Annotated in this window: 100 protein-coding genes and 2 tRNA genes (1 of these 102 running past the window's edge); 31 read left to right on the top strand and 71 right to left on the bottom strand. The window is 42.4% G+C overall.

Annotation, left to right across the window (positions count from 1 at the left end; genetic code table 11):
* A protein-coding gene (gene upp / locus ACM2FC_RS17580; protein ID WP_498482277.1) for a uracil phosphoribosyltransferase crosses the window boundary here: on the bottom strand, window positions 1-159 show its 5' end (the start). It extends 468 nt beyond the left edge of the window; 159 of the gene's 627 nt are visible here — the first part of the coding sequence; it begins with the start codon at window positions 157-159; its stop codon lies beyond the left edge, outside the window.
* A 247-nt stretch (window positions 160-406) separates the two neighbouring features.
* Here upp and purM point away from each other — a divergent pair, with 247 nt between their 5' ends.
* Both purM and purN read left to right on the top strand, forming a co-directional pair.
* Window positions 407-1,447, top strand: a complete 1,041-nt coding sequence (gene purM / locus ACM2FC_RS17575; RefSeq protein ID WP_498482276.1) for a phosphoribosylformylglycinamidine cyclo-ligase — start codon at window positions 407-409, stop codon at window positions 1,445-1,447.
* A gap of 2 nt (window positions 1,448-1,449) precedes the next feature.
* Complete coding sequence (gene purN / locus ACM2FC_RS17570) at window positions 1,450-2,088, top strand: phosphoribosylglycinamide formyltransferase (RefSeq protein ID WP_498482275.1); 639 nt, start codon at window positions 1,450-1,452, stop codon at window positions 2,086-2,088.
* Between the two features lie 44 nt (window positions 2,089-2,132).
* Here the strand turns inward: purN and ACM2FC_RS17565 are convergent, their stop codons facing one another.
* Window positions 2,133-2,963, bottom strand: a complete 831-nt coding sequence (locus tag ACM2FC_RS17565; protein ID WP_498482274.1) for a class II glutamine amidotransferase — start codon at window positions 2,961-2,963, stop codon at window positions 2,133-2,135.
* 31 nt (window positions 2,964-2,994) lie between these two features.
* On the bottom strand, window positions 2,995-3,570 hold the full coding sequence (gene lpcA, locus ACM2FC_RS17560; protein ID WP_498482273.1) for a D-sedoheptulose 7-phosphate isomerase: 576 nt from the start codon (window positions 3,568-3,570) through the stop codon (window positions 2,995-2,997).
* Between the two features lie 326 nt (window positions 3,571-3,896).
* On the opposite strand from lpcA, the gene fadE reads away from it, so the two are divergent.
* Window positions 3,897-6,350, top strand: coding sequence for an acyl-CoA dehydrogenase FadE (gene fadE / locus ACM2FC_RS17555; RefSeq protein WP_498482272.1), 2,454 nt, complete (start codon window positions 3,897-3,899; stop codon window positions 6,348-6,350).
* 98 nt (window positions 6,351-6,448) lie between these two features.
* Here fadE and ACM2FC_RS17550 read toward each other — a convergent pair whose 3' ends face one another.
* Together ACM2FC_RS17550 and dnaQ are read right to left on the bottom strand one after the other, a co-directional pair.
* The gene (locus ACM2FC_RS17550) at window positions 6,449-7,696 is read right to left on the bottom strand and encodes a TIGR03503 family protein (protein ID WP_498482271.1); all 1,248 of its coding nucleotides are present in this window, start codon (window positions 7,694-7,696) and stop codon (window positions 6,449-6,451) included.
* Between the two features lie 36 nt (window positions 7,697-7,732).
* Entirely contained in the window at window positions 7,733-8,473 is a 741-nt protein-coding gene (dnaQ, locus tag ACM2FC_RS17545; RefSeq protein WP_498482270.1) for a DNA polymerase III subunit epsilon, read from the bottom strand.
* 56 nt (window positions 8,474-8,529) lie between these two features.
* Between dnaQ and rnhA the strand changes: the two genes are divergently transcribed.
* Window positions 8,530-9,000: a ribonuclease HI gene (gene rnhA / locus ACM2FC_RS17540; protein WP_498482269.1), complete on the top strand. Its 471-nt coding sequence runs from the start codon at window positions 8,530-8,532 to the stop codon at window positions 8,998-9,000.
* Here the strand turns inward: rnhA and ACM2FC_RS17535 are convergent.
* On the bottom strand, window positions 8,997-9,734 hold the full coding sequence (locus ACM2FC_RS17535; RefSeq protein ID WP_498482267.1) for a class I SAM-dependent methyltransferase: 738 nt from the start codon (window positions 9,732-9,734) through the stop codon (window positions 8,997-8,999). The two genes, rnhA and ACM2FC_RS17535, sit on opposite strands and share 4 nt — an antisense overlap.
* Window positions 9,735-9,771: 37 nt before the next feature.
* Between ACM2FC_RS17535 and gloB the strand changes: the two genes are divergently transcribed.
* Both gloB and ACM2FC_RS17525 read left to right on the top strand, forming a co-directional pair.
* A complete protein-coding gene (gene gloB / locus ACM2FC_RS17530; protein ID WP_498482266.1) occupies window positions 9,772-10,530 on the top strand; it encodes a hydroxyacylglutathione hydrolase in 759 nt (252 codons plus the stop codon).
* A gap of 70 nt (window positions 10,531-10,600) precedes the next feature.
* The gene (locus ACM2FC_RS17525; protein WP_498482265.1) at window positions 10,601-12,199 is read left to right on the top strand and encodes a lytic transglycosylase; all 1,599 of its coding nucleotides are present in this window, start codon (window positions 10,601-10,603) and stop codon (window positions 12,197-12,199) included.
* A 76-nt stretch (window positions 12,200-12,275) separates the two neighbouring features.
* Here ACM2FC_RS17525 and ACM2FC_RS17520 read toward each other — a convergent pair whose 3' ends face one another.
* The 20 genes from ACM2FC_RS17520 to rpsB form a co-directional block, all read right to left on the bottom strand.
* A complete protein-coding gene (locus ACM2FC_RS17520; RefSeq protein WP_498482264.1) occupies window positions 12,276-13,127 on the bottom strand; it encodes an endonuclease/exonuclease/phosphatase family protein in 852 nt (283 codons plus the stop codon).
* A 54-nt stretch (window positions 13,128-13,181) separates the two neighbouring features.
* A complete protein-coding gene (gene glnB, locus ACM2FC_RS17515; protein WP_237362753.1) occupies window positions 13,182-13,520 on the bottom strand; it encodes a nitrogen regulatory protein P-II in 339 nt (112 codons plus the stop codon).
* Window positions 13,521-13,773: 253 nt separating this feature from the next.
* Window positions 13,774-15,102 carry a tRNA lysidine(34) synthetase TilS gene (gene tilS, locus ACM2FC_RS17510; protein ID WP_498482263.1) on the bottom strand — a complete coding sequence of 443 codons (1,329 nt, stop codon included), beginning with the start codon at window positions 15,100-15,102 and terminating at the stop codon, window positions 13,774-13,776.
* A gap of 120 nt (window positions 15,103-15,222) precedes the next feature.
* A complete protein-coding gene (gene accA, locus ACM2FC_RS17505; RefSeq protein ID WP_498482262.1) occupies window positions 15,223-16,182 on the bottom strand; it encodes an acetyl-CoA carboxylase carboxyl transferase subunit alpha in 960 nt (319 codons plus the stop codon).
* A gap of 37 nt (window positions 16,183-16,219) precedes the next feature.
* A complete protein-coding gene (gene dnaE, locus ACM2FC_RS17500; RefSeq protein ID WP_498482261.1) occupies window positions 16,220-19,699 on the bottom strand; it encodes a DNA polymerase III subunit alpha in 3,480 nt (1,159 codons plus the stop codon).
* A 32-nt stretch (window positions 19,700-19,731) separates the two neighbouring features.
* Window positions 19,732-20,355, bottom strand: coding sequence for a ribonuclease HII (rnhB, locus tag ACM2FC_RS17495; RefSeq protein ID WP_498482260.1), 624 nt, complete (start codon window positions 20,353-20,355; stop codon window positions 19,732-19,734).
* A 7-nt stretch (window positions 20,356-20,362) separates the two neighbouring features.
* Complete coding sequence (gene lpxB, locus ACM2FC_RS17490) at window positions 20,363-21,502, bottom strand: lipid-A-disaccharide synthase (protein ID WP_498482259.1); 1,140 nt, start codon at window positions 21,500-21,502, stop codon at window positions 20,363-20,365.
* A gap of 90 nt (window positions 21,503-21,592) precedes the next feature.
* Window positions 21,593-22,381, bottom strand: coding sequence for an acyl-ACP--UDP-N-acetylglucosamine O-acyltransferase (gene lpxA / locus ACM2FC_RS17485; RefSeq protein ID WP_498482258.1), 789 nt, complete (start codon window positions 22,379-22,381; stop codon window positions 21,593-21,595).
* Window position 22,382: 1 nt separating this feature from the next.
* Complete coding sequence (gene fabZ / locus ACM2FC_RS17480; protein ID WP_498482257.1) at window positions 22,383-22,835, bottom strand: 3-hydroxyacyl-ACP dehydratase FabZ; 453 nt, start codon at window positions 22,833-22,835, stop codon at window positions 22,383-22,385.
* A 172-nt stretch (window positions 22,836-23,007) separates the two neighbouring features.
* Entirely contained in the window at window positions 23,008-24,039 is a 1,032-nt protein-coding gene (gene lpxD / locus ACM2FC_RS17475) for a UDP-3-O-(3-hydroxymyristoyl)glucosamine N-acyltransferase (protein ID WP_498482256.1), read from the bottom strand.
* An 8-nt stretch (window positions 24,040-24,047) separates the two neighbouring features.
* Window positions 24,048-24,557, bottom strand: coding sequence for an OmpH family outer membrane protein (locus tag ACM2FC_RS17470; protein ID WP_498482255.1), 510 nt, complete (start codon window positions 24,555-24,557; stop codon window positions 24,048-24,050).
* Window positions 24,558-24,572: 15 nt separating this feature from the next.
* Complete coding sequence (gene bamA, locus ACM2FC_RS17465) at window positions 24,573-27,017, bottom strand: outer membrane protein assembly factor BamA (protein ID WP_498482254.1); 2,445 nt, start codon at window positions 27,015-27,017, stop codon at window positions 24,573-24,575.
* Window positions 27,018-27,049: 32 nt separating this feature from the next.
* On the bottom strand, window positions 27,050-28,408 hold the full coding sequence (rseP, locus tag ACM2FC_RS17460) for a sigma E protease regulator RseP (protein ID WP_498482253.1): 1,359 nt from the start codon (window positions 28,406-28,408) through the stop codon (window positions 27,050-27,052).
* Window positions 28,409-28,413: 5 nt separating this feature from the next.
* Window positions 28,414-29,613, bottom strand: a complete 1,200-nt coding sequence (gene ispC / locus ACM2FC_RS17455; protein WP_498482252.1) for a 1-deoxy-D-xylulose-5-phosphate reductoisomerase — start codon at window positions 29,611-29,613, stop codon at window positions 28,414-28,416.
* A 47-nt stretch (window positions 29,614-29,660) separates the two neighbouring features.
* The gene (locus tag ACM2FC_RS17450) at window positions 29,661-30,503 is read right to left on the bottom strand and encodes a phosphatidate cytidylyltransferase (protein WP_498482251.1); all 843 of its coding nucleotides are present in this window, start codon (window positions 30,501-30,503) and stop codon (window positions 29,661-29,663) included.
* 18 nt (window positions 30,504-30,521) lie between these two features.
* Window positions 30,522-31,274 (bottom strand): undecaprenyl pyrophosphate synthase, encoded by a 753-nt coding sequence (gene uppS / locus ACM2FC_RS17445; protein WP_498482250.1) that lies wholly within the window; start codon window positions 31,272-31,274, stop codon window positions 30,522-30,524.
* Window positions 31,275-31,376: 102 nt separating this feature from the next.
* Complete coding sequence (gene frr / locus ACM2FC_RS17440) at window positions 31,377-31,934, bottom strand: ribosome recycling factor (protein ID WP_498482249.1); 558 nt, start codon at window positions 31,932-31,934, stop codon at window positions 31,377-31,379.
* Between the two features lie 78 nt (window positions 31,935-32,012).
* Window positions 32,013-32,747, bottom strand: a complete 735-nt coding sequence (gene pyrH, locus ACM2FC_RS17435) for a UMP kinase (RefSeq protein WP_498482248.1) — start codon at window positions 32,745-32,747, stop codon at window positions 32,013-32,015.
* 193 nt (window positions 32,748-32,940) lie between these two features.
* Entirely contained in the window at window positions 32,941-33,783 is an 843-nt protein-coding gene (gene tsf / locus ACM2FC_RS17430) for a translation elongation factor Ts (protein ID WP_498482247.1), read from the bottom strand.
* Window positions 33,784-33,910: 127 nt separating this feature from the next.
* Entirely contained in the window at window positions 33,911-34,642 is a 732-nt protein-coding gene (gene rpsB, locus ACM2FC_RS17425) for a 30S ribosomal protein S2 (protein WP_250612909.1), read from the bottom strand.
* Window positions 34,643-34,944: 302 nt separating this feature from the next.
* Between rpsB and map the strand changes: the two genes are divergently transcribed.
* The 3 genes from map to ACM2FC_RS17410 all read left to right on the top strand — a co-directional run bounded on the left by map (window position 34,945) and on the right by ACM2FC_RS17410 (window position 39,018).
* Entirely contained in the window at window positions 34,945-35,814 is an 870-nt protein-coding gene (gene map, locus ACM2FC_RS17420) for a type I methionyl aminopeptidase (protein WP_498482333.1), read from the top strand.
* A gap of 117 nt (window positions 35,815-35,931) precedes the next feature.
* Window positions 35,932-38,556 (top strand): bifunctional uridylyltransferase/uridylyl-removing protein GlnD, encoded by a 2,625-nt coding sequence (glnD, locus tag ACM2FC_RS17415; RefSeq protein ID WP_498482246.1) that lies wholly within the window; start codon window positions 35,932-35,934, stop codon window positions 38,554-38,556.
* Between the two features lie 78 nt (window positions 38,557-38,634).
* Entirely contained in the window at window positions 38,635-39,018 is a 384-nt protein-coding gene (locus ACM2FC_RS17410; RefSeq protein WP_498482245.1) for a DUF3461 family protein, read from the top strand.
* A 68-nt stretch (window positions 39,019-39,086) separates the two neighbouring features.
* Here ACM2FC_RS17410 and pgpA read toward each other — a convergent pair whose 3' ends face one another.
* From pgpA to ACM2FC_RS17345, 13 genes are all read right to left on the bottom strand, one after another.
* Complete coding sequence (pgpA, locus tag ACM2FC_RS17405; RefSeq protein WP_498482244.1) at window positions 39,087-39,593, bottom strand: phosphatidylglycerophosphatase A; 507 nt, start codon at window positions 39,591-39,593, stop codon at window positions 39,087-39,089.
* A complete protein-coding gene (thiL, locus tag ACM2FC_RS17400; RefSeq protein ID WP_498482243.1) occupies window positions 39,590-40,567 on the bottom strand; it encodes a thiamine-phosphate kinase in 978 nt (325 codons plus the stop codon). Before thiL ends, pgpA begins: the two co-directional genes overlap by 4 nt.
* A 68-nt stretch (window positions 40,568-40,635) precedes the next feature.
* Window positions 40,636-41,103 carry a transcription antitermination factor NusB gene (gene nusB, locus ACM2FC_RS17395; RefSeq protein WP_498482242.1) on the bottom strand — a complete coding sequence of 156 codons (468 nt, stop codon included), beginning with the start codon at window positions 41,101-41,103 and terminating at the stop codon, window positions 40,636-40,638.
* The gene (ribH, locus tag ACM2FC_RS17390; protein WP_498482241.1) at window positions 41,103-41,573 is read right to left on the bottom strand and encodes a 6,7-dimethyl-8-ribityllumazine synthase; all 471 of its coding nucleotides are present in this window, start codon (window positions 41,571-41,573) and stop codon (window positions 41,103-41,105) included. Before ribH ends, nusB begins: the two co-directional genes overlap by 1 nt.
* 187 nt (window positions 41,574-41,760) lie before the next feature.
* Entirely contained in the window at window positions 41,761-42,417 is a 657-nt protein-coding gene (locus ACM2FC_RS17385) for a riboflavin synthase (protein WP_498482240.1), read from the bottom strand.
* 22 nt (window positions 42,418-42,439) lie between these two features.
* Complete coding sequence (gene ribD, locus ACM2FC_RS17380) at window positions 42,440-43,537, bottom strand: bifunctional diaminohydroxyphosphoribosylaminopyrimidine deaminase/5-amino-6-(5-phosphoribosylamino)uracil reductase RibD (RefSeq protein ID WP_498482239.1); 1,098 nt, start codon at window positions 43,535-43,537, stop codon at window positions 42,440-42,442.
* A 9-nt stretch (window positions 43,538-43,546) separates the two neighbouring features.
* A complete protein-coding gene (nrdR, locus tag ACM2FC_RS17375) occupies window positions 43,547-43,996 on the bottom strand; it encodes a transcriptional regulator NrdR (RefSeq protein WP_498482238.1) in 450 nt (149 codons plus the stop codon).
* Window positions 43,997-44,082: 86 nt separating this feature from the next.
* Window positions 44,083-45,333 carry a glutamate-5-semialdehyde dehydrogenase gene (locus tag ACM2FC_RS17370; protein WP_498482237.1) on the bottom strand — a complete coding sequence of 417 codons (1,251 nt, stop codon included), beginning with the start codon at window positions 45,331-45,333 and terminating at the stop codon, window positions 44,083-44,085.
* A 37-nt stretch (window positions 45,334-45,370) separates the two neighbouring features.
* Window positions 45,371-46,516, bottom strand: coding sequence for a glutamate 5-kinase (gene proB / locus ACM2FC_RS17365; RefSeq protein ID WP_498482332.1), 1,146 nt, complete (start codon window positions 46,514-46,516; stop codon window positions 45,371-45,373).
* A gap of 161 nt (window positions 46,517-46,677) precedes the next feature.
* Window positions 46,678-47,067: a sigma factor-binding protein Crl gene (gene crl / locus ACM2FC_RS17360; protein WP_498482236.1), complete on the bottom strand. Its 390-nt coding sequence runs from the start codon at window positions 47,065-47,067 to the stop codon at window positions 46,678-46,680.
* Between the two features lie 85 nt (window positions 47,068-47,152).
* Complete coding sequence (frsA, locus tag ACM2FC_RS17355) at window positions 47,153-48,400, bottom strand: esterase FrsA (RefSeq protein ID WP_498482235.1); 1,248 nt, start codon at window positions 48,398-48,400, stop codon at window positions 47,153-47,155.
* Between the two features lie 130 nt (window positions 48,401-48,530).
* Window positions 48,531-48,995 (bottom strand): xanthine phosphoribosyltransferase, encoded by a 465-nt coding sequence (gene gpt / locus ACM2FC_RS17350; RefSeq protein ID WP_498482233.1) that lies wholly within the window; start codon window positions 48,993-48,995, stop codon window positions 48,531-48,533.
* 32 nt (window positions 48,996-49,027) lie between these two features.
* Window positions 49,028-50,317: an NCS2 family permease gene (locus tag ACM2FC_RS17345; RefSeq protein ID WP_498482232.1), complete on the bottom strand. Its 1,290-nt coding sequence runs from the start codon at window positions 50,315-50,317 to the stop codon at window positions 49,028-49,030.
* Between the two features lie 915 nt (window positions 50,318-51,232).
* On the opposite strand from ACM2FC_RS17345, the gene ACM2FC_RS17340 reads away from it, so the two are divergent.
* Window positions 51,233-52,705 carry an aminoacyl-histidine dipeptidase gene (locus tag ACM2FC_RS17340; protein ID WP_498482231.1) on the top strand — a complete coding sequence of 491 codons (1,473 nt, stop codon included), beginning with the start codon at window positions 51,233-51,235 and terminating at the stop codon, window positions 52,703-52,705.
* A gap of 106 nt (window positions 52,706-52,811) precedes the next feature.
* On the opposite strand, the gene ACM2FC_RS17335 is transcribed toward ACM2FC_RS17340, so the two are convergent.
* Window positions 52,812-53,558 (bottom strand): DUF2884 family protein, encoded by a 747-nt coding sequence (locus tag ACM2FC_RS17335; protein WP_498482230.1) that lies wholly within the window; start codon window positions 53,556-53,558, stop codon window positions 52,812-52,814.
* Window positions 53,559-53,629: 71 nt separating this feature from the next.
* On the bottom strand, window positions 53,630-54,694 hold the full coding sequence (gene dinB / locus ACM2FC_RS17330) for a DNA polymerase IV (protein ID WP_498482229.1): 1,065 nt from the start codon (window positions 54,692-54,694) through the stop codon (window positions 53,630-53,632).
* 200 nt (window positions 54,695-54,894) lie between these two features.
* Here dinB and ACM2FC_RS17325 point away from each other — a divergent pair, with 200 nt between their 5' ends.
* Window positions 54,895-56,109, top strand: coding sequence for a GGDEF domain-containing response regulator (locus ACM2FC_RS17325; RefSeq protein ID WP_498482228.1), 1,215 nt, complete (start codon window positions 54,895-54,897; stop codon window positions 56,107-56,109).
* A 48-nt stretch (window positions 56,110-56,157) separates the two neighbouring features.
* On the opposite strand, the gene nqrM is transcribed toward ACM2FC_RS17325, so the two are convergent.
* The 9 genes from nqrM to ACM2FC_RS17280 form a co-directional block, all read right to left on the bottom strand.
* Window positions 56,158-56,391 carry a (Na+)-NQR maturation NqrM gene (gene nqrM, locus ACM2FC_RS17320; protein ID WP_498482227.1) on the bottom strand — a complete coding sequence of 78 codons (234 nt, stop codon included), beginning with the start codon at window positions 56,389-56,391 and terminating at the stop codon, window positions 56,158-56,160.
* Between the two features lie 12 nt (window positions 56,392-56,403).
* Complete coding sequence (locus tag ACM2FC_RS17315; protein WP_498482226.1) at window positions 56,404-57,426, bottom strand: FAD:protein FMN transferase; 1,023 nt, start codon at window positions 57,424-57,426, stop codon at window positions 56,404-56,406.
* 144 nt (window positions 57,427-57,570) lie between these two features.
* The gene (gene nqrF / locus ACM2FC_RS17310) at window positions 57,571-58,797 is read right to left on the bottom strand and encodes an NADH:ubiquinone reductase (Na(+)-transporting) subunit F (protein ID WP_498482225.1); all 1,227 of its coding nucleotides are present in this window, start codon (window positions 58,795-58,797) and stop codon (window positions 57,571-57,573) included.
* 33 nt (window positions 58,798-58,830) lie between these two features.
* Window positions 58,831-59,427 (bottom strand): NADH:ubiquinone reductase (Na(+)-transporting) subunit E, encoded by a 597-nt coding sequence (gene nqrE / locus ACM2FC_RS17305; RefSeq protein ID WP_498482224.1) that lies wholly within the window; start codon window positions 59,425-59,427, stop codon window positions 58,831-58,833.
* Between the two features lie 6 nt (window positions 59,428-59,433).
* Window positions 59,434-60,066: an NADH:ubiquinone reductase (Na(+)-transporting) subunit D gene (locus ACM2FC_RS17300; protein ID WP_498482223.1), complete on the bottom strand. Its 633-nt coding sequence runs from the start codon at window positions 60,064-60,066 to the stop codon at window positions 59,434-59,436.
* Window positions 60,059-60,832, bottom strand: a complete 774-nt coding sequence (locus tag ACM2FC_RS17295; RefSeq protein WP_498482222.1) for a Na(+)-translocating NADH-quinone reductase subunit C — start codon at window positions 60,830-60,832, stop codon at window positions 60,059-60,061. Before ACM2FC_RS17295 ends, ACM2FC_RS17300 begins: the two co-directional genes overlap by 8 nt.
* Window positions 60,819-62,066, bottom strand: coding sequence for an NADH:ubiquinone reductase (Na(+)-transporting) subunit B (locus tag ACM2FC_RS17290; RefSeq protein WP_498482221.1), 1,248 nt, complete (start codon window positions 62,064-62,066; stop codon window positions 60,819-60,821). The genes ACM2FC_RS17295 and ACM2FC_RS17290 overlap by 14 nt, the downstream gene beginning before the upstream one ends.
* A gap of 5 nt (window positions 62,067-62,071) precedes the next feature.
* Window positions 62,072-63,412, bottom strand: a complete 1,341-nt coding sequence (locus ACM2FC_RS17285) for a Na(+)-translocating NADH-quinone reductase subunit A (RefSeq protein ID WP_498482220.1) — start codon at window positions 63,410-63,412, stop codon at window positions 62,072-62,074.
* Window positions 63,413-63,833: 421 nt separating this feature from the next.
* Window positions 63,834-64,145 (bottom strand): BolA family protein, encoded by a 312-nt coding sequence (locus ACM2FC_RS17280; protein WP_498482219.1) that lies wholly within the window; start codon window positions 64,143-64,145, stop codon window positions 63,834-63,836.
* 149 nt (window positions 64,146-64,294) lie between these two features.
* On the opposite strand from ACM2FC_RS17280, the gene ACM2FC_RS17275 reads away from it, so the two are divergent.
* From ACM2FC_RS17275 to csdA, 7 genes are all read left to right on the top strand, one after another.
* On the top strand, window positions 64,295-65,425 hold the full coding sequence (locus ACM2FC_RS17275; protein ID WP_498482218.1) for a methyltransferase: 1,131 nt from the start codon (window positions 64,295-64,297) through the stop codon (window positions 65,423-65,425).
* Between the two features lie 92 nt (window positions 65,426-65,517).
* Window positions 65,518-66,090 (top strand): YajG family lipoprotein, encoded by a 573-nt coding sequence (locus ACM2FC_RS17270; protein ID WP_498482217.1) that lies wholly within the window; start codon window positions 65,518-65,520, stop codon window positions 66,088-66,090.
* The gene (locus ACM2FC_RS17265) at window positions 66,087-66,674 is read left to right on the top strand and encodes a peptidylprolyl isomerase (protein ID WP_498482216.1); all 588 of its coding nucleotides are present in this window, start codon (window positions 66,087-66,089) and stop codon (window positions 66,672-66,674) included. The genes ACM2FC_RS17270 and ACM2FC_RS17265 overlap by 4 nt, the downstream gene beginning before the upstream one ends.
* An 89-nt stretch (window positions 66,675-66,763) precedes the next feature.
* Window positions 66,764-68,158 (top strand): AmpG family muropeptide MFS transporter, encoded by a 1,395-nt coding sequence (locus ACM2FC_RS17260; protein ID WP_498482215.1) that lies wholly within the window; start codon window positions 66,764-66,766, stop codon window positions 68,156-68,158.
* A gap of 342 nt (window positions 68,159-68,500) precedes the next feature.
* Window positions 68,501-69,301 carry a nucleoside-specific channel-forming Tsx family protein gene (locus ACM2FC_RS17255; protein ID WP_498482214.1) on the top strand — a complete coding sequence of 267 codons (801 nt, stop codon included), beginning with the start codon at window positions 68,501-68,503 and terminating at the stop codon, window positions 69,299-69,301.
* Between the two features lie 369 nt (window positions 69,302-69,670).
* Entirely contained in the window at window positions 69,671-70,270 is a 600-nt protein-coding gene (locus ACM2FC_RS17250; RefSeq protein WP_498482213.1) for a DJ-1 family glyoxalase III, read from the top strand.
* Window positions 70,267-71,481, top strand: a complete 1,215-nt coding sequence (csdA, locus tag ACM2FC_RS17245) for a cysteine desulfurase CsdA (RefSeq protein ID WP_498482212.1) — start codon at window positions 70,267-70,269, stop codon at window positions 71,479-71,481. Before ACM2FC_RS17250 ends, csdA begins: the two co-directional genes overlap by 4 nt.
* 52 nt (window positions 71,482-71,533) lie before the next feature.
* Here csdA and ACM2FC_RS17240 read toward each other — a convergent pair whose 3' ends face one another.
* On the bottom strand, window positions 71,534-72,427 hold the full coding sequence (locus tag ACM2FC_RS17240) for a LysR family transcriptional regulator (RefSeq protein WP_498482211.1): 894 nt from the start codon (window positions 72,425-72,427) through the stop codon (window positions 71,534-71,536).
* 119 nt (window positions 72,428-72,546) lie between these two features.
* Here ACM2FC_RS17240 and ACM2FC_RS17235 point away from each other — a divergent pair, with 119 nt between their 5' ends.
* Window positions 72,547-73,764 (top strand): MFS transporter, encoded by a 1,218-nt coding sequence (locus tag ACM2FC_RS17235; protein ID WP_498482210.1) that lies wholly within the window; start codon window positions 72,547-72,549, stop codon window positions 73,762-73,764.
* Between the two features lie 88 nt (window positions 73,765-73,852).
* On the opposite strand, the gene ACM2FC_RS17230 is transcribed toward ACM2FC_RS17235, so the two are convergent.
* The 4 genes from ACM2FC_RS17230 to ACM2FC_RS17215 form a co-directional block, all read right to left on the bottom strand.
* Window positions 73,853-74,278 carry a SufE family protein gene (locus ACM2FC_RS17230; RefSeq protein ID WP_498482208.1) on the bottom strand — a complete coding sequence of 142 codons (426 nt, stop codon included), beginning with the start codon at window positions 74,276-74,278 and terminating at the stop codon, window positions 73,853-73,855.
* A gap of 12 nt (window positions 74,279-74,290) precedes the next feature.
* A complete protein-coding gene (gene tcdA / locus ACM2FC_RS17225; RefSeq protein WP_498482207.1) occupies window positions 74,291-75,100 on the bottom strand; it encodes a tRNA cyclic N6-threonylcarbamoyladenosine(37) synthase TcdA in 810 nt (269 codons plus the stop codon).
* Window positions 75,101-75,203: 103 nt separating this feature from the next.
* Complete coding sequence (gene mltA, locus ACM2FC_RS17220; RefSeq protein WP_498482331.1) at window positions 75,204-76,316, bottom strand: murein transglycosylase A; 1,113 nt, start codon at window positions 76,314-76,316, stop codon at window positions 75,204-75,206.
* A gap of 90 nt (window positions 76,317-76,406) precedes the next feature.
* Complete coding sequence (locus tag ACM2FC_RS17215; RefSeq protein ID WP_498482205.1) at window positions 76,407-76,880, bottom strand: DUF2850 domain-containing protein; 474 nt, start codon at window positions 76,878-76,880, stop codon at window positions 76,407-76,409.
* Between the two features lie 153 nt (window positions 76,881-77,033).
* On the opposite strand from ACM2FC_RS17215, the gene argA reads away from it, so the two are divergent.
* Together argA and ACM2FC_RS17205 are read left to right on the top strand one after the other, a co-directional pair.
* Window positions 77,034-78,368, top strand: coding sequence for an amino-acid N-acetyltransferase (gene argA, locus ACM2FC_RS17210; protein ID WP_498482204.1), 1,335 nt, complete (start codon window positions 77,034-77,036; stop codon window positions 78,366-78,368).
* A gap of 312 nt (window positions 78,369-78,680) precedes the next feature.
* Window positions 78,681-78,857 (top strand): hypothetical protein, encoded by a 177-nt coding sequence (locus ACM2FC_RS17205; RefSeq protein ID WP_498482203.1) that lies wholly within the window; start codon window positions 78,681-78,683, stop codon window positions 78,855-78,857.
* Window positions 78,858-78,879: 22 nt separating this feature from the next.
* Here ACM2FC_RS17205 and recD read toward each other — a convergent pair whose 3' ends face one another.
* The 3 genes from recD to recC form a co-directional block, all read right to left on the bottom strand.
* Entirely contained in the window at window positions 78,880-80,967 is a 2,088-nt protein-coding gene (recD, locus tag ACM2FC_RS17200; protein WP_498482202.1) for an exodeoxyribonuclease V subunit alpha, read from the bottom strand.
* On the bottom strand, window positions 80,967-84,605 hold the full coding sequence (gene recB, locus ACM2FC_RS17195; RefSeq protein ID WP_498482201.1) for an exodeoxyribonuclease V subunit beta: 3,639 nt from the start codon (window positions 84,603-84,605) through the stop codon (window positions 80,967-80,969). Before recB ends, recD begins: the two co-directional genes overlap by 1 nt.
* Window positions 84,606-84,860: 255 nt before the next feature.
* Window positions 84,861-88,331 carry an exodeoxyribonuclease V subunit gamma gene (recC, locus tag ACM2FC_RS17190; RefSeq protein ID WP_498482200.1) on the bottom strand — a complete coding sequence of 1,157 codons (3,471 nt, stop codon included), beginning with the start codon at window positions 88,329-88,331 and terminating at the stop codon, window positions 84,861-84,863.
* Window positions 88,332-88,555: 224 nt separating this feature from the next.
* Between recC and ACM2FC_RS17185 the strand changes: the two genes are divergently transcribed.
* The 3 genes from ACM2FC_RS17185 (at window position 88,556) to ACM2FC_RS17175 (ending at window position 90,783) form a co-directional block, all read left to right on the top strand.
* Window positions 88,556-89,452 carry a LysR family transcriptional regulator gene (locus ACM2FC_RS17185; RefSeq protein WP_498482199.1) on the top strand — a complete coding sequence of 299 codons (897 nt, stop codon included), beginning with the start codon at window positions 88,556-88,558 and terminating at the stop codon, window positions 89,450-89,452.
* 113 nt (window positions 89,453-89,565) lie between these two features.
* Window positions 89,566-89,886: a YebG family protein gene (locus ACM2FC_RS17180; RefSeq protein ID WP_498482198.1), complete on the top strand. Its 321-nt coding sequence runs from the start codon at window positions 89,566-89,568 to the stop codon at window positions 89,884-89,886.
* 150 nt (window positions 89,887-90,036) lie between these two features.
* Window positions 90,037-90,783: a copper homeostasis protein CutC gene (locus ACM2FC_RS17175; protein ID WP_498482197.1), complete on the top strand. Its 747-nt coding sequence runs from the start codon at window positions 90,037-90,039 to the stop codon at window positions 90,781-90,783.
* A gap of 8 nt (window positions 90,784-90,791) precedes the next feature.
* On the opposite strand, the gene ACM2FC_RS17170 is transcribed toward ACM2FC_RS17175, so the two are convergent.
* The 6 genes from ACM2FC_RS17170 to ACM2FC_RS17145 all read right to left on the bottom strand — a co-directional run bounded on the left by ACM2FC_RS17170 (window position 90,792) and on the right by ACM2FC_RS17145 (window position 98,212).
* Entirely contained in the window at window positions 90,792-92,789 is a 1,998-nt protein-coding gene (locus ACM2FC_RS17170) for a diguanylate cyclase domain-containing protein (RefSeq protein WP_498482330.1), read from the bottom strand.
* A 107-nt stretch (window positions 92,790-92,896) separates the two neighbouring features.
* A complete protein-coding gene (locus ACM2FC_RS17165) occupies window positions 92,897-93,880 on the bottom strand; it encodes an ABC transporter substrate-binding protein (RefSeq protein WP_498482195.1) in 984 nt (327 codons plus the stop codon).
* Window positions 93,881-94,114: 234 nt separating this feature from the next.
* Window positions 94,115-94,813: a phosphate signaling complex protein PhoU gene (gene phoU, locus ACM2FC_RS17160; RefSeq protein ID WP_498482194.1), complete on the bottom strand. Its 699-nt coding sequence runs from the start codon at window positions 94,811-94,813 to the stop codon at window positions 94,115-94,117.
* Window positions 94,814-94,844: 31 nt separating this feature from the next.
* Window positions 94,845-95,663 (bottom strand): phosphate ABC transporter ATP-binding protein PstB, encoded by an 819-nt coding sequence (pstB, locus tag ACM2FC_RS17155; protein WP_498482193.1) that lies wholly within the window; start codon window positions 95,661-95,663, stop codon window positions 94,845-94,847.
* Between the two features lie 2 nt (window positions 95,664-95,665).
* Window positions 95,666-97,312 (bottom strand): phosphate ABC transporter permease PstA, encoded by a 1,647-nt coding sequence (gene pstA / locus ACM2FC_RS17150; RefSeq protein WP_498482192.1) that lies wholly within the window; start codon window positions 97,310-97,312, stop codon window positions 95,666-95,668.
* A gap of 24 nt (window positions 97,313-97,336) precedes the next feature.
* Complete coding sequence (locus ACM2FC_RS17145) at window positions 97,337-98,212, bottom strand: ABC transporter permease subunit (protein ID WP_498482329.1); 876 nt, start codon at window positions 98,210-98,212, stop codon at window positions 97,337-97,339.
* A gap of 1,529 nt (window positions 98,213-99,741) precedes the next feature.
* Here ACM2FC_RS17145 and ppk1 point away from each other — a divergent pair.
* From ppk1 to ACM2FC_RS17130, 3 genes are all read left to right on the top strand, one after another.
* Window positions 99,742-101,844 (top strand): polyphosphate kinase 1, encoded by a 2,103-nt coding sequence (ppk1, locus tag ACM2FC_RS17140; RefSeq protein WP_498482191.1) that lies wholly within the window; start codon window positions 99,742-99,744, stop codon window positions 101,842-101,844.
* Window positions 101,828-103,327 (top strand): exopolyphosphatase, encoded by a 1,500-nt coding sequence (gene ppx / locus ACM2FC_RS17135; protein WP_498482190.1) that lies wholly within the window; start codon window positions 101,828-101,830, stop codon window positions 103,325-103,327. The genes ppk1 and ppx overlap by 17 nt, the downstream gene beginning before the upstream one ends.
* Window positions 103,328-103,457: 130 nt before the next feature.
* Complete coding sequence (locus ACM2FC_RS17130) at window positions 103,458-103,769, top strand: hypothetical protein (RefSeq protein WP_498482189.1); 312 nt, start codon at window positions 103,458-103,460, stop codon at window positions 103,767-103,769.
* Between the two features lie 89 nt (window positions 103,770-103,858).
* Here the strand turns inward: ACM2FC_RS17130 and ACM2FC_RS17125 are convergent, their stop codons facing one another.
* From ACM2FC_RS17125 to phoB, 4 genes are all read right to left on the bottom strand, one after another.
* The gene (locus tag ACM2FC_RS17125; RefSeq protein ID WP_498482188.1) at window positions 103,859-107,068 is read right to left on the bottom strand and encodes a methyl-accepting chemotaxis protein; all 3,210 of its coding nucleotides are present in this window, start codon (window positions 107,066-107,068) and stop codon (window positions 103,859-103,861) included.
* Between the two features lie 141 nt (window positions 107,069-107,209).
* Window positions 107,210-108,172 carry a PstS family phosphate ABC transporter substrate-binding protein gene (locus ACM2FC_RS17120; protein WP_498482187.1) on the bottom strand — a complete coding sequence of 321 codons (963 nt, stop codon included), beginning with the start codon at window positions 108,170-108,172 and terminating at the stop codon, window positions 107,210-107,212.
* Entirely contained in the window at window positions 108,172-109,473 is a 1,302-nt protein-coding gene (gene phoR, locus ACM2FC_RS17115; protein ID WP_498482186.1) for a phosphate regulon sensor histidine kinase PhoR, read from the bottom strand. Before phoR ends, ACM2FC_RS17120 begins: the two co-directional genes overlap by 1 nt.
* Window positions 109,474-109,494: 21 nt before the next feature.
* A complete protein-coding gene (gene phoB / locus ACM2FC_RS17110) occupies window positions 109,495-110,184 on the bottom strand; it encodes a phosphate regulon transcriptional regulator PhoB (protein ID WP_498482185.1) in 690 nt (229 codons plus the stop codon).
* Between the two features lie 314 nt (window positions 110,185-110,498).
* On the opposite strand from phoB, the gene rdgC reads away from it, so the two are divergent.
* The 3 genes from rdgC to ACM2FC_RS17095 all read left to right on the top strand — a co-directional run bounded on the left by rdgC (window position 110,499) and on the right by ACM2FC_RS17095 (window position 113,252).
* Window positions 110,499-111,407, top strand: coding sequence for a recombination-associated protein RdgC (gene rdgC, locus ACM2FC_RS17105; protein WP_498482184.1), 909 nt, complete (start codon window positions 110,499-110,501; stop codon window positions 111,405-111,407).
* 187 nt (window positions 111,408-111,594) lie between these two features.
* The gene (gene trhP, locus ACM2FC_RS17100) at window positions 111,595-112,995 is read left to right on the top strand and encodes a prephenate-dependent tRNA uridine(34) hydroxylase TrhP (protein ID WP_498482328.1); all 1,401 of its coding nucleotides are present in this window, start codon (window positions 111,595-111,597) and stop codon (window positions 112,993-112,995) included.
* Window positions 112,996-112,997: 2 nt separating this feature from the next.
* A complete protein-coding gene (locus ACM2FC_RS17095; RefSeq protein ID WP_498482183.1) occupies window positions 112,998-113,252 on the top strand; it encodes a YfhL family 4Fe-4S dicluster ferredoxin in 255 nt (84 codons plus the stop codon).
* A 40-nt stretch (window positions 113,253-113,292) separates the two neighbouring features.
* On the opposite strand, the gene mepA is transcribed toward ACM2FC_RS17095, so the two are convergent.
* Window positions 113,293-114,117, bottom strand: a complete 825-nt coding sequence (gene mepA, locus ACM2FC_RS17090) for a penicillin-insensitive murein endopeptidase (RefSeq protein ID WP_498482182.1) — start codon at window positions 114,115-114,117, stop codon at window positions 113,293-113,295.
* A 195-nt stretch (window positions 114,118-114,312) separates the two neighbouring features.
* Here mepA and ACM2FC_RS17085 point away from each other — a divergent pair, with 195 nt between their 5' ends.
* A complete protein-coding gene (locus ACM2FC_RS17085) occupies window positions 114,313-114,666 on the top strand; it encodes a hypothetical protein (protein ID WP_498482181.1) in 354 nt (117 codons plus the stop codon).
* Window positions 114,667-115,044: 378 nt separating this feature from the next.
* On the opposite strand, the gene ACM2FC_RS17080 is transcribed toward ACM2FC_RS17085, so the two are convergent.
* Window positions 115,045-115,121, bottom strand: a tRNA-Trp gene (locus ACM2FC_RS17080).
* A gap of 54 nt (window positions 115,122-115,175) precedes the next feature.
* A tRNA-Asp gene (locus ACM2FC_RS17075) sits at window positions 115,176-115,252 on the bottom strand.
* Window positions 115,253-115,343 lie beyond the last annotated feature (91 nt).

The raw sequence follows: 115,343 nt of genomic DNA, 5'->3' as shown, positions 1-115,343 counted from the left end.
TGTCACTTTCTCGGTTTCAAAATTGGCGGTTGCTTCATAAGTCAGCAAACTACCAACTTCAGCGGCTAATTCACGAAAACGCTTTGTGCTAATGTCACCTTCTCTCATCAATCCGACTTTATGCTTTACAAGAGGATGCTTAACTTCAACGACTTTCATTTCTATCTCCAGAGGGCGTGGGGAATTACTAAAAACTTAGCAGATTATATACTCAACTCGATGGAAGATACATTATTCAACATCAAATCGACTCACTGATTTTTAGTCTTGGAAGCTAGGTTAGGCAAGGTTTCTAAGGGCTAGACTCACTCAAACAAAAAAACTAGCGCAAACGTTTGCTCTTTTGGATTAAGCACTGGTAGAATAGCGCCGTTTTCACATCTAATATTAAGACCGAGGATTTCCCGTGAGCGGTAACAATTCTTCTTTAAGCTATAAAGACGCTGGTGTAGATATCGACGCAGGTAATGCACTTGTAGATCGAATCAAAAGCTCTGTTAAACGTACACGTCGCCCAGAAGTGATGGGTGGTATTGGCGGCTTTGGCGCACTTTGCGAACTGCCAACAAAATACAAGCAACCAGTTCTTGTTTCTGGCACAGATGGAGTTGGAACAAAACTACGCCTCGCTCTAGATATGGCTAAACACGATACCATCGGTATCGACTTAGTTGCGATGTGTGTGAACGACTTAATCGTGCAAGGCGCTGAACCACTATTTTTCCTAGATTACTACGCCACAGGTAAACTTGACGTTGATACTGCAGCCGATGTTGTATCTGGTATTGCAGAAGGCTGTGTGCAAGCGGGCTGCTCACTAATTGGTGGCGAAACGGCAGAAATGCCGGGCATGTACGAAGGTGAAGATTACGACGTCGCTGGCTTTTGTGTTGGTGTAGTCGAAAAAGAAAACATCATTGATGGTACAAAAGTCGCCGCTGGTGATGCACTGATTGCAGTTGGTTCAAGCGGTCCACACTCAAACGGTTATTCGCTAATTCGCAAAATTTTAGAAGTCTCCGGCGCCAGCAAAGATGAAATGCTGGAAAGCAAAAGCATTGGCGAGCATCTGCTAGAGCCGACTAAGATTTATATCAAGTCTGCTCTTAATTTGATCGAAAATCACGATATCCATGCGATCTCTCATATTACTGGTGGTGGTTTCTGGGAGAATATTCCTCGCGTACTTCCTGAGGGGACAAAAGCAGTGATTGATGGGAACAGCTGGCAATGGCCAACCATCTTTAACTGGCTACAAGAGAAAGGTAATGTCGCTACTCACGAAATGTATCGTACTTTTAACTGTGGTGTTGGTCTTATCATTGCTCTTCCACAAGCACAGGCAGAATCAGCCGTTGAATTGCTAAAAGAGCACGGAGAAAACGCTTGGGTTATCGGTGAAATCGCTCAAGCCAGTGGCACTGAAGAACAAGTAGAGATCCGCTAAGCATGAAAAATATTGTTGTTTTAATCTCAGGAAACGGAACTAACCTTCAAGCAATCATTGATGCTTGTGAGAACAATATAACAACAGGCAGAGTGACTGCTGTATTTTCAAACAAGGCTGATGCTTACGGCCTTGAAAGAGCTAAACTTGCTGGCGCGGATGGTGTTTTCGTTGATCCTAAACAGTTCGATACTCGCGAAGCTTTTGATCAAGAGTTAATGTCACAGATCGACACCTACAAGCCTGACTTAATTGTTTTAGCCGGTTACATGCGCATTCTTAGCAATGATTTTGTTCGTCATTACATGGGCCGAATGGTTAACATCCATCCGTCTTTGTTACCAAAATACCCAGGCTTGAACACCTATCAGCGTGCGATCCATGCAGGCGATGAAGAGCATGGCACTAGCGTGCATTTTGTGACAGAGCAGCTTGACGGAGGCCCTGTCATTTTGCAGGCAAAAGTGCCAATTTTTGACGAAGACAATGTCGAAGAACTGACAAAACGAGTTCAAAGTCAAGAATATAGAATCTACCCTCTAGTCGTTGAGTGGTTCGTTGATGGACGTCTTACGATGAAAGAAGGCAAAGCCTTCCTTGATGGAAACCAGCTTGGTATCCACGGCTACGCAGAAGAGTAACGACTGTTCGAGTTGTTAAAATGGGATGCACATGCATCCCATTTTTATACCCTTTTCTTTTTCTCTTTGGGTTTAGCGTAAGCAACATCTTTAAGTTGTTCTGAATTACCATCAATAAGCTCACCATTTTGAAATAGCGAGAACTCTCCTGGCTTCATTCGATGCCAAGTCTCATCATTGGTGAGAGGCTGCGTCGCTATTACTGTGACGATATCATTGGGTGTTGTTTCTTCTTGGAAATTGACGGTCATCTCTTCATCGATAAGACTGGCTTTTCCAAAAGGTGCACGGCGAGTGATCCAATAGAGATGATTGGTGCAATACGACATGACATATTCACCATCAGACAAGAGCATATTAAACACACCTCTATCGCGCAACTTATCGCAGCACTGAGTCACAAACCTAAACATTTCAATCATATCTTGTGGTGGCTCTGGGAATTCTCTTTCCAATTTATCCATCAACCAACAAAAAGAAAACTCACTGTCGGTTTCGCCAACCGCACGATGGCGACCTGTCGGCCAACCTTCGTAGTCTGATAATTGACCGTTGTGGGCAAAAGTCCAATACCTACCCCAAAGCTCACGAGTGAAAGGGTGGGTATTAACTAAACTCACCTCACCACGATTTGCTTGCCGGATATGACTGATGACAGCCTGACTCTTGATTGGATAACTTTGAACTAAACCAGCAATTTTTGAATCACAGCTAGGGTTGGGGTCTTTAAAAGTTCTAAACCCCTTACCTTCGTAAAAAGCGATACCCCAACCATCGCTATGGGGGCCTGTATTCCCCCCCCTCTGAATAAGTCCAGCAAAACTAAAACAAATATCGGTGGGAACATTGGCACTCATACCGAGCAACTCGCACATAGACTACTCTCTCCCTAAGATTTGTTTTCTATTACTCCATCTCTTTTTCAATAAGCTGGATAATAATATGAATGATTTTAATATGAATTTCTTGAATTCGATCTGCGTAGCCAAAATGAGGGACGCGGATTTCGATATCCGCTAGCCCAGCCATCTTGCCACCATCTTTACCCGTTAAAGCGATAGTTTTCATGCCTTTCGCTTTTGCCGCTTCGATGGCATTTAAGATATTTCCAGAGTTACCAGAAGTCGACAGACCAAATAGTACATCGCCTGATGCCCCTACCGCTTCGACATAACGAGAAAAGACAAAGTCATAACCAAAGTCATTGCTCACACATGAAAGGTGGCTTGGATCAGATATCGCAATACCTGGGTATCCCGGACGATTCTCTCGGTAACGACCCGTCAGCTCTTCAGCAAAATGCATGGCATCACAATGAGAGCCTCCGTTGCCACAAGACAGTACTTTTCCACCCTGTTTAAAAGAGTCTGCTATTAACTTCGCTGCTTTTTGAATTTGCGCGATATTGTTTTCATCACTAATAAATTTATTTAATACGTCTGCTGCTTCCGTGAGTTCGCTTTTTATTAGATCTAGGTACATAGGTTTCTCTTAAATTGATCAATGTATGGTTACTAAGCCGATTCTGGTAGAAAGAGCTACTTGAGCTCAAAGGTCAACAGACCTCAGTTTTTGAGTGTACATCAAGGCTTGCTCGCTTCGATAGCAGAAAAGTAACAATTTACATATCTTAGGTTAAGAAACATACCTCAGATAACAAAACTGCCAAACTTACATTACTGAAACACTCTTAGAAGTCGGTAGTTTTTATCTGATAAAAAATTTCTCTTTACAAGTTAATAACAAAAACACACAATAACTGGTAAGACCACATACCAGTTATTAAATCTCTATACGAGGAACTCAGTATGGCAACCCTACTCGCCTTTATATCCTTTTTTGCTGTATTACTTGTTTGTCTCTATCATCGACGTTCATTAGCGACAACCTTAACCCTACTCCTAGCTGTCATGGTAGTTAACGCTTTTCTTGGCTTAACTAGCCCGTTAGCTTGGCTCACGTTTATTATTTTTTCTGCCATCGTTTCAGTTCATCTAGTAAGGCAAAAGTTGATTTCCAACCGAGCCTTCAAGCTTTTTAGAAAAGTTTTGCCCGAAATGTCCCAAACGGAAACAGAAGCGCTCGAAGCTGGCACTGTTTGGTGGGAAGCCGAGCTATTTGCTGGCAAACCTAATTGGAAAAAACTGAATACCATCGCAGCGCCGAGGCTAAGTGAAGAAGAGCAAGCATTTCTTGAAGGCCCTGTGAATACTGTATGTGAAATGGTCAACGATTATCAGGTGACGCACGAACTTGCAGATCTACCACCAGAGGTTTGGCAATATCTCAAAGATAACAAATTTTTTGCCATGATTATCAAAAAGAAATATGGCGGCTTAGAGTTTTCAGCTTATGCTCAATCGTTGGTTTTACAAAAGCTCACCGGTGTTTCAAGTGTGCTATCTTCTACCGTTGGAGTTCCGAACTCGCTTGGTCCAGGTGAATTACTGCAACACTATGGTACGCCAGAACAGAAAGCGCATTACCTGCCCCGATTAGCGGAAGGAAAAGAAATCCCGTGTTTTGCCCTGACTAGCCCAGAGGCGGGATCCGATGCGGGTTCTATTCCTGACTTTGGGGTAGTTTGTGAGGGTGAATGGGAGGGCGAAACCGTTTTAGGAATGCGCCTGACTTGGAACAAACGTTATATTACTTTAGCGCCAGTCGCCACGGTTCTTGGCCTTGCTTTTAAACTCAAAGATCCAGATAACTTACTAGGCGACAAAAAAGATATCGGTATTACTTGTGCGCTCATCCCAACTAGTATCTCAGGAGTAGACATTGGCCGCCGTCACTTCCCACTCAACATACCTTTCCAAAATGGCCCTACTCGTGGTGAAAACGTCTTTGTACCATTGGATTTTATTATTGGTGGCCCCAAAATGGCTGGCCAAGGTTGGAGAATGCTGGTTGAATGCCTATCAGTTGGGCGTGGAATTACCCTTCCCTCAAACTCTACTGGTGGTTTAAAAACAGCCGCTCTCGCCACTGGTGCTTATGCTCGAATTCGTCGTCAGTTTAAGCAACCGATTGGCCATATGGAGGGAATCGAAGAGCCTTTGGCACGTATCGCGGGTAACACGTATGTTATGGATGCGGCTAGCACGCTCACAGTTGCAGGCATCGATTTAGGTGAAAAGCCATCGGTTATTTCAGCTATCGTTAAGTACCACTGCACCCATCGAGGCCAACAAGGAATCATTGATGCCATGGACATTGTTGGAGGAAAAGGTATCTGCTTAGGGCCTTCCAACTTCCTTGCTAGAGGCTACCAAGGTGCTCCCATTGCTATAACCGTAGAGGGGGCGAATATTCTCACTCGCTCAATGATAATCTATGGTCAAGGCGCCATTCGCTGCCACCCTTATATTCTTACAGAGATGCAATCCGTGCACTCAACAAGTGTTGACGCAATGCAAACTTTCGATACAGCCCTCACTAAACACATTGGCTTTACATTAAGCAACCTCGTTCGAAGCTTGTGGCTGGGGTTAGTCGATGGCATGGGTTCAAGCTCGCCAACAAAAGATCAAACTAAGCGTTACTATCAGCAAGTCAACCGCTACAGTGCTACACTCGCACTACTCTCAGATGTATGCATGGCAACGCTAGGTGGTTCTTTAAAGAGAAAAGAACGCCTATCTGCTCGCTTGGGGGATGTTCTAAGCCAGCTTTATCTGAGCACGGCCACCCTCAAACGATATGAACTAGAGGGTAGGCAAAAAGAAGATTTACCGCTAGTGCACTGGGGATTGCAAGATAGCTTACAAAAAACGGAACAAGCGATTGAAGAGCTGCTTGCTAACTTACCGAACAAATGGCTTGGTAAGCTTTTAAAAGTCATCGTTTTACCATTTGGGAAGGTTCGCCGTAAACCTAGTGACACGCTGGATAGCCAGGTCGCGAGAATATTACAAACCCCATCAGCAACTCGCTCTAGATTAGGTCGTAATCAATTTATCCACGATTGCCCAAATAGCCCAGTAGGGAAAATTGAAAAAGCCCTGCACGTTATCCTAGATGCTGAACCTATTTTCTTAAGAGTATGCAAAGCTACCAATACTAAGCGTCCATTTGTCAGGTTGGATGAAGTTGCTGAAGTAGGCCTAAAAGAAAATATTATTACTCAGCAAGAGGCCGAGCTTCTAATTGACGCTGAACATAGACGTTTAGAAACCATCAACGTCGATGATTTTGAGCCACATGAATTGACTAGCTCTGCCACACTACCGGTTAATACATTAAATCATCATGTGGCGTAGTATATCTTGCGAAATTTATCGCCTTGATAAACCACACTAACAAACGTAAAACCCGTAACTTTTGGTTACGGGTTTCTATTTCAATCATCACAGTAGCTTTACTCATCTGGAATATCTAACTTCATCTCTGGGATTTGGCGACTCGCTTTAAACTTCTTCCATATAAACCAAACGAGAAGCCCTAAAATGATGGCCACAACGTTACCGATGCCGATAAATATCATACTCCTAGTGCGAGCCTCTTCTCTCATTTGCAGCATACGTAATTCTTCTAGAAGTTTTTGTTGCTGGAGTTCTTTCTCTTCTTGAATACGACGAGTTTCATCAATATCTACATCTTCTAGAACGCTGTATGTTCGATTACTAAGAGTAAACATTAGTGGACGATTGGTTCCTGCTTCTGTGGCATAAACTCGACCAAACCAAGTGAAGTTACCAAGCGTCCCTGTATTTGGTAAATTGAGCTCTAGTTTAAGGCTGTCTTTGTCGGCATACCCTTCAACCTTAACTTCTTTTTCATTCGGATCCATACGAGTAATGTGTGCAGCAAGTGAGCCAGGTTTTATTGTCCCCTCTTCTCCTGAAATAATGACCTGATGGTCAACTCCTTTCTCCCTAGCCTGTATGAAAGTAACATGGTAGGGCTCAGGGTAGACTAAAACTTGCTGTTCTCGGGCTCTTAGAAATACGCCATTCCCTGAAGTGATTCTTGCCATATATTTCCCTGGTTGAGACTTAATGGGCAATGTCACTGTAAACACTCCATCGCCGGGGTATTCATCTAACCCCTTACCATCATCAGCAAACTCACCAATAACTTCGGGTATAGGTCGAGCTTCTTCTGACAACTCCGATTCGTTTGGGACATACTTGGTAAACGTTACTTTTAACTCTAAACGATCGAGAAAATCTCGAAGAACAAGTGGTTTATTGTCAGAAGTCAGCTGTGCAGTAAATTTGACGTGCTCACCATGATATAAACGTGCTGGCATCTTATCGGTAGAAAGCTCTAAGTGAGAAAACAGCTTGATATTATTCTTTGGTGTCACTTTGCCAATGGCTTGCCAAGGGCCTGGCATAGGCTTGTCAATCATAATGATATCCATTGAAGGCTCTTGATACCATTGAACCTTCTCTGGCTTTTTCCAAGCGAAATACTTGGTCCCATCAGGACGAACGAGTACGACGGGCTTTGAGGGTTTCTCTCTATAAATAACGAAGGTGACTTGTTCTACGGTGGGGTCAATACGAAACCGATTATCTAGTAACGACATAGTGGTCTCCGTAGCAGCAATAGCGCTCGTACCAAGCAATACGCCAATTAAAGCCCACATCGTCCTTAACATATTGACTCCCAATCCCTCACAAAGTTTTGTTTTATTCTACCGCCAGAGACAACTTCCATTTTTTTCAATAAGATCCAATCTTTTCTGGTGCGCTTCTAATTCATCGGCGGTAGCCCTTAAAACCTTTAGCGCTTTTCTGCCACTAGCTGCACGTTTTATCGACTCTCCTCCCATCGAACCATCTCCTTGGGCACCAGCATTAAATTGCAAAGACGTTTGCCCACCTGTCATCAATAAGTATACGTCTGCCAAAATTTCCGCATCGAGCAAAGCTCCATGGAGGGTTCGGTGCGAGTTATCTATGCCGTAACGATCACATAAAACATCCAAGTTGTTGCGCTTACCCGGAAATATCTTCTTGGCCATTGCTAACGTGTCGGTGATTTTGCAATATTGCGCTGTCGAACCGATAGATTTATCTAGCTTCTCAAATTCATAATCCATAAAGCCGACATCGAAGGGCGCATTATGGGCGACAAGCTCGGCACCGTTAATAAATTCTAGGAATTCTTGGTGTACTTGCTGATAGTCGGGTTTGTCGCGCAAAAACTCATCGGTAATACCATGGACTTTTATTGCATCGGGCTGAATTTCTCTGTCAGGTTTAATGTAAACGTGAAAATGTCGGCCAGTTAATTTGCGATTAACGATCTCAACGGCACCAATTTCAATAATTCGATGGCCTAGATAATGAGGACCTCCATCGGTATTCATACCCGTCGTTTCCGTATCGAGCACAACGATGCGATTTTGGTCAGAATTGTGGCTAGTATTCATAACAATAATTGTGTCAGACTATGTAAATAACGTACTTCATTCAATAGTATCAAATCATGACGAAACAAGTAGAAATTTTCACCGATGGTTCGTGTTTAGGTAACCCCGGCCCTGGCGGTTATGGCATCTTAATGCGCTACAAAGAGGTGGAAAAGCCTCTATCAAAAGGGTTTACATTAACCACCAACAATCGAATGGAAATGATGGCTGCGGTTGTCGCCTTAAAAACACTGAAAGAGCCTTGCCAAGTGATACTCACTACCGACAGCCAATATGTACGTCAAGGAATTACTCAATGGATACACAATTGGAAAAAGCGCAACTGGAAAACGGCGGATAAAAAGCCTGTAAAAAATGCAGACTTGTGGAAAGCATTAGACGCAGAGTCACAACGTCATCAAATAGATTGGCGCTGGGTAAAAGGCCATGCAGGACACCGAGAAAATGAAATTTGCGATGAATTAGCAAGAACAGCTGCAGAGAGTCCAACAGAAGAAGATACCGGATACCTTGCAGAGCAGGCTTAACTGTTATTTTTAGTGTGAGTGTTGCAGTTAACGCCAACGGGAGACAGTTTGCGTTTTAACTGCCAATGAGGACGAATAGGTTTTAATGGATAAGTGCGTTTGCGAGCAACAATAAAGTACAAGCTACCAAAATATTGAATCCAAGTGCTAAAACTATTCTCCAACGCTGTCCACATAGGTGGGTAGGTTTGAAAAGGAAACACAGCGTAAGAGTCATGATGAATAACTTGGTAATTCAACACACCTAGCCAATCTTTAATTCGATTTGGCGTAAACATTCGCCCACTCCATGGTAGGTTGTTTTTACGCCAAGGCATAAGGCTCGACAAACCCGTTAAGCTAATTGGATTAAACCCTGTGATGATAATATAGCCGTCATCAATCATGACTCTATCTACTTCACGTAGCATTCTGTGTGGGTCATTACAATAATCCAATTGATGCGCCATAATGACGGCGTCAAAACTTTTTTCTAAAAATGGTAGGTCGTAGCCATCAGCGATAATATTATGCAACTCGTTCTGGATATCTAAGTTCACTTGGTGTTGAATACTACAATCAATGCTAGTGAGCTCACAGCTCAAACCACCGAGTTTCAGCAAGTGGTAGCCAAATAGTTTCGGGCTCCATTCATCAAGGCGAAGCTGAATAGATTCACTCACCCATTGGCCATTTTTTAACTGTGACCAAGAGTGGGGTTTTTCTAGCTCTTTTTCGCTACGTGCTGGCTTCATTAATAATCTATTTCTCTAGGATGTCGGAGACTCAAGAATGTTACATATCAAAAGCATACCTGCATTTAATGATAATTACATCTGGCTGATAAAAAATAGTGATAATCGCTGTGCAGTCGTCGACCCGGGAGATGCTGAGCCTGTGCTAGATTATCTCAAACAGCACGATCTAAAGTTAGAAGCTATTTTGATTACTCACCACCACCACGATCATATTGGTGGCGTACCAGAACTTGTAAGGCAGCACCCAGACATAAATGTGGTGGGCCCAGCAAGTGAACCCGTCCCAACCCTAACTCATGAAGTTAAAGCTGGCGATCAAATAGAATTATTTGGCGAAGTCTTTCTAGTATTAGGACTATCAGGGCACACAAGTGGTCATATCGGCTATGTAGGAGACGCGAAGCTATTTTGTGGCGATGTGCTGTTTTCTGCTGGCTGCGGTCGCGTTTTCGAAGGCACCATGGAAGAAATGTACACATCACTAAATAAAATCTGTGCACTGCCAGAAGAAACAGAAGTGTACTGTGCCCATGAGTACACTGCTGCAAATATAGCTTTCGCTCTTGCTGTCGAGCCGGACAACGACCACCTTCAACAGTATCGCGATAAGGTTAATCGATTAAGAGGACAAGATACTCCGACTATCCCAACAACGATACGACAAGAGAAATGGATCAACCCATTTCTCCGTACAGATCAACCTAGCGTCATCAAGTCGGTCACAAATCGAACAACAAAAACCGATCCTTTGTCAATATTTACAGCATTGCGACAATGGAAGAACGAATTTTGACAAAATGCTACTTGTCACCCATAGGACCTGACAAGTATTATCAGCAGCCGTGTCAAAAAAGGGCTGTGTAATGCGAGTAAAATACAGCTGGGTTTTAGCCATGCTCTTATCAGGGTGTCAGCTAACCCAGTCCACTGATCAAAATCTACCTGAGCAAACCAATAATCCTCCACCATCTGTGAAAGAAGCGCTCCCAACAGGCAAAGTGGAGCAATCTCGTTCTCAGGCAAGTTCTGTAAAAAGCTCGCACAAAGCTCAGCGTGAAATTGTGAAAGTAACGCCTCAATCGCAAAAAGACGTTTGGCATCGGATCGGCATGCAACTTCACATACCAATTCCAAACAACCAATTGGTCAATTACTATCGCACTTGGTATATCACCCACCCGAGCCATCTCAAAGTGGTTTCTGAACGAGCAGCACCATTTCTGTACCTAATCACTAAGAAGATAGAAAAACGAGGACTGCCACTGGAACTCGCTCTACTTCCAGTTGTAGAAAGCGCGTTCGACCCATTTGCGTATTCACACGGCAGCGCTGCGGGACTTTGGCAAATTGTACCCGGCACGGGCAAAAGCCTTGGGTTAAAACGCAACTACTGGTACGACGGCCGCCGGGATGTAGATGCGGCCACTGATGCAGCTCTAGATTATTTGACGCAGCTAAATAAACGCTTCAATGGCAACTGGTATAACACAATTGCTGCATACAACAGTGGCGGAGGCCGTGTCTCTGCAGCCATTAAGAAAAACCAAAGACTCGGAAAGCCTACAGACTTCTTCTCACTTGATCTACCAAGTGAAACCAGCGCTTATGTACCTAAGTTGTTAGCGCTCGCAGATATTGTTGCACACCAAAAGAAATACGGCGTGCATATTCCACCAATAGCGAACAAACCAGTGGTAGAGTTAGTTAACCCTAAAGAACAACTAGACTTGGCAATTGCAGCTAAATACGCCAACATTTCTGTTAAGGAGTTACAAGAGCTTAACCCTGCTTACAACCAATGGGCTACCGCTCCTGAAGGCCCATATCAACTTCTATTGCCTATCAAATCCGTTGCCCGATTTGAGAAAGAAGTCAAAGACAACCCTGGCAAAGGCATGAAGCTTATTCGCTATAAAGTGAAGTCTGGTGACGCTTTAATTTCGTTAGCGAAAAAATACAACACCACACCTAAAGTCATTCGCGTCGCGAACAATTTGACCAATAATACCATCAGAATTGGTCAATACTTGCTTATTCCAACATCAACGAAGAATGACCAAGCTTACGCATTAAGTGCTTCTAACCGACTAGCCAAAATTCAAGCTGAGTCTCAAGGAAAATATAAGCTGACTCATACTGTGAAATCTGGTGACAGCCTATGGACCATCGCACGCGAAAATAAAGTGTCCTACAAGTCACTGGCAAAATGGAATGGCATGGGCCCGAGAGACACGCTTCGTATTGGACAGAAACTCGTCATATGGAAAAAAGCGACCGACGGTGCAATTATTCGTACGGTCTTCTATCGCGTAAGATCTGGTGACACCATCGATGCTATCGCATACCGCTTTAAAGTAAGCAGAAATGATATTGTGAAATGGAATGGTCTCGCGAACCAAAAATACATTCAGCCTGGACAGAAGTTAAAGCTTTATGTTGACGTCACTAAGGTGAGCGTTTAATTATCAGTCAATTTGTGCTCATAGCTTAATGAGAACAAATCTAATTAACCTCAGGCTTTCTTATCCAAACCTGAGGTTAATTAATAAGGCTGAAGCTGGCAATTAAGGGGCTGTGATCAGAAGCCGTTGTTACAGGTGACTCTGCCTGCTCAAGTGTTAAACCACGATAAAATAAATGATCAAGCGGCAGGCCATTAATAAACTGCCGGCGATTATCTGGACTAAACTTCGCCTCTTCTACACCGATTTTGTGTAGATTACTTTTCAATACTTTGAGCCTACCCGCACTCCAGCTATTGAAGTCTCCACCAACCAAAACTGGCCCTGAATGTTCCAGCAGACGAGCAACAAGCGTTTTTATCTGTTGTTGATACTCTTTCGTCCCATAGGTGAAATTAATAGCGTGTAGATTAACGACAGCCAGTGACTGCCCATTAGATAATTTATACAAACTAAACAAACCAGACTTCGGAAGCCGGATCCAAGGTTCTTTTTCCGTGTAGGCACAAGCAAATGTAGGAGAGGAGGAAGAGAAAGTCAGGACACCTGCGGGAACTTTAAAAGCTTTAAAAGCATCTACCTGAATAGCAAATTTACCTTTGCTACCTATCCAGCGTTCCAAATCTGGGGTTAAGCTAGACTCTTGCAACAAAACAAGCTGAGCATTGGCACTATAACGTTGCAACGCTTGCTGCCAATTATCTCGGTTTTGCTTGTAAATATTCCACACTAAGACATTTATTTTGCCATTCTGATCGATGGGCTGTGACGAATCATTCTCATAGCAAAATATATGCTTTTCTGTTTTGGCACCTTCAATAATGGACAAGGTTGGTGCGCTAGGTAGATCAAATACCAGAGAATAGCCCGTTACAACTGAAGCTGAAACTGCAGTGATGACTCCTAAAATCTTAGTCTTTTTCTTCATACACTAATTTGAAACGTTTAGGGGCATATACAAAGCCCCTTAATATCTATGCCTCTAAATGGCTTCCTCATCTTCTTCACCAGTACGAATACGAACGACACGCTCGATATCAGTAATGAAGATTTTACCATCACCAATTTTTCCAGTTTGTGCTGTTTCAATAATAGTATCTACACATTGATCTAATACATCACTGGCAACAACAATTTCCAACTTTACCTTTGGCAAGAAATCAACCATGTATTCGGCACCACGATACAACTCAGTATGGCCTTTTTGACGGCCAAAACCTTTGACCTCAGACACAGTCATCCCCGTAATACCAACTTCCGCCAGTGCCTCTCTAACATCATCTAGCTTAAAAGGTTTGATTATCGCTTCAACTTTCTTCATTTTTATTCCTTATATATTAGCAAGTTAGAATTAAACCTAAATCATATCAACTATCTAAGCGTCTTATTTTAAATCCGCGTAATATGCTGCAAGATTCTTCTATATCCTTTCTTAGGCAGCAAAGCCGATTGTGCTTACATTGCCGCCGACATTCCGCCACTTTATTGCTCATTTTTATATGGCCTCACTGAGGCCGTTAAGTATTTCTTGTTTTGCCCTTCTAATGCATTAACTTGTGTCAACCATTTCAGTGTCACACAGATTTCAATCCTTTATCCCATATGAGCTCACACTCTTGACCATAAAAAGCTTTGTCAATAAACAACCCAGCCACTGCTACAACTTGTCCTTCACACATTAATATTGGGGTTCTTCGCCTTAACCAACTCGGAACTTTATACTCTTGAAATAGTTTCTTTAGTTTACGGCTATGATTTCTTTCTACTGGATGGGCAGACAATCCCTCTGGATCAAAGCTAATCTTCAGCTCGCTCTGTTTTACTTTTGGAATGGACATATTTGCACCTAAAGTGTGTTTCTTGAGAAGAAGATTACCCAAATTGTCAGGTAACTCAACAGCATCATTAAAGCGAATATGGCTTTGCCACTCTGACACGTCTTCCATTGGCTTCAACAAATATAATTTACTATCAAAACGACGAAACTGAGCACCAGTAGTATTGAGCTGAGGGTTTGCATCCTTAGTTGCCCTTGCGACTTCCGACCATATTTTGTTGATTTGGATGTGACTAGGCATCAATTCACCGCTTCGAGCAATCCACATTCTCAATAACTGAATACGAGCTCTTTCACTACAAAGTGACAGTCCTTCAATATCGATACAGTTGTCTTCGTCTACTAACGCATTAAAAGGCTCTTCTAGCAGCTCCTCTAGCAGAGCTTCCTGTTCAGCACAAAGACTAGCACTACGACGAATAGATTGAGCAAAGAAAGGCCAACGCTCATTCAATACTGGAGAAATATGGTGTCGGATAAAGTTCCTATCAAATCGCGTATCTTGATTACTTTCGTCCTCAACCCAATCGAGCTTATGTTTGCTGGCAAACTCTTCTATCTGGGCTCTAGACACATCAAGCAAAGGCCGCATGATAATCCCGTTGCCAAAATTTTTCATGGCGGGCATAGCTGCCAAGCCTTTTGGACCACTGCCTCTTTTGAGGGCTAGAAAGAAGGTTTCAACTTGATCGTCACTGTGCTGACCAGTCAGTAGCACATCCTCATCATTGATATAGCGCCCTAGAGCTTGATATCGAGCATCTCTAGCCAACTTTTCTAGGCTTTCACCCGTGGATAGATCAAGAGTCACGCTTTCGATATAGAGAGGGATTTGGTGTTCATTACACCAGGTTTGACACTGAGCAGCCCAGTTTTCGGCACTATTACTTAGCCCATGGTTCACATGCACCGCAATACAATTTACCGAGTGCTTATTGCGAAATTGCGCAAGAAGCTCCAAAAGGACCCGAGAATCTACCCCACCGCTAAAAGCTAAAACAAACTTGGTGTCTGATTTTAGTTGCTTCACTAATTTTTCAGCGAATGCTGGATATAAATCGCTCATAACTTTCCAGTGCATCTCGGAACTATAAGGTAATCTTATTGCCGTTCTATCAAAAATAATAGCTGAGTAAAAAAACAAAAGGGTCGAACGATGTCGACCCTTTCTAACACTTGAGGCGGATTAACAATAACCGTAACTCATTAGACGCTGGTAACGACGCTCTTGGAGAGCATCTTTAGTGAGCGTATCCAGCTCTTTCAGCTGAGCAAGAAGTGTTTTCTTCATGTTCTCAGCCATAAGTTTGTAGTCACGATGCGCTCCACCTAGTGGCTCTTCAATGATTTCGTCGATAAGCTCTAACTCTTTTAAGCGAGTCGCAACAAGGCCCATGGCTTCTGCGGCTTGTGGCGCTTTTTCAGCATCACGCCATAGGATAGATGCGCACCCTTCAGGTGAAATCACCGAGTAAGTCGAATACTGAAGCATATTAACGTAGTCGCCAACACCAATAGCTAAAGCACCACCGGAGCCACCTTCACCAACAACGTTACAAATAACTGGCACTTTCAATCCAGCCATCACTTTCAAATTCGTTGCTATTGCTTCAGATTGGCCACGCTCCTCAGCGCCTACACCTGGGTAAGCACCAGCCGTATCAATGAAAGTGATAATTGGCATATTAAAGCGCTCAGCCATTTTCATTAAACGTAGCGCTTTGCGGTATCCCTCAGGCTTAGGCATACCAAAGTTACGCTTCACTTTCTCCTTTGTTTCACGACCTTTTTGATGGCCGATTACCATAACAGGGCGACCTTCTAGGCGCGCAATGCCGCCAACAATCGCTTTGTCGTCAGCAAAAGCACGATCACCTGCCAGCTCATCGAACTCCGTAAATACGTTTTCGATATAATCTAGAGTATATGGGCGCTGCGGGTGACGAGCGAGTTGGGCTGTTTCCCATGCACCTAAATCGTTAAAGATTTTCTTTTTTAGCTCTAAGCTTTTCTTTTCAAGCTGCTCAATTTCCTTATCTAGATCAATTGCGGCTTCACCGCCATGACGTGATACGCCGCGAAGAGCTTCAATTTTTGCTTCAAGTTCCGCAATTGGCTTTTCAAATTCTAGAAAGTTTAGGCTCATCTATCGATCCTTTTCCGCTCGATTATATTATCGAGAATCAGTTAAATTCGAGTTCTACTTGGCTTTTGCCCAGTAGTTGTTTTAATTCATCCAGCAACACATCACTTGGTGTTACTCTCCACTCCGTTCCTAACGTCAACTTCGCCCTTGCATCTGAGCGTTGGTAATAGACATTAACAGGCACTGAACCAGCTCTGTGTGGTTCCAGTATTTGACCAAAACGTTCAAAAAAGTGGCTGTCAATCTGGGAGTGATTTATCGATATCGACAAACCTCGGATGTATTTTTCACGTGCGCTTCCGAGATCCATAACCTCGCGCGCGGACATTTTAAGGCCACCATTGAAATCATCAAAGCTGACCTGTCCAGAAACGACTAGAATTCTATCCTTTTCTAACAGTTCTGCATACCTTTCTAACGCATCTGAGAACAACATTACTTCCATTCGGCCCGATCTGTCGTCCAAAGTCATGATACCAATGCGCGTTCCTCGTTTGGTGGTCATGACTCTAGCTGCGATAACTAAGCCAGCAACGGTAACGGTTTGATCTCTTCTAGTTGGTGTTGCATCTTTTAGTCGACAGCTAGTGTAGTGACTAAGTTCCTTGATATATTCATTAATTGGGTGGCCAGTCAAATAGAGTCCAAGTGTATCTCTTTCACCTTCGAGCCATACTCTTTCTGGCCAAGGTTCCACTTGAGCGTATTTATTCTCAACTTCTTCTGGCGCTTCCGTTAGTACGCCGAACATATCTGCCTGACCAAAAGATTCAGCCTGGTGGTGTTGACTGGCCGCTTTTACTGCGTCGTCAAGCGATGCCATCATAGCTGCGCGGTGAGGACCTAACCTGTCCAAAGCCCCAGCATGAATAAGCTTTTCAATCACACGTTTATTGACTTTTTTCAAATCGATTCGAGCACAAAAATCAAATAGGTCCTTAAAGTGACCATCTTTATTTCGTGCCTCTAAGATGGCATCGATCGGACCTTCACCCACTCCTTTAACTGCACCAATACCATACACAATAGCGCCAGCTTCATCGACATTAAAGCGATACAAACCTTTATTGATATCTGGTGGTAGAACCTTCAGCTGCATGCGGAAACATTCGTCCACCAAGCCAACGACTTTCTCAGTGTTATCCATATCAGCCGTCATTACCGCAGCCATAAACTCCGCTGGATAATGCGTTTTTAACCACAGAGTTTGATAAGACACTAGAGCGTATGCAGCAGAGTGAGATTTGTTGAATCCATAGCCAGCAAACTTTTCTACCAAGTCAAAGATTTTCATGGCGAGTTCGCCATCTACGCCATTCTTGATCGCTCCTTCTTCAAAAATTGCTCTCTGCTTAGCCATTTCCTCTGGCTTTTTCTTACCCATTGCACGGCGAAGCATGTCCGCACCGCCTAACGTATAACCCGCTAAGATCTGTGCAATCTGCATTACCTGCTCTTGATAGAGAATAATGCCGTAAGTTGGGTCTAACGTATCTTTCAGCGATTCATGCTGCCAAGTTTCATCCGGATAAGAAACAGGCTCCCGACCGTGTTTACGGTCGATGAAGTTATCTACCATGCCGGACTGGAGCGGACCGGGACGGAACAAGGCAACCAGTGCGATAATATCTTCAAAGCAATCAGGCTGCAGGCGTTTGACTAGCTCCTTCATACCACGGGATTCTAGCTGGAAAACTGCGGTCGTTTCTGAGTTTTGTAGTAATTTAAATGACTTGGCATCGTCGAGTGGAATTGACTCAATACGGAGAGACTCTTTTCCTTCTTTTGCCCGCCTTGGGTTGATTAAGCCCAATGCCCAATCAATGATAGTCAGCGTTCTAAGGCCAAGGAAGTCAAATTTAACGAGGCCAGCGGTTTCTACATCGTTTTTATCAAACTGCGTAACAGGAAAATGACCTTCAGCATCAGCATAGATTGGCGCAAAGTCAGTAATAGTTGTTGGTGAGATAACCACCCCACCCGCGTGCTTACCTGCATTTCGCGTACAACCTTCAAGAATACGACACATGTCGATGAGCTCTTTGACTTCCTCGTCGTTGTCATAAAGCTCTGGCAACGCAGGTTCCGCTTTAAACGCTTTTTCCAGAGTCATACCTGGGTCTGGCGGTACAAGTTTTGATATTCGATCAACAAAGCCAAATGGGTGGCCAAGTACCCTACCCACATCTCGAATCACCGCTTTTGCAGCCATTGTACCGAAGGTAATAATCTGGGAAACCGCATCACGGCCATACATTTCAGCTACATGATCGATAACCAAGTCGCGCTTATCCATACAAAAATCGATGTCGAAATCGGGCATGGATACACGTTCTGGGTTCAAGAAACGCTCGAAAAGTAAGTCGTATTCCAGTGGATCTAAATCGGTAATTTGCAATGCGTAGGCGACTAAGGAACCCGCACCAGAACCACGCCCTGGACCTACAGGAATATCGTTATCTTTTGACCACTGGATAAACTCCATTACGATAAGAAAGTAACCTGGGAACCCCATCTGATTGATAACATCTAACTCAATCTGCAAGCGATCATCATATTCTGGGCGACGATTCGCTCTCTCTTCAGCATCTGGAAATAGAAAATCAAGCCTTTCTTCCAAACCTTCTTGAGACTTTTTCACCAAAAAGTCTTCGATTTTCATCCCTTCTGTTGGGAAGTTTGGAAGGAAGTATTCACCTAAACGAACCGTAACATTACATCGCTTAGCTATCTCGACACTGTTTTCTAATGCTTCTGGGATATCAGAAAACAGCTCGCACATCTCTTCTTCACTGCGCAAGTACTGCTGATCAGAGTAGTTTTTCGGCCGCCTTGGATCATCCAACGTGTAACCATCGTGAATAGCAACGCGAATTTCGTGGGCATCAAATAACTCTTTACTAGGAAGAACGACATCATTTGTTGCCACAACGGGCAGTTCATACTTCTCCGCCAGTTCTAAGGCGAAATGTAAGTAGCTTTCTTCATCGGGCCTTCCCGTTCGAGTAAGCTCCAAGTAAAAACGCTCTGGAAAATGTGTCGTATAAAAATGGGTGCACTGCTCAACAAGTGGATGGTTACCTTTTAAAAGCGCTTTACCAATGTCGCCATTTTTTCCGCCAGACAAAACGATCAGCCCGTGATTAAGCTCTGCTAGCCACTCTTTATCGATAACTGGCTTGTGCTGAATATGACCGCGCAAATAGGCTTTTGATATCAGTAAGGTAAGATTTTTATACCCCTGATTATCAGCCGCTAATACCGTTATCTGAGTTAGCTCCTCACCAAACTCGGGTGACTGCATTGCAAAGTCAGCCCCGATAATCGGCTTTACACCATTGTTATGCGCTGCACCATAAAACTTTACTAGGCCACATAAATTGGTAAAGTCAGTTAATGCCATCGCAGGCATACCCATCTCAGCCACTTTCTTAACCAGCGGTGGTACTTTAGAAAGGCCATCAACCATCGAAAAATCACTGTGGACTTTTAAATGAATGAATTTAGGTTCCGACATATTTTAAATCCTGAAGGCTTCACTTGATAACATTAAATTGAATCTAGAACTCGCTGAACGGGTTTAAAGCTTTTTCGATGTTGCTCTATTACACCATGCTCCTCAATAGCAGCTAGGTGCGCTTTAGTTGGATAACCTTTATGGCTGGCAAAACCAAATTCTGGGTGCTGCTTATCCAACTCCATCATTTCTTGATCGCGTACAACCTTAGCAAGAATAGACGCTGCACTGATCTCCGCGACCCGCAAATCACCTTTTACTACAGCTTGTGCAGCCATTGTGAGCTGGGGCACTCTGTTGCCATCTATCAAACAATACTCTGGCTGAACCGATAGACCTTCAACAGCCCTTTGCATCGCAACCATAGTTGCTTGCAAAATATTAAGCTCATCGATTTCAGTTGGTGAACATCGACCAATTGCCCAAGCGAGTGCTTTTTCTTTGATTTCAGGAAACAGGGTAAGGCGTTTTTTTTCTGAAAGCTTCTTTGAGTCCGTTAGCCCTTCAATTGGATGAGCTGGATCGAGAATAACAGCAGCAGTGACGACATCACCAACGAGAGGGCCACGGCCCACTTCGTCAATACCTGCTATCAACTTTACGCCACTTGGGTATTCAAATGGAGGGAAGTCTTGAATGACTGCTTTTTTTGCCATAATTTATTTATCGATTAGTTAAGCTTAATATCGCGTTTGCTGCTTGCTGATCGGCACCTTTTCGAATCCAATGATGCATTTCAGTAAACTTCACTATCATTTCTTTATTGTCCGAGCCAAAGAGGCGAAGCACTTCGCTACTCAAGTTTTCAGGTGTACACTCTTCAAGTAAGAACTCTTTGACCAACTCTTGATCGGCAAGAATATTTGGCAGTGATACATATTTTGTTTTTACCAGCCGTTTGGCGATAAATGCGGTAATTGCGTTAACTCGATAGCCTACCACCATTGGCCTTTTCAGTAACATACACTCAAGAGCAACAGTACCTGAAGCCAGCATGACAACATCAGCAGCCGCGATCACATTGTGTGCGGTATCGTCTACAAGGTGAAAATCGAGCTCAGGAGCAAACTCTTTCCATGCAGCTTCAAACTGCTCTCTTCGCTTCGAATTGACTAACGCGACAATAAAACCGAGCTCAGGATCGTTCCTATGAATCGTTTTACATGCTTGTATAAAGGGCTCGCTAAGCATCTTCAGCTCGCTACCTCGGCTTCCCGGTAATACGGCTAGCCACTTTTTATCTTGGTCAATACCGAGCTTCTCTCGCGCTTGCAGCTTGTCGGTTTGCAAAGGAATTGTATCAGCGAGTGTATGGCCAACAAATTCGCAAGGCACATTAAATTTATCATAAAAAGCTTTTTCAAACGGTAGAAAGGCTAAAACCAAATTAGTTGCCGCTTCAATAGAAAAAATTCTTTTCTGACGCCAAGCCCAAACTGAAGGACTGACATAATGAACCGTCTTTATTCCGGCATCTTTGAGGTTTCGTTCTAAACGTAGATTAAAGTCAGGGGCATCAATTCCAATAAAAACATCGGGGGGGCTTTCAGTAAAATATTTGACTAGCTGCTTTTTAACTTTAAGTAACCGCGGTAATCGGCCAAGTACTTCAACTAAGCCCATCACTGCGAGCTCTTCCATATTAAATAGCGATTGACACCCCAATGCCATCATTTTCGGACCACCAATTCCGACGAATTCAGCATCTGGATGCTGCTGTCGGATGGCTTTGATCAACCCCTCTCCCAGAGTATCTCCAGACAATTCGCCGACTACGATACCGATTGTTATTGGTTTGTTCATGGGTTTCCCATAGAGTCCGTTTAGCTATCCCAAGAAATTAAAAAAGATCGCGACCGAAGTGGCGATCTTTTTATTTTGATTCGTCACAGATTAGCGGATGATACCACGTTCACTGTTTTCAACAATATCGATAATACGCTGAATTGAGGGCCAATCTTGCGCCATCTTTTTTAATAGGGGCATAGAGACTTCAAGAGTGTTGCCAGAGCGGTAAAGTTCTTTGTATGCTTTTTGTAAAGCACGCAACTCTGGTTTTTCAAAGCCGTTACGTTTAAGTCCAACTAAATTCAAACCAAAAGGAGAAGCGTGATTTCCTTGAGCCAGTACATAGGCTGGTATGTCTTGAACTACTGCTGAACAGCCACCAACATAAGCGTAAGCACCGACATGACAAAACGGATGAATTGCCGATAAAGCCATCACACCAGCATAATCATCAACCGTTACGTGACCACCCAAAATAGAATTGTTACCTATATGGGTATGGTTACCAATGATGACATCGTGAGCAATGTGTGCGTTAACACATAACAAGTTATCATCACCGATTACTGTTTGGTGCTTATCCTGAATGGTACCTCGGTGAATCTGAGCACTCTCTCGGATAACATTGCGATCACCAATGATTACCTTGGTATCTTCACCACCATATTTCTTATCTTGGTTTTCTTCACCAATAACCGCTTGTGGAAAAATACGATTGTCTTTACCAATAGTCGTATGGCCTTTGATGACCACATGCGACATAATTTCTGTACCCTCACCGATCTCAACATTTTCGGTGATATAGGTAAATGGACCAACGACAACATTCGCCCCAATCTTTGCACCATCTTCTACGACAGCACTAGGGTGAATTTTTGCACTCTCATGAATCATATTAGAACTCTCTACGAGCGCATTTCAGCTCTGCAGAACATACAACTTCGCCGTCTACTTTTGCTGTTCCGTTAAACGCTGCAATGCCTCTGCGTTCTTTTACAAACTCAACTTCTATCACAAGTTGATCGCCAGGCGTGACTGGTTTACGGAATTTTGCGCCATCAACACTTGCAAAATAGTAAAGCTCATTTTCTGCAGGAGCGCCAAAAGATTTAAATGCAAGTAGTCCTGTTGCTTGTGCCATAGCTTCAAGAATCAGGACTCCAGGGAATACTGGTAGCTTTGGAAAGTGACCGGTGAACTGAGGTTCATTAAATGAAACATTTTTAATAGCGGTAAGATACTTTTCCTCTTGGAAATCAATAACGCGATCTATCATTAAAAAAGGATATCTATGAGGTAAAAGTTCTTGTATCTCCGTGATATCCATCGTTTTATTTTCAGTAGTCAAAGTCATTTTCCTATGCAAAATATTTCGTTTATTTTTCAATAGCGCGCATTATATACCCAAACAACAAGAAGATGCGAGTGTCGCTGAAACGATCAAAGCGTCAATGCGAGACAGGGCCTGAGTTTAAAAGAAAAAGGCCCGCATTTTGCGAGCCGTCCTATAATGTGCTCTGTTAAGAGTCAGATTTATTTTCAAGCTGCTTTTCAACAGCTTTTAGGCGCTTGTTCATTTCGTCGATCCGGTGAACACGAGTCGCTGTTTTACGCCATTCTTTATTCGTCTGCAACGGGATACCAGAAGAGTATATACCTTTTTCAGTGATGCTACGCATCACCATACCCATACCGGTAATAGTGACACCGTCTACAATCTCTATATGGCCATTGAGTACAGAAGCTCCGCCAATAACACAATATTTGCCAATCGTTGTACTACCCGCGATTATTGTGCCGCCAGCCATCGCCGTACCATAGCCAATATGCACATTGTGGGCAATTTGCATTTGGTTATCGAGAATCACATTATCTTCGATAATTGTATCTTCTAGTGCACCCCGATCTATCGTTGTGCAAGATCCAATTTCGACTCGGTTACCGATAATAACAGAGCCAAGCTGAGGAATTTTAATCCATTCGCCTTTTTCATTAGCATAGCCAAACCCATCGGAGCCAATCACCGCATTCGATTGAATGAGGCAATCTTGACCAATTTGTACATTGTGATAGATGGTTACATTGGCCCAAAGCTTAGTATTTGCTTCAATTTTTGCATTCTTGCCGATAAAACAACCAGCGCCGATCACCACGTTATCACCGAGACTGACACCGGACTCCACGACAGCATTTGCACCAATAGAAATACCTTCACCCATTTCTACGGAATCATCAATCACAGCTGAAGGAGCAATGTCTGTCGCAGGAGAAGGTGTTGTATCTAGCGCTTGGGCAACTTTGGCAAAAGCAACATAAGGGTCGTCGACAACCACTACATTTGTGTTGCACAGTTCTCTTTGTGCTTCCTTTACCATGACTACGCTAGCTTTACAGTCCGGCAGATGCTTGGCGTATTTCGCCGAAGAGAGAAAAGTCACATGACCATCTCCCGCTTTGTCCATTGGAGCAACCATGGTAACGGTGACATTCTCGTCACCGTAAAGTTTACCACCAGTAATATTGACCAATTGATTAAGTGTCAGTTGTTGCATATTTGTGATTACTTAAGTGCCTTGATAACTTGTTGAGTAATATCATATTTAGGGCTAGCGTAGCGTAGCGCTTGAATATCAACAACCATATCGTAGCCATCTTTCTTCGCCACTTTTTCAACTGCAGACTGAATGGTCGTTAGAAGCTTTTGTCTTTCTTCCGCTTCTTTACGTTGAGATTCCTGCTCGAGTGCTTGACCTTTAATCTTATAAGTAGATTCTAGTTGACTAATTTCAATTCGAAGCTTTTCAACGTCTGATTGGCTCATAATAGAACCATCACGCTGAAGTTTTTTAATCTTCTCTTGAGCTTGAGCTTTAATGCTTTGTAGCTCAGCAGCCTTGTCTTTGAACTCTTGCTGCATTTGCTTCGCAATCACCTCTCGTTGAGGTAGCGCTTGGAAAACTTGCGCAGTATTCACATACGCAATTTTTTGAGCAGCTTGGGCAGCATTAGCAAAAAATGAAGAAGTCAGTAAAAGTAGGCTAATGCCAGCGGCTTTAAGTAATTTTTTCAAAATTATTTCCTTTGGTTAGAAGGTTCTACCGATTGTGAAAGTGAAGAACTCTTCGTCATCACCTTCATATTTTTTCAGAGGTTTTGCAACAGCAAAGACTAATGGCCCCATTGGAGACATCCACTGTAGCGCTACCCCTGTTGAAGCCCGATAATTCCATGGACTTGAATAATCGTAGTAATACTGATTTCCATATACTACCTGCGACGGATCGTAACTAAACTCTGTGTCCCACACACTCGCCATATCGACAAAGACACTGGTGCGTATTTGACTTTGAGCTTCATCAGATGCGAATGGGGTTGGTACAATGAGTTCCATACTGGCTAGCCATGTCGCGTTACCACCTGTAGAGTCACTTGTCACATAGTAGTCTCCATTATTTGAGGTCGAATAGTCTGCATAAACCGCTTTCGGACCTGCAGTGTTAGAGCTAAATCCACGTAGTGTAGAGAAACCACCTGCATAGAAGTTTTCATAGAATGGATACAAATTATCGTTGCCATTCGTCTTACCATACCCGTTCCCGTACCCTAAACGTCCGCGCATCAACAGAGTGAAGTCATGTGTTCTCGTTAATGGTACGTATTGGCGCACATCATACTGCATTTTAAAGTATTGAGCACCCGATCCTGGAACGGTAATTTTATACGACGCACTTTGATAGTTACCCGCAGTAGGGAAATAAGACTTATCCAGTGCATTTCTTGTCCAAGTGAAGTTCACATCATAGTCGTTGGTAATAAGATTACTATTACCGTATTGGTCGATACTCTTAGCAAACTGCTCTGCCTGAACATAGGTCGGAACATTACCAATGTCATTGTGAGTATAGCCAACCCCAAGCCCCAGTCTATTCAATTCGTCGACTGGAAAACCCCAAGTTAAGCTAGAACCATAGCTGTTGTTGGTATAGTCAACGATACCAGCATTGGAAGCCTCAAATTCGTTGTAGAAAACCTTACCACCTAGACTTACACCATCAAGGTTCCAATATGGATCGGTATAGCTTAACGTCACGTTCTTTGAATAGTCATTGGTCATCGCGTTAATGCCAACTTTATTCCCTGTACCTAGAAAGTTGTCTTGTTGCACACCTGCTTGGAAACTGACGCCAGATTCCGTACCATAACCAACACCGAAGTTTACACTGCCTGAGTTCGCTTCTTGTACATCGTAAACAACGTCCACCTTATCTGTACTGCCAGGCACACGTTCAGTTTTAACATTAACCGTTTTAAAGAAACCAGTACGATTTAGCCTTGTTTTACCTGTTTCGACATCTTTAGAATTCAGCCAGCTACTTTCCATTTGACGCATTTCACGCCTTAGTACTTCATCTTTTGTCGCTGTGTTACCCGTAAAGCGTATATCTTGAACATACATTCGTTTGCCAGGGTCTACGCTCACAATCAGTGTCACTTGATGATTTTTCTCATCAAACTGAGGGATCGTCTGGACTTTCGGATAAGCGTAGCCTGATTGGCCTAGCTCTTTCTTTATCGTATTTTCGAATCGGGTGACTAAAGAGCCGTTGTAAGTTTCTCCAGACTTAAATGGAATCGCCGCTTCAAATTTACTTTTATCTCCAGCAAGGTTACCTCTAAGCTCAACCTTGTTAACGGTCCAAGGTTTGCCCTCATGTAATACCAAAGTAATATAAACACCTTTTTTATCGGGTGAGATAGACACCTCAGTCGAAACGATTTGAAACTTCAAATAGCCTCTATCTAGATAGAAAGACTTTAAAGACTCCAGATCGCTGGCTAGTACTTGCTTTTGATATTTGTCGCTTGATAAGAAATTCCACCAAGAAACATCTGCTTTAAGATTAAAGTGCTCGAGCAGAGTCTTATCTGAGAAGACTTTATTGCCGATTAAATTAATTTGTTCAATTTGCGCGGAAGGGCCTTCAGTAAAGACGAACTTTAGATCAGCACGGTTACGTGGAAGAGGCGTTACAACCGCTTTAACTGTTGCGTTGTATTTACCAACACTGTAATAAAAATCCTCTAAACCTTTTTCAATATTGGATAGTGTCGTGCGATCCAAAGCATCACCAACACTGATTCCAGACGCACTCAGATTTTTCTTGAGCTGCTCGTCTTTGATGGTTTTATTGCCAGAAAAGGAAATACTAGCAATGGTTGGTCGCTCTTGTACCTTGATAACGAGGACATTATTGTCACGATAAACTTGTACATCTTCATAATTACCTGATGCATACATAGAACGGATGATATCGGCAATATCTTGACTATCAACCTTGTCACCAACACGAACAGGGATTTCTAAAAGTGCTGCACCAAGCGTAACACGCTGCAAACCTTCTATTTTGATGTCTTTAACGACGAAATTTTCTATATTAGTCGGAGCATGAGAGCTCGTTACACTATCAGCGGCATTTGCACATACACTCGTTGCTAACAACGTTGCAAACAATATCTTTTTCATTGCCATCTTGGTTTTTGTTATTCCTTGATACAACTGCTCTATAGGCGTGTAAAATCGTTAAAAATTGCTAATGCCATTAAAGAGAAAATAATCGCACCGCCCACTCTGTACCCCACTTCTTGGACCTTTTCAGGTACAGGGCGACGTATAACAGCTTCAATTGCAAAAAACAGTAAATGTCCTCCATCAAGCATTGGTAGAGGAACCAGATTAATGATACCCAAGTTGACGCTTATGAGTGCCAGAAACCCTAAAAAGTAAACCAGTCCGTGTTCTGCGGTTGTTCCCGCTCCTTGTGCGATTGATATCGGTCCACTTAAATTATTCAGGCCAATATCACCGACAATCAATTTTTTCAGTACGCTAATGGTCAGTCCTATAACTTGACCTGCCTTATCAACTGCCTTACCAATAGAGTCAATAACCCCAAATTTTAAATCTATTTTATAGTCTTCTGGCCAAGGTTCTGCAGATGGCACAATACCAGCGAATCCGATCACCTTGCCATCTGACAACTCCTTTTGGCCTGGAGTCATGCTGATATTAATCATCTGGCCTTGTCTATCAACTGTGAATTTAACCAGTCGATTAGGGCTAGCTTGGATAGCCTTTACCACCTGCTGCCAGTTTGATATCGGCTGACCGTTTATATCAACTAGGGTATCCCCGGCCTTTAATCCTGCCTTTTCACCAGCCCCACCTTTAATTACGCTAGACAGCGTAAGCAATATCTTGGGTGAATAAGGAGTAATACCAAGCGCTTGCATGGCAGACTCTTTATCTGGGTTAAAGTGCCAGGTTGCCAAATCCAATGTCTTGGTTTCTTGTATTCCAATATCGTTCTTTGGAGACACAGTCATCGTTAAGCTTTTGTCACCAATATGAGAAACCAAACGCATGTTCACTGATTCCCAGTCAGCGGTTTGGACGCCAGATATCTGTTTTAGTTCCATTCCTGGTCGTAAACCAGCTTGAGCCGCAATAGAAGAAGGAGCAATTTGTCCGATAACGGGCTTGACGGTAGGAACACCTATGACAAATACCATCCAATAAAGAACAATAGCTAGCAAAAAGTTAAAGATAGGACCAGCCGCAACAATTGCAGCTCGTTGCCACAACGTTTTATGATCGAATGCGAAAGGCTTTTGCTCTTCAGTAATTTCATCAACTCGACTATCGAGCATCTTGACGTAGCCGCCAAGTGGAATGACGCAGATAGTATATTCAGTGCTATCTTTACCGACTTTCCTCCATAAGGCTTTGCCGAATCCGATGGAAAATTTTTCGACTTTTACACCACAACGTCGGGCAACCCAAAAATGTCCATACTCATGGACGGCAACTAAGATGCCAAGGGCAACGATAAAAGACGCAAAATCCCACAAAAATCCGGTCATTCCATTCACTCACGTAATTGTTCATTCGCATAATTACGAGCTATTCTATCCAGCTCTAGCACGCTTTCCAAGTCAAGTACATCATGACGAGAAACCGATGCATATATTTTCGACAGCACATTTTCAGTCACAACACTGATATCATTGAATTTAAGTCGATTATTCAAGAAGGCTTCAACCGCGATTTCATTTGCAGCGTTCAATGCAGTTGTAGCATGTTGGCCTAAATAACAAGCTTCTATCGCCAACTTTAAGCACGGATAGCGTGCGTACTCTGGTTGCAAGAAAGTAAGTTCACCAATTTCAGCGAAATTAAGTGGTTTAACTCCAGATTCGACTCTCTTTGGGTAAGATAGGCCAAAAGCAATTGGTGTGGCCATATCTGGCTGCCCCATTTGCGCTAACACAGACCCATCTTTATATTGGACCATAGAGTGAATAACCGACTGAGGATGGATTAAAACCTTAAGCTGCTCCTGCTGAGTATTGAATAGCCATTTTGCTTCAATATACTCAAGGCCTTTGTTCATCATCGTCGCAGAATCAACCGAGATTTTAGGCCCCATTGACCAATTAGGATGAGCGATGGCTTGCTCTGGTGTTACATCCACTAAAGTCGCAACGTCTCGATATCGGAACGGGCCTCCTGAGCCTGTCAGTAAAATTTCTTGAATACCATATTCCGCTAGATTGCAACGCCCAAGTTTGGTCTGTATTTGCTGAGGTAAGCATTGAAAAATAGCATTGTGTTCACTATCTATTGGCAGAAGCTCTGCGTTGTATTGCGCGACAGCATCAATAAAGATTTGTCCTGTCATGACCAAGGCTTCTTTATTCGCCAGAAGTACTTTTTTACCAGCTTTAACTGCAGAAAGTGTCGGTAACAAGCCCGCAGCGCCGACTATTGCCGCCATTACCATGTCGACGTCAGTCAACGCGGCAACTTGGCAAGCAGCATCGGAACCACTCATGATTTCTACATCGCAATCTGTATTTTTTAAATGTAGTCTCAGTTGACTTTCAGCCTCAGCTGTTGCCATCACAGCATATTGAGGTCGATAATTTAGGCAAAGTTCGGCCATTCGTTTGGCATTAGTCCCTGCGACTAATGCCACGACCGAATACATGTCTGGATTCTGATCGACAACTTTGAGAGTACTCGTCCCAATAGAACCTGTTGCCCCTAAAATTGTTAACTTATGCATAATGAAGAGTTACCAAAATAACCGTATGAATAAAGTCCAAAGACCGACTAGAGAAGCAGGTAAAGAAGTGCGAATATAGGGAAAGCTGCCGTCAAGCTGTCGATTCTGTCTAGAACACCACCATGCCCAGGAATAATGTTACTGCTATCTTTAACACCAGAAGCTCTCTTAAACATACTCTCAACCAAATCGCCTAATACAGCAAACACGACCGTTAGCAAGATTATCAAGATCATCGCTACAGGGCTTTTAAATTCGACATGGAACCATTTTGCAGATAACCAAGCGACGATAATGGCGGTAATAATTCCCCCAATCAATCCTTCGATTGTCTTGTTCGGGCTCACATGAGGAGCCATTTTATGCTTGCCTATACTTTTTCCTGTGAAATAAGCACCAGTATCAGCAGCCCAAACAATTAAGCAGACAAAAAGAACAATTTTCGCCCCATGAAATGGATTGTTTGACCACTCTTCAGCACGCAATAACAGTACACTCCAAAAGAAAGGTAATAGAGTTAAAATGCCAAATATGTGTCGTGCACAATTGCTATTTTCCCATAGCGAGCGAGATTTTGGGTAGGTAATGGCAAATAAACTTGACCCAACCCACCACAACGCCCCAGCCGATAAGATGACATAATATTCAAGTAAGTGTTGATTAAGGCTCACATAATCAAATGGGACAAAATACAAACTGGCTGCGCTTACCACGATCGCAGGCACAATAGATATCATACGAGAACGACTATTTACGAACTGTGTCCATTCCCAAAAACCAATTAAGATGACGACTGCCATAGCTGTGACAAACCAAGGCAAAGGTAAATCAAAAATTCCCCAAACAACAAGCGGGGCTAAAATAAGCGCTGTGATAATTCTTTGCTTCAAACTCAATGAACCTTGTAATTAATTCTCTATAAGTGCTTTGATCTGCTCACCAGTACAGCCAAACCTTCTTTCGCGGTTTATAAACCAAGTCACAGCTTCAATTAAACTTTCTTCTTTGAAGTCAGGCCAATAGACTGGTGTAAAGTATATTTCAGCGTACGCTATTTGCCAGAGTAGGAAATTACTAATACGACATTCACCACTCGTTCTTATCAATAAATCGACGTCAGGCAAGTCAGACATCATCATCTGCTGAGATAAGACATCTTCATTAATATCCGAAGAACATAGCTCGCCTCGCTCTACTTTCTCGGCGACTTTTTGTGCAGCTTGGGTGATATCCCATTTACCACCATAGTTGGCCGCAATATTTACCACCATTCCAGTGTTACCTGCGGTCTTTTCTTCTGCATTAGAGATCTTTTTCTGTAAACGCTGGCTAAACCGAGAAACATCACCAATAACTTGTAGCTTCAGATTGTTTTTATGTAGTTTAGTGACTTCTGTCGACAGAGCTGTCACAAACAGCTCCATTAGAACCCCAACCTCATCTTCTGGTCGACGCCAGTTTTCACTACTAAATGCAAACAGAGTGATAGCCTTAACACCTAACTTGGCTGCTGTCGAAATGGTTTCTCTTACGGCAACCACACCGTTTTTATGGCCGAATACCCTTGGTTTACCTTGAGCTTTTGCCCAACGTCCATTGCCATCCATAATGATTGCAATATGTTTGGGCACTGCGTCTAAAGAAAGTTGTGAGTTTTGCATATTTAGATAAAGCGCTTATAAAACGAGCATATGAATTGTGTAAAGAAACGCTGCGCTATCTGTCAGCGCAGCGTTATTTGATAGGCGAGTTTAACGAATATATTAAACTTCCATCAACTCTTTTTCTTTTGCAGCAAGAACTTCATCGACTTTCTTTACTGCCGCATCTGTGATTTTCTGAATTTCATCTTGCGCTTTATGATCTTCGTCTTCAGAGATCTCTTTATCTTTTAGAAGAGCCTTAAGTTCATTGTTTGCATCACGACGAATGTTACGAATCGCTACACGGCCACCTTCAGCTTCACCACGAACAATCTTAACTAGGTCCTTACGGCGCTCTTCAGTTAAAGGTGGAAGTGGAACACGAATCACTGTACCCGCAGACATTGGGTTTAAGCCCAAGTCAGATTGCATGATAGCCTTTTCCACTTTAGGTGCTAACTCTTTGTCGAACACAGTAATTGCTAAAGTGCGAGCATCTTCTGCAATAACGTTCGCTACTTGGTTTAGTGGAGTCGCAGCGCCGTAATACTCTACAGAGATACCCGAAAGCAGGCTTGGGTGAGCACGACCTGTACGAACTTTAGCGAGATTATTTTTTAGTGCTTCTACACTTTTTTCCATGCGCTCTTGCGCTTCTAATTTGATTTCGTCAATCACAATTTCACCTTAATAATTTGTGCTCTGTATAAAGAAAATTCTATTGGGCATTGAAAGTCGAGTTATACGAAAAAGCTTTTACTCTTCAACGTCGCTAATTAGAGTACCTTCCGCCTCACCCATCACTACTCGGCGTAATGCTCCAGGTTTATTCATATTAAACACTCGAATAGGCATCTTATGATCGCGAGCTAACGTAAACGCAGCGAGATCCATCACCTTAAGCTCTTTTTCTAATACACTTTGATACGAAAGCTTATCATACAACTCAGCGTCTGGGTTGGCTACCGGATCTGCGGTAAATACACCATCTACTTTAGTCGCCTTCAGTACCACGTCTGCTTCTATCTCAATACCACGCAAACAAGCTGCAGAGTCAGTGGTGAAGAACGGGTTACCGGTACCTGCTGAAAAGATAACAACACGGCCTTGGCGTAGTTGGCTAATTGCATCCGCCCAATTGTAATCATCACAAACCCCATTTAGAGGAATGGCCGACATGACTCGTGCGTTAACATAAGCACGATGCAGTGCGTCACGCATTGCTAAGCCGTTCATAACCGTTGCAAGCATACCCATGTGGTCACCCACAACACGGTTCATACCCGCTTCAGCAAGGCCAGCCCCACGAAACAAGTTGCCACCACCAATTACAACCCCAACTTGAACTCCCAACTCGACCAATTCTTTGACCTCTTGGGCCATTCGGTCAAGTATCGCAGGATCAATACCAAAACCTTCTTCGCCTTGTAGTGCTTCACCACTTAGCTTCAATAGGATACGTTGATATTCTGGTTTAGGGTTCGTTGTCATGGACTTTTCCTTCCAAAAATAAGAGTCGTTGTATAAGTAGCTCTGATATACGTGAACGTATAGCAGTTATGGTTTAACACTTGACTGGTTTCTAACCAATTAAATATTAATTCATCACTGTACACCGCTAAGCCACTCACAAAAAGACCGCAGCCTGGGCTACGGTCTAATTTATAAACACTAAACGCTAAAATTAACCTTTTTGCGCCTGTGCTACTTCTTCAGCAAAGCTCATTTCTTCGCCTTTGTCGATGCCTTCACCAACTTCTAGACGAACGAAAGTAGATACTGATGCGCCACGCTCTTTAAGGATTTCGCCTACAGATTTCTTAGGCTCCATTACGAACGCTTGACCAGTTAGAGAGATTTCACCAGTAAACTTCTTCATACGGCCAACAACCATCTTTTCAGCGATTTCAGCAGGTTTACCTTCATTCATTGCGATTTCAACTTGAACCGCTTTCTCTTTCTCTACAACGTCAGCTGGTACGTCTTCAGGGTTAACGTACTCAGGACGAGAAGCAGCAACGTGCATTGCAACGTGCTTAAGAGTTTCAGCGTCGCCTTCACCAGCAACAACAACACCGATTTTCTCACCGTGACGGTAAGTTGCTAGAGCAGCACCTTCGATGTATTGAACGCGACGAATGTTTACGTTTTCGCCAATTTTAGCAACAAGTGCAATACGCTCATCTTCGAATTTAGCAACGAGCTCTTCAGTAGAAGCTTTAGATGCTAGAGCGTCTGCTGCAACTTTCTCTGCGAATGCAGTGAAGTTAGCATCTTTTGCTACGAAGTCAGTTTGGCAGTTAACTTCTAGAAGAACTGCAACACCATCAGCGTTTTTGATGATGATAGTACCTTCAGCAGCTACGTTACCCGCTTTCTTAGCAGCTTTTGCAGCGCCAGACTTACGCATATTCTCGATTGCTTGTTCGATGTCGCCGTTCGTTTCGTTCAGCGCTTTCTTACAGTCCATCATACCTGCGCCAGTGCGGTCGCGCAGTTCTTTTACTAGAGCAGCAGTTACAGCCATTCTCTATTCCTCAGTTAATTCTGGATATGGTAAAAATCAGGGGCCTAAAAGTGGGCCCCTGATGCTAACTATAACTCGGAAAGTGCTTCCATTTTATGTCACACGCTCCAAGTTAGCAGAGCCGCAATTATTCAGCTTCTTCTACGAAACCGTCTTTTTCTGCAACTTCAGCTACGTCTTTATTACGACCTTCAGATACAGCTTGAGCAGCAGCGTTTAGGTAAAGCTGTACTGCACGGATTGCATCATCGTTACCTGGGATGATGTAATCAACGCCGTCTGGGTTAGAGTTAGTATCAACTACAGCGTAAACTGGGATACCTAGGTTGTTAGCTTCTTTAACAGCGATGTGCTCGTGGTCAGCATCGATTACGAATAGAGCGTCTGGTAGGCCGCCCATGTCTTTGATACCACCAAGAGACTTCTCTAACTTCTCCATTTCGCGAGTACGCATTAGAGCTTCTTTCTTAGTTAGCTTGTCGAAAGTGCCGTCTTGAGCTTGAGACTCTAGATCTTTTAGACGCTTGATAGACTGACGAACAGTTTTGTAGTTCGTTAGCATACCACCCAACCAACGGTTGTTTACGTAAAACTGGTTGCTAGCAATTGCCGCTTCTTTAACAGCTTCAGATGCTGCGCGTTTAGTACCAACGAAAAGAACTTTACCTTTTTTCTCGCCAACTTTAGCAAGCTCATTAAGAGCATCGTTGAACATAGGTACAGTTTTTTCTAGGTTGATGATATGTACACGGTTACGAGCACCAAAGATGAATGGCTTCATTTTTGGGTTCCAGTAACGAGTCTGGTGACCGAAGTGAACACCAGCTTTTAGCATATCGCGCATTGATACAGTTGCCATTTTAAAATCCTCTATGGGGTTAGGCCTCCACATCCCCCATGTGTCCGACTTGTAGGCTTTTGCCTCAAGCACCCCGGAACATGTGTCGGAATGTGTGTGATTTAAAGATAAAATTTAAGTGGATGTAATCTGCCTCGCTTGTTCAGAGAAAACAGAGCATCTATCCGGCGCGCTTTATACCATATTTTGGGTGCAAAAGGCTAGAAAATTCGACCAAAGTTATTTAGAAAAACTAAAACCAACATAAATGTAAGGTTTTATTGTCGTACACTTTCCGCCCCCATCCTGCTAGACTATTGCACATAAACACGAAGAACCTTTTAAGAAAGTCGATGCCAATTAATATAAAAACAGCAGAAGAAATTGAGAAAATGCGCGTTGCTGGCAAGCTCGCCGCAGAAGTGCTTGAGATGATTGAGCCGCACGTCAAAGCAGGCGTAACAACCGAAGAGCTAGATCAAATATGTCATAAGCATATCACGGAAGTGCAAGACTGCATCCCGGCTCCTCTTAATTATCATGGCTTTCCAAAATCTATCTGCACCTCGATTAACCATGTTGTTTGTCATGGTATTCCCGCTACAGAAAACTCAGAAAGAGGCGGCGTAGAAAGGCCTGCTGTTTTAAAAGATGGGGACATTGTCAATATCGACATTACTGTCATTAAAGATGGTTTTCACGGCGACACCTCTAAAATGTTTCTTGTAGGTGATGTTTCTCCAGCGGACAAGCGACTATGCATGGTCGCTCAAGAGAGCCTGTACCTAGCAATCAAAAAAGTAAAACCGGGAATTAAACTTGGCGAAATTGGTTCTTCAATTGAGAAATACATCAAAACCAACAATAAAAACAACCCTCGCTCTAAGTTTTCAATTGTAAAAGATTATTGTGGCCATGGCATAGGTACAGAATTCCATGAGGAGCCACAAGTCGTTCACTACAAAAATAACGACTCGACTACTCTCCGTGAAGGGATGACATTTACTATCGAACCAATGATTAATGCTGGCAAATTTGGCTGTCGTTTAGACGATGAAGATGGCTGGACAGTGTACACGGGGGACGGTAAAAATTCTGCTCAGTGGGAACACACCCTTCTTGTTACCGCAACAGGGTGTGAGATCCTAACTTTACGTGAAGAAGAAAGCATCGCGCGAATACTCCACAACTAGTTTTTACTCTCTACATCATAGATTAAAATGAGTGCCCCGCGATGCGGGGTATTTTTTTTCTATGTCGTTATCTGATAAATTGGGACTAATCGCTCAAAAGCACATGGATAGCTATTTATGCCCACTCAGTCTCCGCAAGTTTCTTCAGCAAAGTGCTTAACCGTTTGTGAAGTAAAGCCTCAGCTGGATCAATTTAGCGAAACTCAAAAGCAACAATTTCTCCATCACGAACCCATCACCGATCTTGTCGTTGGGCGCTCCAACTATATCGATGGCATCTTAGTCCAATTATGGCAATCCTTGGGGCTCGCAAACATTTCAGATATCGCACTGATTGCCGTTGGTGGCTATGGACGAGCGGAGCTGCACCCTTTATCTGATATTGATATTCTAGTTGTTTCTGAGCACAAGCTAGACGACATTACCGAAGCCAAGATAAGTGAGTTTATTACCTTTTTATGGGATTTGCGTCTAGAAGTCGGCCATGCAGTAAGAACTGTTGAACAGTGTGCACAAATCGGTCGCGAAGATTTAACCGTAGCCACCAACCTACAAGAGTCTCGGTATTTGACAGGGAATGAGGCTCTATATTTAAAACTCAAAGAGCAGGTTTTATCCAAGTCTTTTTGGCCAAGTGAAAATTTTTATCAAGCTAAAGTAAAAGAGCAAAAAGAGCGACATGCACGCTATCACGATACGACCTACAACCTAGAACCCGACATCAAATCAACGCCTGGTGGGTTGCGAGATATTCATACTTTGAGCTGGATTGCACGCAGACATTTTGGGGCAACTTCTCTATTGGAAATGAGTAAGTTTGGTTTCCTAACCGATGCAGAATATCGTGAATTGGTAGAGTGCCAAAACTTCTTGTGGCGCGTGAGATTTGCTCTACATATTCAGTTAAAGAGGTATGACAATCGTCTTACTTTTGCCCATCAAGCTCAAGTTGCCGAGCATTTAGGGTTTGAAGGCGAAGGTAACCGTGGCGTTGAGATGATGATGAAAGAGTTTTATCGCACTCTACGTCGCGTGGCAGAGCTCAATAAAATGCTGTTAAAAATCTTTGACCAAGTTATTTTAAACAATGGTATAGAGCAAGAACCTGTGATGCTCAGCGAAGATTTCTTTCGTCGAGGAAATTTAATAGAAGCAAGAAAGCCTGTGTTATTTCAATCACGCCCTGAGTCAATTTTGGATATGTTCATTCATATTGCCAACGACTCAACTATTGACAGTGTCGCCCCAGCCACACTTCGCCAGTTACGCACCGCTAGGCGGCGTCTCAATAAGTTTCTCCATACAATACCTTCAGCCAGAAAGAAGTTTATGACGTTAGCTCGCCACCCGAACTCACTAAATCGAGCTTTTGGGCTAATGCATAAACTGGGAGTACTTGCGACCTACTTGCCTCAATGGAATCAAATAGTCGGGCAAATGCAATTTGACCTATTTCATGTTTATACCGTTGACGAACATAGTATTCGCTTACTGAAACACATCAATAAGTTCAACGACCCCGACAATTACGAGAAGCACCCAATATGCTGTGAAGTCTTTCCTCGAATTCACAAAAAGGAACTTCTCATACTTGCGGCTATATTCCATGACATAGGTAAGGGGCGTGGTGGCGATCATTCAGAAATTGGCGCGGTTGAAGCGTACGATTTCTGTATTGAGCATGGATTATCTAAGCCAGAATCTAAACTGGTTTCTTGGTTAGTAAAAAATCACTTGTTGATGTCTGTTACGGCACAAAGAAGGGATATTTACGATCCGGAAGTCATCACTGAATTTGCAAAAAAAGTGCGTGATGAAGAATACTTGGAATATCTTGTTTGCCTCACTGTTTCAGATATCTGTGCCACAAACCCTGAACTTTGGAATAGCTGGAAAAGAACATTACTGGCAGAGCTGTTCTATTCAACTCAAAGAGCACTAAGACGCGGTTTAGAAAACCCTGTTGACGTTCGAGATCGCATACGCCACAACCAGCAATTAGCTTCAGCATTACTTAGAAAAAATGGCTTTTCCGCTAGGGAAATTGAAGTTCTTTGGCAACGCTTTAAAGCTGACTACTTCCTACGTCATACTCACAAGCAAATCGCTTGGCACTGTACTCATATTTTGCAACACTCAGATCATAGCCAACCTCTTATTCTTGTTAGCAAAAATGCAACTCGAGGCGGTACAGAAGTATTTGTTTATTGCAAAGATCAGGAAGCTTTATTCGCCAATGTGGTGGCCGAGCTAGACCGACGAAACTTTAATGTGCATGATGCCCAAGTCATGACCAGTAAAGATGGCTTTGTTCTCGACACATTCATGGTGCTTGACCAAAATGGAAAAGCAATAGAGTTAAACCGTCACAATATTATTATCAAACACCTCACCCAAGCCTTGCAAAAAGGCTGGCAAGCGAAGTTGAAACTACGAAGAACACCAAGAAACCTGCAACACTTTAAAGTTTCCACCAAAGTTGACTTCTTGCCCACAAAAAGTAAAAAGCGCACATTGATGGAATTAGTAGCACTGGATACTCCGGGTTTATTAGCTACGGTTGGAGCGACATTTGCAGATCTTGGCATCAACTTACATGGCGCAAAAATTACGACTATAGGAGAACGCGCTGAGGATTTATTCATTATTACTAATGAAAACAATGGTCAACTGAATGACGAAGATAAGGAGCAATTACGAGAGTTACTCAGCAATAATATTACCAAGCTGGCACCTCAATAAGTTGGCAACTTTACCGTCTAGAGCCTAATATCGTTTGGTAGGGCGAAATTGTAATTACATAAAAAGCAGAGGTCGATTATGTTCCCAAACCTCACGGGCCTTGGTATCCAAGACCCAAAACAAATTGAACGTTACTCGCTTCGTCAAGAAGCTCATAAAGACATACTTAAAATCTATTTTCGCAAGCAAAAAGGTGAACTTTTCGCCAAAAGTGTCAAGTTCAAATACCCAAGGCAAGTAAAGAATGTCTTAGTTGACAGTGGCAGCCATCAATACAAAGAGGTCACGGAGATCAATCGCAATTTAACCTTAGTGATTGATGAGCTTAACACCATCACCAAACCAGAAAAAATGGCTGAGGCTGATGTTAAGAGCAAGATTTTGAAAGACTTGCATCACCTTGAAAAAGTCGTCGCCTGTAAAATTGCTGAGATCGAGTCAGATCTAGAAAAACTTAAGTGAGAGCTATATTCAACAAAAGGAACACCTAAGAAAGGTCCGAGAGCTCGGACCTATCGAGAAAATACAACTTAGTTCATCCAGCCTAAATAGCTTCCCAGTAAGCCAAGCACAATGAGTGACATCACTCCGGCAAGAATATCATCCACCATAATACCAAAACCACCGCCGACTCGTTTATCTAGCCAGCTTATCGGCCAAGGTTTAACCATGTCAAAAAAACGAAACAGAATAAATCCACTTAGAATCCATCGCCAATCTAGCGTATTCAAGTGAAAGAAAGGAACCACAAGCATAGTTATCCAATAACCAGCAAACTCATCCCAAACGATAGAGCCATGATCATGTACACCCATATCATCAGAAGTGATTTGGCAAATTTTCACCCCAACAATACACGCTAAAACAACCGCTAGGTAATATATTGACGCTGGAAGTTGAACCAACAGCAAATAGAAAGGAATCGAAGCAATGGTTCCCATCGTCCCCGGGACAACCGGAGATAGCCCACTACCAAATCCAGTAGCCAATAAATGCCAAGGGTTTTTCAAAGCAATACGCGATTTAGGGTCAGTCATGACACTTGCTCCTCAAAATGGTCAAACCCTCCTAACTGCCAATCAATAAGCTTCCCACTTTCATGCAACTCAAGCTTATTTCCCGCGCGAATCTGCCCAATACAAGTAAATGTTGTTCCACAGTGAGAAAGTGCGCTATCTAACGCTCCACGATTTTCCTCAGGAACGGTAAAACAAAGCTCATATTCTTCGCCACTTGACAGAGCATATTGCTTTGCCCGTTGGTTATTGGCCAAAAACTCACGAAGTTCCACTGAAGTCGGCAATGAATCAACATCAATGCTCGCACCAACCTCGGAACGTTTTAGGATATGTTGTAGGTCGGCGACCAACCCATCTGAGATATCCACTGCAGCGCTAGCTATCGGTAACAACGCTTGTCCTACCAATATTCTTGGGGTAGCCAAATAGTGCCGCTCTTCCAAATCATTGGCATAAGGTTTACTGCGAAGCGTGCCGTCAAGAATAACATCCAAGCCAGCTTTACTATCACCGAGATTACCCGTCACGTAGATCCAGTCTCCAACCTTTGCTCCAGATCGAGTTAATGCTTTATGTTCGGGAACAAAACCTTGCACTGTTAAAGTCAAACTCAGTGGCCCTTTGGTAGTATCTCCACCAATCAGTTGAATGCCATAATAATTCGCTAAATCATAAAAAGCATCACAAAATTCGACTAACCAATGTTCATCAACTTTAGGCATGGTTAAGGCCATTGAGACCCAAGATGGTGTCGCACCCATTGCAGCAAGATCGCTCAAGTTAGAAGCTAAAGCTTTGTGCGCAACCCATGCAGGGTTTGCGTCTGCAAGGAAATGTGTTCCAGCTGCTAAGGTATCCGTACTAATTGCAATCGCGGTATTGTCCGGCGCCTTCACCAATGCACAATCATCACCTATCGACAGCAATACATCCTTTCGTTGAGGCTGCCTATCGATAAAATATTTATCAATTACATTAAACTCGTTCATCATACAGTCGGTAAATTATTTAGCGGTGAAAGAGTAAAAAGGCCAGCTAACGCTGGCCTTTTCTTGAGAGATTATTTTTTGCGAACATGAGGCGCTGCTTTATCCAGCACACCATTCACAAACTTGTGACTATCTTCAGCGGCAAAAACTTTAGCCAGTTCGATGGCCTCATTAATCACCACTTTATAAGGAACATCTTCACAGCGTGTCATTTCATACATCGCCATACGAAGCAAAGCAAGTTCCATCATGTCTAGGTCTTGCATTGGGCGCGATAGGTATGGTCTTAACTTGCTATCAAGATCAGTGTGATTAAGCACAACGCCAGTTAATAGCTCACGGAAATAGTTAACATCGGTTTCCGGTGCTGTTAGAGCAGGCTCAGCAGCATGATGTTCTTCTTCATCATACTTGCCTCCTGATAAAAATTGCTCTTCAACTGTAGCAACATTTTCTTTAGTAATTTGCCAAGAATAAATAGCTTGCAAAGCAAATTGACGTGCATTTCGTCGTGCGGCTGGTTTCACACTTGCCCCCATTAGGAATCAATTTCAGACAGAACGTTAATCATTTCTAGTGCGCTAAGTGCTGCCTCTGCACCTTTGTTTCCAGCCTTGGTTCCCGCACGTTCAATAGCTTGATCAATCGTTTCAACAGTTAGGACGCCAAATGCCACTGGAATGCTGAATTCCAAAGACACTTGAGCTAAACCTTTATTACACTCGTTACATACATAGTCAAAGTGTGGTGTACCACCACGGATAACAGTACCTAAAGAAACAATCGCATCATATTTGCCAGTCTTAGCAACGCGCTGAGCAACTAAAGGTAGTTCCACAGCTCCTGGGCAGCGAACGACGACAATGTTGTCGTCACTTACTTGACCATGACGCTTTAAAGTATCGATTGCACCAGATAGAAGACTTTCATTGATAAAGCTATTAAAGCGAGAAATAACAATAGCGATTTTCGCGTTTGGTGCTGGGAAGCCACCCTCGATAACTTTCATATGTTTTCCTTTAACCATATTTAACCAGTGAGAACCGCCGGATTCTAGCACAGAACTGTGAGCAATATCTAATAGGAATTTAACAACAATGATAAAAGCAGAGCACCTAGAATGCACTCTGCTTTTTATAATGTGAGTTTCAACTAACTAAAGCGAACATGAACGGTATAAATCGAGTAGTTTGCTATCAAGCAAACCCATTATCTCTAAGGAAATCGAGCGTCAATTTTGACTCTGGCTGCTGAGCATCTTTTTTGCTTTCTAAAAGACGTTCCATATAACGAGCCAGCAAGTCCACTTCTATATTCACTCTTTTGCCAACTTGAAAGCCGCTAATTGTCGTTTCACTAGAAGTATGCGGAACAATCGTCAGCTTGAACGATGATTTCGAAATCGCGTTTATTGTTAAGCTAATGCCATCAACAGTGATGGAACCTTTTTCGGCGATGTACTTCGCGAACTCAGCTGGTATCTCAACCCAATATTCGTACGCTCTGCCTTTTTGCTGGTAATCAATAACCTTGCCTACACAATCTACGTGGCCAGAAACAATGTGCCCGCCAAAACGAGTGGTTGGCAGCATCGCTTTTTCGAGGTTAACTTGATCGCCAACCTGGTAATCAGAAAAGCCAGACTTATTGAGCGTTTCCATCGACAAGTCAGCTTTGTAAGTTGTATCGGTCATTTCGACAACCGTTAAACAAACACCATTGGTTGCGATACTGTCACCTAGAGCAACGTCTGACATGTCAAGAGAACCAATATTCACCTTGATTCTCATGTCATCGCCTTTACGTTCCATAGCAGCTAGCGTACCGACTGCTTCAACAATTCCTGTAAACATAATTCATTCTACTGTTTAATCTCTAATCCAATGTGGCAATCAAACGCAAGTCGGGGCCAACATGACGGACATCTTGGATGCTAATGTTAATCACATCTTGCATAGATTCAAGCCCTAAAGAACCAAATAAACCTTTGCCATCACTGCCCATAATTTTAGGCGCTAGGTAAAGCACAAGTTCATCAACGAGACCTGCTTGCAGAAGAGATTTTGCTAGATTCGCTCCCGCTTCAACCCAGATATGATTAATATGATGACTCTTTGCTAGGCGTTTAAACAACTCGGTTAGGTCAAACAGACCTTCGCTATCCAAAGGAGAATTTACATTACCTTCTTGGCTGTTTATGACCACTACCTCGCCATCTACCTGAAAAAGCTTGAGGGATGGTGTTAGGTCATTATTTCTATCCAATATGATACGAACAGGCTGACGCAGCTCACTATGCGGATATTTCTGTTGGGTACATTCTGGTAGTTCATTCCAACGTACATTGAGCGAGGCATCGTCATCGATAACCGTTTTGCTAGTTGACAATACCGCACAGGCTTTTGAGCGAAAATGTTGAACGTCGCTGCGTGCTAGAGGGGAAGTAATCCATTGACTTTCACCGTTGGCTAAAGCGGTTTGTCCGTCAATGCTTGCGGCCATTTTTAGTTGAACAAATGGAAGCCCAGTTTTCATCAGCTTAATAAAGCCTCGGTTTAACGCGAGCGCTTCTTCTTCCATCAGCCCTACTTGAACCTCAATACCAGCCTGACGTAACATCCTAATGCCCTGCCCAGCTACCTTCGGGTTTGGGTCTTCCATTGCACAAACAACCTTACTAACACCAGCTTTAATTAATGCCTCAGAGCAAGGTGGTGTTCGGCCATAGTGGGAGCAAGGCTCTAAAGTCACATAAACGGTTGCTCCTTTTGCTTTTTCGCCCGCAGCTTTTAACGCATGAACCTCTGCGTGGGCCTCACCTGCTTTGTAGTGGAAACCCTCACCGACTATATTTTCGCCATGTGCAATGACACACCCTACATTCGGGTTTGGTGCTGTGGTAAACATGCCGTTTTTTGCCATTTCAATGGCTCGCAGCATCAGGTGGTAATCTATGGATTGATATTCAGACATCTAGGTTCGTTAATCTTCTAATTTTGCTATTTCTTCACCAAACTCGCGAATATCCTCAAAGCTTCGATAGACAGAAGCAAAACGAATATAAGCAACTTTATCGAGCTCTTTGAGTTGCTCCATGACTAAATTTCCGATCATGGCACTATCAACTTCACGCTCTCCAGTGGCTCTCAACTGAGACTTGATCATACTGATTGCCAGTTCAATTGAATCAGCACTCACTGGCCTTTTTTCCAATGCTCGTTGAATTCCACCAATCATTTTATCTTCATTAAATGGCTCCCGATTGCCATTAGATTTGATCACCTTTGGCATAACCAATTCTGCGCTTTCAAAGGTAGTGAAACGTTCGTGGCACGCAAGACACTCTCGTCGCCTTCTCACTTGATGGCCATCGGCAACTAGCCGAGAATCAATAACTTTCGTGTCATTTTCCGAACAAAATGGACAATGCATATTACCTCCGTGATTTCGCTTATCTATAAAGACAAAGTTAAATAAGCGAAAGGGAATCTAAGATGTTGCTCTAGGGTCATTGGAACCTAGCTACGAGATAAATAATCCGCTTTACCGACCCACTTATAACTCGTGAGTTCTTCTAGCCCCATAGGTCCGCGTGCATGCAGCTTCTGAGTTGAAACAGCAACTTCAGCCCCTAATCCAAACTGCGCACCGTCAGTAAAACGAGTGGATGCATTGACATACACTGCTGCTGTATCGACTGAGTTAATAAACAGTTCAGCATTGCGAAGACTGTTGGTCATAATTGCATCAGAGTGACTGGCATTATGAACGCGCATATGTTCAATCGCTTCATTGATGTCTTCAACAACCTTCACTCCAAGGGTCAAACTCAACCACTCAGTATCAAAATCTCCGCCCTTAGCATCAGTTAAGTTTGCACAGCCTCCTAGGTATGACTTAGCTTTAGGTTCCACTACTAACTTAACCCTATCAGACAATTGATTGGCTAATTGAGGTAAAAATTCTTCTGCGACTTTTTCATGAACGAGCAAAGTATCGACAGTGTTACATGTCGATGGTCGTTGTGTTTTGGCATTTTCAACAATATCGACAGATTTATCTAACTCTGCACTTTCATCAATAAAGATATGGCTGATACCAAATCCGCCGATAATAACTGGAATAGTGCTGTTCTCTTTACACATTTTGTGTAGTCCAGCGCCCCCCCTAGGGATAATCATATCGACGTACTGGTCAAGTTTCAGCAACTGAGAAACCAACTCTCTGTCTGGTTTATCTATATATTGAACAGATGTGGAAGGCAGGCCAGCTTCTTCTAAGGCGGTTTGAATGACTTTAATCAACTCAATATTGGTAAAGAAGGTCTCTTTGCCGCCACGTAAAATACTAGCATTGCCGGTCTTGAGACAAAGAGCTGCGATATCTATTGTGACATTTGGCCTTGCTTCATATATCACTCCCACTACACCAAGCGGGACTCGGCGACGCGATAAAGACATCCCATTCGGCAACACTTTACTGTCTATCTCACTACCGACGGGGTCGTTTAGGTTGATAACATTTCGAACGTCATCTGCGATGGCTTTAATTCGTTGTTCATTGAGCAGTAAGCGATCGAGCATTGCGTCGCTAAGACCGGCTTCACGACCAGAGCTAATGTCTTTCTCGTTTGCCGAAAGTATTGCTGCGACGTTCAGCTCTAGCTGATCGGCAATTGTCTGCAAAGCTGAATTTTTCTGTGCGGTAGAGGCCGTTGCTAAGCTATACGAAGCACGTTTTGCAGCCTCTCCTAAATTTGTTAGATCCAAAACTTTTCCCTTTATTTTGCGTTAGGGTCAACGAACCCTAGTCTTGTATCACGACAAGGTCATCTCGGTGAATCACTTCTGATCCGTAGTCATAGCCAAGTATATTGATAATATCTTTACTATGTTTACCAACAATTTTAGCTAAATCGAGACTTGAATAACTCGATAACCCTTTTGCTATCAGCTCGCCTTGTTTATTTGTTACTCTAGCAACATCACCACGAGCAAATTGACCGCTGACTTTTACCACCCCTTTGGCGAGCAAGCTACTGCCTTTATTAATCACAGCGGCTGCCGCACCATCATCTATAACAATATTACCTACGGCAGCAGGACCTGCCAGTATCCATTTTTTGCGATTTTCCAACGCCTCTTCAAGGGGCAAGAAACGAGTACCATGTGGGGTATCACTCATGCAGTCGACAATAACATTATGTGCACTGCCTGCTGCAATGATGACTTCGATTCCCGCTCGGCGTGCTATATCTGCCGCCTGAAGCTTTGTCGCCATTCCGCCTGTACCTAATGTCGTACCACTACCACCAGCAATTTTTCTTAAGGTTGCGTCAATTGCACGAACTTCTTTAATCAGCTCTGCATCTGGGTCCTTGCGCGGATCAGCAGTAAATAAACCTTTCTGATCGGTTAATAGCAGCAACTTATCAGCACTACATAAAATTCCAACCAGAGCACACAGGTTATCGTTGTCACCAACTTTAATTTCGCTGGTCGCCACCGCGTCATTTTCATTGACTATAGGGATAATATCGTTTTCAACCAAAGCATGAATGGTATCTCTGGCATTTAAAAATCTCTCTCGATCTTCTAGATCGGCACGAGTGAGCAACATTTGCCCAATCTTAATGCCATATATCGAGAAAAGAGACTCCCAAACCTGAATAAGTTGGCTTTGACCTACAGCAGCAAGCAATTGTTTACTTGCCATCGCGTTTGGCAATGCGGGGTAGCCTAAATGCTCACGCCCCGCCGCCATTGCACCAGAAGAAACAATGACAACAGAGTGACCCAATTTTTTAAGCTCTGCGCATTGTCGTACAAGATCGACCATATGCGCTTTATCGAGTGCTAAAGTTCCGCCAGTTAATACACTGGTTCCCAACTTCACCACGATAGTCTTACGAAGAGAGCTATCATTTCTCTGCTGATTTTCTGTCATATCCATGTCTAATGTAGAAAACATAACTGAAAAGATGTTTTAGCAATCAAAAGGAAATTAAACAAGAAAAAAAGGCGCGAAAACGCCTCTTTAGGAAGATATGATAATAATAAAGCCGGAAGAACGGCTAAAAAGCGCTTCCGGTAAAGTAATTCGAATGAAAAGAGCTAAACAAACTCTACTGATTCTTCGTGCATATTCACTTTAAGGTTAAAGTTGCTGCTGAGTGTATCAACAAGCTTTTTATGGAAGTCTTCTTGAGTTCTATTCACTTCTGCAACCGCTTTTTTAGGGATACTGTGTGCTTCCCAGTCTCCCGCTAGATTGTACCGACCAATGTAATATTTGGCTGCAAAAGCACCTTCCACTTGCTCCAGCTCTAACCACCACCCCCAAAATTCCCTTTCTTCTGGAGATTTCTTATCGTTAACACAAGAAGACAAGCAATCAAATAAGTAGTGCCCTTCGCTTGATTGTGATTCTCTAATATATGGGCCCATGGCCTTTAGCGCTGACAGCAAACGATAATGGGTCGGGTGTTTGATGACATCAGACATATTGTTTCTCCATTTCAACATTAAGCATGATGATTACGTGGTGATTAACTCCTTATTAACATGCTTAACTATAAAACGAAAAATGTCACCTAAATAGCTCTTTTTCCAACCACTTTATCGCTAAATCGAGGGATTGCTCATATCCTTGTGAAATTATCTTACTGTTTATTTTTTTCGCTTCACCACCATGGCTGAACATTGCGACCAACTGATTGTCAGAAAATGGAGACATATGATCGTTGTCTAAACTAAGCGCCATAATCGGCACCCGAGTTTTTCGACTAGACAAAAAACCCTGAATTTTCAATGACCAAGCAGCAAGTCGCTTAGAGAGACTATTCAGATCCACAACAGATTTACCCAGCCTTGAAGCTAATACATCTATGTACATTTTTGACATTCCAGACATTTTTTCAGGTGAAGAAAGAATGTCATGGATTGGTGCACCTAATGCTACGCAAGCTTTGATTTTTGTTTGCTCTAGAAAAGAAAGACGAATCATCGCATTACCGCCAAAACGGAAACCAAACAAGCCGACTTTATGGTGGTCAACCCAAGGAATATTCGGCAGTTCATTCAATACTGCTTGGTGTAAACACGACGTGTCCTCAGTGAGAGTCCAATGACGACTATGACCAATTGACGGCATATCAACTGTCAGCATTGCAATGTCTTTTTGGGCTAGATAATCTCTAAATAAGCGCCACATGTCGGTTTGCAGAGTATCCAAGCCAGCGCTCACTATCACGACTGGCTGCGGCTTTTCTGTGCTAGAAAGGTGCAAGTTAGCAACGATTTTCTTGTTTTTGTATGGAACCTCGATGGGCTTGATAACATACTTGGTTTTCTTTGCTGCTTCAGCGTACGCATTGTTTGCCAAAGTTTGAGCTTGACGTGCCAAACTGTCGTTTTTTAAATGTGGGTAGCCAGCGATACTAAAACACAATGAAGCTCTAAATAATGAGTCAGCTGCTGCTTCACCTTCGAGTTCATGTGAGGCTCTTTGATAGTTCATACCAAGCTTTGTCCACTCATAGGCCCAATTACCACTGCGATATCCCAATACCGTATCTAGCTGCTCATCATTGGTACGAGAGCCCTCTGACGAAGCGATCTTTGCAAGTACTTCCTCTTGGTCAATTGGGTCAACACCTTGCCATACCCATTGCAGCCTTCTTACTATTCGATACCAAGCAGCATCACTTTCGGCATTTTTCTTGTCCAATATAGTTTGGCTACTTGGTAGATATTCCGTCAATGCTGAGGTTTCTTTTGCTTGCTTATGTTTCGCAAACAAAACTTCTGATAAGTTTTTGCTGGATGGTTCTGACATTTCTAAACCTGATACCTTAAGTTGGTGGCACTAGGTATATATCATATACCCAACTGACCTCAAGATGCTTGAGTTGAATAAAAAAATGACCCTGAAAGGGCCATTTTTCAAATACACAGGACTAATCGACTTACTTGCGTTTGCGATTAATAGGCTCGACATAACCAAAAGCCATATCCCATGGCTGTTCGATCCAAGTGTCTTGTGCGATATCGACAACATACTCATCAACTAAGTCGCTACCAGCAGGTTTAGCGCAAACAGTAACAAACTTAGCTTTTGGGTACATTTCGCGAATTTTTCTCGCTGTATCGCCACTATCCACCAAATCATCAACAACGAGGTAACCTTCACCATCATGTTCTGGAGCTTTTAATACAGTCATATCACGTTGATGATCGTGGTCATAGCTTGAAATACAAACTGTATCTACATAACGAATACCTAGTTCTCTAGCAAGAATAGCTGCCGGAACTAAGCCTCCACGACTTACTGCTAAAATACCTTTCCATTGTTCTGCCGGCATTTGCATTTCCGCCAGTTTACGGCAGTAGCCATGCATCATTTCCCACGTGATTATGAATTTATTGCTCATTGTAGAATCCAAAGTTTAATTAAAATTGTTTGTTAGCCGACGATGTACTTAATTATAAAAATTGCAGCCAATACGTATACACTAATCGATACCTCTCGACCTTTGCCACTGAGTACTTTTATCGCAGCATAAGAAATAAAGCCAAACGAAATGCCTTCAGCAATTGAAAATGTTAATGGCATCAATAGGCAAGTAACAACAACAGGAGCTGCCTCAGTTAAATCTCGCCAGTCAACGCTTACTAATCCAGACAGCATCAAGATAGCAACATAGAAAAGTGCTCCAGATGTTGCATAAGCAGGTATCATGCCCGCTAATGGCGAGAAGAATAAAGCAAGCAAGAAGAAAATACCAACAACAACTGCAGTTAATCCAGTTCGTCCACCTTCTGCGACACCAGAAATGCTTTCAACGTAAGACGTTGTATTTGATGTTCCAAGTAGAGCGCCAATTGAAGTTGCTGTTGAATCAGCCAATAAAGCTCGGCCAATACGAGGAATCTTACCGTCTTCACCAATAAGGTTTGCTTTTGAAGCAACACCGACTAGTGTGCCCGCAGTATCAAATAAATCCACAAATAAGAACGCGAACACTACGGTAATCATCCCAACACTCAATAACCCTGAGAAGTCAAGCTGCAAAAATGTCGGTGCTATGCTTGGCGGCGCAGAAACAATTCCGTGCCATTTCACATCACCAAAGATTAGGCCCAGCACGGTGACAGCTAATATAGCGATCATCACCGCACCTTTTATACCACGTTGCACTAACCCAATGGTGATAAAGAAACCAAGACAAGCGAGTACGGCATGCAGTGAAGTAATTTCGCCTAAAGTGACAAATGTAGCAGGGCTGGCAACAACAATACCGGCATTTTTCAATGCGATAAATGCGAGAAACAGACCGATACCAGCCGATATGCCCGTACGTAAAGAAAGAGGAATAGAGTCAATGATAAGCTCTCGGACTTTCATCAAACTCAACAGTATAAATAGGCAGCCAGACATAAACACAGCCGCTAGTGCAACTTGCCATGTATAGCCCATACCTAATACAACTGAATAAGTGAAGAAGGCGTTTAGGCCCATGCCCGGTGCTTGAGCAATAGGTAAATTGGCCCAAAATCCCATGATAAAACAGCCTATTGCTGCAGCCAAGCATGTGGCAACAAAGACTGCGCCATGGTCCATACCAGTTGATGATAAAATAGCCGGATTTACAAATATGATATAGGCCATAGTCAAGAACGTCGTCATTCCTGCAACGGCTTCTGTCTTAACATTTGTCCCATTTTCACCGAGTTTAAAGAGTTTTTCTAGCATATTCGAGTCCGTTTCAACGTAGAGAGTTAGTCCTACGTAATCGTTTGGCTGGGAATTATAATTTCATAAAATGTTAATTACCACTAATTATTAATCGCAACTCCAACTGAGAAGCACTTTTGCTACACAATCAAAATCAAACTACACAAATTGAATTTAAATCATTATTTTTCAAATAGATAGATACAATACACTTTCAGTCTTGTTTTTAATTCGGAAAATTAAAAAAATTTACGAGTACAATTTACTTAAAAACAGTTTCACACATCTATGAAAACAAGGTCATAAGTAACTATTTGTTCGATAATAGGAAGAATCCAATTTCAGAGTACAAAAATTAGACATGCTAGACATAAAAAAAGCCACTCAAATGAGTGGCTATCGAATCAAATCAGTACATGACTGCAAAAAATTCTAAAATCAAGGGGGTATTAACAACTTAAGAAGATCGCTTCAGATATTGCCCTAGTAACCAAAAGTAGTTGGATACACAAACCTACCGGTAAACATTGCACCACGTTTCCAATAAGTTGCAGATGGTAAACCTTTCATAACTATCACCTTTACATTCAATGAATTCACACAGATCTCTGTTCCATGGAGGCGATGTATCGGACTCATCCTTTAAGCATTTTCTCTTCTCTCGAAGTTAGTAACCAATATACCACAATGTAATTAAATTACAAATTACAAAGATTGAAATATCCAAAAAAGTTCAACTTTTAGTCTAAATGTGACAGTAAAGGTAATAAATTTACACAATAAAATTATTCCGTGATTTTATTTCATCTAAATTACTTATCAAAGCTCAGAAAACATCAGCTTCTAGAATTTCCTTTTTTAGAAGTGAGGATCTGGTGGTATCCTTGGGAGCCTAACGAAACAAATAGCGTGTACACCAAAAAGGAGTAATCCGTGTCTGATACTCATTCTGAAATTAGTAACCTATCACCTAATTTAATTTGGCACTTTTTTGATAAAATCTGTTCTATTCCCCACCCTTCCAAGCACGAAGACGCTTTAGCGCAATACATTGTTGATTGGGCTACAGAGCAAGACTTACAAGTGAAGCGAGATGAAGTAGGCAACGTATTCATTAAAAAGCCTGCTACACCAGGCATGGAAAATAAAAAAGGTGTGATACTGCAAGCTCATATCGACATGGTTCCACAGAAAAATGAAGATACAAACCACGACTTCACTACCGATCCAATTCGCCCGTATATTGACGGAGAATGGGTAACAGCAGATGGCACGACTTTAGGTGCGGACAATGGTATTGGAATGGCATCTTGTCTAGCAGTGCTCGCTTCAAAAGAAATCCAACACGGCCCGATTGAAGTACTGCTTACGATCGATGAAGAAGCAGGCATGACTGGCGCATCAAACCTTCTGCCAGGATGGCTTGAAGGCGAGATCCTACTCAATACCGACTCAGAGCAAGAAGGTGAAGTCTACATGGGCTGCGCTGGTGGAATCGATGGTGCGATTTCCTTCGATGTTTCGACAGAGCCAACCCCAGCTGGATACGTTTCTCACCAGCTAACTCTAAAAGGACTAAAAGGTGGACACTCAGGCTGTGATATCCACACCGGGCGTGGAAATGCAAATAAGCTACTGGCGCGTTTTTTAGCTGCTCATAGTCAAGAGTTAGATCTGCGTCTTATTAACTTTAGAGGAGGCAGTTTACGTAACGCTATTCCTCGCGAAGCTTTTGCTCAAGTTGCGATTCCACAGGAAAATAAAGCCAAGCTAGACGAATTGTACTCAACCTTCACTGCACTAATTAAAGCTGAACTTGGCAGTATCGAAACTGATATTGTGACCTTTAACGAAGAGATAGATGTTCCAGCAGAAGTCTTCTCTGTCAATGACCAACAAAGAGTAATTGCGACGCTTAATGCCTGTCCAAATGGCGTGGTAAGAATGAGCGATGATGTTGAAGGGGTTGTAGAAACCTCATTGAATGTTGGCGTAGTGACCACAGAAGATAATAAAGTCACCATTTTATGTTTAATTCGCTCTTTGATCGAATCAGGGAGAGTCCAAGTCGAAAGTACACTGCGCTCAGTAGCAGAGCTCGCCAATGCTGGTATTGAATTCTCTGGTGCGTACCCTGGTTGGAAACCGGATCCAAACTCTGAAATTATGGCTATTTTCCGTGACATGTATGAAGGTATTTACGGAAACAAACCAAATATTATGGTCATTCACGCAGGTTTGGAATGTGGGCTTTTCAAAGAACCATACCCGCACATGGACATGGTATCATTCGGACCAACGATTAAGTTCCCTCACTCTCCAGATGAAAAAGTGAAAATCGACACTGTTGAGCTATTTTGGGAGCAAATGGTTGCACTTCTACAAAATATTCCTGAAAAGAAATAACTCCTACAGGCTCTAGCAATACTGATATACGTATACAAGCTGGCGTAATGCCAGCTTGTATATTTAAAGCAAAGACTACTCAATCAGCGTCTGTGAACTAAATTGGTCATTTCTTAAATATGCTATAGCTTTCCAACTGTGGGATCTGTTTGTGCAGTGACTGCTCTTCACTTTTCAGCTCATACAAAGATTGGCATACCTTCTGTCCTTGTAACTTCAATTGACTCGAATGAGTATTAAGCTGTGTTGCCACCTGCGTTTTTAATTCTGATAGTTGGTTGGAGAATTCAGACAGGTTAATTCCGCCATTTTGGTTCATTTTTGTAGACATAACATTAAAAGCTTGATTGACAAATTCAGTATCAAATAGCGATTTTGCTTTCGCATAATAAGCTGGTAGTTGAGCTTTAGCAGACTCAAACGTATTGGCAGGCAGAACCAAACTCTCTCCTTTATAGTAATGTGACTGGATGTCGTCTGCAAAAGTTCTCATGGACTGTTTGAAGCGATCAAAGGCATCTGGAGCATCCAGCTTTTTTGATACTTCATCAACAATACCATCGGCAAAATCGAGGTTTTTTCCTATAAATTGCTTAATAGCAGGTCCGTATTGGCTTACCTTCTGGCGATAGCTGTCGAGATCTTGTTTTTGCTCTTTGTTGAGGGTGATTGCTTTACCTGCAATAGACAAACTATCATCTCCAGCTATTTGAGCAGTTTGACCATTAGATTTTACAATTGCCACCGACTGCCCAGTAATTTGCACTTCATTGGCCAAGTCAACCTTGCACATTTCTGCCCAGCTAGAAGTACTCAGTAACAACGTGGCAAAGCCAACTAGAAATTTGGTCATATATGATGTCCTATCTTTGGTGAGAATTTGTCGAGTTTTTACCGTTAATTGAGCCCGAATAAAAGGCATACTTAATCGAAAAAGCTCAGCTGTCTATTTTGCTCTTCGGGTTTCAGCATTACGTTAACGCCAAGCAGGCGAATTTCTCGCCCATTTTGTCTTTTCATTATCTCAAACAGTAATTGCCTAAAATAATCAAGTTCAAGAATGTGATGGACATGCTCAATAGTTGTCAAAGTAAAGTCAGCGAATTTCATTTTTATGCCTTGTTTCACTATTTCTTTACTAGAACTGGCCTTTTTCAACCTTTTTTCAAGCTCTGGGTACAAGAGAGATTCAATAGCATTCCAGCACTGCTCGAAAGTCACGATATTTTCGCTAAACGTTCTCTCGACACCTACAGACTTTCGCTCCCGCTCTACGATCACCCCTCTGTTATCGATCCCTTGGCTCTTTTTCCATAGTGACGCACCCAAACGACCAAACTGGCTCAATATATCTCGATAATCCCCTAAACGTATATCCTTGCATATGTAATACCCTGCTTGATTGAGTTTTTGTATCGCAACTTTTCCAACCCCGGGGATTTTATTTAGCGGTAAGTCATCAATAAATGCTTGGACGTTATCCGGCGGAATAACGAACTGACCGTTCGGCTTGTTGAGGTCAGATGCTACTTTAGCGAGAAACTTTATTGGTGCAACACCAGCTGATGCAGTGAGGTTTAATTCATCCCAAATTTCTTGCCGGATTGAAGAAGCAATTAAAGTCGCAGAACCATTGCAATGTTCACTATCAGTAACATCAAGAAAAGCTTCATCTAGCGACAAGGGTTCGATAATAGAGGTATATCTAGAAAAAATCGCTCTGATTTGCTGTGATATTTGTTTATAGAGAGCCATTCTTCCTGATACGACAATTAACGATGGACACAGTTTCCGTGCTTGAGCGGTAGGCATGGCACTTCGTATTCCAAACTCACGCGCTATGTAGTTACACGTACTTAGTACTCCGCGATTCTTTTCACTACCTCCTACAGCAAGAGGTTTATCTTGATATTCAGGGTTATCACGCATTTCAACAGCTGCATAAAAGCAGTCCATATCTACATGTATGATTTTTCGAATATTTGTCATTTTGAGGCAGAGAGCACATATATTGTATATATAACCAGTATACATCGGTCACCATTATATGAAAATCTAAGATTATTCCTCGTAAAATCTGCTATAAATAAGAAGCGGAGCCTATTGAAAAATCACAGCAAAAGACACAACTAAAGAGGTAGGTGATTCCTGAATCGAATCACAGCTCAATTAATTACTAGGTAGCTACATTGAATAATAAAATTTTGCTCGTTGAAGACAGTCGAGCACTAAGAAACTTTCTATCCCAACAGCTGGTTTCTCTTGGGTGTGACGTCGTGAGCTCTGGTTCAGTATCCGAGACCAAACAAGTCTTATCATCTCAGACAGACTTTGTCTGTGCAGTATTAGACTACTGTCTACCCGATGGTGAGAATGGAGAGGTTATCGATCTCGTACTAGAGAACAATCTCAAGGTAGTGGTTCTTACCTCTTATTTTAGTGGCGAAATCCGCGAGCACTTTCTTTCAAAAGGCGTGCTAGAGTACATACTAAAAGACAGCATGTGTTCTGTGTCCTATTTAATCCCTTTCATTAAAAGAATCATGAATAATGTTCGTCATCATGCTTTAGTTGTTGATGACTCGAAAACAATACGAAAAAACATCGTTCGATTGCTAGACCATCAATACATTAGAACAACCGAAGCCGAAGACGGAGATGATGCAATCTCTAAACTAGCAGCAAATCCAGATATCACCTTCGTGATTACCGATTATGCTATGCCGAATAAAGACGGTGTAGAAATGATTAAAGAAGTACGCCAACTATATAATCAGAACCAACTGGCTATATTGGGTCTCTCTGGCAGCTCCGATCGAACCCTCACGGCACAGTTTTTGAAAGCTGGCGCGAATGATTTTTTATATAAGCCCTTTAATCAAGAAGAGTTTTATTGCCGCGTTCATCAAATGTTAAACATGAAAGAAGCGGCTGATGAACTCTACAGAATGGCTAACCAAGACATGCTTACTGGCTTATGGAACCGGCGTTATTTGTTCGAGCACGATGAAGACAACGATGGCGAAAGAAATATTGCGATGTTGGACATCGATCACTTCAAGAAAGTGAACGATACATATGGACATGATGCAGGAGATTTAGTCTTAATCGAAGTCGCCAAGGTCATCAAGCAAAGCTTTAAAGACGGAATAGCTGTTCGATTTGGTGGTGAAGAGTTTTGCGTATTATTACGCGGGAACTTTGAAAGCTTCATTTCTAGATTAGATGCTATGCGACAAGATATTGAGAAAGTCAGCGTGCAACACCTTGAGACCCAGATTCAAGTAACTGTTAGCATCGGTGCTACCAATAGCTCTGGAAACTTGGATGAACAGATAAAAATTGCAGACGAAAGGCTATACCATTCAAAAGAAGGGGGTCGAAATAGGATCACATACACTTGATGAAATAACCTATGTCGACCTTTTGCTCAGCTATATCTAGGCCTTAGCCTACAATATTTTGTCTTTTTTCCATTGAGCAAGCTTTTCTGCTCGGGCTGCTTCTTTTGCCTCACGTTTTTTTCTTGCATCGCAAGGCTCTGGGCAGTTACACACTTTTTCTATTCCAACGGTTCCCAAGCCCCCACAGCTTCCACTCACCGTTTTACGCTGGAAAATGTAACCAACAGCCATTGCTGCAATTACAAGTAAAAATATTGCGAATGTGATAAAAAATACTTCCACTGTCGCCTCCAACTATTTCTTGATGTATTGATTAAATGTATCTGATGGATATTCAACAAAGCCTTGATCAGTTTTCACTATCAGTAGCAACGGGATTTTCTCCCTATTCGCAAGCGCTATTGACTCTTGCTCACCCATAATTGAAAACATTGTAGCGTAACCATCGGCAGTCATACAGCTATCATCAATAACCGTTACTGATACCACTCTATTTTGTATTGGTTTGCCCGTCCTAGGATTAATAAGATGAGAATAACGTACGCCATCTTCTTCAAAGTAGTTCCTATAATCTCCGGACGTAGCAATCGCCTTATTTCCAACTTCAATTATCTCTTGCACTGTCCTTTGACTAGCAACTGGCTTTTCAATTGCAATTCTCCAAGGAACACCTGTTTGGTTTTCCCCCTGAACTCTAAGCTCTCCACCAATATCCACCATCAAGTTTTTAATGTGTAGGTTATCTCTCAAATATTCAAATACCAGATCCACACCATAGCCTTTTGCAATTGAGGATAGATCAACGTACAAGTTTGGGATATCTTTGACTAGTCTCGTTTTGCCCAATACCGTTAAATGATGATAGCCAACTTCTGACATTCGCTCTTTTATCATCCGATCACTGGGTATCGTCTCTGGACGCGCTTCAGGGCCAAAACTCCATAAATTAACTAAAGGACCAACTGTAACATCGTAAGCACCATCGCTCAGCTTAGATAATCGCAACGCCTCTTGGATCACGGTCGACGTATCTTCTGATACTGCGAATGGCTGCTGTGATTTCAGCTGGTTGAATTGACTAAGCTCTGAATCTGAACGATAAGTGGACATCTGTTCATTCACTTGCTCTAGCAAACTCTGGACTTCTTTACGAATATCCTCAGGTGCAGGCAACCCTTTTTGCTCTACCCACTTAATTGAGTAGTACGTCCCCATGGTAGAGCCATTAATGACCATTAGCTTCGGTTGCTCTCCACAACCAGATATTATCAAAGCGAAAAGCAATAATGCAGCAGTTCGAAAAAACGTGAATTTCACAACATTCCCTATTCTTATTTTCTCAACGAGTCAAATAACTCTATGACTAAGACTCATGATTATATTACCTAATAAACTATCTAGGGCTAAGAAAAAAGGCTGCCGATTATGGCAGCCTCAGCATTTTAATAAGACATTTCAAGTTTAACCGCCGAAATCATCCAGCAGAATGTTTTCATCTTCAACGCCCAAATCTTTCAACATACCAATGACAGCAGCGTTCATCATCGGTGGTCCACACATATAGTACTCACAGTCCTCAGGAGCTTCATGATCTCTCAGATAGTTTTCATACAATACATTATGGATAAACCCTGTGTACCCCTCCCAATTGTCCTCTGGCATCGGGTCCGATAGTGCACAGTGCCATTCAAAATTGTCATTCTCAGACTGCAAACCATCGAAGTCTTCAACATAAAACATTTCACGCTTCGAGCGAGCACCATACCAGAAAGACATTTTGCGTTTTGACTTCAATCGCTTCAACTGGTCGAAGATATGAGAACGCATTGGCGCCATACCAGCACCACCACCAACGAATACCATCTCTGCATCCGTTTCCTTCGCAAAGAACTCACCAAATGGTCCAGAGATAGTACACTTATCTCCTTCTTTTAGAGACCAGATATATGAAGACATGATACCTGGTGGAACATCTGGGTTATTTGGTGGCGGTGTTGCAATACGGACATTCAGCATAATGATGCCTTCTTCTTCCGGATAGTTCGCCATTGAGTAAGCTCGAATGGTTTCTTCGTTGACCTTAGACTCGTAGCGGAACAGGTTAAACTTGTTCCAATCTTCACGATACTCTTCAGGTACATCAAAATCTGAATATTTAATGTGGTGAGCAGGCGCTTCGATTTGAATGTAACCACCCGCACGGAACGGTACCGATTCACCATCTGGGATTTGAAGCTTCAACTCTTTAATAAAGGTCGCTTTGTTATCATTAGAGATAACTTTACATTCCCACTTTTTGACACCAAAGATCTCTTCAGGAAGCTCAATTTCCATGTCAGCTTTCACTGCGACCTGACAAGCTAATCGCTCCCCTTCTCGCGCTTCACCTTTTGTGATGTGATCCAGCTCGGTAGGTAAAATATCCCCACCGCCTGATTTGACTTTTACTTTGCACTGGCCACATGAACCACCGCCACCACAAGCAGAAGAAACAAATACACCAGACCCAGCTAGAGCGCTAAGCAGCTTGTCACCCGGAGCGGTAACAATAGACTTGTCGTCATCTCCGTTAATTGAAATGGTAATGTCACCTGTTGGAACCAGTTTGGACTTAGCGAATAAAATCACCAATACCAACACCAGTACAATCAGAGTAAACATCACTACACCAAGAAGAATACTCTCCATTGACTAATCCTTTATTGTTGCGGTTTACCCGACTTACAGTTGAACACCAGAGAAAGACATAAAGCCTAACGCCATAAGACCTACAGTAATAAACGTGATACCTAAACCACGAAGACCTGGAGGTACGTCAGAATACTTCATCTTCTCACGAATGCCCGCAAGAGCAACAATCGCTAACATCCAACCAACACCAGAGCCAAACCCGTATACGACAGACTCAGTAAAGTTATAATCGCGCTGAACCATAAACGATACTCCACCAAAAATGGCGCAGTTTACAGTGATCAAGGGTAGGAATATCCCTAGAGCGTTATAGAGTGGTGGGAAAAAGCGGTCCAGAATCATTTCTAATATCTGAACTAATGCCGCGATAACACCGATAAAGGTAATGAAGTTTAGGAAACTAAGGTCAACACCTTCGATTAACGCGTTTTCTTTAAGTACATGGTTATAAACAAGCTCATTCACAGGCACCGCTAACGTCAGTACTACCGTTACCGCTACGCCCAAACCGAACGCCGTTTTAACCTTCTTTGATACTGCTAAGAAAGTACACATCCCAAGAAAGAAGGCCAACGCCATATTCTCTAGGAAGATAGACTTAACAAGCAGGCTAATATAATGTTCCATGCGACTTTACTCCTTCGCTTCTACTTGTTCTGGTTTAATCGTACGGATAATCCAGATGAGGAAACCGATCAGGAAGAAGGCCGAAGGTGCTAGCAGCATCAAGCCATTTGGTTCATACCAACCGCCATTTTTAGCAAGAGGTAAAATTTCCAATCCAAATAACTTACCAGACCCTAGTAATTCTCTGAAGAAGCCGACTGTTAGCAGTACAAAGCCATACCCTAAACCATTCGCAATACCATCGATAAATGATGGTAGTGGCGGTGATTTCATTGCGTAAGCTTCAGCACGGCCCATTACGATACAGTTTGTAATAATAAGGCCAACAAATACCGATAGCTGTTTCGAAATTTCAAATAAATACGCTTTCAGTACTTCATCTACCACGATTACCAAAGACGCAATGATTGCCATCTGAACGATAATACGCACACTATTTGGGATATGATGACGAATAAGGGATACAAATAAGTTAGAAAACGCAGTAACGAAGCAAACAGCCACTGTCATTACAAACGCAGTTTCTAACTTTGTTGTTACCGCAAGAGCCGAACAGACACCGAGCACTTGCAGCGCAATCGGGTTATTGTCCAGAACTGGAGAAAGCAGGCTCTTTCTCAAAGTTTGTCCACTAGCCATTATTTAACTCTCCATTTCTTACTTTCGCTAAGAAAGGACCATATCCAAGGTTTCCAAGCCAAAAGTCAAAAGTGTGCTGAACACCATTACTCGTCAGTGTCGCACCTGACAGTGCGTCTACATCATGAGTTGAACCTTCTGGAGCTCCACCTTTAACCACTTTAATTGCTGGTTTAAAGTGAGAATCGTATAGTTTCTTACCTACAAATTGAGCACGCCAAGCTGGATTTTCTACTTCACCACCAAGCCCTGGAGTTTCTCCTTGTTGATAGTAAGTCAAGCCAGTAATGGTATCGCCATCAGTTTCAACCGCAACAAATGCGTACATCATCGACCAAAGGCCTGTACCATTAATTGGAAGAATAACCCTCGTCACTTTTCCATCTTGCTTAACTAGGTAAACCACACCTGTGTTTGCACGTCGGCCAATCTTTGCTACATCCTCAGCAGGCGTTAGTTTGATAGAGGTTGCTGGGTCCTTTGACGCTTTTTGTTCGTCAAAATTCGCCGCATCACCTTTTTCAAAGTTACCTGTTTTAAAATCAATAAGGCGAGGTTCAATATACTTACTAAAAAGCTCTGGAACCGACCCTTTCTCCTTAATGCCTGCAACTTCAAGAATCTTCGTCTGTCTATCTAAGACAGCGTTTTCCTTTTGCTTACTGCGCAGGCCAACTGCTGCTACCGAAACGATAATCGAGCATACTAAGCTCAATACGATGACAACGAGCAGCGTTTTCTTAATGCTATCGTTATTGCTTGCCATAGCGCCCAAGTCTCCGCTTGATGTTCTTCTCTATAACCACATGGTCAAACAGTGGTGCAAATAAGTTCGCGAATAGAATCGCCAACATCATTCCTTCAGGATAAGCTGGGTTAACTACGCGCACCATGACACACATTGCGCCAATTAGGATTCCATACGCCCACTTCCCTTTATCAGTAAAGGATGCTGATACAGGGTCGGTCGCCATAAAGAACATGCCGAATGCAAAGCCACCAAGAACCATGTGCCAGTACCAAGGCATACTAAACATAGGGTTAGTATCTGAGCCAATCACGTTGAACATGGTTGAAACAGCAATCATACCGATCATCACACCTGCTATAATTCGCCAAGATGCAATGCCCATATAGACGATAAATGCAGCGCCAATCGCAAGAGCAATAAACGACACTTCACCGATAGAGCCAGGAATGTTCCCGATGAACGCATCCATCCATGTAATTGTATGACCTGTCACTGAATCAACAAGTGCGCCGTGACCACCTTGAGACCATTGGCTTAATGGCGTAGCGCCTGAGAAACCATCTGCGGCAGTCCAAACCAAATCACCGGAAATTTGTGCAGGATAAGCAAAGAACAAAAATGCGCGGCCAGCCAACGCTGGGTTTAAGAAGTTACGTCCTGTACCACCAAAAATTTCCTTAGCAACCACGACACCAAAGGTGATACCTAAAGCAGCTTGCCACAAAGGTAGTGTTGGAGGAACGATCAGTGCGAACAGTATAGAAGTTACGAAGAACCCTTCATTGACTTCATGTTTTCGTACCATACAGAACAACACTTCCCAAAAACCACCAACAATAAATACCGTTAGGTATATCGGGAGGAAATACGTTGCTCCTAAAAGCATCTTACTGCCCCACCCTGCATCGGCCGCCATGGAGCCGCCAAGCATTTCGGTGAACCAGTAATGCCAATCGCCGTTAACAATATCGACTAGCTGCTGACCAGAATATAAGTGATTTAATGCTGCTATCGCTTGGCCACCTGCGTTGTACATTCCCCAGAACACAGCGGGGAAGACTGCTAGCCAAACCATGATCATAATACGTTTTAAATCAACGCTATCACGAACGTGTGAGCTCTTCTTCGTTACTAAACCAGGGGTATAAAAAATTGTCGCCGCGGCTTCGTAAAGAGCGAACCATTTCTCGTGTTTTCCACCAGGCTCAAAGTGATGCTCAATATCTTCAAGAAACTTTTTAAGGCCCATTCGAATTATCCTTCCTTCTCGATTGTATCTAGGCACTCACGAAGTAGTGGACCATATTCGTACTTGCCTGGGCACACGAAAGTACACAATGCGAGATCTTCTTCATCCAGCTCTAGCGCACCTAAACGCTGAGCACTATCAGTGTCCCCTGCACAAAGATCACGAAGTAACAAGGTAGGCTCCATATCTAGAGGCAATACTTTCTCATAGTTACCGATTGGTACCATAGAACGGTCACTACCATTGGTTGACGTTGTCATATTGAACAGCTGGCCTTTGAATAAATGGCCTAAGAATGTACGCGTGACCGAGAACTTATTTTTTCCGGGCATTGCCCAACCAAATAGCTCCTTGTCTCGACCTTCTCTTAACACGGATACTTGCAAATGATAACGACCAAGATAATCATGAGGGCCAATCGCTTCTGTACCGGTCAATACAGAGCCTGAAATCACCCTTACCTCACCATTCATAAATTCGCCATCGGTAAGATCGCTAAGGTTAGCGCCAACTTGAGTTCGAATTAATCTTGGGTTGTTTACGACAGGTCCTGCTACGGATACCACTCGTTCAGTAAAGAGTTCACCAGCTAAAAATAACTGACCAACTGCGATTACATCTTGATAGTTGATACTCCAAGCCACATTCTCAGCATTCACCGGATACAGGAAATGCATATGAGTGCCAGCCAGACCAGCTGGATGAGGGCCATTAAAGATATGTTCTTCTACTTTAGAGCTAGAAGAACTTGGTAGACTTTTGTCTGATTTACAGACATAAACTTTTTCTTCTGTCAAAACTGACAGGACATCAAGACCAGCGCGAAACGCTTTAGCTTGCTCATTAATATACAACTCAGGATCTGCTGCTAACGGATTGGTATCCATAGCAGTCACAAAGATAGCTTTTGTTGAAGAATCTATTGCTGGAACCTTGCTGAACGGACGAGTACGTAACGAAGTCCAAAGCCCTGACTCGATAAGTTGAGAAACAACAGATGAGCGATCAAGGCCCGTCAGTTCATTTTCATCATACTTATCAAACGTCACCTGTTCATCACCTGCCACTTCAATCACGACAGATTGAAGAACACGCTTTGCTCCACGGTTAACTTCGATAACTTTACCACTTGCTGGAGAGGTGAACTTTACACCAGGATTCTTTTTGTCTTCAAAAAGAACTTGGGCTTTTTTAACCTCATCCCCCACTCGGACATGCATTGTCGGGCGCATGCCCACGTACTCTTCGCCTAGCAAGGCGACTTTTTTGATGGTTTTACCATCATCAATCACCTGAGAAGGAGCTCCTGCTATTGGAAGGTCCAATCCCTTTTTTATTGTAATCATACGCACTTGCACTAATTGTAGAATAAAGATCTTTATAATTGCGTAATGTTAGACACGACATCAGTGTCCGGTTTTAGCCTATAGAAAGCCAAAACTGCAACATCCCATTTACACTCCCATCACAAACCACACCTAGGTTTGCTAGGAGCGCTAGTCTAGCATTTTTTGCAAAGCTGATGCCATGACATCAACTAGAATCATTGTCCAATTTGGCGGGAATTGAGAAATAAAATACGAGGAAAGATCATAACTTTGAGCTAACGCACAGTCAGAACTAATTTACAATTTGTAATAAGTGAGTATGCAATGTATGTCGTACGGTTAAGATTAATTGGCCGTAAACAGTTCAGTACTCGGCCAAAAATGGTTTACATAGATGTTAACATAAACAGCTATTTTGATACTTTAGTACAACGTGTTGTTAATTTTTATCTCCTCCCATACAAGGTGGCGTTTCTGGTATGACCTGTCCGTTTTCTTCCCACTCATTTGGTGTATAGGCTTTGATTGACAATGCATGAATATTATTTGCTAGCTCTTCCGACAAAACTTGATTTACTGAACGATGTCTAGCAACCAAACGCTGGCCTTCAAACTGAGTGCTCACCACCACCACCTTAAAATGGCTCTCAGATCCTTCCGGTACATTGTGCATGTAGCTTTCATTAATCACGTTTAAGTAGCTTGGCGAAAAGCTCTCGTTTAACTTGGTTTCTATCACATCTTTGATCATGCTTGTATCCTTGCCTCGCAATCGGCGAGTTTGAGTATATGGTTATTGAGGACATCATACATTTATCAACTACGACTAGAAAGGTATCACTATCTTGTTACGCGAGCATTTGAGACAATAGTGCGTAATAGAACAACCAGCAAACAACCATGAACACTGAGCTAAGTATTTTAGAAAAAACACTGACACTTTATCGCTTTCCAAAACAAGCCCAAGAAACTCTCCAAGCTTGGGATGCGGGAGACGAATATTTGATGAATCATGTAGAAGAGATGGGTCTAACAGAGCGGAGTAAGATTCTCATTCTCAATGACAACTTTGGCGCTTTATCTTGCTGGTTTTCAGAGCTGCACCAAGTCACGATGATGAGTGACTCTTACATTGCTCACAAAGGTACACTTAAAAATTTACAACGTAACAACTGTGATAGAGTCACATTTCTTCAATGCAGCGATGTGCTTCCTAATGACATTGACCTCGTCCTTTTCAAGCTACCTAAAAATAATCGAATGCTCGCTTGGCAACTCTATCAACTAAGAACTCAGCTAAATCCAAATGTGCCCGTAATAGCAGTTAATAAAGCCAAAGAAATACATACTTCCACTTTACGTCTATTTGAAAAGTACCTGGGAGAAACTACGACTTCACTTGCTTGGAAAAAGCACCGATTGGTATTTTCGACACCAGACAAAAACCTGACAACTACAATCGACCCTATTACTGAATGGAAAGTTGACGACCAAGATATCCAGTTGAAAAATTTACCGAATGTTTACTCTGGAGACTCGTTAGATCTCGGCGCTCGTTTTATGCTAGAGCATATCCCACAAGACCCAGAGCTTCGCCATATTATAGACTTGGGTTGTGGAAACGGTGTGCTAGCCGTAAAAGCGGCTCAATTGAACCCTCAGGCCCGCATTACCTGTGTAGATGAAAGCTTCATGGCTGTGGAGTCGGCACAACAAAACCTAGCGCTAAACCTTGGCAAAGAAAGGCAAACTCAATGTATTGCCAACAATTGCTTAGATGGTTTCAAGCAAGACAGCACTTTCTTAGTGCTATGCAACCCTCCTTTCCATCAAGGGTTGGCCATCACAGACCACATCGCTTGGCAGATGTTCTGTGATGCAAAGCGGGTTCTGAATACTGGAGGACAATTAATTGTTATCGGCAATCGTCACCTCAGTTACGATGTTAAGTTAGCAAGACTATTTGGAAAACCAAATGTGAAAGAACTAGCAACAAACAACAAATTTGTTATTTTACAAGCTACTAAATAATTATTTGTAATATACCGTAGTGGCCAGCGGATTTAGGAATTTGGCCACTCAATGGTGAACGCATCAAAAATGGGAAAAGAAAGGAAAATACCATGAGAAAACTGGCCCTCGTAGCTTCAATAGCTCTACTCTCTGCCTGTTCAGCTCCTCAAAAAGAACAAGTCAACTTTACACCTGAAGCAGTGCACAGCAATGTTGACCTCGTAAAGGGCAAAACTTTTAGCTTATCAAGCCAAGATATCCGCTCCGCTCAATACGTTGCTCTGGTAGATAGTGGCCGTTCAAACATTGAACCTATTCATTCGCGTCAAAATGTACGCATTGCGCTAGAAAATGCACTCGCAGAGCAGTTTAAATCTCAAGGTTTTAGCCTTTCAGTTAACAGCCCCAATTCTGTGGAACTCGACATTCAAGAGCTACTTGTCAACGTCAAGCACTCAGTGATGAAAAACGAGATGGACGGTAAAGTCGTATTAATTGTTACGGTAGAAACGCCAAAAGGGAAACTAGTTAAGACCTACACAGGGACGTCTAAAAAGACGGGCCTTTTAAGCGCATCTAACAGCAATATTCAAGAAGTATTGAACGACTTGGTCGATAAAGTACTAAAAGAGATAGCAAACGATCAAGAGCTGCAAAATTATATGAAGGATAACTTTCAATGATCAGAGCTTTAATCGCGTCATTAGCCCTGTTTAGCTGTTTGGCCTTTGCTGGTCCAGAAGTAAGATTTGAAATAAAACAATCGGGGGCCAATGGATTTGAGGGAGCGTTTACTGTTGAGCTGAACTCGCAAAAAGCCCCTATTACCAGCAAAAACTTCTTACGCTATGTCAAAGATGGAAGCTATGTTGGTAGCATTTTCCACCGAGTTATCCCTAACTTTATGGTACAAGGTGGTGGGTTCGATAAAGAAATGAACCGTTTGAGCTCCTACGCACCAATCAAAAATGAAGCGTCAAATGGCTTAAAGAATAAAACCGCAACAATTGCAATGGCTCGCACTAGCGATCCTAACTCCGCAACAAGGCAATTTTTTATTAACCTCGCTGACAACGACTTTCTAGACTACGGTGAAAATCAAGCTGGCTATGCCGTTTTCGGTAAAGTCATTAAAGGCTTTGATGTCATCGAAGATATCGCCAAAGCTCGTACAAAATCTCTAGGACAAATGAGAAACGTACCTGTAAACCCTATCGTGATCACTAACGTGACCATCATTCAAAGTAAGACAACTCATTCGAAGTAAAAATGCAGTAGCTCCAATTGCTCAAGTGACATAATCAGAAGGGTTAACGTGACTTGAGCTTGGAGCTTTTTTACCAAAAGGATTTCCCTATGTCTTTGCACTCGCGCCCATCCTCTTGGGCTGAAACAATTCGTTCCTACTGGGACAAACGCTTGCTATGGGTATTTATGCTCGGCTGCTCAAGCGGCTTTCCTTGGGTTTTAATCGGCTCCAACATGTCCGGTTGGCTAAAAGACTCCGGACTAACACGGACCGCTATCGGCTATTTTGGCAGTGTATTTGCCGTTTATGCGATTAATTTCCTTTGGGCTCCTCTTGTCGATAGAGTCAAGCTCCCTTTGCTACACAAATATTTGGGGCAAAGACGTAGCTGGATTCTACTCTGCCAATTTATTGTACTCATCCTGACGTTATTCATTGCCGGAGTCGATCCAGCGAAAAGCCTGATGCTTACCTCGATGCTAGCTCTCGGTATCGCGACCGCTTCTGCAACACAAGATATCGCTGTTGATGCCTTTCGAATCGATACGTTTCCTAAATCAGACTCAGAAAAGCTTCCACAAGCTTCAGCGATGGCTGTGATCGGTTGGTGGACAGGCTACTCTCTTCCTGGATACCTCGCCTTTATGAACGCTGACTCTATAGGTTGGAACGGGGTTTATTATGGCATGGCAGGCGTCGTTGTGATTTTGATGATATTCACTCTTCTCACACGAGAACCAAAAACTCACCGAGATGCGTTGCAACACAAAGCAGAGTTAGAGCATAAGGAAATCGTTGGCTCTCCGGCTGTCGCTTGGATTACCGTAACCGTTATTGAACCGTTTTTGGACTTTTTCCGCCGTAATGGCGTTCGTGTTGCCATCACCCTGCTGCTGTTTGTTTTCCTGTTTAAAATAGGTGAAGCTTTCCTAGGCCGAATGTCGATACCTTTTTATAAAGATGTTGGCTTTACTAACCAACAAATTGGAGAATATTCAAAGTTGATTGGTTGGGGCGCGACAGTACTTTTCACCATCATTGGTAGTATGATAAATGTCAGATTCGGCATTATTCGTGGCTTGATGGTCGGTGGTATCGCAATGTCCGCCAGTAACTTAATGTTTTCATGGATTGCCCATGTAGGGCCAGACGTTCATCTATTTTTGGCTACTATCATTGTAGACAACTTCACCAGCGCATTCGCTACCATAGCTTTTGTCTCTTTTCTAACAATGCTCACTGGACAAGCTTTTTCAGCAACTCAATACGCATTACTTGCCTCTCTAGGAAACCTCGGACGTACGACTTTAGCCTCTTTCAGTGGCGCTCTCGCTGACTACCTAAACGACTGGTCCACTTTCTTTATTCTTACTGCTGTAATGGTGATACCTAGCTTAATCATGCTTTATTCTTTGAGGCACTACTTTGACGATATCTTAAACAAATCTAAAGAAAACGAAGAAGAAGAGAACAGATTAGAGGCTAACAACTCCGAGAGCTAGCTTACACTGGCCAAATAATAGAGCTGCTCTGCGTACTAAAATTTAAAAACAAGAAGGAGGTGAGAATCAATCCACCTCCTTCTTGTATAAAAATAGTCAATACATTAAGTGAAAACTTACTATAAAACTATGAACAAACCCTCCCAGCCATCACTTGCATAAACTCAAAAAAGTTCCACACCAAAGCAAAATAAATTGATCTACATCACAATTAAAAGTGATAATTCTGCAATTGATCTCTTCATTTTTTGAATTTTATCGCTATCATTCACCGCTCATTAAATGACTAAGACGAAAGCATAATCGTCAACAATAAACAAACATATAGAGAGTTCCCCTTTTATGCGTAAAATACTTTTAGCTCTTAGCTTGTTTGCAGTGGTTTCAGCTCCGAGTTTCGCAGCGGACTATTCAGACGGTAACATTCATAAAAATGACTACAAATGGATGCAGTTCAACCTAATGGGCGCATTCAACGAAAAGCCAGGCAACAATAGCCATGATTATGGCGAAATGGAATTCGGTGGTCGCTCAGGACTATTTGATCTATACGGATATGTTGACGTATTTAACCTGCTGAGTAATCCAAGCAGTGACAAAGAAGATCAAGACAAAATCTTCATGAAGTTTGCTCCTCGCCTATCGCTAGACGCGCTAACAGGCAAAGATTTGTCGTTTGGCCCAGTAAAAGAGCTGTACATCGCTTCTTTAATTGAATGGGATGGCGGTAATGTAACAACGAACCCTAACGAAACTAACAGCCAAAAAATTGGTTTAGGTTCTGATGTTATGGTCCCATGGCTTGGCAAAATCGGCCTAAACTTCTACAAAACTTATGATGCGACCAAAAAAGATTGGAATGGCTACCAAGTTTCAACTAACTGGTTTAAACCTTTCTACACCTTTGCTAACGGTACTTTCCTAGCTTACCAAGGCTATATCGATTACCAAATGGGTATGAAGTCGCAATACTCAACATCAGCGACTGGCGGCGCAATGTTTAACGGTTTCTACTGGCATTCACAGCGTTACGCAATTGGCTATGGCCTCAAGCTATACAAAGATGTATATGGTATCGAAGATACTCCAGGGTTCCGCTCTTCAGGTGTAGCTAACTATATCTCTCTTTCTTACAAGTTCTAAATACAAACTTGAAGACTTAAAAATGGTGCCAATCGGCACCATTTTTCATTTGTCTTTATTCTTGGCCCACTAGGATATTCACTCTGAATCAAAGAGCTTTGTTGCGTCACTCACTAATACTATCGAATCTCTATGAGCGACATACATAAGAAACTCGATACCTTTTCCTGAAGATAAAGTACTCATTAATATCGTTCCTACTCAATTTAGCTCGATCAAGTGCTGTCAGGCTACCAGATAGCCAGAAAACAAAATTCAATGTTGTTGCTAGTTACTTAATCAAGCATGCAAAGTATCATCATCCCTATACTGTAGAGATTGTTAACTTGTACTTTTATATTAGAGTGAATGAATTAAGTAAGGATGAGCATGACTAAAAAGATTTTAGTTCCTATCGCCTCTGGCACTGAAGAGATGGAGGCTGTCACTGTCATCGATATGATGGTACGTGCTGGATATGAAGTGACAGTTGCAAGCGCAGAGTTTGATGGCAGTTTAAGTGTGAAAGCTTCGCGTGGAGTGTGCCTAACCGCTGATTGTTTATTGGTCGACATTGCTGATGAAGAATTTGATGCGGTTGTTTTGTCGGGAGGTCTCGGTGGAGCTGAAACATTTAGAGACAGCCCTGTATTACTTGAGATCGTTAAGCAGCAAATGTATGACGGCCGTTTAGTCGCTGCTATATGCGCCGCACCGGCGCTGGTATTACAGCACCATGGTCTTTATTCCAATGCTATAATGACATGCCACCCAAACTTGCAAGATAAAATTGCGAAGGACAAGCTAAGAGTCAAGCGTGTTACTTACGATATCGACCACAATTTAATTACCAGTCAAGGCCCAGGAACAGCACTTGAGTTCGCTATGGAAATTATCATTAAACTTTCAGGAAAACCCCATGCCTGGAGTGTTGCAGAGCCAATGGTAACTCTCCCTACTCTGCACTACGACAAATTAGGTGAAAAATGAAATTCAACATCAATGTAATACGGGCTCAGTTTCCTGCTTTACAACAAACTATGAATGGCCTACCTCTTGTTTACTTAGATAGCACAGCGACAACACAGAAACCACAAGAGGTTATAGATACGATAACTAACTACTATCAGGCACAAAATGCGAATGTTCATCGCGGTAGCCACTCACTCACCGCCCATGCGACTAATCAGTTTGAGGCCGCTAGACAAACCATCGCTGACTTCATTGGTGCAGCTTCTAGCAAGGAAATTATTTGGACTCGCGGCGCTACAGAAGCTCTAAACTTGATTGCCCAAACTTATGCACGTAAAACGTTGAGACCTGGTGATGAAATTTTAATCAGTGAGATTGAACACCATGCCAACATCGTCCCATGGCAAATTGTCGCCCAACAAACTGGGGCAACGATAGTTAAAGCACCGATGACATCAAACTGTTCACTCGATATCGAAGCGTTTCATAAAAAGCTATCGAATAAAACCAAGATTGTCGCTCTAACGCAATTGAGCAATGTGAATGGTTACAAACCACCAATCAAAGAGCTCATTGTCGCTGCACATAAAGTTGGCGCGATTGCTGTTATAGACGGCTCTCAAGGTGTGGTTCACGAGAAAACCAATGTCGTCGATCTAGACGCAGATTTTTATGTTTTCTCTGGACATAAAGTCTACTCACCAGCGGGTATTGGTGTGCTCTACGGAAAATATAATTTACTAGAAGCAATGCCTCCGTGGCACGGTGGTGGGAAAATGGTGGAGAAAGTGTCCTTTTCAGGTACCACCTATTCAGGTGTGCCTGCAAAGTTTGAAGCTGGTACCCCTAACGTTGCCGGAGCTATATCTCTAGCAAAAGCCATCAATTGGTTTAGCCAGTTTTCGATACAAGATATCGAACAACATATTCATCAACTGCAAAGCTCAGCCTACGACGCAATGTCCCAACTTGAAGGCGTCAAAGTCGTTGGCTACCAACCCGATAGCAACATCATTTCATTTGTCGTCGATGGTGTACATCACCAAGATGTTGCAACACTGCTAGACAAGCAAGGAATCGCTGTACGAGCAGGCCATCACTGCGCACATCCATTTATGGAAGCGTTAGGTATTGTGGGTACGGTGAGAGTCTCATTTGGTATTTACAACACGATTGAAGAAGTTGATTTGTTCGTTAAAGCACTAGAAAAAGCGTTAGATATGCTTTAAATGTAGAACTTAGGTGCTATTTGCAGCGAATCATTTATCGATGAGGAGGTCGCTAAACCTTCTCACCTATTTTATTGCGTAAAATCGCTAAGAAGTGATTGGTTTCTTCACTAAAAACCTTATTTTTGTGGAAGAAGTAGCGATAGTTTGCGCTCAACTTCAAATTGTCGATATTGAGTATACAAAGCCGATCGGACTCAAGGCCTTCTTTTAAGGTATACCTTGGCAATAAGGCAATCCCCACCCCTGCATAAACTGCTTTCAAAAGAGCATTTCTGCCATGGATTTTTATCCGGCTATTTTCTTCCGCAATATACTCAGACTTGAACGCTTCCATGGTTTCTCTGAACGACTCTGACGTTTCCATTTCAATAAAGCACTCACTTTCAATATCTTTTTTAGTCAGTTTCCTCTTGTCACGTAAAGGGTGGTCGTAGCAAGCCGCAAGACATAGCTCCGTAGAGAACAAAACTTCGCTTCGGTAATCACTATCAATTTCAGAGTTGGCAGCAATACATAAATCGAACTGGTTAGAGGCAATGACTTCCGCCATTTTCCGATTTGAAATCACTTCAATACTGACCTTAACCTCTGGATTAACGTTGAAGAACTCTATCACTGCTTCCATCGTCAGTTCTTCTAAACCCGGTATAACCGCTAAAGAGAACTGCTTTTCACGTGATATATTTTGCTTAATATTGGTTTGCATAACATCGAGCTGCCTTAGCACTGCCTCGACTTCTCCCAGCATGCTTTTGCCTTGCTCGGTTAGCTGTATTTTCTTGCCAAACTTTTCAAATAGAGCAAAACCGACGGTTTCTTCCAATGCTTGAATATTTCTAGTCACCGCTGGTTGAGTGATAAATAACGCCTCAGCCGCTCGGTGATAATTAAGATATTCAGCCACTACTTGGAAAGTTTTCAACTGCTTAAGAGTAAAATTCATCACAACTCTTCCGATAACTTTTTATTATCAATTTAATGACTATAAACAATTTTTAATCATCAATAAACAGGGCTAATCTACCCAGACAGAACAATGACTTCATACTCAGTGAGGACAACATGAACACGAATCATCGGTTTATTTACACCATCTACGCGATATTTTTCGTTGCATACCTTACGCTGAGCTCAACTGCACCAATCTTGCTAACCATTAGCCAGAAAAGCCATATATCAATGACTGACTTGCAGCTTGGCGTATCTCTGCTGTTTTTCTTCTTCTCTGTCTCTTCGATTGCACTCGGGCCAGTCTCAGACTTCGTCGGCAGAAGAAATGTACTGCTCACCGCTCAAAGCATTAGTCTAATCGGATTAATTATCTGCTCTCTTAGTGACTCTTTTTATACATTCGCTTTTGGACTTGTAGTGATAGGTTTAGGGACGGGGGCTTTTTCTGTCGTATCACGTTCAATCGTCAACCACGCAATTAAAGATCATGACTTGCTTTTTAAAGCATATACAAGCTTTTCTGTGCTCGTGATAGCAGGTCCAATAGTGGCAACAAAAATGTCGATAGAAATGGCACAACACGTCAACTGGCACTTGATATATGCTGCACTTGCTGTGGTTGTGCTTGCCGTACTTTACAGCACCTACAAAAATACCCACGAGCCTGATAAGTCGTTCAAACCAAGCAAAGTGCAAGTTAAAGGCATTACCGAGCAATTCTTATACTGCGCGAAAAATCCACTGTTTATGAAAAATGCTATTTTAGTTGGAATGTTTTTTTCTGTGGTACTAGGGCTATTCCTTGGATTCGGGCCTGAAGTGTTTATCAAACAGTTTCATGTATCCGCTAGCCACTATGCCAATATCGCCCTATTCATCTGTATCGCTTACTTGATAGGTAACATGATTTCCAAACATATCGGCGCAAGGATGGTTAAACGCCACCTTAAATTTGTCGCATTCGCTTTAGTTGCCGTTGCCACCTTGATATTAAATACACATATGTCATTGGATTGTACAATTGGAACCTTTTTCGCCATCGGTATCGGCGCAGGAATGTTAGGACCAATGGGTACACACGGGGGAATGAAAGTGTTAGATAAACACTTCGGTACCGCTGCGGCGATGTTTACTGCCCTATTCTCTATTTTCTCTGCTATTTGGTCCTATTTGCACGCGGTATTGAACATTGATGCGTTAACCTTAATTAGCATTATTTTGTGGTTTGTCGTTATCAGCTGTACTTTGTTTGAGTTAATTAAACCCGATCAAGAATCACCTAAACCTCAAAACAAAAACAATATGATTCATCAGCACAAAGCCGCTTAACTAAACTTGAGGGTGTTAATTCAAACACCCTCGAATCACTTTTTGTCAGTCGTCGAATAATGGTTCTCGCACCCTTGGTCAGGTGAACCTAAATCCTCTCGCGTATCTCTTCCACTATCGCGAACAGTCCATTTCCACGAGACGGACTTAAATGCTCGATAAGCCCGAGCTGATTGAAATATTGCTCGACGTTAAACTCAGCAATCTGCTGGCTAGTTTTGCCATTGTAGGCAGCTAAAACAAGGGCAATTAACCCTCGCACAATTCGAGCATCCGAATCTGCGGCAATATGCCAAACATCATCGTTTAGCTCGCAGACAAGCCAAACCTGACTTTCGCAGCCCGACACTTTTACTTCATCGAGTTTTTGTTCATCAGTGAACTTTGGTAGCAGTTTGCCCCACTGAATCACTTGGCGATATTTATCTTCCCAACCCGACAGTTCACTCATTGTTTTGACAACATCTTCACTGCTTATCTTGCTACCAAAATCACTGTAGTTTTGTATCGACATCCTACTAACCTGCTATTTTTTGTACTTTTGAATCAGCTTTTCAACTACTCGAGCTGCAGCGACAAATCCAAACGTGGCGGTAACCATGGTTGAAGCGCCAAAACCACTTGCACAATCCATACGTTTTGGACCTTCAGCTGAAGATTTCACTCCACAGACTGAACCGTCCGCTTGAGGGTATTTTAGTTGCTCAGTCGAGAATACACACTCAATACCAAACTTACGTTGTGGGTTTTTAGGGAAGTTAAATTGATGTCTAAGCCTATCTTTCACCTTTTTTGCCAAAGGATCTTGAATAGTTTTGGTTAAGTCGGCTGTTTTTATTTGGGTAGGATCAATCTGACCACCAGCACCACCAATGGTAATGACTTTGATTTTGTTGCTGCGACAGTAAGCCAGCAAAGAAACTTTTGCTTTGATACTATCAATGGCATCAATCACATAGTCATATTCTTTTCTCAGATACTCATGCTGGTTCTCTGAGCTAATAAAGTCATCGATCACATTAACTTTGCAGTCTGGATTGATGAGTTTGACTCGTTCGGCCATCACCTCTGCTTTGCTTTCTCCAACCGTTCCTGACATTGCATGAATTTGGCGGTTAATGTTGGTGACGCACACGTCATCCATATCAATAAGCGTAATTTCACCAATGCCAGTTCTAGCTAATGCTTCTACCGACCATGAACCTACACCACCAATGCCAATCACACAAACATGAGCAGCTCTGAGAATCTCAACCTCACTTTGACCGTAAAGCCTACGAGTGCCACCAAAGCGCTGGTCATAAGTTTCGGATGCTGGGGAGTTAAGTTCACGCATAATGATTTTCCAGTTGGAGCGGAATAAACAAAGAGTGCGTTTTATACGCACTCTATATGTAAATGTCTATACCCAGTTTACTCGATAAACTGCAAAAACTGGATCACTCCAACTTCTCAGGAGGTTTAGACCAAGGAGCCTGTGTTGCAGATTGGTTTAACCCAAGCTTCCAAACCCGACCAAAATATTTGTAGTGACCCGCTTCAATTCCAGCTCTTGGACCCATGCCATAATACAGGTCTAGATGGTTGTCTTTCACCGCACCACCAGTGTCTAATACCAACAACAATCTGAGTTGATGAACACCACTCCAAGTCCCATCAGCGTTGACCAATGGGACTTCAGCGAGTATTGGGGTTCCCATAGGCAAAATACTCGAATCACCAGCAACAGAAGCCATTGGCAATAAAGGTATACCCGCAGTTCCTAATACATCATGAGCTTTACGCGGCAAGAAGAACACAAATGATGGGTTTTGCTCAAGCAGATCTTTTACCTGCTGATCACTGTGGCTATGGACCCAATCTTTAATCGCTTTGAGCGACATCTTCTCCCTTGGTACTTCACCTTCTTCGATCAAGATTTTTCCGATGCTGACATACGGCTTATTGTTTTTGCCGCCGTAGGAGAAATATTCCAACGTGTCGTCATCTTCAAAGTGCACAAAGCCACTTCCCTGAACTTCCATAATAAAAGGATCTATACGGTTTGAAGCGTAGCCAAGCTCTAACCCTTTGCCTTTTAACGCGCCATCATATATCTGAGCACGTGTTGGACACTCGCTTTCGCAATCTGGCTTGGCATAAACCGGATATTTAAACTTATCATTTGGCTGATGGCGAAGTTCCATTACGGGCGAAAAGTAGCCGGTAAATAAAACGTTGCCTTTCTCATCGCCTCCGCCTAACTGAGCCGCTTGAATTCCGTATTTACTCAAGTCTTTGGGATCGCCACTTTCTAAAATCCAATCATTAAGTTTTTTGTATAAAGGCGAATAAATCGTTGCCATGGATTGAGAACGACTCGTAACTTCATTCGCTTGTTTTGAGAATTTAGAATAGTCTCGCGGAGCATTCGACTGAATTTGCCCCGTTTTATTCAGAATTGAACTAAATTGACCGTCTTGATACTGCTGACCTCGATCGGTTGGATTGACACAACCAGCCAGTAAAACAGACGCCATTAGAATAGATGAAAATTTGGTAAAACTTGCCATTCCTTTGATTTTAAACACAATGCACTCCAGCATAAATCATAACGGTTGTAAGAGTGGAATGAGCAAGGATGACAAACTACGTACTAAATCTCAATCGGTGAATTGCCACGTAGATCGTTTTTTATGACTTCCTGACAATTTGTAGACAGGTTGATATGGAAGGTCGGTCATTAACTGCATTTTCGACAGATCTTTATTGAGCAAAATAAATTTCTTCTGCTTGCCGCCAGAGGTATATTCAAAGTATTCGCCATCGAACTTAAATTCAGTAGACACCACCGCACCATTAATTAGTACCCCTCTTTTACCGATAACAAAACGATCGGCCATATAAGGTGCCACTTCTTGCTCAACCCACATACCATAGATACGATCTTTTGGCATGTTCTGCTCAACGTAACGCTTATACAAGTCGAAATATGCATACACAACAAATACGATACCAACGGTCACAACTAACATCAGAGTACGCTCGACCCACTTTTGCATCAACGACTTAGGGGCCTTAGCTTGTTGTTTCATGCCGGGTGGTTGCTGTCTCGCACCTTTAAAAGGCTTATTCATATAAACGACTTTACTGTGATAAATTACTTTTAGTATAGAATCAGTTTTGCCAATACTTTTGATTAATTGTAATTTTTATTAGCAACACACTCTTGTAAAATGAATAAAAATTCTATATTAGTAACTACAAATTCAACGAAAATGTAATTTATATTGAAAATTCGTAGCACTGAACTCGTCAAAGGATTTAGACAATCTGCACCCTATGTCAATGCTCATAGAGGCAAAGTTATGGTTATTATGCTTGGTGGAGAAGCCATGCAAGACAGTAACTTTACCAATATTGTGAGTGATATTGCCTTGCTTCACAGTTTGGGCGTCAAAATTGTCCTTGTCCATGGTGCTCGTCCCCAGATCAACCAAATCCTAGCTGAGAACAATCATGAAACGCCTTATCACAAAGGTATTCGCGTTACAGATGAAGTAGCCTTAAAGTATGTCATGCAAGCTGTCGGGCAAACCCAACTAGAAATTACTGCTCGGTTATCAATGAGCTTGAATAATACTCCTATGGCAGGTAAACAGCTCAATGTAATTAGTGGAAACTTTGTCATCTCTCAACCACTGGGAGTAGACAATGGCATTGATTACTGCAACAGCGGCCGTATAAGAAGAATGGACTCTGATGGAATTCTTCGTGCCCTCGAGCTTGGTTCTATCGTTTTACTAGGCCCAATTGCCGGTTCCGTAACAGGAGAGTCCTTTAATTTACTTTCAGAGGAAGTCGCTACACATGCCGCAATTAAGCTGGGGGCAGAAAAGCTGATTGGTTTTTGTTCAGAGCAAGGCATCATAGATGAAGATGGTAATGCTATTGCTGAAATATTTCCGACCGAAGCAGAAGCTAGGCTCAACCAACTTGAAACAGACTATGAACAAAACAATGAATATTCAGGTACGTTACGTTTCCTCAGAGCAGCGGTATCTGCCTGTCGTTCGGGAGTTCCAAGAAGTCACTTGGTGAGCTACAAGGAAGATGGCGCCCTATTACAAGAGCTTTTCTCCTTTGATGGTATAGGCACTCAAGTTGTCAAAGCCAGTGCAGAACGCTTACGAACCGCGAAGATTGACGATATTGGAGGAATACTTGAGCTCATACAGCCATTGGAAGAGCAAGGAGTACTTGTTCGTCGATCTCGTGAACAACTAGAGCAAGAAATTCACCAATTCACTATCATTGAAAAAGATGGTCTTATCATAGGCTGCGCTGCACTTTATCCATACAGCGAAGAAAAGACGGCAGAAGTAGCATGCATGGCCATACATTCTGACTATCGAGAAGGCAATAGAGGGTTATTACTACTGGCTCACCTCAAACAGCAGTCGAGAAAATTTGGTATTGAATCTCTTTTTGTCCTGACGACTCATAGCCAACACTGGTTTTTAGAACAAGGGTTTATTGAAGTCACCGTGACTTCACTCCCTATGCAAAGGCAAGGTTTATATAACTTTCAAAGGCGCTCAAAGATCTTGTCGTTAGCGGTTTAGCCCCGATACCAGCTCGTTGTTGCCGCAACGAGCTTTCTCAAAATACCTATCTTGAGTTTCGAGTTTACAATTTTAAAGCTCGATAATAAAAGTGACTTTTATATCAATAAAAACATACAGTAAAGCCGAACTAGCCAAAATATTACATATACGTTTACAAAACCATTCTATATTTTGCCCTTCTATTTGCTAATATGCTCCGGTCCTAAAAATAAGGATTTGTAAGCTAGGACCAAACCCACAACACAAAATAAAAAGTGGGGCTCGCATGGAATGCCGTTATGTCAGTATGTGTATGAGAGCTAACCATCAATGAAAACAGTAAAATGTAACTCGATTCAGAGTTTTTGGGATATGGCTGATAATCAGTTGCTAGAAGGATTAGACGTCCAATGTTTATTCCAAGTGAATGAAGGATTACGAGCCTTCATTTTGAACTACCAAGAGCAATACAAAATCCGCAGTATTTCTTTTTTAGACGTCGCCTAACGATTAGGTTCACCACGGACGGTTATAGCACTTGTAACTTTGCCGCTAGCCCACTGGCCCTGACCGTTCTCGACTTTATTGCCTTCCTAAGTACTGCCTTATCACAATACAGCTCAAAATGATTTCGCGCTCTCGTTACACCAGTATAAATCAGCTCCCTTGTTAGCACTGGATTGTGCTCTTTAGGTAATACCATTTGCACGAAATCAAACTCACTCCCTTGAGACTTGTGAATAGTCATCGCAAATGCCGTTTCATGTTCCGGCACTCGACTTGGTAAAAAAGCTTTAACGCTGCTATCAGGCAACTCAAAGAAAACTCTCAGACGCTCTCCATCAAAGATGCAGAGACCAATATCACCATTATACAAGCCTAAGTTATGGTCATTACGAGTTATCATTACTGGCCTTCCGTGATACCACTGTTCACCTTTAATAAAAATAAGCTTTTTCGACTCAAGTCCCTGTTCAATTTTTTTATTCAGCCCAGATACCCCGTAGTCCCCTTCTCTCAACGCACATAACAGACGGCAGCGAGCAAAAGCATTCAAGGCTAGTTTAGCTGCTTCAAAAATATTCGTTGCGTCGCTATCACTCTGCTGTATGCATTCAAGGTAAGCCCGATATTGAGCCACAAGTGTACGAATGAGGTGATTCATATTGTTTTTGTTGACTGTAAATTGAGCAATATCTGTAAAGTCACTTCGATACACTTTTTCCACTTGCTCGTATTTACCAGTATTTATCGCCTTCGCTAGTTGCCCAATTCCGGAGCGCGCATCAAAACGATAGCTTTTCTGCAGCATACATAAACTATCACTAATGGAAGGAGCAGCTGTTGTTTGACTACTAACTCGGTGCTGAGTCAGCATAGCTATAGATTTTACTTGCTGAACACTGTAGCCATATTGAGTAAATTGACATATATCTCCAAGGACTGAGCCCGCTTCAACAGAAGCTAATTGATCTTTATCACCAAGTAAAATGAGCCTCGCATGTTCAGGTAAAGCATCGATCACTCGATACATCATAGATAAGTCTACCATTGACGCTTCATCGATGACCAAAATATCTAGACGTAGTGGATTCCCTCTATCATGAATAAATTTGACGCTATTTGGAATCGCTCCAAGAAGACGATGCAAGGTACTGGAGTCAGTAGGAATGACTTGTTTTAACTCCGAATCAAAGGGGATACTTGCTAATGCGTTGCCAACCGATTCTGTTAACCTCGCCGCTGCCTTACCCGTTGGCGCGGCAAGCTTGATAATAGGGGTCTCTCCTGTTTGCTGCGCTTGCGCAGACACAGCTAAAAGTAACTTAGTGACCGTGGTGGTTTTTCCAGTACCCGGCCCGCCTGAAATTACGGTAAGTTTACGAGTGAGCGCAATGGATGCCGCTACCTTTTGCCAATCAACACATAATGACTTTGCGACTAATCTATCCAGTTCATTAAGCTGTTCAACGCTGCTTGCGTGCTGGCAAACTTTATCCACTCTAGTCCAGTCTACACTTTCAGTTTCAACGACATCTAGATGGTCACAAACCAATTGCTGCATCGTTGACACGCTAGAAGCGCTAATTTCTCTCGCTTTCCGTATTGCATTAAGTAAATACCGATAGTCACGACAAAAAAGTTGCCCTAACACACTGGCTAGGTTTTCCAACTCAGGAATCTGCATGGTCACTGGCTTAGAAAGTGTAGATAGCTTTTCTACCAGAGCGGCTTCGTAGTGCCAATACCTTTGTAGATACAATCGATGACCGTCGAAAATCAAAGGCACTGAATCATTTTCTGAATGAACAATCGAACAATTTGTTAAAATCGTTTGCCAATCATACTTTGAGATAACTGCAAGTAATTCAGGTTTATGCTCTAGCAATCGAGACATGACATTAGAAAATTGCTGAGTCACTCCTCGATTATCAAATATCAACAGACAGACATTTCCCTTACCCAGTTCAATACTTAACAGCCCCGCTAACCATGCCACTTCATCGTTATCTTTTTTGACTTGAGAATGGATAAAGCGCGCAAACTGATAATCAATTGGGCGAATGTAACCTTGCTGAGACAGCCATTTCATTTCATCTAATAAGCAAGCATTCATTATAAATCTAGCTCCAATTGGCCTTGTTCAAATGGCTTTGCCGAGTTTCCATCAATCAACTCATCCATCTCTTTAATGAGGGAGTATTCTGGCTTTTGAAAAAAGATGCCTGTGTCATTGCTCTTTGCAACCCCGCGTAAAAATACGTAATAGACGCCACCAAAATGCTGGTCATAATCGTAATCTGGCACCCTATTTCTTAAGTAACGGTGCAAGGCTAAGCAGTATATTTGGTACTGTAAATCGTAGCGATGCTCAGCCATCGCGCTTTCAAGCGCTTCAGAATGGTAATCTTCAATAGCGTCACCTAAGTAATTTGACTTCCAGTCTAAGACGTAAAATTTACCTTGCGCTTCAAACACCAAGTCTATAAACCCTTTTAGCATTCCCTTAACGGGTTGGAAGCCTAACTCTCCAGCTAGAGAAGAGAGTGAGTCATATTTATGAGTAATCGTATTGAGTTGCGCTGCTGTAAGCATTTCAATTGGAAGTAAGAACTCCATTTCAATTAAGCGATTCTCTGCCGGTAAATCCGCCAATCGTAACGCTTTGTCGTTGAGCTGTACTTGCAAAATAGTATTTACTAACTGAGTTAGCACGGGTAACCATTGCAGATCAAAGCCTTCTCTATCCAGCAACTTTTCAATTATCTGCTGATTGTCTTTCTCCTCTGCAGATTGATTAAAATCTACTTGCTCAAACAACGTATGTAAGAAAGTACCCGGGCGAGCACCTTTTGGAAAAGTAAATATGGAGTATTCAAAAGCCTTAACCGATTCTTCTAGCTCGATATCTTCATCAGAGTCGATGTCGAAGCTAGCTTCATCAATAATTAGCTCCTCTCGGGAAGAATGAATGTTGTGTTTTACCAAATTGGAATAACTGGTAAGTCGCCACGATCTATCGATATTTCTTTTTGAGCTTTGTGCTATTACATCCGTCACTTTATCTGCGCTTGCGACCAATCGACACATTTTTTCATTCGGCAGCTCAGAGAGCTGTATTGCCTCTGAGCTGTGACAAAGCGACGTTAATGACTGCCTCAGCATATCAACATCACCTACTTTGCCGTTTTGAAGCAAATACCCAAGAGCACTTTTGTGAATATCTGAGGTGACTTTGTTTGCATTACCGATCTTGAGCGGTGCAACCCCCACGTAGCACGCATACACTGAGCGAGTTAACGCAACGTATATCAATCGTAGGTCTTCAGCCAGTCGTTCTTGTTCAGCTTTTTCCAATGCTTCTTGACTGCGGTTTACATCTAACACAGTCCTTTTACTTTCAGCATCGTGATACTTTGCCTCTCTTGCTTCACTGAAGCTACAAGCAAATGGCAAAAACACTAGGTTGTACTCCAACCCCTTTGATTTGTGAATAGTGACGATTTGGACAAGATTGCTTTCCGATTCCAGCCTCTGATTATGTTCATCTGCGCTTGACACCCCATTCGCATCTTCAATTTTTTGCGAAAGCCAATGAATGAGGCCATAAAAGCTATCAATTTCCAAGCTGGCCTGTTGAAGTAACTCACTCAAATGCATTAAGTCAGTAAGAACGCGGTCTCCTCCCTCATGGCATAATAGCTGCTCCGCTATTTGTCGCTTACTCATGACTGCACGTAGCATGGGTAGAAAGCCACGTTGATGCCACAGAGTTCGATATTCTTTGAACTCGAAGATGGCTGCCTCCCAAGCATTTTCATCATTGTTGAGCAAATCCAGTTGCGGCAATTCTAATGCAAGTAACGAGCAAGCTAGACCCGCTCTTAAAAATCGCTCATTTTCAGGCGCTAAAACAGCATTCAATATCAGTACTAAATCGGTCGCAGCGGAGCTAAGAAAAACACTTTGCCGATTAGATAAAAACACACTTGCAATACCTCGCTCCAGCAGTGCTTGTTTCACCATCTGAGCTTGATTTTTATTGCGAACCAAAATCGCAATATCGCTTGCTTCAATGGCTTTGTTTCCTGAACCCGATTTTAAGTAAGCATTGCCATTTTGAGCAGCTGTCAAAATAGTATAAATCTGGCTAGATGTTGCTTGAGCCATCATCGCTTGGTAATCACCTGAGTTGGTGAAAGAGTCATTTTTCTTATCGAACCAAATATTTAGCGCTGGCTGCGGACTAGCCTTCCCGGTTCTACCTTCAAGCCACCAACTCCGTTGACCCGCATCTGGGCTTGAATTCACTGGATAAAACGGAATATCGCTATCATATAAAAATGGGCCATCAGCCTGAGAGAAAAGATGGTTCACCGACTCAACCATTTCTGCACTAGAGCGCCAGTTTGTATCCAATGTGTATTGAGAGGAAACTTGTTTCTTTGCTGTTATATAGGTAAAGATATCCGCGCCGCGAAAACCATAGATTGCTTGCTTGGGATCGCCGATCATCAATAACGCACTTTGTTGGTCAGACAAATATATTTGACTAAAGATGTTGTATTGAAGCGGATCGGTATCTTGAAATTCATCAATCATAGCCACTGGATATTGCTGACGAATTTTATCTTTGAGAACAGAATGTTCATCCAATTCGATCGCAGCCGACAATTGAGTCAACAAATCATCAAATGAAAAAACCTGATTCTGCTCTTTGACTTGCTTTAGGCGAAGGCGGCAAAACTGGATGGCTTGCGCAAGAAGCGGCCCCTTAATGGAAATGTCCTGTGATAAAAATTGCTCAACGCTATCAAACACTTTATGCTCTGGAGCGTCACCTTTTTGAGTTTTCTCATGTAACAATTGTTGAGAAAAGCGATACAGATTCTTCGGTAAAGAATAACTCGTTGTTTGAGATTCAGCCCAACTGGTTACCTCGTCAAGCCAAGCTGGTAGGCTATTCTTTTTGTACGTGCGCCTATCCACACCAGAAGAGCTAATAAGAGTGTGAAAGTCTGCACAGCCTGTAAGCCACTCCTGCTTAAGCGATTGAATGCGTCTTATATTCTCTTGATGAGCCTCTACTAATGAGTCTTTAGGCGGCTCGGTGGTCAAAGATATCTCTGCCCCAGATAAATACCTCTCCACATCCAACAATAGTTTGTTTGGAGATTCCCATAGCTTACGAATTTCTTTCACTAGTTCTATAGGTAATGAGTAGAAATTTTGTCGCCAATAATCGGCAACAACCTGAGCTTTCAAGAAGGCTTCATCGGTAATTAGCTCATTGTTGAATTGGGCGCCAGATTCAAATGCATGCTGTTTTAACATCCGCTGGCAAAAACCGTGGATCGTAAAAATAGCCGCTTCATCCATTTGTCTCTCAGCATCCAGCAGTAAATTTGCCGCTGTTTTATGATCAGAGGTTTGCTCTAGAAAAGGGGCAAGGAAGCCATCTTCTGTTTTCCCTCGCAAGAATGCCAATCTAGCCTCATGAATGCGTTTACGGATTCTGTCACGCAACTCTTCTGTTGCCGCATCAGTGAATGTAACAACCAAAATTTGATCAACGGTCAACGCTTGATTGTGCTTGGAGTTGTTCTCACCATGGCCTAGTAACAATCGCAAATATAAGCCGGCAATCGTATAAGTTTTTCCTGTGCCTGCTGATGCCTCTATTAGCCTCGCGCCATGCAAAGGGAAGCTCATAATTTCTAGGGGTTGAATATTGTCGGCGGATTGACCAGCCATAGTGCACCATCTCAATTTAATTCACTAAAGCCACAGAAAAATAGCTGATAAAATAGACAAAAATATGCTTTTATCGTGACTTATTCGATATTACTGACATTCATTTGTAATCGCTTTGTAACAAAGGAGCGAGGTGGGATTCTAATCACGAAAAACTCAAACAGTTACGGATAAAATTTCTCTCGCTACTTAAGCAATTACCTCTTACTTATCTTAGTTTCATTGGTCTATAAACCTTGGCCTGCCAACAGTTCCCTACACACTTTTTTTGTTGGCGGCCAATTCTCTTTCATCCAAGGCATTTTCATATGCACTCTTTAATATTTCGCTTGCGTAGCCTTGAGTGTATTGAGCTAACTCGTCGTTCCACTTCGGCCATAATCGAGCAATGTATAAATTCGTACCTTCTCCTATCATCTGTGGAGTACCGTTAAACGCCGCTAGCATTTTTTTATCCACATCTTCAGCAGTCACTTCTTTTTTGCCTCGTACTTTATAGGCTTTCAGGTTAGCCAAAGCGGTTTTAGGAAAATAAGCAAAAGGAGTGTTCATCCCTTGAACATAGTATTCTACAAGCTTCCTGAGTTGTTGTTGTGCATACTCTTGATCCGAAATAGCGGAGTAAACCTTGTGCTCCAATTTGGCCTTGTCCATCCCAAGCAGGTGTGTTGGTAGCACATGCCCCATTGCCGCAGCACACAAGTGATCTATCCAAGCAGACAAATAATCTTCAGAGCGAATCCGTCCACTTCGATATCTAATCAATCCTGATTCAAAGTGCTTTGTTAACCAACCGGTTACTAAAATCTTGCTTTCTGAACTACCAACATCTATTGGCAAAGTGAGTTCAATGTCATCTTTTGCGAACAAACACAAGCTATGAACTTTTTCGTATAAAGGGGCAATTTTATCGCGCTGCTGCTCAAACTCTAAAGTGCCAAACTCGCCAACAGGTAAATTTCCAAAGGCTCTTTGCGTCTGTATATAGTTAGACCAACGCTCGCCTTGGCTATTTTCTCCAAGTGGCGTTTCAATGAGATCGTCAAGAAGTTGATTACGTAGCAAGTAGCCTTGTAAAGGGTTTAATGCAAAAGGCTCGTCATCTTCAGGCACCCAGTGATCAGAGTGAAAATACACTTTGAGGCGTCGGTTGAAAAAGTACTTTACAGGTAACTTCCAAAATTTTTGTAGCTCGCTAACATCGAGCTCCATTGGGAAATTTTCACCGATGAAGTAGTTATCCAGTTCACCTAAAGTTTGCGGCTCAAGCAATCCTCGAACATTTGCAGCCGGTAACCACTCTTTGGCAAAGCTTCCTGCACCTTGAGTAAACGCGTTGGAGCTAAATGGTGTCATCGCATGAGTGAAGCTAAGGGAGTGAATTAATCTGTCTCCTGATTCATCTGTAGGTAGGTGCTCGTGACCTTGGAGGCAATAGTTTTGGTGACAATAATCCATCAATTCAGATACCAAAACCGACGGGACCTTTTCGGTGTTTTTCTCGATAGAGCGACCGACATAACTTATGTACAAATAACTTTGTGCGGAGAGTAATGCTTCCAAAAACAGGTATCGGTCATCAACCCGACGAGATCGATCCCCTGGCTTGGAACGTCCGACTAATAAATCAAAACTTTCGGGAGGAATAGAGCGCGGGTACACGCCATCGTTCATTCCAAGTAAACACACAACTTTAAAAGGGATGGAACGCATTGGCATCAAAGTACAAAAGTTAACCTGACCCGCTAGAAACCTTTGACTCACTCTGTTCGAGGAGAGTTTATTCTTCAAATAATGACTAACAATATTTGCCGCTAAATTTTGCTCATATCTCGCTTCTTCAATATTGTCTTGTAAATGAATCACAGTGTCTCGAATAGTTTTGAGGGCTAGTTCCCCTTCTATATCGATCTCAAAAAAATCATCCATCATTTCAAATAATAGGCTTTTCCACCTATCAACAGAATGATCCCCTTGTAAAGACGTTCTGTAATGGCTGATCAATTCAATAAACAAAGCGAGCTTGCCCGCTAGTTCCGCCTGTAAACCCTGTACTTCATCGTACGGTGCTAGAGTTTGCTCCTCATGATTAAATAACCCAATATCGTCAGACATAGCATAGCCAAGAAGCATTCTCTGAATGCCGAATTGCCACGTATTTTGCTTTATTTTTGGTAACTGAAAATCTGCTCCAGTGTTTTCATCCAACCCCCAGCGAATACCCGACTCTTCGACCCACTGCCTGACTCTATCGAACTCCTCTTCACTAATATTCAATTTGCTCAAAATAGCGGGAGTTTCGAGGATCTCAAGCAACTCTGAGGAGGCGCAACGGCTATTTGGTAAATCAACCAAACGAGCAAAAGCTTTTAATATAGGGTTCTCAACATCAGCACTGAGATCGGAGATAGAAAAAGGAATATAGCGGTCGGCAGGAGCATTACTAAATATTGCTTGAATAGCAGGGCTATAGGCGTTGATGTCAGCAACCATGACGATTACATCACGAGGAGTCAAAGAATGATCATCATTAAACATAGTTAATAACTGATCGTGCAATACTTCAACTTCACGCAATGGGCTATGACAGGCATGAATAGAAAGTGAGTTGTCTCCATCAAGAATAACTTGCTTATGTGCACTTGCCTCGAATGCTTGATCATCTTGATGCTCTTCCAAGTTCAAGATATCCGCCTGAAGATGGTGCAGCAGTGAATTTCGCTCTATATCAACAAACGCTTCAATCTCGTGAGACTCAAGTTGAGACAACAGGTACAAGTTATCTCGCCCTAATTTTCCCATTGAGGCAAGCAAACTGTTTCCTACTTCACTGGTGTGGAGATCATCTTCAATGTTTTGTTCAACAGTCCCCTTTAACTGCTCAGCAATGCCCACTACTTCGGAGGCACTTTGCTTCCACTCAACTTGCTGGCGACGCTTAGCAGAAAGTTTTGCGAGAAACTTTTTGTCACGTACTTCACCCCAATAGTATCGACAAGGGTTGGTAAACATCAGGTGTACATCAATATGACGACCAATGGCCTTCAATGCATCTAAATATCGAGGAGGCAAAGAGGAAATGCCGAATACAAACAAGCGCTTTGGCAAAAAATCCAATGTTCCAGAATAATTGTTCAGAGAATCAATAAAGTGCTCGTATAAATTTGCACGATGAAAAGGAGACTGCTCAATCTGGAGCGTATAGTCATATAATTCTTGCCACAATATTGGCTGCCATGGGTGCTCATCATCGAGTTCGGTAACTGTCTTACCCGCTTCCCAAGCCGCTATCCACTCCGGTCTATATACGAGGTAACCGTCAAATGTGTCTGCTATTTTATCTGCCAATTGAAAAAGCTTGGTACCACTAGCATCACTACGTAAATATTTGGCTAATGGCTCAAACTCTGGCCTTTCTAATTGGGTGGGCAAAACCTTCATGATCTTCCAGCACATCGAATCTTTATTGAATGCACTGCGCTCAGGGACGTCTTGCAAAACGCGTGTGAAAAGGTGCCATATAAAAGCTGCGGGCAGAGGAAAATCTACGTTTGCGACAATTTTTAATTCTTTCGCCAGCTCCATTTTAAGCCACTGAGACATACCCGAGCTCTGTACGAGAATGTGCTCTTTTTCGAAAGGACGACTCAGCGGCTCACGTCGAATAAGCTCGACCAACAAAGACTTTAAAACATCAACTTGATTAGAGTGGTAAACAGTAAACAATTGGAGCTCAAGTTAGCAGGAGTTCATAAAAACTAGCTTAACATATCGAAAAAGATAAATAGATCTCAGTGCCGCAAAAACTTTAACACTGTAGCCCTTGTTTTTATTAGGAGAATTGATTAATGCTAATAGAAAGCAATCGAAAAATCGGATCACATCTCTATCCGAACGAATAAGTTCGAATGTTTAGATAAACGCGTAAAACTTAAAATGGACGTAAACTTATGGCAGCCAATATATCCCTGAAGCAGCTCAAAGTGTTTACCACATTAATCCGTCATAAAACATTAACGTCTGCTTCTGAGTCGTTATATTTATCTAAAGCCGCTGTCAGCATGGCAATCAGTGAACTAGAGAAACAGATTGGCCACACTCTATTTGATAGGATCAATAACCGTCTAATTCTAAATCAGGAAGGACAGCGCCTACTCCCTTTGGCTGATGAACTACTACAAAGAGCCAATGAAATAAACCTGATATTTAGTGACCATAATGTCCTTTCTGGGCAGTTAAGAATCGGAGCCAGTGACACCATTGGCAACCAGCTTGCACCAAATATTTTAAGTGAATTTCGTAACACTTATAACCACACATACCAAAGTTTATTTATATCCAACACAACCTTAATATGCCAAAAGCTCATCGATTATGAATTAGATATAGGATTAGTTGAAGGAAAAGTCGATCACGACGAAATCTCTTCTTGCACGTTTAGCCAAGACGAGATGTGTATCATCTGCCCTCCAAGCCACTCTCTAGCTAATAAGAAAATTGATTCCTTATCGCTTTTAGAAGATGAACCTTGGGTCCTTCGAGAAGCCGGCTCTGGCTCAAGAGAGTATTTTATGACTCAAATTGCGCCGCAGTTAGATAGCTGGGATGAATCATTTCAGCTTAATACGACAGAAGCGCTTATCAATAGTGTCGCCTCTGAGTTAGGACTGGGTTGCCTGTCGTCGCTCTCAGCAAGACACGCCATTGAAGATGGACGCGTCGGTGTTATTAAATTGCCTATGGATATGGATCGCCAACTTTGGATCTTACTCCACAAAGAGAAATATCAGAGTCCATTACTCAAACAGTTCATCGAGTTCTGTCATCAGCACCAGCGCAGGCTCTGAATGATTCCGAGCCTCTACAAAACACCTCTCAATAACAATCACCCTCTAGACTTAGCATGATATTTCCTGTATAAAAAAACAGTAATTAAACCTTAGACACTAGAGGATTAACCATGGCTGTAATCGTGAAGTACGTGGTGGAACGCAACGGAGAAGAAAAGATGACTTTTACCTCTAAAGCTGAAGCTGACGCCTATGACAAAATGTTGGATATGGCTGATGCACTTTTTGATTTAATGGGTAAAAGCGAGCTAATCGAAGACGAAACGAAGCAAGAAGAACTTGCATTGTATTTGGCTCAAAACAAAGAAGAAGTACTTTACGCACTGGGTGCTAAGCGCCGTCCAGCACCTAAAAAGCCTAAAGTGGTAGAAGAGACTGAAGAAGTCAGCGCTGAAGAAGAAAATTCAGACAACGAAGAAGACGCAGCGTAACGTTATCAAGGCCCTACAATTTCCGTTGCTAGGGCTTTCTCCTTCCCTAACCTTAAACGAGGAAATATCCTCGCCTCTAGTTTACCCTGATACTCCCGTACAAGAGTCGATATACTTACAGATAATAGCGTATACGAAGTTAGGTAAAACATGCAGTTAGAAGTCTGTGTCGATAATTTAGAGTCTGTTAAAAATGCCGCTCTAGGTGGAGCTACAAGAATCGAGCTATGCTCTTCGCTGGCCCTAGGGGGGTTAACTCCAAGTTACGGCTTTATGAAAGCGGCAATTGACTTAGTTAATATCCCAATATACGCAATGATCCGCCCTAGGCAAGGTGACTTTCTTTATTCAAAGGGAGAGATAGACTCGATGATTATGGACATCGAAGCTGCAGCAGACGCTCAAGTTCAAGGGGTCGTATTTGGAGTCTTACTTCCGAATGGAAAGCTTGATGAGAATGCCACGAAAACCTTAGTTGACAGAGCCCGTCAATTGGGCCTAGGAACAACATTCCACCGTGCTATCGACCAGTGCCAAGATCATGTCTTAGCGGTTAAACAATTAATCGACATTGGGTGTGAGCGCATATTGAGTTCTGGGTTATCCAACTCGGCTATTAAGGGCGTGGAAATACTTAAACAGATGGTCAAATTATCAAACGGAAACATTTCAATTATGGCAGGTGCTGGGGTCACTGCTGAAAATATTCGTAGCATATACAAAGCCAGTGGAGTAACAGAATTCCACATGTCAGGTAAATCTACTAGGGAAAGTAAGATGGACTATATTGCCAGCCAAGCTAAAATGGGCTCAAGCTCATTAGACGACTTTTCTATTCCAATTACAGATTCAAGCGCCATCAATCGCGCTAAAAAACAGATTTTAAGCCTAATATAACCGCCAAATTATGATTCATCATTTTTCGAATGATAGAAGTGAGTTGTATTTTTGCCCGAATATTTCGCCTGATACATAGCATCGTCAGCTTTTCTTATCAAACTTTCTATATCTTCTCCGTCATCAGGGTAGATTGAAACACCGATACTACCGGAAATACGGATATGTTCACCTTGTATAATTAACGGAGAAAATAGACTATCTTGAACCTTTGCCGCCACTCTTTCTGCTTGTTCTGTATTGGGCAACTCACCAAGCAAAATAGTAAATTCGTCGCCACCGAGCCTCGCCACCGTATCTTCTTTTCTTACGCACTTTCTCAGCCGATCCGCCACTTCCTTTAGTACCAAATCACCAGCATTATGACCTCTGGTATCATTAATCTTCTTGAAGTTATCTAGATCGATAAACAGCAACGCGACTTTGCACATTGCTCTTTCTGCATGAACGATAGCCTGTTCCAATCTATCTTGGAAAAGGCTTCGGTTAACTAAGCCAGTGAGGAAGTCGTAATGCGCTTGATGCCAGACCTTGAGCTCATTTTGCCGTTGTATCGTAATATCTTGCATCACGCCAATAACTTTGATAGCGGAGCCATTTTCATCGTAAATAGCTTCAGCTCGGTGTGCGACAAATTTCTCGATTCGGTTTTTTAAGATCAGTTTACTCGTCCATTGAATATGATGATCTTTGGCAGGAATCGTACGCCAACTTTTTTCGGCCAATTCTCTTTCTTGTTCATCCACTTTTTCTAAAATCGATTCAATGCCACTCTTAAAATCAGTTTCTTCAAAATTTAAAATGGTAAAAATTTCGTTTGACCAAGTGAACTGGTCCGAATGCACATCCCACTCCCAGTTTCCTAGCTGAGCAATTTGTTGAGCGTGTTTCAATAAGTTTTGGCTCTTTCTTAATTGTTTCTCTGTGACTTCTAAAGCTCGATATTCCCTCTCCAATTCTTGGTTCATATCGGCGAGTTTAGCGGCTTGCATTTTGTCTCGTTTTTGCGCGTGTTTTAAATCAACCACCATTTGATTGAAACTAGACAACAAAATATTCAGCTCATCCACATCAGTCTCGCGAATTGGCTCAGGGTATCGCCCTTCACTGACATCTTTCGCAGCCAGAGATAGCTTGTTTAAAGGGCTGATAATTTTGTTATTAAAATATATCCAAGTCAGATAAGCCAAAATGAGCGCAAGACACGATATTAAAATCACATCAAAAAGTACGTTGCGTATCAAGAGGTATGCTTGAGCCACTGGCTGCTCTACCACAACTTGCAAGCCGAATGGACTAAGTTTACCTAGTTGCGAATAGATAACAGAAACTTCACCTGACAAACCTTTCGACAGCTCACTAAGTTGATTATCGACAACAGTTCCACGCAATACAATACTTGGATTACGGTGTGCGACGACTCTTCCGTCCCCATTAATGACATAAGCATCCCGGCTTTCTTCTAGCCCCACCATCGCCAACGTATCCCAAATAGACTTGAGCCTAACTTCGGAATACAAGATGTCACTCACCTGAGCGTTACGTGGATTAATAATGGGAACAACTAAGCGAGCCATGGGCTCACGCAAGTCTGTGTCATACCACACTTCAACTTGCCTAACTTTGTCTCTCAGAGCATCAACAAACATTTGGGAAGCGATCAGTTCTTCAAATAACCCTGGACGCTTCAATGAAGTTCGAGAAACTTGTGTGATTGTGGAATTATCTAGACTGACCAAACTAGCCGATTGATATAGGCCACTGCCAAACACTAAATTTTGCAGCATTTCCCTTTGCTGATAAAAATTAGATTTGACTATCCCACTACTTTCAAGAAAACGAAAATCTCTCTCAGCTTGATCAAATATCGCGAGTACCCTGTATTCAATAGATATTGCTATTTGCTCAAATAGAGCCAGTTGCTGCGCTCTATAAGTCTCATAGCTCGCTCTACCAGATACGAGCGCAATGATTAAGATTGGGCCGACCGTCAGCCCTAAAAACATAATCAATAAGCGAAACCGCAAGCTCCGGGACAGGCTTGATTTATTCTGAGAACCTCTTAACCCTCGAATAGCAGCTAACTTCATATCAAATCAACGATACTACTTTGTTAGTTGGGAGTGTCTTCTGCTCGAATGACAACTTTGGCCTGTCGCAACAAGCTGTCTGGGACAGACAACCCTATGATATCTGCTGTCACTAGATTTATACCTAGGTAGGACTCTGCTGTTTCGACGGGCAACTGAGATACCTTAGCTCCTTCTAATACCTGATGTGCCATTCGAGCAGCTTGCTGACCTGCTTCATAATGTACTATTCCATAAGCCATCAATGCACCTTTCTCTACCTGAAGATTAGTAGGACCGGAAAGCGGGATTTTATGTTCGATAGAAGCTTTGACAATATCTTTAATGCGTTTGTTTACTACACTATCGGGCAAAATGAACATGATATCGGTATTTTGGGGGATACTAGCGAGTGCTTTCGCTACCGACTCACTATCAGGGCACTCAGCCAAATGAAGTACAACATTTAAAGTATCGGCACTGTTTTTCAATTGCTCTAACGCACTCATGGGAGCCGGATCGTTGGGGTTATATAACACTAAAATATTCTTGGCATTCGGGACTAACTGCTTCATAAGATCTAATCGCAGAGCTTGGTTGTTGCTGATCCTGACACCGCTAATATTACCGCCAGGCTCGGTAAGATTAGTCAGTACACCTGCTTTTATAGGATCTGCAATTACACCAAAAATAACGGGGATATTTGTGTGAGCGGTAGCGTGATATGCTGCAACACCTGTAGGAGTACCTGCGGTGAAGATGAGGTCTACTTTATTCTCAACGAACTTGCTAAGCTGATCCGTGAGTTCTTGGCCTGATAACGGTTTATCTTCAGAAATAATGGTTAAGTTTTTTCCTTCTAAATACCCCAACTCAGAAAGTCCATCTTTAAACCCTTTAACGTTGTTCAATCCATTTGGATTATTGGTGACTAGGCCAACAGTAAAGTGTTTTTTCTTCTGGTCACAGCCCGTAATAAATAGGACGACAATCGTGAAAACTAATCTATATAGTTTGGCTTTATTCATAACTAAATCCGTTTAGTTTAAAGGTCTTTGGTCGCAAAGGATGGTTATTCTTAATCCTAGCAGCCACACGAAAGAACCGAGAACATTACACGTTATAATTACTTACAACGTGATAAATCAGACACTCTAATAAACAAAAACTTAGGCGAAGAGCACAGTACTTTTTAGAAAAGAGAGAATCTGTTTATTGCTGTGATGAAGCAATGTGAAGACTGCGGAAGAAGCAAAATGTCCTTATTTTAAAACATCATCGATGCTCTGGTCCCCTAAATGACGAATGTCCTTTCCTTTTACAAAATAAATAATGTATTCACAAATATTTTGGCAACGATCACCCACTCGCTCGATGGCTTTCGCAGACCACATTACTTGTAGAACACTGGGTATGTCAGCAGGATTCTCGGTCATATAACTTATTAACTGGCGAATAACCGCTTCGTATTCAGCATCAATTCTATCGTCAAATTTGTACACTTCTGTCGCTGCATCTACATCCATCCGAGCAAAGGCGTCCAATACCTGATGCAACATGGATATGGCTTGACGACAAAGAGGCTCCAAAGAAACTTGAAAAAGTCGCTCTTGTGCGGTTTGGCTTTCAATTGCTACATGAGCAATTTTACTCGCTACATCGCCAATTCGTTCAAGGTCAGTAATGGTTTTTATGATAGCCATAATCAAGCGCAAGTCTTTTGCAGTAGGCTGGCGTTTGGCGATAATTCGGGTGCAAGCCTCGTCGATAAAGACTTCCATTGCGTTCACTTTGTGATCATCTTTGACGACTTTCCGCGCAAGTTCAATATCTTCTTTGTGCAAAGCTTGCATGGCGAACGCTAGCTGCTGCTCTACCAACCCACCCATGGTTAAGACATGGGTTCGGATAGATTCCAACTCAACGTTAAACTGACCTGAAATATGACGACCAAAGTTCATTGATTCTCCTGTAAATATTGACGATTATTCGCTATCCGTAGCGACCTGTAATGTAATCTTCTGTTTGTTTTTTCTTCGGTGAAGTAAATATGGAGTCTGTGTCTGAGTACTCTACCAATCTGCCAAGATGAATAAAAGCCGTGTGATCGCTGACTCTCGCCGCCTGCTGCATATTGTGGGTAACAATGACAACCGTATATTTGGTTTTAAGATCATTAATCAACTCTTCAATTGTCAATGTCGAAATCGGATCCAGAGCAGAAGTTGGCTCATCAAGTAGCAATACCTCAGGCTCAATTGCAATGGCTCTAGCAATCACCAGCCTTTGTTGCTGACCTCCTGACAAACCAAACGCATTTTCATGAAGGCGATGCTTTACTTCATCCCATAACGCGGCCGCAACCAATGAACGTTCAACAGCATCGTCCAAGGTTCGACTATTTTTGATGCCTTGCAATCTCAAGCCATAGACAACGTTTTCATAAATTGACTTAGGAAAAGGGTTCGGGCGCTGAAAAACCATCCCTACTCGGCGACGCAGAGTTGAAACATCAACACTTGGTTCATAGACATTTCTCCCCTGTAAGAACACTTTTCCATCCACACTGCACCCATCAACGAGATCGTTCATGCGGTTGATACAACGAAGTAAAGTCGACTTTCCACATCCAGAAGGACCAATAAAGGCGGTAACTTGTCCTTTTGGAATTCGCATTGTGATGTCAGTGAGCGCTTGCGCTTTTTTATAGAACAGGTTCAAGTTTTCAATAGCAATAGCAGTATCTTCTTCACTGAGATCATTAACATTGAGTGGAGCTTGATAACCAAGCGCTTGATTGACTGAAAACATATTTAATCCTGTCCTAGTACACGGTACTTTTCGCGCAAATTGTTACGAATGCTTATTGCCGTTAAGTTTAGTCCGACTATGACAGTAACCAATAAAAATGATGTGGCGTATACAAGTGGACGAGCCGATTCGATATTCGTGCTCTGAAATCCAATATCATAGATGTGAAAACCTAAATACATAAACTTACGGTCTAAGTGTAAATAAGGAAATTGGCCATCGATAGGCAAGCTAGATGTAAGCTTTACCGCTCCCACTAACATTAGCGGTGCAACTTCACCAGCGGCCCTAGCTACAGCTAATATTAGCCCCGTTAACATCGCAGGGGTCACCATAGGTAATACAATTCGACGTAAGGTTTCATACTGCGTTGCTCCAAGCGCCAATGAACCATGACGAACAGACGCCGGGATGCGACTAAGCCCTTCTTCAGTAGCAACAATCACGACAGGTAAAGTTAACACCGCTAAAGTCAACGCAGACCATAGCAAACCAGGAGTACCAAAAGTGGGAACTGGGAGTTTTTCCGCATAAAACAGTTTATCGATTGAAGTACCTATCGTATAAACAAAAAAGCCTAAACCAAACACCCCATAAACAATAGATGGAACACCAGCCAAATTTATTACCGCAATACGAACAATTCGTGTCAGCCAGTTATTCTTAGCATATTCATGCAGATAAATAGCAGCAATGACCCCTAGCGGCATCACGATAATCGACATGATAATAACCAACAACACCGTACCAAATATTGCGGGAAACACTCCCCCCTCTGAATTGGCTTCTCTCGGGTTTTCGGACAAAAATACCCAAACTTTTTTACACCAATGCGCAACTTTATCGAGTATTGTCATCTTATTTGGATACCAAACATCTAAAACTTGACTAAAAGGAATTTTGACTTGTTTTCCAGTCATTTCCTGCATTAAAAGCGCTCGCTGATTCAACTCTGAACGAAGTTGGTCAACCTTCTTATCCGCAGCATCCAGTTTCTTTAGTAACAGGCCAAGTTGGCTTTCATATTGGGATAAATACGCCTTGCTTGCGGTGCCACCCAACTCTTTGCTGCGCTTTTCTAAACGCAGCCGTTCGGCTTGAGCACTGTATTGCTTTATTTTGTCGTTGATGATTGTTTGAATTTCATCTCGAACCGTTTGCGCGTAAGTAATATCAGACGACAACTGCACATTTAGGTTGTGAGAAATATTCCCGTCAGCGTTAACGATACCAATTGGCTTGCCGTAAAAGTCACCGTTTTCAGATCGTTCAACAACAGCCCAATCTTTAGGTGCGGTACGAGAAATGATATTAATTGCCAACAAATGGACAAAATCGGCAGAGTAGAGCTCTCTGTTGGCAATCTTAACACTCAGGCGTTTTACCACACCTTTAGATTTTACTTCCGGAGGGAAATCGATATGCATTTCTTTCAAATGTCCGATAGGTACATAATCTGTGTTGTACAATTGCCCTACTAGAATATGGCCATCTTGGGTTTGCCATTGATACAAAGGCGCAGGCCAAAAATACGATAACCCTTTCCAGCCAATTAATAACAGAAGTCCAAGTACAGAAAGTAAACTAATACTAACGGCACCGCTGGTTAGCCAGATCCAAGGAGCTCCTATTTTAAACCATTTACTCATGTAAACCTTTACCTCTAGCCCGCTCTACATTGCACGATATTTATCCCGAAGACGTTGCCGAACCCACTCCGCCAACGAGTTCACGGCAAAGGTAAATATCAACAATATTAACGCCGACAAAAACAGGAGTCGGTAATGTGGGCTACCTACTTCCGATTCTGGCATTTCGATGGCAATAGTTGCAGATAGTGTTCTCATCCCTTCTAAAATATTCCAATCCATGATTGGCGTATTGCCTGTCGCCATCAGAACTATCATAGTTTCACCCACAGCTCTTCCAAGCCCCATCATCACCGCAGAAAAAATGCCAGGGCTAGCTGTCAACAACACAACATTAGTTAATGTTTGCCATGGAGTTGCACCTAGAGCAAGTGAGCCATCGGAAAGGTGCTTGGGTACTGAAAATACCGCGTCTTCAGCGATGGTAAATATGGTGGGTATCACGGCAAACCCCATCGCAAACCCTACAACTAAAGCATTTCTTTGGTTGTAATCAATACCGTGCTGCGCGAGGTACACTCTCACATCACCATTAAACAACCAAGCTTCAATAAGACCGCTATTGCCAAGAATCATATAGGTAAATAAAGCAATCAAAGGCATAAGTATTAAAGGATGCCAACCATTGGGGCAGTATCGAGTTAGTCGACTAGGTAACAGTTTCCATCCGAGACCAACAAGCACAATGAATGGGGGGAGTAGCAACATCGTTAGCACTATTGAGACTAAATGACTTTCTACAATTGGTGCAAACCATAACCCAGCTAAAAAACCAATAATAACGGTTGGAAGCGCTTCCATCAGTTCGATTGAAGGCTTGACGATTCGGCGCATGGTTTCAGACATAAAATATGCGGTGTAAATTGCGCCACAAATAGCAATAGGAAGTGAAAACAACATCGCGAACGCTGCCGCCTTAAGCGTACCGAAAGTAAGTGGCATTAAGCTGTATTTCGCTTCGTAATCATGACTGGATGAGGTTGTTTGCCAGACATACTCTGGCTTAGGGTAACTTTCATACCAAACCTTTTCCCACAGTGAGGAAAAAGAAATCTCAGGTGCGTAAGCCTCCACTTTTGAAACGGTTAACTGCCCTTCTCCGTAGACCAACAGGTATTCCTCATTCCCTGCCATCGCAGCTAACTGAGGAGAATAATCGACAATATTCTTAAATGATAAAGCGCGATCACTGGTGGTGTAATAGCTTTTAATCTCGCCATTTTTAGAAAAAGCATAAAATCCTTTGCGATAAGAATCCGGAACGATAAAACTCAAATTATCAGTCGGCTTAAAGCCGCGAATATACGAGAGTGAACGCTTTTGATTTTTCAGCACATCAAACCACTGGGATATTTCTCCATTGCTATAAGTCACCAATAAGGAATACGCACCAGCTAGAAGCTTAACGGATTTCACCGTCAATTTACTGTTGCCTCGAGATAAGTCGACCGTTTGGCGAACGATAAATTGGTTCGGTGCTTTTTCCACTACCGTTAATTTATCCCCCTCGCGGATATACAAGGTTTTAGCGTCAGGGGTGAGCAATACTTGATCTATTTTTGGTTGTTGGGTTTTCAACGCATAACGGTCAATTTCTTTGTGATGATTGTACTGGATAATATCAACGGAACCATTCAAATAACTGGCAACAAGCGTTAGGACATCACCGTTCATTGCAAACGCGATATGCGTAAGACTGGTCGAAGCCTTTCCCAAATCGATTTTCGGAGCACTTTTGTAAAACTGTACACCTGGATGAATGTGATTCTTCTTTTGATTATAAGTATGTAAAAAGGTGGGTTTGATTATAATGACATTATCTTGAGAGTCGACCAAGGCAAGCCACCCTTCTCGAACTGGTGTCTTAGCAAGGTGCTGAATATTATGAGAAACCTTAAAAGAGGAAAGAGAGTTTAGGTTTTTGCTACCAACAGAAAAGAAACGCAAATCGCCGTCAGAAGAAAGTGTATAAAGGTACTTTCCTGAATCATCTATTTCCATTGCTAATGGCTGCGCGTCGATGGTAAGTTGACTTGAGGCGTACGGCGTTATTTTCGGGTTGGAGAATAAAGGAACGACCATATTGACTAGGTAAACAAAAATTAAGATCAACGCAGCAAGCACCGCTAATCCACCACATGTCACCATGGCTTTTGCTATACGATCTTTAATAAGTCTTTTCTTGTCTTTCTCCCGTAAAGAAAACCCTGATCTCGACATTCATTCCTCTATCTAGATTTTTGCAGCGTCATAGTAGGCCCACTAAATGACAATTATATTACAACACCAAATAAATTACTGAAAACAATAGAAGTATAGCGCCGTTATAACAGAGGTTAATGTAGGTATTATTTCAAATAGAACCTGATACATTAAAACATAACATTTGCTTTTTATAATCTCCCGTTTTTGAATTGGTACCGAGAAAAATGAACACCGATAAATTGTATGTTGAAAAAGAGCTAAGCTGGCTCTCATTCAATGAAAGAGTTCTCCAAGAAGCCGCAGACACCAGTGTTCCTCTTATCGAAAGGATTCGTTTTTTAGGAATATTTTCCAATAACTTAGATGAGTTTTACAAAGTCAGATTCTCAGACGTAAAACGCAGAATTCTCATCAACAGAGAAACTGGCGGTAGCGATAGTGCTAAGCACTTGCTGACTAAAATGCAAAACCGAGCCACGAAACTCAATCAATATTTTGATGAAGTTTATGGGGAACTACTCATAGAAATGGCAAGGAGAAGAATATTTCTTGTTAACGAAAACCAGCTTTCCGAAACGCAACTTGACTGGATAAAAAGCTATTTCAACCGAAAAGTGTTACCAAATGTTACCCCTTTACTGGTTACAGAAAAGTTTGACATGCTTTACTCTTTGAAAGATGAACACGCCTACATCGCCGTCGAGTTGAAAAAGGACGATCAATCTCAATACGCATTATTGGAGATTCCGACAGATGATATGCAAAGGTTCGTTATCGTCCCAGAGTCAAAGGGCGACCGAAAAAAAACCATCATTCTACTCGATAACATAATTCGTGCTTGTCTTGATGATATTTTTCGCGGTTTTTTCGACTACGACGAGCTCAACGGTTATGCGATTAAACTGACCAGAGATGCAGAATACGATTTAGGATACGAGGTCGAGCACAGCCTACTAGAACAAATGTCAGAAGGGCTCAATCAACGCCTTACCGCCATGCCAGTAAGATTTGTTTATGAGCGCAATATGCCTGAAGAAATGTTGAGCTTTCTGTGTGAAAAACTAGACGTTTCGCACTATGACAGTTTAATCCCCGGAGGCCGATATCATAACTACCGAAACTTTATCGACTTCCCGAATGTTGGACGAAAGTACCTAGAAAACCCCTCGCTTTCACCAATACATTGTGCTGATTTTGAAGGCTACAATAACAAGTTTGACGCGATTCGTGCGCAAGATATCTTGCTCTATTATCCGTACCACACTTTTGACCACATCAATGAACTCGTCCGTCAAGCTTCTTTCGACCCAAAAGTCTTGAGCATAAAAATCAATATTTATCGCGTCGCCAAAAATTCTCGCTTAATGCGCTCGCTCATTGATGCCGTACACAACGGTAAAGGCGTCACCGTTGTCGTCGAGCTTCAAGCTCGTTTTGACGAAGAAGCTAATATCGAGTGGTCCAAGGTTCTGACTGACGCTGGCGTACAAGTTATCTTTGGTGTGCCAAGTTTAAAAATCCACTCAAAGTTACTGCTGATTGCTCGACGTGAAGAAGGCGAGATCGTCCGCTACGCGCACATCGGTACCGGTAACTTCCACGAAAAAACAGCACGAATCTACACCGACTTCTCTTTGTTGACTGCCGATCCAGAGATAACAAACGAAGTCCGAGATGTATTTGTTTACATTGAAAACCCGTATTTGCCAGTTAAATTCCGCCATCTGATCGTATCACCCAGAAACTCTAGAAAGCGATTATACCAACTGATTGATAGGGAAATAGAGAACGCTAAGATTGGCAAGCATGCAAGCATTACCTTAAAGGTGAATAATCTCGTCGACAAAGGGTTGGTCAACAGGCTCTACAAAGCAAGCAGTGCTGGCGTACAAATCAAAATGATTATTCGCGGTATGTGCTCGTTAGTACCCGGTCTTGCAGGTATAAGCGAAAACATTCAAATCATCAGTATCGTCGACCGGTTTTTAGAGCATCCTAGGGTGATAGTCACGCATAACGATGGAGACCCACTAGTATACCTTTCCTCTGCTGACTGGATGACACGAAACATTGATCACCGAATCGAAGTTGCAGCACCAGTGCGTGACCCTCGCCTCAAGCAACGTATTATTGATATTCTTGACATCCACTTTACTGATACGGTAAAAGCGCGCTGGATAGACAAATCGATGAGTAATACTTACGTACCTCGCGGAAATAAGAAGAAAGTACGCTCACAAATCGCTATTTATGACTATCTTAAACGTATAGAAAAACAAACTAGAAAAAACATAAAGATAAAGCAGGAAGATGAACCAACGAACTGATATTCGTGACATAGCAGCAATTGACCTTGGCTCAAACAGTTTTCATATGGTAGTGGCCAGAGTTGTCGACCAAGATTTACAGTTGGTCAGCCGACATAAACAAAGAGTTCGCTTAGCGTCTGGATTAGATAACCTTTACAACCTCGATCATGCATCAATGACACGAGGGTTAGAGTGTTTGGAAATGTTCGCTGAAAGGCTAAAGGGGTTCGAAGAAGGTAATGTACGTATTGCCGGTACCCACACCCTACGCCAAGCAAACAACGCGCATATATTTCTTCAACGAGCACGGGAAATCATTCCCTTTCCAATTGAAATTATACCCGGCCATGAAGAGGCTCGACTCATTTACCTCGGTGTTGCTCACACTCAGGTGGAGTCAGGTTCAAGATTAGTGGTGGATATTGGTGGAGGCAGTACAGAGCTCATTGTTGGCAGCGGATTTGAGCCAACTTTACTTAGTAGCAAACGAATGGGCTGCGTCAGCTACACAGATCGCTACTTCAAAAATGGCAAGCTGTCGAAAAAGAACTTTGCCAAAGCGATTCTCGCAGCCGAGCAAAAAATAGAAGCCATCGCTCCAAAGTTCAAAAAGAAAGGTTGGGATATTGCCTTTGGCTCATCAGGAACGGTGAAAGCAATTAGAGAAGTACTGTTTTCTATTGGCTATGAAGACGGGATTATTACTCAAAAACGCGTTGAGAGACTGATCGATCGCCTCTGCGAATGGGACAACATCGAGGACATTAAACTAGAAGGTTTAATCAACGAGAGAAAACCTGTTTTTGCCGCTGGAGTCGCTATCTTATGCGCCATTTTGAAAGATTTAAAAATCTCTCAATTGCATTATTCTGAAGGCGCTTTGCGAGAAGGTCTGCTCTATGAGATGGAAGAGAGATTCAAGCGCTCAGATATTCGGATGCGTACCACTGAAAACTTAGCTGTGAAGCATTTCGTCGATTTAGAACATGCCGAAAAAGTCAAGCAGCAAGCGGTGCAATTTCTTAACCAAGTCAGCAAACAGCTCGAACTAAAGCCAAGCAGTGAATTATTCGATTTACTTGAATGGAGCGCGCTACTTCACGAGGTGGGTTTAAGTATAAGTTTGCAAGGTTTTCACAAACACTCAGCCTACATTCTCAAAAACACCAATATGCCCGGCTTTAACCAAGAACAGCAAAGAGTGATAGCGACATTAGCCCGCTTTCAGCGTAAAGCGCTTAAGTTGCAAGAAATGGAACAGTTCACCCTGTTTAAGCAGAAGCACGTCTTAGGCCTAATTCAGGTACTTCGTCTCGCTATAATGGTGAATGGGCAAAGAAATGATGAAGACCATGTCGAATTCAGTTTAGGGTGTGATGGTGAAAATTGGACATTGAGTTCAAACAATCCAAATTGGCACGATGAAAATAAACTGCTGTTTGCCGATTTAACTACTGAGCAAGAGTATTGGCAAACTGCAGGCTGGACGCTGAGTTTTTAATAATCACCTATCAAATTGAATACCCTAATATTACCTACTAGGAGTAGTGTTTAGCCTAGTGGGTTAGGTTGCTTTAGCGTTGGCAAACGACTATTACTAAGTATATCTTGGTAGATCTCGCGGGGGATTCATGGATGAAACAACACTTCAAATACTATTCATACTGTATGTGATAGTGGCAGTAGTTGTATTTTTAGCCTTCTATCTATTTGTCGCTCCTAAATCGAAGAGCAAGAAAGAGAATACCGTCTACAAAAAGAGTCCAAATAACTTAACATGTATTGACTCTCAACCTCCCGACTTGATTGATGGTTTTAACCCGGAGGACATCGCTTCCTATGGCGACAAATATAGAAGTAAAAGTCGATCCAGCTATTCACCTTATTCATTGGGTGATGGTTCAGATAGCGGTTCTGGAGGAGATGGTGGCGGTGGCGATTAATTTATGCAATTTCATTTGGAACAAGGTGACTTAAACAAGGATTGGCGCATTACGACACCAATCCTTTTTAATTTAAATAATTTCGAAGCTTAATTTTGATCCATTGAGAAGAATTGTAATGTATCATTCATTCCTTGAGCTTGCTGAGCCATCTGTTTACTCATGGATGAAATTTTCTCAACCAATAACGCGTTTTGCTGGGTCATCTCATCCATCTGAGATACCGCTTGGGTGACTTGCTCAATTCCCAAGCTTTGTTGAGAAGATGACTCAGATATTTCTGCAATCATTCCTCTTACTTGGCGCACTGAGCCCACTATTTCCTCTAGTGTCTCGCCTGATTGATTCACTAACTTACTACCATTTTCAATTTTATCCACGCTATCTTTGATCAGCGCTTTGATCTCTTTCGCAGCAGAAGCAGAACGTTGAGCAAGGTTACGAACTTCACCAGCGACCACTGAGAATCCACGCCCTTGCTCTCCCGCTCTTGCAGCCTCAACAGCAGCATTTAGTGCAAGTAAATTGGTTTGGAAAGCGATTTCATCAATAACACCGATAATGTCATTAATTTTCTTACTCGACTCATTGATTTGCTGCATACTTTTAATTGCTTGCTCAACAACTTCCCCGCCTTTCACCGCTTTTGATTGAGCGTCATCAGCCACCGTATTGGCTTCTTTAGCACTGTCAGCATTTTGCCTCACCGAGGCAGTCATCTCTTCCATGCTCGCTGCGGTTTCTTCTAAAGCGGAAGCTTGAGTTTCCGTACGCTCGCTCAACTCATTATTGCCACGAACAATTTCATCAGAGGCTATTTTAACATCTGTAGATGCACGGCTTACGGAACTAACAACATTGCGAAGCTCACCAACCATGTTGTTAATCGCATCTTTCAGTTCCATAAACTCTTCAGAAAACTCAGCCCGTATATCTGAATTCAAGTTACCTTGCTCGAGTTTAAGTAGCGATGTTTTAACCTCTTCAACGGCTCTAACTCGACCAGTAATTTCAGTAGCAAACTTTACAACCTTAAAAGGTCTGCCGTCTAAGTCTAAAATAGGGTTATATGTGGCTTGAATCCATATTTCTTTGCCTCCTTTACCCACACGTTTAAACTCACCTGAGGCAAACTCGCCACGATTCAGTTGTTGCCAGAATTGCTGATATTCCGCACTGTTAGCCAAACTTTTTTCTGCAAACATTCTGTGGTGCTGGCCTTGTATTTCACTAAGCTCATACCCCATGGTCTTACAGAAGTTTTCGTTAGCAGTGATAATAGTGCCATCCATTTCAAATTCAATGACAGCCTGAGCCTTACCGACTGCTTCAATCTGACCTTGATAGTCCGCATTTCTCAGTTTCTGTTCAGTCACATCTGTGGCAAATTTAACGACTTTAAAAGGTTTGCCGTTTACGTCAAAAATCGGATTGTAGGTGGCCTGAATCCAAATTTCTTTGCCTCCCTTACCCAATCGCTTAAATTCACCCGCTTCAAATTCCCCACGATTGAGTTTTTGCCAAAACTGCTTATATTCAGGGCTATTTGCTAAGCTAGGCTCGGCAAACATTTTATGGTGTTGACCTTGAATTTCGTCCAGCCGGTAACCCATAGCATTACAGAAGTTTTCATTGGCAGTGATGATAGTGCCGTCCATGTTAAACTCAATCACCGCTTGCGCTTTACCAACCGCTTCAATTTGCCCTTGGTAGTCCGCATTTCTCATCTTTTGCTCGGTTATATCCGTGGCAAATTTAACCACTTTAAAAGGCTTACCGTTCAAGTCCAAAATAGGGTTGTAAGTGGCTTGAATCCAGATGTCCTTGCCATTTTTTCCTACTCGTTGAAATTCCCCTGAGATAAACTCACCACGATTTAATTTCTGCCAAAATTGTTGGTATTCAACACTAGATGCCAATTCAGGAGAGGCAAACATTCGGTGGTGCTGTCCTTGAATCTCTTGAAGTGAATAGCCCATTGCATTGCAGAAGTTTTCATTGGCAGAGATGATGGTGCCGTCCATGTTAAACTCAATCACGGCTTGGGCTTTGCCAACAGCTTCAATTTGGCCTTGAAAATCCGCATTCTTTATTTTTTGCTTAGTGATATCAGAAGCATACTTAACGACTTTAAATGGCTTACCACTCATATCCATAATGGGGTTATAAGTCGCTTGAATCCACACCTCTTTACCGTGTTTTCCCACACGTTTAAATTCGCCCGAAATGAACTCGCCTTGATTGAGCTTCTGCCAAAATTGTTTGTATTCTGAGCTCGCCGCCAAACTAGCCTCTGCGAACATTCTATGGTGCTGGCCTTGGATTTCTTCTAACGAATAGCCCATCGCATTACAAAAGTTTTCGTTAGCGGTAATGATGGTACCATCCATATTAAATTCAATCACAGCTTGAGACTTACCAACAGCTTTGATTTGTCCTCGGTAGTCAGCATTTATTAGCTTCTGCTTGGTAATGTCGGAAGCATATTTTACTACTTTAAATGGCTTACCATCCATATCAAAAATTGGATTATAAGACGCTTGAATCCAGACTTCTTTGCCGTTTTTGCCGACTCGCTTATATTCCCCAGACATAAACTCGCCACGATTGAGTTTTTGCCAGAATTGCTGATATTCAGGACTTGACGCTAACTGAGGCTCAGCAAACATTCGGTGGTGCTGGCCTTGGATTTCTTCTAGGTTATACCCCATCGTGTTACAGAAGTTTTCGTTGGCAGTGATGATGGTGCCATCCATATTGAATTCGATGACGGCTTGTGATTTGCCCACCGCTTCAATTTGTCCCTCAAAGTCAGCATTTTTTAGTTTTTGCTCAGTGATATCTGATGCAAATTTAATGACTTTATAAGGTTTTCCTTTGGCATCGAAGATAGGATTGTAGGAAGCATGAATCCAAACATCTTTGCCTCCTTTACCTAAACGTCTGAATTCTCCCGAAAACGCTTCTCCCGCATTTAGCCTATGCCAAAAGTTCTGGTATTCGGAACTCTTCGCATAGGTAGGATCAGCAAACATGCTATGGTGCTTTCCTTGGATTTCCTCCAATGCATAACCCATCGCGTTGCAAAAGTTTTGGTTAGCTGTAATGATGGTACCATCGAGGTTAAATTCGATCACCGCCTGAACTTTATTAACCGCAGCTAAAATAGCCTTATTCTCCAAAGCTTCTTGAGAAGGCTCAGAAAATGAAATTTTGTGCTCGGATAAAACTGGCGATGCCGATCCACTGTGTAAACTTTTGGTGCGATTCCCTATTAAACCAAACAGACTGAGTCCCATGTCCTTCCTCCAGGATATCCAAGCTTTTTACGAGTAAAAGTCGCAATTCCGTAATCTAGAGTATAGAACGGAAGATTTCAGTTAGCTAAAAAGCAAACGTAACAATTTACCAAGTTTCTACAAATACAATTGGAAAAAATTTTACTTCAATTCCACTTTTTCCAATTGCTTTCGGGCTATAGCTACAGAAACAGGTACGTAACCATCTTTTTCGACCAAAGCTTGGCCTTCTTTAGAAAAAATAAAAGTCAAAAACTCTTTAACGAGTTTAGGCAAAGGCTTTTTAGGAGGTTTATTGACATAAACATATAGATAGCGAGATAGAGGATACTCGCCAGAAAGGATATGCTCTCGACTTGGGTAAATATAATCTTTCCCAGTTAAAGCAATTGGCAACATGCGTACACCCGCAGAGCGATAGCCCACACCAGAGTAACCGATAGTATTGATAGCGGAAGAAACCGATTGGATTACAGAAGAGGAACCGGGTAAAGCATTGACCCTATTTTTATAGTCGCCACCACAAAGCGCGTGATCTTTAAAATATCCATAAGTGCCTGACGCAGAGTTACGACCAAATAACTGGATACTTCTTTTCGCCCATTCGTAATTTAGCCCCAACTGAGACCACGTTGTTGTGGACTGGGTAGCACCACACCTTAACGTCGCGGAGTAAATACTGTCTAGTTGGGAAATATTGAGCCCTTTAACTGGGTTATCACGATTAATGTATATTCCAATAGCATCAATCGCCACACGAAGTTGGGTCGGTTTGTAACCATAGTGCGCGACAAATGCATCTATTTCTCTTCTACGCATTGGCCGGCTCATCGGTCCTAGTTGCGCCGTTCCTTCCGTTAAAGCGGGAGGGGCTGTTGCTGAGCCAGACGCTTGAACCTGAATAGAGACCCCTGGATATAACTGGGTAAACTCATCCACCCAAAGTGTCATCATACCCGACAATGTATCCGAGCCGACCGAAGAAATATTGCCGAAGATCCCTGCTTTTTTTACATAGTTTGGTAGCTGTTCTGCAAAAGATGATGTGCTAAAAACACATAGAAGCAGAGACAGATTAACAGCAATATTTCGAACTCGGTTCATTAAGTGCTCGCAATCAAACGCTTAGGCAAAACAAACGAGAATTTGCTTCCGATTCCCAACTCGCTATGTACGTCTAAGTGAGAATCATGGTGATTAAGCGCATGCTTAACGATAGCTAATCCCAATCCACTTCCTCCTGTATCCCTAGAGCGTGCTTTATCCACTCGATAAAATCGTTCAGTTAAACGAGGTAAGTGCTGCGGCTCAATACCGTCGCCGCTATCGGATACTTCTAACAATGCACCTTGAGGTGTACGACACCACTTTACGTTTATTTCTGCCCCAGCAGGGGTATATTTTACTGCATTGTATACTAAATTCGAAATCGCGCTGCGAAGTTGGTCTTGATCACCTAGTACTGAAAGCGATTTATCTACCTCAAAAGACAGCTTATGCTCTTGCTCTCCACTTAGGCTTACCGCTTCTTTCTCAAGCACTTCTAGCATAGAAGGCACGTTAACTACATCTTCCAATTCATGCATTGGAGAGGCTTCGATTTTAGAAAGTGTTAAAAGTTGGTCAACCAAGCTGCTCATGCGATTCAATTGAGCGGTCATGACGCCGTGGGCTTTTTCCCACATCGGACCAGCCAACATGTCAGGGTCTTCTGTCATCTCAAGATAACCACGCAATACTGTCATGGGGGTACGTAATTCGTGAGAAACATTCGCGAAGAAGTTACGCCGCATTCCTTCAAGTTGATTCAACTGAGTCACATCACGAACAACCATCAAATGCTCGCCCTCTGTATATGGAACAATACGCAATTCCAGCACGCGCTCAACGTTAAGTGGAGACCGCATTTCTAAAGGCTCAGAAAAATCGTTTTTATTGAGATACTTAATAAAATCTGGAGTGCGAATAAGATTAGATATTGGCTGCCCAGAGTCTTCTGGCCACCGAAAGCCTAAAATAGCTTGAGCAAGCTTATTGCACCAAACAATATTGCCTTCGCTTCGAAATACCACAACCGCATCTGGTAGGGACTCAGCACCATTGCGAAAACGACGGATTAAGTTGGTCAGCTCTTTTCTTTTCCGGCGCTGTCTTTGCTGTAAACGGTAGATACCATCAAAAATCGATTCCCAATCTCCAGTCCCCGAAGGTGGAGCGAGCCTCTTTTCATCCCAGAGCCATGACGAAAGCCTCATCTGATTGAAGAGGTGCCAAGATAGCTGTAAGACTGTTGCAGCCAACAGAAGCCAAGACATGTGACCGAAGAACCATCCGATCACAAGCCAAGGCGCGTAAAAAAAAGCCAGCCCCCAAGCTAGCTTTTTCCAGGTTAACCTTGTAACCATTCGTAACCTCTTAATAAATCCTTAAGATTTAACCGAGAAGCGATAGCCTGCACCTCTAACTGTTTGAATAAGCTTATCGTGCCCAGCATATTCTAGTGCTTTACGTAGTCGGCGAATATGAACATCGACCGTACGATCTTCAACATAAACATTGGTGCCCCAAATGTTGTTAAGCAGTTGCTCACGACTATAAACACGCTCTTGATGGGTCATGAAAAAGTGCAGCATTTTGAATTCAGTCGGCCCCATATCAAGAGGCTGATCATTTGCCGTAACCCGATGAGAAACCGGATCAAGCGTTAAACCTTGAACATTAATCACATCTTCTAGAGCCGTTGGCGTCACACGACGAATAACCGCTTTTAAACGAGCTACCAGCTCCTTTGGTGAGAAGGGTTTGGTAATATAGTCATCTGCACCAACTTCAAGACCTCGAACTTTGTCTTCTTCCTCACCTCGTGCTGTCAACATCACAACAGGAATATTACGAGTGAGCTCTTCACGCTTCATGTGCTTGATGAAGTTGATTCCACTACCACCAGGTAGCATCCAGTCTAATAAAACTAAATCAGGGAAGGGTTCCGCAAGCTTAGTGACAGCCGTGTCATAATCTTCCGCTTCTACGGCTTGGTAACCTTTCTGTTCAAGAACAAAACACAACATTTCGCGAATAGGTGCTTCGTCCTCAACAACTAGAATCCTTCGAGACATAAATGAATAACCTTGTGAGAGTTAAGTTATAACCAGGCATTGGCCTTTTCGACGTTTAGCATTATCACTACTAATTATGACACTTTTGTGACCATTGAAAACAAATTTTAATATAAGTTTCTTTTCTGTTTCATTGTTATACCCCACATCATAGGGTGAAAAAACTCAGTATTATGATTTTGCACTGACTTCTGATTCATCTCACTGAAGCTCGCATCTTACGCTAATTTCGGTATATATTTTGGCTTCTGCATAAGACAATCAGATAAAACTTAATTATCATTGCGCTCCTTCAATAGGGTAAAGAGAAAAATATGTGGTTTAAAAACTGTCTAGTTTATCGTTTCAATCGAGATATCGAATTCAACGCTGATCAATTAGAAAAGCAGCTTGCGGAATTTAAATTTACGCCTTGTAGTAGCCAAGACAAACAAAAGTTTGGTTGGACTTCTGCAATGGGAAAACATGGCGATATGATGACCCATGTATCCGAAGGCAATATACTCATCTGTGCCAAAAAAGAAGAAAAAATGCTGCCAGCTTCTGTGATCAATGAAGCACTGCATAGCAAGATTGAGTCAATGGAGCAGCAAGAAGGGCGCCCCCTAAAGAAAAAAGAAAAAGAAAACATTAAAGACGATATTGTTATCGATCTACTGCCAAGAGCGTTCAGTCGTAGTAACTATACTTACCTGCTTATTCTTCCCAAGCAAAAAATGATATTGGTTGACGCAAGTAGCCACAAAAAAGCTGAAGATGCGTTAGCTCTGTTAAGAAAAACCATTGGAAGTCTACCTGTCGTTCCAGCCATTCCAGAAAAAGCTATTGACACAACGTTAACTGACTGGGTGAAATCAGGTGACACACCTGCTGGCTTTACAATGCTCGATGAAGCCGAACTGAAGTCAGTTCAAGAAGATGGCGGTATTATTCGCTGCAAAAACCAAGAACTGTCCTCAGAAGAAATCCATAATCACATCAACGCTGATAAAGTCGTCACCAAACTTTCTCTAAATTGGCAATCGCGTATCGACTTTGTGTTGGCTGAAGATGGTACTATCAAACGCTTGAAATACTCTGAAGATCTAAAAGATCAAAACGAAGACATCCCAAGAGAAGATCCTGCAGCGCGTTTTGACGCTGATTTTTCTTTACTTTGTGGCGAATTTAGCTCGTTTCTACCAAACCTATACACTGAACTCGGTGGATTAACTGAAGCCTAATAGCTCTTATGATGATAAAAATAGGGGGATACGAACCAGTATCTCCTACTCACTCCCCCTGTTCTTTAAAGCTTTCCTGAATATAAAAACTCTAGGCATTATCTGCATTTTAACGTAAAATTTGCGCCCTCCAGTACCATGTGGTGGTGCTGGCCTGACTTGAAATCAGAACTAGAGAATGAAAGCAATGACAACTCCAAGCAATTTCGTACCAGAACTCCTATCACCAGCTGGTAGCCTAAAGAACATGCGTTATGCCTTTGCATATGGTGCAGATGCTGTTTACGCAGGCCAACCTCGTTACAGTCTTCGAGTGCGCAACAACGAATTCAATCATGAAAACCTGAAGGTCGGTATCGACGAAGCACACGCTCAAGGCAAGAAGTTTTATGTGGTCTGCAATATCCAACCACATAACTCAAAGCTAAAAACCTTTATTCGCGATCTAAAACCTGTTGTAGAAATGGGTCCTGACGCGCTAATCATGTCCGATCCTGGCTTGATTATGATGGTGCGTGAAGCTTTTCCTGAGATGGCGATTCACTTATCAGTACAAGCAAATGCAGTTAACTGGGCAACCGTTAAGTTTTGGTCTACTCAGGGTGTTGAACGCGTTATCCTTTCTCGTGAGTTGTCATTAGAAGAAATCGAAGAAATCAGAGAACAGTGCCCAGAAACAGAAATTGAAATTTTTGTCCATGGCGCACTGTGCATGGCCTACTCTGGTCGCTGCCTACTTTCTGGTTATATCAACAAGCGCGATCCGAACCAAGGCACATGCACCAACGCATGTCGTTGGGAATACAAAGTTGAACAAGCAAAAGAAGACGACGCTGGTCAATTAGTTGAGAAGTTTGACCCAACAGAAGCACAAGCGATTGATGTTCAAGAAGAACGCCCAGATAACACATTAGGCCTAGGTAAACCTACAGATGAAGTTGTACTCCTATCTGAAGCTCACCGACCAGAAGAAAAGATGGCAGCATATGAAGATGAGCATGGTACTTACATCATGAACTCAAAAGATCTTCGAGCTGTTCAACATGTCGAGCGTCTCACTAAGATGGGTGTCCACTCACTAAAAATCGAAGGCCGTACTAAGTCTTTCTACTACTGTGCTCGTACTGCTCAAGTCTATCGTAAGGCAATTGATGACGCTGTCGCTGGTAAGCCATTTGATGAAAACCTACTAGGAACATTGGAAAGTCTAGCCCACCGTGGTTATACAGAAGGCTTCCTACGCCGTCATACACACGATAACTACCAAAACTACGAGTACGGTTACTCAGTATCAGACATGCAGCAATTTGTAGGTGAATTTACTGGTAAACGTCGTGGTGATTTAGCTGAAGTTGAAGTAAAGAACAAGTTTATCGTTGGTGACAGCCTTGAGCTAATGACGCCGAAAGGTAGCGTTGTCTTCACGCTAGAAGCGATGGAAAACCGCAAATCTGAAGCTATTGACGATGCAAAAGGAAATGGCCACTTCGTATTTATTCCTGTACCACAAGATTTGGATTTAGAATACGGCCTACTAATGCGAAACCTTCAGCAAGGACAAGACACTCGTAACCCAACGGGTAAATAGTTATGTCTCTGCTGATAACCAAAAAGTGCACAAATTGCGATATGTGCGAGCCGGAATGTCCAAATAATGCTATCTCAATGGGAGATAGCATTTACGAGATAGACCCGAATTTATGCACTGAATGCAAAGGGCATTACGACAAGCCAACTTGTCAGTCTGTTTGCCCAATAACAAACTGCATTATAACCGATCCACAACACGTAGAGACCGAAGAAGAATTACTTGAAAAGTTTGTTATTATTCAAGGTCTAGCATAAGAAAAAGCTCCCTAGGAGCTTTTTTAATTTTGTGTCATATTTAGTTTGCATCCCTTAGCATTGCCAAGCACATTTCTGGAGCAAGGATAGGCGCTTTAAACTTTTTACGATACCTTTCTTTTTTCATATCCTCAGGCTTCCAGCTAGCAATTTCTGCCCCGCACCCGTCACCTTTAGGTGGTGCTTTCTGAGCATAACAATGCTTGTCCCTTGGCGGACAACTCAACCTGACATGAAAATGATAGTGGTGACCAAACCACGGTCTCACTTTTCTTAGCCATTCTCTGTCTGTGCTAGTCTCTGCTGTGCATAGCTGTTTCTTAATAACCGGATGAACAAAGATCCGCGATACTCCTTCATCACTCGCTGCCAATTTTAGTAATTCAAAATGCTCTATTCCCCAGTTGCTATTTATTTGATGACGTTCAATATCCACAACACTTAACGCCGTTGGAGATCTCAGTTCCCTCTTGGAAAGCGGTCGCTCTACCGTTCGAAACCAAATATCCACGTCCAGACCTGTTTGATGACTTGCATGACCCGATGAAAACTGCCCACCTTGTGGTAAAGAAATATCACCAATTAGAAGGTTAGTTTTATTCTTTTGATAAGACATTGAAGCTAAGTTACGAACAAAACGGATAGTTTTCTTATGACCAAAATATCGCAATTTTTGACTACGTATGACTTGATAGCCAACGCCTTGAAGAGGTAATTTCACCGCTCCAGCTAAACAGCCATTGGAATAGCTTCCTATTGATTCAGTCGCACGAACCGAAGGTTTAGTTAATTCTTCCCAAGGCGTAGCAAAGCTCGATATAGGTAACGCTAATAACATGTAAAAGAGATAAGAGTATTTTTGCAAGACTGCCCCAAAGTATGTATGAACCTTCTCTACTAATATTAGTATTTGAAAAATAGTCCTGCCTTGTTCACGAAGAGCAATGCTAACCTCAGCACAATATTTTAGAAGTCTATGTTTGCGTATTTGAATATAGTTTGATGGTACGATGCTTCCAAATTCAACAGTGTGATACGTTATCTATAGGAAACAAAGATTATGAAATATTTTGTCAGTACTTTAGCGATTTTTGCATCTTTGTTTAGCGTGTCTGCGTTTGCAGACCAAGCGAGTCAAACGCAACAGATAGCTAAACTTCAAAAGCAAATACATAGGCTAAATAAAGAAGTAAACCGACTCAACCAGAGAGTAGACTACTTAGAGTCTCAGATTAGTAACAGGCCAAGTAAACACGCAGCCTACCTCTGTACCATTTCTATCTTTGGTAAAACTTATCAAGGACAATCGTTCAACCATGCCAAAGCCACTCTTGAAGCAATGGATAAATGTCAATCCCAGAACAACAACATGTTTTGCACACAGAACAAAGTGACTTGTGATGAGATAAGCTAGCCCTCGATAGAAAGAAAGCTCTAGCTTCTCTGCTAGAGCTTTAAAGTAATGGTGATGATTGAGAGTTCAACTAGCCTAGTATTCCAGCTCCCAACACATTGCTTTGAAAAAGCGATAGATACAAAAAAGCTCCAACGTTTCTCCTAGAGCCTTGATAACGGCTGGGGTGGAGAGATCGACCGGGCTGGCGTTCCAGCTCCCAACACATCGCTTTGCAAAAGCGATAGATACAAAAAAGCTCCAACGTTTCTCCTAGAGCCTTAAATAATGGCAGGGGTGGAGAGATCGACCGGGCTGGCGTTCCAGCTCCCAACACATCGCTTTGTAAAAGCGATAGATACAAAAAAGCTCCAGCAATTCTGCTAGAGCTTAAAATAATGGCAGGGGTGGAGAGATTCGAACTCCCAACACGCGGATTTGGAATCCGCTGCTCTGCCAATTGGAGCTACACCCCTAAACTTATTTTTAATTATAAAAAACCTCGCATGTAGCGAGGATCATATGATAAATGGCGGAGTGGACGGGACTCGAACCCGCGACCCCCGGCGTGACAGGCCGGTATTCTAACCAACTGAACTACCACTCCGCACCAAACTGTTCTAATTAAAGTCTTACATTAAAATGCTTTAATCAGGTTATCTTGCGTTATGTGCAGGAGATTTCGAGCTGAGAAGCGC

The organism is Vibrio sp. A37 (assembly GCF_059777565.1).
The sequence above is the reverse complement of the archived record's forward strand: the minus strand, read 5'-3'. Positions and strand labels throughout refer to the sequence as shown.

What these genes read in the sequence shown, in the direction of transcription:
- purN (WP_498482275.1), top strand. Translation starts at nt 1,450, where the DNA reads ATGAAAAATATTGTTGTTTTAATCTCAGGAAACGGAACTAACCTTCAA.
- ACM2FC_RS17565 (WP_498482274.1), bottom strand. Translation starts at nt 2,963, where the DNA reads ATGTGCGAGTTGCTCGGTATGAGTGCCAATGTTCCCACCGATATTTGT.
- lpcA (WP_498482273.1), bottom strand. Translation starts at nt 3,570, where the DNA reads ATGTACCTAGATCTAATAAAAAGCGAACTCACGGAAGCAGCAGACGTA.
- fadE (WP_498482272.1), top strand. Translation starts at nt 3,897, where the DNA reads ATGGCAACCCTACTCGCCTTTATATCCTTTTTTGCTGTATTACTTGTT.
- ACM2FC_RS17550 (WP_498482271.1), bottom strand. Translation starts at nt 7,696, where the DNA reads ATGTTAAGGACGATGTGGGCTTTAATTGGCGTATTGCTTGGTACGAGC.
- dnaQ (WP_498482270.1), bottom strand. Translation starts at nt 8,473, where the DNA reads ATGAATACTAGCCACAATTCTGACCAAAATCGCATCGTTGTGCTCGAT.
- rnhA (WP_498482269.1), top strand. Translation starts at nt 8,530, where the DNA reads ATGACGAAACAAGTAGAAATTTTCACCGATGGTTCGTGTTTAGGTAAC.
- ACM2FC_RS17535 (WP_498482267.1), bottom strand. Translation starts at nt 9,734, where the DNA reads ATGAAGCCAGCACGTAGCGAAAAAGAGCTAGAAAAACCCCACTCTTGG.
- gloB (WP_498482266.1), top strand. Translation starts at nt 9,772, where the DNA reads ATGTTACATATCAAAAGCATACCTGCATTTAATGATAATTACATCTGG.
- ACM2FC_RS17525 (WP_498482265.1), top strand. Translation starts at nt 10,601, where the DNA reads ATGCGAGTAAAATACAGCTGGGTTTTAGCCATGCTCTTATCAGGGTGT.
- ACM2FC_RS17520 (WP_498482264.1), bottom strand. Translation starts at nt 13,127, where the DNA reads ATGAAGAAAAAGACTAAGATTTTAGGAGTCATCACTGCAGTTTCAGCT.
- glnB (WP_237362753.1), bottom strand. Translation starts at nt 13,520, where the DNA reads ATGAAGAAAGTTGAAGCGATAATCAAACCTTTTAAGCTAGATGATGTT.
- tilS (WP_498482263.1), bottom strand. Translation starts at nt 15,102, where the DNA reads ATGAGCGATTTATATCCAGCATTCGCTGAAAAATTAGTGAAGCAACTA.
- accA (WP_498482262.1), bottom strand. Translation starts at nt 16,182, where the DNA reads ATGAGCCTAAACTTTCTAGAATTTGAAAAGCCAATTGCGGAACTTGAA.
- dnaE (WP_498482261.1), bottom strand. Translation starts at nt 19,699, where the DNA reads ATGTCGGAACCTAAATTCATTCATTTAAAAGTCCACAGTGATTTTTCG.
- rnhB (WP_498482260.1), bottom strand. Translation starts at nt 20,355, where the DNA reads ATGGCAAAAAAAGCAGTCATTCAAGACTTCCCTCCATTTGAATACCCA.
- lpxB (WP_498482259.1), bottom strand. Translation starts at nt 21,502, where the DNA reads ATGAACAAACCAATAACAATCGGTATCGTAGTCGGCGAATTGTCTGGA.
- lpxA (WP_498482258.1), bottom strand. Translation starts at nt 22,381, where the DNA reads ATGATTCATGAGAGTGCAAAAATTCACCCTAGTGCTGTCGTAGAAGAT.
- lpxD (WP_498482256.1), bottom strand. Translation starts at nt 24,039, where the DNA reads ATGCAACAACTGACACTTAATCAATTGGTCAATATTACTGGTGGTAAA.
- bamA (WP_498482254.1), bottom strand. Translation starts at nt 27,017, where the DNA reads ATGGCAATGAAAAAGATATTGTTTGCAACGTTGTTAGCAACGAGTGTA.
- rseP (WP_498482253.1), bottom strand. Translation starts at nt 28,408, where the DNA reads ATGACCGGATTTTTGTGGGATTTTGCGTCTTTTATCGTTGCCCTTGGC.
- ispC (WP_498482252.1), bottom strand. Translation starts at nt 29,613, where the DNA reads ATGCATAAGTTAACAATTTTAGGGGCAACAGGTTCTATTGGGACGAGT.
- uppS (WP_498482250.1), bottom strand. Translation starts at nt 31,274, where the DNA reads ATGCAAAACTCACAACTTTCTTTAGACGCAGTGCCCAAACATATTGCA.
- pyrH (WP_498482248.1), bottom strand. Translation starts at nt 32,747, where the DNA reads ATGACAACGAACCCTAAACCAGAATATCAACGTATCCTATTGAAGCTA.
- tsf (WP_498482247.1), bottom strand. Translation starts at nt 33,783, where the DNA reads ATGGCTGTAACTGCTGCTCTAGTAAAAGAACTGCGCGACCGCACTGGC.
- rpsB (WP_250612909.1), bottom strand. Translation starts at nt 34,642, where the DNA reads ATGGCAACTGTATCAATGCGCGATATGCTAAAAGCTGGTGTTCACTTC.
- glnD (WP_498482246.1), top strand. Translation starts at nt 35,932, where the DNA reads ATGCCCACTCAGTCTCCGCAAGTTTCTTCAGCAAAGTGCTTAACCGTT.
- ACM2FC_RS17410 (WP_498482245.1), top strand. Translation starts at nt 38,635, where the DNA reads ATGTTCCCAAACCTCACGGGCCTTGGTATCCAAGACCCAAAACAAATT.
- pgpA (WP_498482244.1), bottom strand. Translation starts at nt 39,593, where the DNA reads ATGACTGACCCTAAATCGCGTATTGCTTTGAAAAACCCTTGGCATTTA.
- thiL (WP_498482243.1), bottom strand. Translation starts at nt 40,567, where the DNA reads ATGATGAACGAGTTTAATGTAATTGATAAATATTTTATCGATAGGCAG.
- nusB (WP_498482242.1), bottom strand. Translation starts at nt 41,103, where the DNA reads ATGGGGGCAAGTGTGAAACCAGCCGCACGACGAAATGCACGTCAATTT.
- ribH (WP_498482241.1), bottom strand. Translation starts at nt 41,573, where the DNA reads ATGAAAGTTATCGAGGGTGGCTTCCCAGCACCAAACGCGAAAATCGCT.
- ACM2FC_RS17385 (WP_498482240.1), bottom strand. Translation starts at nt 42,417, where the DNA reads ATGTTTACAGGAATTGTTGAAGCAGTCGGTACGCTAGCTGCTATGGAA.
- ribD (WP_498482239.1), bottom strand. Translation starts at nt 43,537, where the DNA reads ATGTCTGAATATCAATCCATAGATTACCACCTGATGCTGCGAGCCATT.
- nrdR (WP_498482238.1), bottom strand. Translation starts at nt 43,996, where the DNA reads ATGCATTGTCCATTTTGTTCGGAAAATGACACGAAAGTTATTGATTCT.
- proB (WP_498482332.1), bottom strand. Translation starts at nt 46,516, where the DNA reads ATGGATATGACAGAAAATCAGCAGAGAAATGATAGCTCTCTTCGTAAG.
- crl (WP_498482236.1), bottom strand. Translation starts at nt 47,067, where the DNA reads ATGTCTGATGTCATCAAACACCCGACCCATTATCGTTTGCTGTCAGCG.
- frsA (WP_498482235.1), bottom strand. Translation starts at nt 48,400, where the DNA reads ATGTCAGAACCATCCAGCAAAAACTTATCAGAAGTTTTGTTTGCGAAA.
- gpt (WP_498482233.1), bottom strand. Translation starts at nt 48,995, where the DNA reads ATGAGCAATAAATTCATAATCACGTGGGAAATGATGCATGGCTACTGC.
- ACM2FC_RS17345 (WP_498482232.1), bottom strand. Translation starts at nt 50,317, where the DNA reads ATGCTAGAAAAACTCTTTAAACTCGGTGAAAATGGGACAAATGTTAAG.
- ACM2FC_RS17335 (WP_498482230.1), bottom strand. Translation starts at nt 53,558, where the DNA reads ATGACCAAATTTCTAGTTGGCTTTGCCACGTTGTTACTGAGTACTTCT.
- dinB (WP_498482229.1), bottom strand. Translation starts at nt 54,694, where the DNA reads ATGACAAATATTCGAAAAATCATACATGTAGATATGGACTGCTTTTAT.
- nqrF (WP_498482225.1), bottom strand. Translation starts at nt 58,797, where the DNA reads ATGGAGAGTATTCTTCTTGGTGTAGTGATGTTTACTCTGATTGTACTG.
- nqrE (WP_498482224.1), bottom strand. Translation starts at nt 59,427, where the DNA reads ATGGAACATTATATTAGCCTGCTTGTTAAGTCTATCTTCCTAGAGAAT.
- ACM2FC_RS17300 (WP_498482223.1), bottom strand. Translation starts at nt 60,066, where the DNA reads ATGGCTAGTGGACAAACTTTGAGAAAGAGCCTGCTTTCTCCAGTTCTG.
- ACM2FC_RS17295 (WP_498482222.1), bottom strand. Translation starts at nt 60,832, where the DNA reads ATGGCAAGCAATAACGATAGCATTAAGAAAACGCTGCTCGTTGTCATC.
- ACM2FC_RS17290 (WP_498482221.1), bottom strand. Translation starts at nt 62,066, where the DNA reads ATGGGCCTTAAAAAGTTTCTTGAAGATATTGAGCATCACTTTGAGCCT.
- ACM2FC_RS17285 (WP_498482220.1), bottom strand. Translation starts at nt 63,412, where the DNA reads ATGATTACAATAAAAAAGGGATTGGACCTTCCAATAGCAGGAGCTCCT.
- ACM2FC_RS17280 (WP_498482219.1), bottom strand. Translation starts at nt 64,145, where the DNA reads ATGATCAAAGATGTGATAGAAACCAAGTTAAACGAGAGCTTTTCGCCA.
- ACM2FC_RS17275 (WP_498482218.1), top strand. Translation starts at nt 64,295, where the DNA reads ATGAACACTGAGCTAAGTATTTTAGAAAAAACACTGACACTTTATCGC.
- ACM2FC_RS17270 (WP_498482217.1), top strand. Translation starts at nt 65,518, where the DNA reads ATGAGAAAACTGGCCCTCGTAGCTTCAATAGCTCTACTCTCTGCCTGT.
- ACM2FC_RS17265 (WP_498482216.1), top strand. Translation starts at nt 66,087, where the DNA reads ATGATCAGAGCTTTAATCGCGTCATTAGCCCTGTTTAGCTGTTTGGCC.
- ACM2FC_RS17260 (WP_498482215.1), top strand. Translation starts at nt 66,764, where the DNA reads ATGTCTTTGCACTCGCGCCCATCCTCTTGGGCTGAAACAATTCGTTCC.
- ACM2FC_RS17255 (WP_498482214.1), top strand. Translation starts at nt 68,501, where the DNA reads ATGCGTAAAATACTTTTAGCTCTTAGCTTGTTTGCAGTGGTTTCAGCT.
- ACM2FC_RS17250 (WP_498482213.1), top strand. Translation starts at nt 69,671, where the DNA reads ATGACTAAAAAGATTTTAGTTCCTATCGCCTCTGGCACTGAAGAGATG.
- csdA (WP_498482212.1), top strand. Translation starts at nt 70,267, where the DNA reads ATGAAATTCAACATCAATGTAATACGGGCTCAGTTTCCTGCTTTACAA.
- ACM2FC_RS17240 (WP_498482211.1), bottom strand. Translation starts at nt 72,427, where the DNA reads ATGAATTTTACTCTTAAGCAGTTGAAAACTTTCCAAGTAGTGGCTGAA.
- ACM2FC_RS17235 (WP_498482210.1), top strand. Translation starts at nt 72,547, where the DNA reads ATGAACACGAATCATCGGTTTATTTACACCATCTACGCGATATTTTTC.
- ACM2FC_RS17230 (WP_498482208.1), bottom strand. Translation starts at nt 74,278, where the DNA reads ATGTCGATACAAAACTACAGTGATTTTGGTAGCAAGATAAGCAGTGAA.
- tcdA (WP_498482207.1), bottom strand. Translation starts at nt 75,100, where the DNA reads ATGCGTGAACTTAACTCCCCAGCATCCGAAACTTATGACCAGCGCTTT.
- mltA (WP_498482331.1), bottom strand. Translation starts at nt 76,316, where the DNA reads ATGGCAAGTTTTACCAAATTTTCATCTATTCTAATGGCGTCTGTTTTA.
- ACM2FC_RS17215 (WP_498482205.1), bottom strand. Translation starts at nt 76,880, where the DNA reads ATGAATAAGCCTTTTAAAGGTGCGAGACAGCAACCACCCGGCATGAAA.
- ACM2FC_RS17205 (WP_498482203.1), top strand. Translation starts at nt 78,681, where the DNA reads ATGAAAACAGTAAAATGTAACTCGATTCAGAGTTTTTGGGATATGGCT.
- recD (WP_498482202.1), bottom strand. Translation starts at nt 80,967, where the DNA reads ATGAATGCTTGCTTATTAGATGAAATGAAATGGCTGTCTCAGCAAGGT.
- recB (WP_498482201.1), bottom strand. Translation starts at nt 84,605, where the DNA reads ATGGCTGGTCAATCCGCCGACAATATTCAACCCCTAGAAATTATGAGC.
- ACM2FC_RS17185 (WP_498482199.1), top strand. Translation starts at nt 88,556, where the DNA reads ATGGCAGCCAATATATCCCTGAAGCAGCTCAAAGTGTTTACCACATTA.
- ACM2FC_RS17180 (WP_498482198.1), top strand. Translation starts at nt 89,566, where the DNA reads ATGGCTGTAATCGTGAAGTACGTGGTGGAACGCAACGGAGAAGAAAAG.
- ACM2FC_RS17175 (WP_498482197.1), top strand. Translation starts at nt 90,037, where the DNA reads ATGCAGTTAGAAGTCTGTGTCGATAATTTAGAGTCTGTTAAAAATGCC.
- ACM2FC_RS17170 (WP_498482330.1), bottom strand. Translation starts at nt 92,789, where the DNA reads ATGTTTTTAGGGCTGACGGTCGGCCCAATCTTAATCATTGCGCTCGTA.
- ACM2FC_RS17165 (WP_498482195.1), bottom strand. Translation starts at nt 93,880, where the DNA reads ATGAATAAAGCCAAACTATATAGATTAGTTTTCACGATTGTCGTCCTA.
- phoU (WP_498482194.1), bottom strand. Translation starts at nt 94,813, where the DNA reads ATGAACTTTGGTCGTCATATTTCAGGTCAGTTTAACGTTGAGTTGGAA.
- pstB (WP_498482193.1), bottom strand. Translation starts at nt 95,663, where the DNA reads ATGTTTTCAGTCAATCAAGCGCTTGGTTATCAAGCTCCACTCAATGTT.
- pstA (WP_498482192.1), bottom strand. Translation starts at nt 97,312, where the DNA reads ATGAGTAAATGGTTTAAAATAGGAGCTCCTTGGATCTGGCTAACCAGC.
- ACM2FC_RS17145 (WP_498482329.1), bottom strand. Translation starts at nt 98,212, where the DNA reads ATGTTGTTTTCACTTCCTATTGCTATTTGTGGCGCAATTTACACCGCA.
- ppk1 (WP_498482191.1), top strand. Translation starts at nt 99,742, where the DNA reads ATGAACACCGATAAATTGTATGTTGAAAAAGAGCTAAGCTGGCTCTCA.
- ppx (WP_498482190.1), top strand. Translation starts at nt 101,828, where the DNA reads ATGAACCAACGAACTGATATTCGTGACATAGCAGCAATTGACCTTGGC.
- ACM2FC_RS17130 (WP_498482189.1), top strand. Translation starts at nt 103,458, where the DNA reads ATGGATGAAACAACACTTCAAATACTATTCATACTGTATGTGATAGTG.
- ACM2FC_RS17125 (WP_498482188.1), bottom strand. Translation starts at nt 107,068, where the DNA reads ATGGGACTCAGTCTGTTTGGTTTAATAGGGAATCGCACCAAAAGTTTA.
- ACM2FC_RS17120 (WP_498482187.1), bottom strand. Translation starts at nt 108,172, where the DNA reads ATGAACCGAGTTCGAAATATTGCTGTTAATCTGTCTCTGCTTCTATGT.
- phoR (WP_498482186.1), bottom strand. Translation starts at nt 109,473, where the DNA reads ATGGTTACAAGGTTAACCTGGAAAAAGCTAGCTTGGGGGCTGGCTTTT.
- phoB (WP_498482185.1), bottom strand. Translation starts at nt 110,184, where the DNA reads ATGTCTCGAAGGATTCTAGTTGTTGAGGACGAAGCACCTATTCGCGAA.
- rdgC (WP_498482184.1), top strand. Translation starts at nt 110,499, where the DNA reads ATGTGGTTTAAAAACTGTCTAGTTTATCGTTTCAATCGAGATATCGAA.
- trhP (WP_498482328.1), top strand. Translation starts at nt 111,595, where the DNA reads ATGACAACTCCAAGCAATTTCGTACCAGAACTCCTATCACCAGCTGGT.
- ACM2FC_RS17095 (WP_498482183.1), top strand. Translation starts at nt 112,998, where the DNA reads ATGTCTCTGCTGATAACCAAAAAGTGCACAAATTGCGATATGTGCGAG.
- ACM2FC_RS17085 (WP_498482181.1), top strand. Translation starts at nt 114,313, where the DNA reads ATGAAATATTTTGTCAGTACTTTAGCGATTTTTGCATCTTTGTTTAGC.